This is a genomic window from Mucilaginibacter limnophilus (assembly GCF_004005815.1).
GTDB lineage: Bacteria > Bacteroidota > Bacteroidia > Sphingobacteriales > Sphingobacteriaceae > Mucilaginibacter > Mucilaginibacter limnophilus.
On sequence record NZ_SACK01000001.1, the window covers coordinates 865,073 to 980,415 of the forward strand.

The 115,343-nt window shown below is 42.2% G+C and carries 90 protein-coding genes (2 of these 90 running past the window's edge); 55 read left to right on the forward strand and 35 right to left on the reverse strand.

Annotation, left to right across the window (positions count from 1 at the left end):
- The 5 genes in view from EOD41_RS03565 to EOD41_RS03585 are tightly spaced (at most 56 nt apart) and all read left to right on the forward strand, a layout consistent with a single transcriptional unit that may run on beyond the window.
- Nucleotides 1–159: the final stretch of a TonB-dependent receptor gene (locus tag EOD41_RS03565; RefSeq protein WP_127703392.1), read on the forward strand. 3,237 nt of this gene lie to the left of the window's left edge; the window shows 159 of its 3,396 coding nt (coding positions 3,238–3,396); its start codon lies off the left edge, out of view; the stop codon is at nucleotides 157–159.
- Between the two features lie 11 nt (nucleotides 160–170).
- Nucleotides 171–1,790: a RagB/SusD family nutrient uptake outer membrane protein gene (locus EOD41_RS03570; RefSeq protein WP_127703393.1), complete on the forward strand. Its 1,620-nt coding sequence runs from the start codon at nucleotides 171–173 to the stop codon at nucleotides 1,788–1,790.
- Nucleotides 1,791–1,826: 36 nt separating this feature from the next.
- Nucleotides 1,827–2,960, forward strand: coding sequence for a SusE domain-containing protein (locus tag EOD41_RS03575; protein ID WP_127703394.1), 1,134 nt, complete (start codon nucleotides 1,827–1,829; stop codon nucleotides 2,958–2,960).
- A 56-nt stretch (nucleotides 2,961–3,016) separates the two neighbouring features.
- Complete coding sequence (locus EOD41_RS03580; protein WP_127703395.1) at nucleotides 3,017–4,180, forward strand: glycoside hydrolase family 76 protein; 1,164 nt, start codon at nucleotides 3,017–3,019, stop codon at nucleotides 4,178–4,180.
- Between the two features lie 45 nt (nucleotides 4,181–4,225).
- Complete coding sequence (locus tag EOD41_RS03585) at nucleotides 4,226–5,644, forward strand: glycoside hydrolase family 125 protein (RefSeq protein ID WP_127703396.1); 1,419 nt, start codon at nucleotides 4,226–4,228, stop codon at nucleotides 5,642–5,644.
- Nucleotides 5,645–5,707: 63 nt separating this feature from the next.
- Here EOD41_RS03585 and EOD41_RS03590 read toward each other — a convergent pair whose 3' ends face one another.
- Nucleotides 5,708–7,030 (reverse strand): BamA/TamA family outer membrane protein, encoded by a 1,323-nt coding sequence (locus tag EOD41_RS03590; protein ID WP_240663160.1) that lies wholly within the window; start codon nucleotides 7,028–7,030, stop codon nucleotides 5,708–5,710.
- A gap of 160 nt (nucleotides 7,031–7,190) precedes the next feature.
- Between EOD41_RS03590 and EOD41_RS03595 the strand changes: the two genes are divergently transcribed.
- The 4 genes from EOD41_RS03595 (at nucleotide 7,191) to EOD41_RS03610 (ending at nucleotide 9,147) form a co-directional block, all read left to right on the forward strand.
- Entirely contained in the window at nucleotides 7,191–7,871 is a 681-nt protein-coding gene (locus tag EOD41_RS03595; protein WP_127703397.1) for a metal-dependent hydrolase, read from the forward strand.
- A 51-nt stretch (nucleotides 7,872–7,922) separates the two neighbouring features.
- On the forward strand, nucleotides 7,923–8,546 hold the full coding sequence (locus tag EOD41_RS03600) for an HAD family hydrolase (RefSeq protein WP_127703398.1): 624 nt from the start codon (nucleotides 7,923–7,925) through the stop codon (nucleotides 8,544–8,546).
- A gap of 111 nt (nucleotides 8,547–8,657) precedes the next feature.
- The gene (locus tag EOD41_RS03605; protein ID WP_127703399.1) at nucleotides 8,658–8,852 is read left to right on the forward strand and encodes a cold-shock protein; all 195 of its coding nucleotides are present in this window, start codon (nucleotides 8,658–8,660) and stop codon (nucleotides 8,850–8,852) included.
- A gap of 103 nt (nucleotides 8,853–8,955) precedes the next feature.
- Entirely contained in the window at nucleotides 8,956–9,147 is a 192-nt protein-coding gene (locus EOD41_RS03610; protein ID WP_240663163.1) for a hypothetical protein, read from the forward strand.
- A gap of 5 nt (nucleotides 9,148–9,152) precedes the next feature.
- On the opposite strand, the gene EOD41_RS03615 is transcribed toward EOD41_RS03610, so the two are convergent.
- The 6 genes from EOD41_RS03615 to solA all read right to left on the reverse strand — a co-directional run bounded on the left by EOD41_RS03615 (nucleotide 9,153) and on the right by solA (nucleotide 15,424).
- Nucleotides 9,153–10,691, reverse strand: a complete 1,539-nt coding sequence (locus EOD41_RS03615; protein ID WP_164849875.1) for an FAD-dependent oxidoreductase — start codon at nucleotides 10,689–10,691, stop codon at nucleotides 9,153–9,155.
- Nucleotides 10,692–10,694: 3 nt separating this feature from the next.
- Nucleotides 10,695–11,675 (reverse strand): SDR family oxidoreductase, encoded by a 981-nt coding sequence (locus EOD41_RS03620; protein ID WP_127703401.1) that lies wholly within the window; start codon nucleotides 11,673–11,675, stop codon nucleotides 10,695–10,697.
- A gap of 89 nt (nucleotides 11,676–11,764) precedes the next feature.
- Nucleotides 11,765–12,580 carry a methionine ABC transporter substrate-binding lipoprotein MetQ gene (gene metQ / locus EOD41_RS03625; protein WP_127703402.1) on the reverse strand — a complete coding sequence of 272 codons (816 nt, stop codon included), beginning with the start codon at nucleotides 12,578–12,580 and terminating at the stop codon, nucleotides 11,765–11,767.
- Nucleotides 12,581–12,590: 10 nt separating this feature from the next.
- On the reverse strand, nucleotides 12,591–13,253 hold the full coding sequence (metI, locus tag EOD41_RS03630; RefSeq protein ID WP_127703403.1) for a methionine ABC transporter permease MetI: 663 nt from the start codon (nucleotides 13,251–13,253) through the stop codon (nucleotides 12,591–12,593).
- A complete protein-coding gene (metN, locus tag EOD41_RS03635) occupies nucleotides 13,246–14,277 on the reverse strand; it encodes a methionine ABC transporter ATP-binding protein MetN (RefSeq protein ID WP_127703404.1) in 1,032 nt (343 codons plus the stop codon). The genes metI and metN overlap by 8 nt, the downstream gene beginning before the upstream one ends.
- A gap of 13 nt (nucleotides 14,278–14,290) precedes the next feature.
- Nucleotides 14,291–15,424 carry an N-methyl-L-tryptophan oxidase gene (solA, locus tag EOD41_RS03640; protein WP_127703405.1) on the reverse strand — a complete coding sequence of 378 codons (1,134 nt, stop codon included), beginning with the start codon at nucleotides 15,422–15,424 and terminating at the stop codon, nucleotides 14,291–14,293.
- A gap of 242 nt (nucleotides 15,425–15,666) precedes the next feature.
- On the opposite strand from solA, the gene EOD41_RS03645 reads away from it, so the two are divergent.
- A complete protein-coding gene (locus EOD41_RS03645) occupies nucleotides 15,667–17,691 on the forward strand; it encodes a S9 family peptidase (RefSeq protein ID WP_127703406.1) in 2,025 nt (674 codons plus the stop codon).
- On the opposite strand, the gene EOD41_RS03650 is transcribed toward EOD41_RS03645, so the two are convergent.
- The gene (locus EOD41_RS03650; RefSeq protein WP_127703407.1) at nucleotides 17,692–19,227 is read right to left on the reverse strand and encodes a hypothetical protein; all 1,536 of its coding nucleotides are present in this window, start codon (nucleotides 19,225–19,227) and stop codon (nucleotides 17,692–17,694) included.
- Between the two features lie 193 nt (nucleotides 19,228–19,420).
- Here EOD41_RS03650 and rbsK point away from each other — a divergent pair, with 193 nt between their 5' ends.
- From rbsK to EOD41_RS03705, 11 genes are all read left to right on the forward strand, one after another.
- Nucleotides 19,421–20,347 carry a ribokinase gene (rbsK, locus tag EOD41_RS03655; RefSeq protein WP_127703408.1) on the forward strand — a complete coding sequence of 309 codons (927 nt, stop codon included), beginning with the start codon at nucleotides 19,421–19,423 and terminating at the stop codon, nucleotides 20,345–20,347.
- Between the two features lie 18 nt (nucleotides 20,348–20,365).
- Nucleotides 20,366–21,370 carry a GRP family sugar transporter gene (locus EOD41_RS03660; protein ID WP_127703409.1) on the forward strand — a complete coding sequence of 335 codons (1,005 nt, stop codon included), beginning with the start codon at nucleotides 20,366–20,368 and terminating at the stop codon, nucleotides 21,368–21,370.
- A 23-nt stretch (nucleotides 21,371–21,393) separates the two neighbouring features.
- Nucleotides 21,394–23,376 (forward strand): alpha-amylase family glycosyl hydrolase, encoded by a 1,983-nt coding sequence (locus EOD41_RS03665; RefSeq protein WP_164849876.1) that lies wholly within the window; start codon nucleotides 21,394–21,396, stop codon nucleotides 23,374–23,376.
- Between the two features lie 19 nt (nucleotides 23,377–23,395).
- Nucleotides 23,396–26,410, forward strand: coding sequence for a SusC/RagA family TonB-linked outer membrane protein (locus EOD41_RS03670; RefSeq protein WP_127703411.1), 3,015 nt, complete (start codon nucleotides 23,396–23,398; stop codon nucleotides 26,408–26,410).
- A gap of 20 nt (nucleotides 26,411–26,430) precedes the next feature.
- Complete coding sequence (locus EOD41_RS03675) at nucleotides 26,431–27,984, forward strand: RagB/SusD family nutrient uptake outer membrane protein (RefSeq protein WP_127703412.1); 1,554 nt, start codon at nucleotides 26,431–26,433, stop codon at nucleotides 27,982–27,984.
- Nucleotides 27,985–28,063: 79 nt separating this feature from the next.
- Nucleotides 28,064–30,184 carry an outer membrane protein assembly factor BamB family protein gene (locus EOD41_RS03680; protein WP_127703413.1) on the forward strand — a complete coding sequence of 707 codons (2,121 nt, stop codon included), beginning with the start codon at nucleotides 28,064–28,066 and terminating at the stop codon, nucleotides 30,182–30,184.
- 3 nt (nucleotides 30,185–30,187) lie between these two features.
- Nucleotides 30,188–31,099 carry a TIM barrel protein gene (locus EOD41_RS03685; protein ID WP_127703561.1) on the forward strand — a complete coding sequence of 304 codons (912 nt, stop codon included), beginning with the start codon at nucleotides 30,188–30,190 and terminating at the stop codon, nucleotides 31,097–31,099.
- A gap of 5 nt (nucleotides 31,100–31,104) precedes the next feature.
- On the forward strand, nucleotides 31,105–32,826 hold the full coding sequence (locus EOD41_RS03690; RefSeq protein WP_205780484.1) for a GMC oxidoreductase: 1,722 nt from the start codon (nucleotides 31,105–31,107) through the stop codon (nucleotides 32,824–32,826).
- 9 nt (nucleotides 32,827–32,835) lie between these two features.
- Nucleotides 32,836–33,858: a nucleoside hydrolase gene (locus tag EOD41_RS03695; RefSeq protein ID WP_205780485.1), complete on the forward strand. Its 1,023-nt coding sequence runs from the start codon at nucleotides 32,836–32,838 to the stop codon at nucleotides 33,856–33,858.
- A gap of 4 nt (nucleotides 33,859–33,862) precedes the next feature.
- Nucleotides 33,863–36,073 (forward strand): alpha-N-acetylglucosaminidase, encoded by a 2,211-nt coding sequence (locus tag EOD41_RS03700; RefSeq protein WP_127703414.1) that lies wholly within the window; start codon nucleotides 33,863–33,865, stop codon nucleotides 36,071–36,073.
- Nucleotides 36,048–37,190: an acyltransferase family protein gene (locus tag EOD41_RS03705; protein ID WP_127703415.1), complete on the forward strand. Its 1,143-nt coding sequence runs from the start codon at nucleotides 36,048–36,050 to the stop codon at nucleotides 37,188–37,190. Before EOD41_RS03700 ends, EOD41_RS03705 begins: the two co-directional genes overlap by 26 nt.
- A gap of 4 nt (nucleotides 37,191–37,194) precedes the next feature.
- Here EOD41_RS03705 and EOD41_RS03710 read toward each other — a convergent pair whose 3' ends face one another.
- Nucleotides 37,195–37,761 carry a gluconate 2-dehydrogenase subunit 3 family protein gene (locus tag EOD41_RS03710; RefSeq protein ID WP_127703416.1) on the reverse strand — a complete coding sequence of 189 codons (567 nt, stop codon included), beginning with the start codon at nucleotides 37,759–37,761 and terminating at the stop codon, nucleotides 37,195–37,197.
- A gap of 173 nt (nucleotides 37,762–37,934) precedes the next feature.
- Here EOD41_RS03710 and EOD41_RS03715 point away from each other — a divergent pair, with 173 nt between their 5' ends.
- The 6 genes from EOD41_RS03715 (at nucleotide 37,935) to EOD41_RS03740 (ending at nucleotide 49,346) form a co-directional block, all read left to right on the forward strand.
- Nucleotides 37,935–39,557, forward strand: coding sequence for a DUF6377 domain-containing protein (locus tag EOD41_RS03715; RefSeq protein ID WP_127703417.1), 1,623 nt, complete (start codon nucleotides 37,935–37,937; stop codon nucleotides 39,555–39,557).
- Nucleotides 39,558–39,771: 214 nt separating this feature from the next.
- The gene (locus EOD41_RS03720) at nucleotides 39,772–42,741 is read left to right on the forward strand and encodes a SusC/RagA family TonB-linked outer membrane protein (protein WP_127703418.1); all 2,970 of its coding nucleotides are present in this window, start codon (nucleotides 39,772–39,774) and stop codon (nucleotides 42,739–42,741) included.
- Nucleotides 42,742–42,759: 18 nt separating this feature from the next.
- A complete protein-coding gene (locus EOD41_RS03725) occupies nucleotides 42,760–44,355 on the forward strand; it encodes a RagB/SusD family nutrient uptake outer membrane protein (protein ID WP_127703419.1) in 1,596 nt (531 codons plus the stop codon).
- A gap of 12 nt (nucleotides 44,356–44,367) precedes the next feature.
- Nucleotides 44,368–45,414, forward strand: coding sequence for a SusE domain-containing protein (locus EOD41_RS03730; RefSeq protein ID WP_127703420.1), 1,047 nt, complete (start codon nucleotides 44,368–44,370; stop codon nucleotides 45,412–45,414).
- A gap of 50 nt (nucleotides 45,415–45,464) precedes the next feature.
- A complete protein-coding gene (locus tag EOD41_RS03735) occupies nucleotides 45,465–47,918 on the forward strand; it encodes a glycoside hydrolase family 31 protein (protein ID WP_127703421.1) in 2,454 nt (817 codons plus the stop codon).
- A 36-nt stretch (nucleotides 47,919–47,954) separates the two neighbouring features.
- Nucleotides 47,955–49,346, forward strand: coding sequence for an alpha-amylase family glycosyl hydrolase (locus tag EOD41_RS03740; protein WP_240663165.1), 1,392 nt, complete (start codon nucleotides 47,955–47,957; stop codon nucleotides 49,344–49,346).
- A 63-nt stretch (nucleotides 49,347–49,409) separates the two neighbouring features.
- On the opposite strand, the gene hutH is transcribed toward EOD41_RS03740, so the two are convergent.
- Nucleotides 49,410–50,957, reverse strand: a complete 1,548-nt coding sequence (hutH, locus tag EOD41_RS03745) for a histidine ammonia-lyase (protein ID WP_127703423.1) — start codon at nucleotides 50,955–50,957, stop codon at nucleotides 49,410–49,412.
- Between the two features lie 157 nt (nucleotides 50,958–51,114).
- Between hutH and EOD41_RS03750 the strand changes: the two genes are divergently transcribed.
- The 5 genes from EOD41_RS03750 (at nucleotide 51,115) to EOD41_RS03770 (ending at nucleotide 56,732) form a co-directional block, all read left to right on the forward strand.
- Complete coding sequence (locus tag EOD41_RS03750) at nucleotides 51,115–52,230, forward strand: Gfo/Idh/MocA family protein (protein WP_127703424.1); 1,116 nt, start codon at nucleotides 51,115–51,117, stop codon at nucleotides 52,228–52,230.
- 90 nt (nucleotides 52,231–52,320) lie between these two features.
- Nucleotides 52,321–52,554 carry a hypothetical protein gene (locus EOD41_RS03755; protein WP_127703425.1) on the forward strand — a complete coding sequence of 78 codons (234 nt, stop codon included), beginning with the start codon at nucleotides 52,321–52,323 and terminating at the stop codon, nucleotides 52,552–52,554.
- Between the two features lie 49 nt (nucleotides 52,555–52,603).
- Nucleotides 52,604–53,692: an AI-2E family transporter gene (locus tag EOD41_RS03760; RefSeq protein ID WP_127703426.1), complete on the forward strand. Its 1,089-nt coding sequence runs from the start codon at nucleotides 52,604–52,606 to the stop codon at nucleotides 53,690–53,692.
- A gap of 62 nt (nucleotides 53,693–53,754) precedes the next feature.
- On the forward strand, nucleotides 53,755–56,484 hold the full coding sequence (locus EOD41_RS03765) for a PQQ-dependent sugar dehydrogenase (protein WP_127703427.1): 2,730 nt from the start codon (nucleotides 53,755–53,757) through the stop codon (nucleotides 56,482–56,484).
- A gap of 65 nt (nucleotides 56,485–56,549) precedes the next feature.
- Nucleotides 56,550–56,732, forward strand: a complete 183-nt coding sequence (locus EOD41_RS03770) for a hypothetical protein (protein ID WP_127703428.1) — start codon at nucleotides 56,550–56,552, stop codon at nucleotides 56,730–56,732.
- 65 nt (nucleotides 56,733–56,797) lie between these two features.
- Here the strand turns inward: EOD41_RS03770 and EOD41_RS03775 are convergent, their stop codons facing one another.
- The 3 genes from EOD41_RS03775 to EOD41_RS03785 form a co-directional block, all read right to left on the reverse strand.
- Entirely contained in the window at nucleotides 56,798–57,253 is a 456-nt protein-coding gene (locus EOD41_RS03775; protein WP_127703429.1) for a carboxymuconolactone decarboxylase family protein, read from the reverse strand.
- Nucleotides 57,254–57,323: 70 nt separating this feature from the next.
- Nucleotides 57,324–57,899, reverse strand: coding sequence for a Crp/Fnr family transcriptional regulator (locus tag EOD41_RS03780; RefSeq protein ID WP_240663168.1), 576 nt, complete (start codon nucleotides 57,897–57,899; stop codon nucleotides 57,324–57,326).
- A 2-nt stretch (nucleotides 57,900–57,901) separates the two neighbouring features.
- Nucleotides 57,902–58,780: a YitT family protein gene (locus tag EOD41_RS03785; RefSeq protein ID WP_127703430.1), complete on the reverse strand. Its 879-nt coding sequence runs from the start codon at nucleotides 58,778–58,780 to the stop codon at nucleotides 57,902–57,904.
- Between the two features lie 79 nt (nucleotides 58,781–58,859).
- Between EOD41_RS03785 and EOD41_RS03790 the strand changes: the two genes are divergently transcribed.
- Nucleotides 58,860–59,333 carry a DUF4920 domain-containing protein gene (locus tag EOD41_RS03790; RefSeq protein WP_127703431.1) on the forward strand — a complete coding sequence of 158 codons (474 nt, stop codon included), beginning with the start codon at nucleotides 58,860–58,862 and terminating at the stop codon, nucleotides 59,331–59,333.
- A 43-nt stretch (nucleotides 59,334–59,376) separates the two neighbouring features.
- On the opposite strand, the gene EOD41_RS03800 is transcribed toward EOD41_RS03790, so the two are convergent.
- From EOD41_RS03800 to EOD41_RS03820, 5 genes are read right to left on the reverse strand one after another with little or no spacing between them, the layout of a single operon-like run.
- Nucleotides 59,377–59,919 (reverse strand): YcxB family protein, encoded by a 543-nt coding sequence (locus EOD41_RS03800; RefSeq protein ID WP_127703432.1) that lies wholly within the window; start codon nucleotides 59,917–59,919, stop codon nucleotides 59,377–59,379.
- Nucleotides 59,920–59,950: 31 nt separating this feature from the next.
- Nucleotides 59,951–61,207, reverse strand: a complete 1,257-nt coding sequence (locus EOD41_RS03805; RefSeq protein WP_127703433.1) for an aspartate kinase — start codon at nucleotides 61,205–61,207, stop codon at nucleotides 59,951–59,953.
- A gap of 1 nt (nucleotide 61,208) precedes the next feature.
- Nucleotides 61,209–62,012, reverse strand: a complete 804-nt coding sequence (locus tag EOD41_RS03810; protein ID WP_127703434.1) for a DUF3298 and DUF4163 domain-containing protein — start codon at nucleotides 62,010–62,012, stop codon at nucleotides 61,209–61,211.
- A gap of 11 nt (nucleotides 62,013–62,023) precedes the next feature.
- Complete coding sequence (locus EOD41_RS03815) at nucleotides 62,024–62,491, reverse strand: GNAT family N-acetyltransferase (protein ID WP_127703435.1); 468 nt, start codon at nucleotides 62,489–62,491, stop codon at nucleotides 62,024–62,026.
- A 1-nt stretch (nucleotide 62,492) separates the two neighbouring features.
- Nucleotides 62,493–63,182, reverse strand: coding sequence for a YggS family pyridoxal phosphate-dependent enzyme (locus EOD41_RS03820; RefSeq protein ID WP_127703436.1), 690 nt, complete (start codon nucleotides 63,180–63,182; stop codon nucleotides 62,493–62,495).
- Nucleotides 63,183–63,222: 40 nt separating this feature from the next.
- On the opposite strand from EOD41_RS03820, the gene EOD41_RS03825 reads away from it, so the two are divergent.
- The gene (locus EOD41_RS03825; RefSeq protein ID WP_164849877.1) at nucleotides 63,223–63,705 is read left to right on the forward strand and encodes a DUF4296 domain-containing protein; all 483 of its coding nucleotides are present in this window, start codon (nucleotides 63,223–63,225) and stop codon (nucleotides 63,703–63,705) included.
- 1 nt (nucleotide 63,706) lies between these two features.
- Nucleotides 63,707–66,061, forward strand: a complete 2,355-nt coding sequence (locus tag EOD41_RS03830) for an endonuclease MutS2 (protein WP_127703438.1) — start codon at nucleotides 63,707–63,709, stop codon at nucleotides 66,059–66,061.
- A gap of 30 nt (nucleotides 66,062–66,091) precedes the next feature.
- Here EOD41_RS03830 and EOD41_RS03835 read toward each other — a convergent pair whose 3' ends face one another.
- From EOD41_RS03835 to EOD41_RS03850, 4 genes are all read right to left on the reverse strand, one after another.
- Nucleotides 66,092–66,610: a hypothetical protein gene (locus EOD41_RS03835; protein ID WP_127703439.1), complete on the reverse strand. Its 519-nt coding sequence runs from the start codon at nucleotides 66,608–66,610 to the stop codon at nucleotides 66,092–66,094.
- Between the two features lie 113 nt (nucleotides 66,611–66,723).
- Complete coding sequence (locus EOD41_RS03840; RefSeq protein WP_127703440.1) at nucleotides 66,724–67,356, reverse strand: uridine kinase family protein; 633 nt, start codon at nucleotides 67,354–67,356, stop codon at nucleotides 66,724–66,726.
- Complete coding sequence (locus tag EOD41_RS03845; protein WP_127703441.1) at nucleotides 67,349–68,320, reverse strand: DPBB and LysM peptidoglycan-binding domain-containing protein; 972 nt, start codon at nucleotides 68,318–68,320, stop codon at nucleotides 67,349–67,351. Before EOD41_RS03845 ends, EOD41_RS03840 begins: the two co-directional genes overlap by 8 nt.
- 21 nt (nucleotides 68,321–68,341) lie before the next feature.
- Entirely contained in the window at nucleotides 68,342–69,121 is a 780-nt protein-coding gene (locus tag EOD41_RS03850; RefSeq protein ID WP_127703442.1) for a DUF4905 domain-containing protein, read from the reverse strand.
- A gap of 83 nt (nucleotides 69,122–69,204) precedes the next feature.
- Between EOD41_RS03850 and EOD41_RS03855 the strand changes: the two genes are divergently transcribed.
- Nucleotides 69,205–69,684: a Dps family protein gene (locus EOD41_RS03855; protein ID WP_127703443.1), complete on the forward strand. Its 480-nt coding sequence runs from the start codon at nucleotides 69,205–69,207 to the stop codon at nucleotides 69,682–69,684.
- A gap of 128 nt (nucleotides 69,685–69,812) precedes the next feature.
- Here the strand turns inward: EOD41_RS03855 and EOD41_RS03860 are convergent, their stop codons facing one another.
- Entirely contained in the window at nucleotides 69,813–71,366 is a 1,554-nt protein-coding gene (locus tag EOD41_RS03860; RefSeq protein ID WP_127703444.1) for an OmpP1/FadL family transporter, read from the reverse strand.
- 26 nt (nucleotides 71,367–71,392) lie between these two features.
- Entirely contained in the window at nucleotides 71,393–72,277 is an 885-nt protein-coding gene (locus EOD41_RS03865; RefSeq protein ID WP_127703445.1) for a hypothetical protein, read from the reverse strand.
- A gap of 105 nt (nucleotides 72,278–72,382) precedes the next feature.
- Between EOD41_RS03865 and proS the strand changes: the two genes are divergently transcribed.
- The 6 genes from proS to EOD41_RS03895 all read left to right on the forward strand — a co-directional run bounded on the left by proS (nucleotide 72,383) and on the right by EOD41_RS03895 (nucleotide 80,895).
- On the forward strand, nucleotides 72,383–73,855 hold the full coding sequence (gene proS, locus EOD41_RS03870) for a proline--tRNA ligase (protein ID WP_127703446.1): 1,473 nt from the start codon (nucleotides 72,383–72,385) through the stop codon (nucleotides 73,853–73,855).
- A 101-nt stretch (nucleotides 73,856–73,956) separates the two neighbouring features.
- Nucleotides 73,957–75,096 carry a cystathionine gamma-synthase gene (locus EOD41_RS03875; protein ID WP_127703447.1) on the forward strand — a complete coding sequence of 380 codons (1,140 nt, stop codon included), beginning with the start codon at nucleotides 73,957–73,959 and terminating at the stop codon, nucleotides 75,094–75,096.
- A 115-nt stretch (nucleotides 75,097–75,211) separates the two neighbouring features.
- Nucleotides 75,212–75,976 (forward strand): TIGR02757 family protein, encoded by a 765-nt coding sequence (locus EOD41_RS03880; protein WP_127703448.1) that lies wholly within the window; start codon nucleotides 75,212–75,214, stop codon nucleotides 75,974–75,976.
- Between the two features lie 328 nt (nucleotides 75,977–76,304).
- Nucleotides 76,305–77,441, forward strand: coding sequence for a hypothetical protein (locus EOD41_RS03885; protein ID WP_127703449.1), 1,137 nt, complete (start codon nucleotides 76,305–76,307; stop codon nucleotides 77,439–77,441).
- 43 nt (nucleotides 77,442–77,484) lie between these two features.
- Complete coding sequence (locus tag EOD41_RS03890) at nucleotides 77,485–79,134, forward strand: RICIN domain-containing protein (RefSeq protein WP_127703450.1); 1,650 nt, start codon at nucleotides 77,485–77,487, stop codon at nucleotides 79,132–79,134.
- A 144-nt stretch (nucleotides 79,135–79,278) separates the two neighbouring features.
- Complete coding sequence (locus EOD41_RS03895; protein ID WP_164849878.1) at nucleotides 79,279–80,895, forward strand: RICIN domain-containing protein; 1,617 nt, start codon at nucleotides 79,279–79,281, stop codon at nucleotides 80,893–80,895.
- A gap of 117 nt (nucleotides 80,896–81,012) precedes the next feature.
- Here the strand turns inward: EOD41_RS03895 and EOD41_RS03900 are convergent, their stop codons facing one another.
- A complete protein-coding gene (locus tag EOD41_RS03900; RefSeq protein ID WP_127703452.1) occupies nucleotides 81,013–81,228 on the reverse strand; it encodes a hypothetical protein in 216 nt (71 codons plus the stop codon).
- Between the two features lie 239 nt (nucleotides 81,229–81,467).
- Nucleotides 81,468–81,932, reverse strand: coding sequence for a hypothetical protein (locus EOD41_RS03905; RefSeq protein WP_127703453.1), 465 nt, complete (start codon nucleotides 81,930–81,932; stop codon nucleotides 81,468–81,470).
- Between the two features lie 105 nt (nucleotides 81,933–82,037).
- Between EOD41_RS03905 and EOD41_RS03910 the strand changes: the two genes are divergently transcribed.
- Nucleotides 82,038–82,520: a hypothetical protein gene (locus tag EOD41_RS03910; protein ID WP_127703454.1), complete on the forward strand. Its 483-nt coding sequence runs from the start codon at nucleotides 82,038–82,040 to the stop codon at nucleotides 82,518–82,520.
- A 102-nt stretch (nucleotides 82,521–82,622) separates the two neighbouring features.
- Nucleotides 82,623–83,417, forward strand: coding sequence for an SDR family NAD(P)-dependent oxidoreductase (locus EOD41_RS03915; protein WP_127703455.1), 795 nt, complete (start codon nucleotides 82,623–82,625; stop codon nucleotides 83,415–83,417).
- A gap of 57 nt (nucleotides 83,418–83,474) precedes the next feature.
- Here EOD41_RS03915 and ppnP read toward each other — a convergent pair whose 3' ends face one another.
- Nucleotides 83,475–83,759: a pyrimidine/purine nucleoside phosphorylase gene (ppnP, locus tag EOD41_RS03920; RefSeq protein ID WP_127703456.1), complete on the reverse strand. Its 285-nt coding sequence runs from the start codon at nucleotides 83,757–83,759 to the stop codon at nucleotides 83,475–83,477.
- Nucleotides 83,760–83,839: 80 nt separating this feature from the next.
- Complete coding sequence (msrA, locus tag EOD41_RS03925; RefSeq protein WP_127703457.1) at nucleotides 83,840–84,460, reverse strand: peptide-methionine (S)-S-oxide reductase MsrA; 621 nt, start codon at nucleotides 84,458–84,460, stop codon at nucleotides 83,840–83,842.
- A gap of 136 nt (nucleotides 84,461–84,596) precedes the next feature.
- Between msrA and EOD41_RS03930 the strand changes: the two genes are divergently transcribed.
- The 6 genes from EOD41_RS03930 to EOD41_RS03955 all read left to right on the forward strand — a co-directional run bounded on the left by EOD41_RS03930 (nucleotide 84,597) and on the right by EOD41_RS03955 (nucleotide 94,138).
- Nucleotides 84,597–85,340 (forward strand): FISUMP domain-containing protein, encoded by a 744-nt coding sequence (locus EOD41_RS03930; RefSeq protein WP_127703458.1) that lies wholly within the window; start codon nucleotides 84,597–84,599, stop codon nucleotides 85,338–85,340.
- 337 nt (nucleotides 85,341–85,677) lie between these two features.
- Nucleotides 85,678–88,287 carry a DNA mismatch repair protein MutS gene (gene mutS, locus EOD41_RS03935; RefSeq protein WP_127703459.1) on the forward strand — a complete coding sequence of 870 codons (2,610 nt, stop codon included), beginning with the start codon at nucleotides 85,678–85,680 and terminating at the stop codon, nucleotides 88,285–88,287.
- A 124-nt stretch (nucleotides 88,288–88,411) separates the two neighbouring features.
- On the forward strand, nucleotides 88,412–89,041 hold the full coding sequence (locus EOD41_RS03940; protein WP_240663171.1) for a C40 family peptidase: 630 nt from the start codon (nucleotides 88,412–88,414) through the stop codon (nucleotides 89,039–89,041).
- A 245-nt stretch (nucleotides 89,042–89,286) separates the two neighbouring features.
- Nucleotides 89,287–91,686, forward strand: coding sequence for a penicillin-binding protein 1C (pbpC, locus tag EOD41_RS03945; protein WP_127703460.1), 2,400 nt, complete (start codon nucleotides 89,287–89,289; stop codon nucleotides 91,684–91,686).
- Between the two features lie 44 nt (nucleotides 91,687–91,730).
- Nucleotides 91,731–92,441 (forward strand): 3'-5' exonuclease, encoded by a 711-nt coding sequence (locus tag EOD41_RS03950; RefSeq protein ID WP_127703461.1) that lies wholly within the window; start codon nucleotides 91,731–91,733, stop codon nucleotides 92,439–92,441.
- The gene (locus EOD41_RS03955; protein ID WP_127703462.1) at nucleotides 92,441–94,138 is read left to right on the forward strand and encodes an ABC transporter ATP-binding protein; all 1,698 of its coding nucleotides are present in this window, start codon (nucleotides 92,441–92,443) and stop codon (nucleotides 94,136–94,138) included. The genes EOD41_RS03950 and EOD41_RS03955 overlap by 1 nt, the downstream gene beginning before the upstream one ends.
- Nucleotides 94,139–94,140: 2 nt before the next feature.
- Here the strand turns inward: EOD41_RS03955 and EOD41_RS03960 are convergent, their stop codons facing one another.
- Nucleotides 94,141–94,611 (reverse strand): hypothetical protein, encoded by a 471-nt coding sequence (locus EOD41_RS03960; RefSeq protein ID WP_127703463.1) that lies wholly within the window; start codon nucleotides 94,609–94,611, stop codon nucleotides 94,141–94,143.
- Between the two features lie 134 nt (nucleotides 94,612–94,745).
- Between EOD41_RS03960 and rnr the strand changes: the two genes are divergently transcribed.
- Entirely contained in the window at nucleotides 94,746–96,881 is a 2,136-nt protein-coding gene (gene rnr / locus EOD41_RS03965) for a ribonuclease R (protein WP_127703464.1), read from the forward strand.
- A gap of 21 nt (nucleotides 96,882–96,902) precedes the next feature.
- On the forward strand, nucleotides 96,903–97,877 hold the full coding sequence (locus EOD41_RS03970) for a polyprenyl synthetase family protein (protein WP_127703465.1): 975 nt from the start codon (nucleotides 96,903–96,905) through the stop codon (nucleotides 97,875–97,877).
- Between the two features lie 3 nt (nucleotides 97,878–97,880).
- Here EOD41_RS03970 and EOD41_RS03975 read toward each other — a convergent pair whose 3' ends face one another.
- Nucleotides 97,881–98,909 (reverse strand): 3'-5' exonuclease, encoded by a 1,029-nt coding sequence (locus EOD41_RS03975; protein ID WP_127703466.1) that lies wholly within the window; start codon nucleotides 98,907–98,909, stop codon nucleotides 97,881–97,883.
- A 107-nt stretch (nucleotides 98,910–99,016) separates the two neighbouring features.
- On the opposite strand from EOD41_RS03975, the gene EOD41_RS03980 reads away from it, so the two are divergent.
- From EOD41_RS03980 to EOD41_RS03990, 3 genes are all read left to right on the forward strand, one after another.
- Nucleotides 99,017–101,068: a DUF3857 domain-containing protein gene (locus EOD41_RS03980; protein WP_127703467.1), complete on the forward strand. Its 2,052-nt coding sequence runs from the start codon at nucleotides 99,017–99,019 to the stop codon at nucleotides 101,066–101,068.
- Nucleotides 101,069–101,141: 73 nt separating this feature from the next.
- Complete coding sequence (locus tag EOD41_RS03985) at nucleotides 101,142–103,127, forward strand: DUF3857 domain-containing protein (protein ID WP_127703468.1); 1,986 nt, start codon at nucleotides 101,142–101,144, stop codon at nucleotides 103,125–103,127.
- On the forward strand, nucleotides 103,127–105,046 hold the full coding sequence (locus EOD41_RS03990) for a DUF3857 domain-containing transglutaminase family protein (RefSeq protein WP_127703469.1): 1,920 nt from the start codon (nucleotides 103,127–103,129) through the stop codon (nucleotides 105,044–105,046). Before EOD41_RS03985 ends, EOD41_RS03990 begins: the two co-directional genes overlap by 1 nt.
- Before the next feature lie 39 nt (nucleotides 105,047–105,085).
- On the opposite strand, the gene EOD41_RS03995 is transcribed toward EOD41_RS03990, so the two are convergent.
- The 5 genes from EOD41_RS03995 to EOD41_RS04015 form a co-directional block, all read right to left on the reverse strand.
- Complete coding sequence (locus EOD41_RS03995; RefSeq protein WP_127703470.1) at nucleotides 105,086–110,683, reverse strand: alpha-2-macroglobulin family protein; 5,598 nt, start codon at nucleotides 110,681–110,683, stop codon at nucleotides 105,086–105,088.
- A gap of 94 nt (nucleotides 110,684–110,777) precedes the next feature.
- Nucleotides 110,778–111,182, reverse strand: coding sequence for a hypothetical protein (locus EOD41_RS04000; protein ID WP_127703471.1), 405 nt, complete (start codon nucleotides 111,180–111,182; stop codon nucleotides 110,778–110,780).
- Between the two features lie 80 nt (nucleotides 111,183–111,262).
- Complete coding sequence (topA, locus tag EOD41_RS04005; RefSeq protein ID WP_127703472.1) at nucleotides 111,263–113,590, reverse strand: type I DNA topoisomerase; 2,328 nt, start codon at nucleotides 113,588–113,590, stop codon at nucleotides 111,263–111,265.
- Nucleotides 113,591–113,710: 120 nt separating this feature from the next.
- Entirely contained in the window at nucleotides 113,711–114,799 is a 1,089-nt protein-coding gene (gene mnmA / locus EOD41_RS04010; RefSeq protein WP_127703473.1) for a tRNA 2-thiouridine(34) synthase MnmA, read from the reverse strand.
- A gap of 81 nt (nucleotides 114,800–114,880) precedes the next feature.
- Nucleotides 114,881–115,343: the 3' portion of a TIGR02117 family protein gene (locus EOD41_RS04015; protein ID WP_127703474.1), read on the reverse strand. Its footprint extends 224 nt past the window's final position; 463 of the gene's 687 nt are visible here — the last part of the coding sequence; the start codon falls outside the window, past its right edge; it ends in the stop codon at nucleotides 114,881–114,883.

The following is a 115,343-nucleotide window of genomic DNA, read 5'->3' on the forward strand; positions in this document are numbered from 1 at the left end:
TATGTATCAGGACAAAACCTGTTTACAATTTCAAGTATTGATTTTCTTGATCCGGAAGCATCTGAATTCAATAATAACCTTGGTGCGGGTGGTGCCAACAGCGGCCGTAACTATCCTGTGCCTGTTTATTATGGTTTCGGACTTGATATCTCACTTTAATTTTTACCACTATGAAGAGATCACAAATACTAAAAACAAGTTGTTTTATCATACTGGTAAGCGTTTTATCAGCATGTAAAAAGCTCGACCTTGTACCAACCGATGTATTCACAGACGCGAACTTTTGGACAACCACCGAAAAGGCGAACAGTGTGTTAAACTCGGCGTACTCACAGTTATTCAATAACAATTATTTCTTTTTTAACGAAGGCATGTCAGACAATGCCTACAACGGGCGTGGCGATAATGAAGGTGTTGCTTCACTTGCCGCCGGAACATATGACCCGGCTCTTGGCAGGCTTAACGGCGAGTGGGATTTTCATTATGCAGGGATAAAAACAACTAACATTTTTTTGGAGAATGTTGACCGTGTATCCTCAATGGATGCTAACCTGAAAGCAAGAATGAAGGCCGAAGCAAGAGTATTGCGTGCGTGGCATTATTTTTACCTTACCACATGGTTTGGTGATGTGCCGTTCTTTGCAAAAGATCCAAGCATTGAAGAAGCGAAAACAGTTAGCCGTACGCCAAAATCGGAGATTGTCAACTTTATTTTGACTGAACTTGACGCCGCCGCGGCCGACCTGCCTGTTAACACGGCTTATGCCGAAGCAGACAGAGGCCGTTTAACAAAGGGTGCAGCTATAGCTTTAAAAGCCAGGGTGTTATTATATGAAAGCCGTTGGGCCGATGTGGTTACCGAGTGCGAAAAGCTAATGAGCGGAAACAATGGAACTTATAGCCTTTTTGCTTCATACGAAGGTGTTTTTCTGCCACAAAACGAGTACAACAGCGAGGTGATTTTTGATTTGCAATACGTACCGCAAACCAGGGCTTACAGTAACTTTTTTGACATGGCCCCTTTATCGGTAGGTGCCCGCTTGAATGCGCTTGCGCCTACGCAGGAGCTGGTTGACAGTTACCTTACATTGAACGGCAAACGCATAAATGAGGCAGGTTCGGGTTATGATGAAGCAAATCCATATCAAAACCGCGATCCAAGGCTTACAGCTACAGTTGTATATCATGGTTATGAATGGCGCAGGCCCGATAATAGTGTAAAAATAATTTATACTAAGCCGGGTACTGACCCAGATCCTGCTGCACCTGATGAATACAGGGCCGGCGGCATAAGTTCACCAACAGGTTATTATACCCGTAAATATTACGACCCTACATCTGCCAATAATTTCCTGTCGGGCCTGAACCTTATTATGATACGTTATGCCGATGTGCTATTAATGTATGCTGAAGCAAAAGCCGAGCTGGGGCAAATGAACGCATCAGTATGGAATCAAACCATTAGGCCAATTCGTCAGCGCGCCGGCTTTACAGCAGCATCAGCATTAGAATTTAATGCTTCAGCAAACCAGGTTGAAGTTGTGCGTAACGAACGTCGTACTGAACTGGCCATGGAAGGCTTGCGCATATTTGATATCCGCCGCTGGAGAATTGCTGAGGATGTATTAAATGGCTGGGCGCATGGTGCGCAGTTTGGCCCTTCGGATGTAGACAATGGATACATCAGGGCTAACCAGCGCAGCTTTGATGCATCAAGAGCGTATCTGTGGCCAATACCTCAGGATGAACTGGCGCTAAACCCTAACCTGGGACAGAACCCAGGCTGGTAATTAACTATCATTAATAATTTTTTTGATCGTATCAACATGAAAAAGATAACATACTGCACGTTGTTTGCAGCTTTAATAGCATTCGTATTTGCGGGTTGTAAAAAAGACAAAACCCTGGAACATGCAAACGTAACCGCGGTTACTAATTTGTTTGCACCTGAAAATAACAAGTTTATTAAGCTTGATCCACCTGCCGGTACCGCCGTTTTTGAATGGGCACAGGCAAAAGCAGAAGACAATGGTTTAGTTTTATACGAAGTTGCCTTTGATAAAGAAGACGGCGATTTTAGCAAACCGCTTTTTATTCTTCCTTCAGATCAAAACGGACTACAGAATAAGCTTACCATAGCCAACAAAGACCTTAACAAAATTGCGCAGATGGCCGGTATACAATCACTGGCTACGGGTAAGCTTAAATGGACAGTTATGTCATCAAAAGGCATCAACGTTAAAATAGCTACCGAATCAAGGCTTATTGAAGTAGAACGCCCCGCAGGTTTCAGCGAAATACCTGCCGATTTATTTGCAACAGGTACAGCTACTGAAGGTGGCGAAGACCTGAGCAAAGCTGTACATTTTAAGCAAACTGAAGCCGGAGTATTTGAAGCTTATACCAGCTTAAAAGCGGGTACTTATCAATTGGTTGAGCGTAATTCGGGTACACCTAAAGCGTTCTCGATTACTGCATCATCAAACCTGGCTGAAGGAGGTACCACTACTGTTACCGGTGATACTAAAGTTTACCGCATACGTGCCGACTTTACTACGGCTACAGCAACTATTGACGAGATTGTTTCGGTAGGATTATGGTTCTCGCCAGATGGCAAAGTTCTGTTCGATTTACCATATGCCGGTAAAGGTACATGGGCTGCTGAGGATGAAGCTATCGTGTTCAAACAGGAATCGTGGGGCCGTGACGAGCGTTACAAGTTCAGGTTTACTGTTAAACCTGCAGGAGGGGAGCAAACCACAGAATTCTTCGGAAGCAGAAATGCCGACAACAGCCGTCCTGACGCTTCAACGCCGCCGGCATACTTTGATGTAGTGCCTGTATCAAGCGCTCAGTATGACAACAGCTTTAAGTTCTACAGCGGTGCTGATAACAACACTATCGATGTACTGCTCAACTTTGGAGTTGATACTTATACGCATACGGTAACTGTTAATTGATCTTATAATCATATCCGGGGATACTTAATTAATATCCCCGGATTAAAATATTATGTATGAAACGCATTACATCCATCAATATAAAAATACTTATTGCCATAGCGTGGCTGCCTTTTGCAATAACATCATGTAAAGATGAAGCTGTTCCTTTATATGGCGACCAAAACCAACGCCCGCCTGTTAATTATACCTGGGCAACAACTGCCGATTCATTACAGGATAAATTGTATAGCACATTTTTGTCATCAAACGCTAAATACTTTGTTCAAAACAATGAAGGCAATTCTACTTTTCATTACTGGCCAAACGCGCATGCACTTGATGTGCTTACCGACGCGTACCTACGCACCGATGATGCAGTATATGCCCAGCGTATGAAAGCCTTACTAAACGGCATCCGGGAAACAAACGGCAATACTTTCATCAACAACTTTTACGATGACATGGAGTGGCTGGCGCTGGCAAGCCTGCGTGCTTATGAAGCAACTAACGACAATGCATTTTTAGATGCCGCCAACGTGCTATGGACCGATATTCAAACCGGCATTAACAGTAATCAGGGTGGTGGCATAGCATGGCGTAAATCGCAGCTGGATTATAAAAATACGCCTGCCAATGCACCTGCAATAATTTTTGCTGCCCGGCTGAATGCGGTCAATAACAATGATGGTGACTTGAACACAGCGATAAGCTTGTACAACTGGCTAAAAGGAAAACTTGTTGACCCATCTACAGGACTTGTTTGGGATGGTATAAATGGTAATGGTGACGGGCAGATCAGTAAGAATCTGTACACTTATAACCAGGGAACTTTTGTAGGAGCGGCACTTGAACTTTATCAAGCTACTAATGATGATACATATCTTACCGATGCGGTACGTACAGCAATGGCAACTATTAAAAGCCCTGAAATTACACCGGGTGGCATATTAAAAAGCGAAGGCCAGGGTGATGGTGGTTTGTTTAAAGGTATTCTTATCAGGTATTTTACATTACTTGCGCAAGAAGAAGCTGTTCCGGCTATTGACCGTAACGAACTGGTTAAGTTTTTAAAATATAATGCAGAAACGCTGTATACCAATGGAATACAACGTCCGTCGCTGTTGATAAGTCCTGACTGGACAAAGAAGCCATCAGGCTCAACAGACCTTACCACACAATTAAGTGGTATGATGTTGATTGAAGCAGCTGCGAAACTTCATGAAGATACCTTATTTTAGTGCGGTGCCCATAAAGGGCATCGCTTACTTATTTATATTATATCTATGAAAAGAAGGCAATTTATTGCAAACACAATGGTAATTGGCGCCAGCGCGGTGGCAAGTAAAGTAATGGCTGCTGTACCTGCTGATTATCCGGTGGTACGTGTTGCCGCTTCAAAACGTAATTTTACCAGCAAAGCGGTAGAGGCAGCTATTAAAGAATTCAAATCAAAAGTGAAAGATAAGGAACTGGGTTGGCTGTTTGAAAACTGTTTCCCAAATACCTTAGATACTACCGTAACACACAAACAAAAAAACGGCAGGCCCGATACTTACGTGATTACCGGTGATATCGACGCTATGTGGTTACGTGATAGCAGTGCCCAGGTTTGGCCATATTTGGCGTTAATAAAAAAAGATCCGGCATTACAGCAGCTTATAGCCGGTATCATTAACCGCCAGGCAGAAAATATATTACGTGACCCATATGCCAACGCTTTTTATGATAGCCCCGATAAAGTAGGCGAGTGGAAGGACGATGTGACCGATATGAAACCCGGTTTGCACGAGCGAAAGTGGGAGATTGACTCGCTTTGTTATCCTGTCAGGCTGGCTTATCAATACTGGAAATTAACCGGTGATACAAAACCTTTTGATAATACCTGGAAAACGTCTATCCAAACAATATTAAAGACATTTAAAGAGCAGCAACGCAAGGATGGCGACGGGCCATACTCATTCCAGCGTAAAACTACCTTTGCTACAGACAGCGTACCTATGGGTGGCTTTGGTTACCCTGTAAAACCTGTAGGACTGATCTGCTCAACCTTCCGTCCGAGTGATGATGCAACGGTTTATTCGTTCCTGATACCATCAAACTTCTTTGCGGTTACAAGTCTTAACCAGGCAGCAGAATTGATAAGAAATATTTCAAAAGATGATACATTGGCCAATGAGCTTTCGGCATTGGCAACAGAAGTGAACACGGCGCTACAGCAGCACGCTGTGATCGATCATCCTTCATACGGCAAAGTATATGCTTTTGAGGTTAATGGCTTTGGCAGCTACAATCTTATGGATGATGCCAATGTACCAAGCTTATTATCATTACCATATCTTGGTGCAGTAAAAAATACCGATCCGGTTTATGTTAATACACGCAAAATGCTGTTGTCAGAAAACAATCCTTTCTTCTTTAAAGGAACTGCCGGCGAAGGTATTGGAGGGCCGCACGTAGGTAAAGATATGATATGGCCAATGAGTATTATTATGCGCGCGCTTACAAGCAGCGATGATAACGAGATTAAACAGTGCATTCAGGCATTGAAAACCACGCATGCGGGTACAGGCTTTATGCATGAGTCGTTCCATAAAAACGATATAAAGAAATTCACACGTAGCTGGTTTGCATGGGCTAATACCCTGTTTGGCGAACTGCTTTGGGAAACCTATCAAACAAAACCACATTTATTACAGGCCTAATAAGCTATCTTAACCAACAAATAAAAGCCCTTAAGAAAGGGCTTTTTTATTTTTAAGAATAAATTAAAATGCTTCATTCAACCCAAGGAAGAACCCTCGGGATCCGTATTTTCCGAAAGCGTAATCAAGACAAAGATTGGTACGCGTGGCCTTGTTAAATAACACACGCAAGCCTGCACCACCCCCCGGTTGCCATATCTGGTAAAGTTTGGTACCCATATCGTCATTAGCCGATTGCATATTGAAAAAGGTAACCCCGCTGACAAATTTATTTTTCAATATCGGAAAGCGGTATTCAACTTCAGAATAAGCATATTGAGTGCCTTTAAAGTACTGCACTGTATACCCTCGTCCGCTTCTGAACGCACCGTCGCGGCCGGTACCGGGTAACTCCAGGTAAGGTAAAACCCCGCTTATAAGGTGGCTGCTCCAATACCAAAAAGCAATAACATGCTCAGGGTTGCGCCGTGATAAGCTGAAATATTTCCTGAAGTCGACATTAAATTGTACTGCACTTTTGCTGCTGCCCATCCAGGTCTGGTTAACCCGGAAACCAGCATCTGCATAAATGCCTTTGTAAGCCCTGTTCTGATTGTCGCGACTGGTATATTGTGCATTAAATAATAATCCGTTCGATTGGTAATTATTCCAATCAAAACCGTTCCTGTCGCTATAGATTTTATAAGGTGTAAAATCAGTTGTTGAAATGCGATCTTCAATTTTTCTTCGGATCTCAAAAGCTAAGCCGGCACCTAAAAACAGGTTTTTAGTAACTTCCTTATAGACCTTTTCCCTGAACGCGTAATACTGAGAGTGCAGCACAAATGGCTTACGGTCGGGATTTGAAAGGGCGATATCTTCAGCGCTTCCGGTGGCGTCATTGCCAATACCAAGGCCAAAATCAGGCGTTACTGTTTTCGCCGCGACAAGGCTTCCCTGCAAGTTCCACTTGTTGGCATTGGTAAATACGTTGTGATTTATATAAAAGTAGATAATGCCTTTTGTGGTGATAGATGCCGACGTCGCCGCTACAGACATTAGTGTACTTGGATCATTGCCAAATTTAAGCCCTGCAACAGCTTTAATGCCTATCTGCGCGCCGATGCTTGGATTAGCAGCCACGTTTGGTATAACTGTTATGCCTGAACGTTTTTTTAATGAATCCGGCTTTTTGTTGGGATGAAATATCGCCTGGAACAGATCGCCTACATCATATTGCTTACTAAAATCGTCCACACGTTTGGGAGCGGTGCCTTGCTTAATTCTGAGCGAATCAACCTTTACGGTATCAGCAGGCGTTGATACCTGGCTGAATGCTATAACTGGGATGCTCGCAAACAAGGCGATCAACAAAAAGCGATATGTGGTGGTGATTAGCGTTCGCAATTTTTTAGCTGATATGTTAGTTTATCAAACTCAATTTTAACCTAAAAATTATCAAAATGTTTTCTGCTTACTTAATGATTACATTTTAAAGTCAAAAATGAGTTACAACTGTTATTTGTTTTTATTAAGTGATATACTTGCACTATAAATACACCTCACTATGGAACTTACATTTTACGGCCACGCCTGCTTTGCGGTAAATCTTAATGGTACCAACATTCTGTTCGATCCTTTTATAACGCCAAATCCGCTTGCAAAAGACATTGATCCGGAGACAATTCAAGCCGATTATATTTTCGTATCACACGGGCATTTTGATCACATAAATGATGCTGTAAGCATTGCAAAACGTACTGGTGCTAAAGTGGTTGCCACCTGGGAAGTAAAGGACTGGTTTGTTAAAAACGGCATTGAAAATGTTCACCCGCTTAACCCGGGCGGACAATGGGCGTTTGATTTTGGGAAAGTGAAAGCAACCGTAGCACAACATTCAAGCAGTTTGCCTGATGGCAGCTACGGTGGTGTGCCTTGCGGTTTTGTATTCCAAACATCTGCCGGAAACTTTTATTATTCGAGCGATACCGCGTTAACGCTTGATATGCAATTAATTCCAAAATGGTGCATACCTGATTTTGCCGTATTGCCCATAGGCGATAACCTAACAATGGGCGTTGATGACGCTGTTGAAGCGGCGAAAATGGTGGGCGCTAAACAAGTAATAGGTGTGCATTATGATACTTTCGGATTAATTATGGTTGACCATCAACAAGCGACTCAAAAGTTTGCAGAAGCAGGTATAAAACTTCACTTACCTGCCATTGGTGAAACGATAACTTTATAATACGGGATAGTAAAGGAAAGTTAAAGCTGATATTTTAAGGATATTTGCCGCATGAGTGATACGGATAATATTATAGATGAGAAACTAATAGCGCTTACCAACCTTTCGCAAGGTGATTTTGAAGCGTTTTTATACGATTGCGATGGTACACTTGCCGATAACATGGGTGCGCATCGGGAAACTTATGTGCATTTAGCTGCCAGGGATGGTGTTGCCATAGATGGCGATATGATAGACGAATTGGCAGGATGGCCGGTAGTTGATGTGGTAAAAGAAATCAATAAGCGTTACAATGCTGATTTAGACCCCGTGGCTTTTGCTGCTGAACGTCAACAGTTATTTTTTGACGAGTATATTGAAAAAACATTACCTATCGAGCATGTAGTAAATCACTTAAAGGCACATGCCGGTCAAGTGAAAATAGGAGTGGTATCGGGTGGGCAGCGCGTTTCAGTTGAAAAGACGCTTAACATATTGGGAATACGTAATTTGGTTGAAGTAATGGTTTGTGCAAATGAAACACCTAACGGGAAACCATTTCCTGATCCTTTTTTGGCAGCGGCCGAAAAACTTGGCGTAAAACCTTCACGTTGCCTTGTTTTTGAAGATGGCGACCCAGGAGTGCAATCAGCCGAGGCCGCCGGTATGAAATGGATACGAATAGATAAACTGTAATACCGAAGTCGGCTGTGTTAGTTGCCTTTTTAAGTGAAATTTAATTTATTTTACCAAAAGTAAAATATTGCCGATTTTAAACACTACCTTGTGCACTTATTAAATAATATAATGAAAAAAGAAGGAACAGTAAAGTTTTTCAATTCCACTAAAGGTTTTGGATTCATTTCACCGAATGACAACAACAGCGATGTTTTTGTACATTCAACTGGCCTCATCGACGAAATTCGTGAAAACGACAAAGTAGAATATGATGTGGAACAAGGCAGAAAAGGCCTTAACGCGGTTAATGTTACAGTAATTTAATTATCACTATAATTTATCGTAAGCACCTGCCTTAACCGGCAGGTGCTTTTTTTTTAGAATATTCACTCAACACGAAAATATGGCAAAATCAAAAGCTTCATTTATGAAGAAGGAACTCGAAAAGAAACGCATTAAAAAGAAACAGGACAAAGCCCACCGTAAAGAAGAACGCCGGGGGAATTCAACCGGCGGGGATTTGGAAAACATGATGGCTTATGTAAATGCCGACGGCGACCTGGTGTCTACCCCTGAAGAGGCAGCACCAAGACCCGACGTAATACGGCGGAATAATTAATAATGTTATTGCACGTCAATCTTTTGCAAATCATGCTGTGGAGGGCCGGTAAGTACTTTGCCGTCGATACTAAACCTGCCGCCGTGGCATGGACAGTCCCAGCTTTTTTCTTCGGGATTAAAACTAACGATACATTTAGCATGTGTACAAACAGGGCTTAAGGCATGAATGGTGCCTTGCTCGTCCTTGTATACGGCTACTTTATCCCCTTTATATTTGGCTATCATACCATCACCGGCTTTCAACTCATTTAATGAATCAATGTCTTCTGATGAAAACCTGTCCGCGATAAACTTCCATGCTACGTCGGCATTTTCTTTTACAAACTCAGTAAAGCCTGCAACCGGTTTTATTCGCGACGGACTAAACAGCTTTTCGTACGGGTTTTCGATACCGCAGATCAGGTCTGTAATTATCCGGGCAGATAACGATCCGAATATGATGCCGTTACCACTGTAGCCCGTCGCCATAAAGACATCGTTACCGCCAAGCGGCATCTTACCAATGTATGGCAGTCCGTCGGCCGGTTCATAATATTGTGAAGACCATTTGTACGCCACTTCATAAACATTATAAATGCCTCTTACATATTCTTCAAGCGCTGCAAATGATTGCTCAGGGGCGCCATGACCGGTTTTATGATCCTCGCCGCCTACTATCAGATATTTCTGCCCATTAACCTCATGCGTACGGAAATAATGGTATGGCTCTTTCATGTCGTACGACAGGCAGTCCGGATAATTATTATCCTTAAGCGTTACCCCGATTACATAACTGCGGTATGGCGCGCATGTAAAGTTCGATATGTTAATACCCGGTGGCATATGCGTAGCGTAAAATACTTGCGATGCTTTTATATTCAAGCTACCATCTGTTGCAGTGTAGGCTTCACCTTCTTTTTTAAGGTCGTTAATAAAGGTATTATTCAAGATTACGCCGTCATTCTGTACAAACACTTCAGCCAGTTTATTAATATATTTTAGAGGATGAAACTGCGCCTGGCCCTTAAATACAACTGCCTTATCAAATTGCAGCGGAACGCCGTTGATGTTGCTTTCTGTTGCATCAATGCCCACTTTTTGGGATGAAGCGAGTATCTCATCTAACTGTTTCGTCTCTTTTTCATTTTGCGAGAACAGGTAGCCATCCTTATACTGAAAGTCGCAATCAATACTGTATTCAGTTACAAGAGAAGCTATCAAATCCAAAGTCTCTTTCCCTGCTTTTGCAACCAGTTTTGCACCATCTTCGCCAAAATCGCTTTCTATTTGCGGGTAAGGAGTGTCAAAAAATGTATTGAGATGCGAAGTAGTGCCGCCGGTAGTTCCAAACCCAATACTGTGTGCTTCTGCCAATATAACTTTTTTGCCTTGTTTTTGAAGTAAAATTGCCGCGGTTATACCGGTAATACCACCGCCAACAATCAGTACATCATATATCGTGTTCAAATCAAATGTTTCGGCGCCTGAGGTTGCGGCAGCTTCCTGCCAAAGGCTTTTATTGCTACCGTCACGAGCAGAAGTTGTTACAAAATCATTTATCATAGGTTATCGTTTGGATGTTACAAGAAAGAAGCCTGCAGCTAAACCGGCCAGTAAACCTGCGGCAATATATTTACGGTGTGCTTTAGGTTCGCCCGGAATGCCCCAGCCGCCATGTATGCTCATGCCGTAATCAACAGTATTAAATAAATTTCCGTTGGTTGAAGTGATAGGCTCAGCCGACTTAAAATATCGCCTAATAAAACCTGCGGTTAGTTTGGCAGTAAGCCCCGGAAATAACGAGTAGATGGTTTTTATAATAGGAGTGAAGCTACCTACGCTTAATGATGCTTTAGGGTTTTTAACAACCTTAACCATTGCTTGTGCCAGCCGCTCGGGTGAATAAACAGGCGGGGCTGGCCTTAAGTATTTGCCTGTATAATTGCCTGCATGCTGTATGCCTGGGGTATCCAGAAAAGCAGGGTAGAGGTCGCAGACATGAATATCAGGCCAGTTGGAAAGCTCACCACGCAATGCTTCCGAAAATCCGCGCAAACCAAACTTACTTGCTGAATAGCCGGCACTATAAGGCAGCGGCACAAATCCGCCTATAGAAATGTTGTTAATAATTAAGCCATGCTTTTGTTCCTTGAAAATTGGAAGTACGGCATGTGCCCCGTTCATGTAGCCAAGCAGATTGGTTTTTACAATCTGTTCATGTACTTCCATCGGCGTAACGTCAAAGTCGCCGCCGGCAAGTACGCCCGCGTTATTTATCCAGATATCAAGCCGTTTAGTGCTGTTGCTGGCCGTGTTGGCCAGGTTCATCATTGCTTTCGGATCGGTAACGTCTGTTATAACCGGAAGAACCTTTGCGCCAAGCCCCACACATTCGGCGGCAACTTCATTCAGTGCCTCGGCATTTCGTGCGGCCAGTACAAGCGCAGGCCGGTATGGCGCAAACTCTAATGCAGCAGCACGGCCGGCGCCGCTTGACGAACCGGTGATTACTATAGTTTTGCCTGTTATAGTCTCGTGGTATTTCATAGGAAATGTTTTTACAGTAACCTATGGGTTGGGGGCTATGTTTTAATTAATAAGCGTTATTTTTTTCTTTAAGCGAGATAGTGATTGATTCACCAGCCTTTTATGGCGCCGCCTTTAAATGCTTTTAAAGCCGCTTGTTCTACTTCGGCCGATTGATAAGCCTGCACAAATTTCTTTACTTTCTCTTCGTTCTTATTGTCTTCCCGGGCTACAATGTTATTTACATACGGTGAGCTTTTGTCTTCTACAAAGATGCCGTCGCGTTGCGCGTTAAGGCCGATTGGTGTAGAGAAAGTGGCATTTATAACCGCTATGGTAACGTCCCGGTCGTCAAGCGCGCGGGGTAGTTGTGGAGCTTCCATTTCCAGTATGCGTATGTTTTTAGGGTTGGCAGCAACATCAGCCAGGGTAGGGAACATACCCACGCCATCTTTCAACTTGATAATACCTGCCTGCTGCATCAACAGTAATGCGCGGCCGCTATTTGTCGGGTCGTTTGGAATAACAATGGTGTTCCCGCTTTTTAACTCGTTAAGATTTTTAATTTTTTTAGAATATCCTGCTAACGGATAAACAAATGTATTACCAACTATAGCCAGCTTGTAGCCGCGTTGTTTGGCTTGCACATCAAGATAAGGCTTGTTTTGAAACGCATTAATATCGATATCGCCCTGGCTTAGCGCCTCGTTAGGAATAACATAATCGTTAAAGCTCACAAGTTCTACATCCAGGCCATATTTTTCTTTGGCGACTTTCTTAGCAGCTTCGGCTATCTCATATTCCGGACCGGACATAATGCCGACAGTAATATGGTTAGGATCGCTACTTTTCTTTTTGCCGCCGCAGCTTGTAATGGTTAATCCAAGTAATACTATAGTTATAATATATGTTATCTTTTTTTGCATGGGCGCAAAGTTACGCGGGTTTGCGGTGATCAACCTTCTTTGAAATGTAATTTCCTGTAAATTGAATAATAAATACCAGTGCAACCAACAGCACCAGTACTGAGTTCATAACCAAAACATTATAACCGACATAGCCGTATTGATAACCGATCTGCCCCAAGCCTCCCGCGCCAACCGCGCCACCCATAGCCGAGTATCCAACCAAGGTAATCAATGTTATAGTAGCACTGTTTATAATAGAAGGCAAAGCTTCAGGCAACAATACCTTACGAATAATCTGCCATGGTGTAGCGCCCATTGCTCTTGCTGCTTCAATTAAGCCATGTGGAATTTCAAGCAAGCTGTTCTCAATCATCCTGGCAATAAACGGCGCCGCACCAATACTCAACGGCACTATTGCTGCCTTTACGCCTATTGATGTGCCAACAACAGCCCGGGTGAACGGTATCATCCAAACAATTAATATAATAAATGGTATTGATCGAAAGATGTTAACTATAATAGATACCGCCTGGTTGAACGGGCGGTTCTGTAAAATTTCACCTTTTCGGGTCATAAATAACAATACACCTGCAGGAAGGCCTATAATAAAGCCGAACAAGCCTGAGGCAAGGGTCATTAATATGGTTTCAAGCAAGCCCTGAACCAATAGGGATATCATGGTATCAGACATAGCCTAAAATTTGTGTTTTAATCAACTTACTTTCAAAAAATGTGATGACCTTTTCAACGTCATCAGTGTTACTGTAAACCTCAATTAGCATTACACCAAATTTTACGCTACCTGCGTATTCCATACGCGCGCTGATGATATTACAGTCGATGCCAAACACCCTGGCGGTTTCTGACAACACCGGATCATTAACAGAATGACCTGAAAATTCAAGCTTTAAAAGCGGATGTTTACCCGGCGCAGGCGCATCTGTTAAACGTTCTTTGAAGTCTTCGGGTAATTCAATATCCAATGCCGAAGCGATGAAATTTTTAGTAAGATCAGTTTTTGGATGTGAAAAGATATCAGCCACCGTGCCTTGTTCAATAAGCTTTCCGTTGCTGATTACGGCAACTTCATCGCAAATCGATTTAACCACATGCATTTCGTGTGTTATCAGTAAGATGGTAATATCCATCCGGCGGTTAATATCTTTCAGTAATTTCAAAATTGAACCTGTAGTTTCAGGGTCAAGGGCGCTGGTGGCTTCGTCGCAAAGCAAAACCTTTGGATTGTTAGCCAGCGTACGAGCTATGGCCACACGCTGTTTTTGTCCGCCCGAAAGGCTGCTTGGGTAATCGTGTTGTTTATCCTGTAAACCAACTAAAGTCAGCAGGTCGGTTACTCTTTTATTAATTTCAGCTTTTGGCGTATTGCTTAACTCCAACGGCAATGCAATGTTATCAAATACAGTGCGAGACGATAACAAATTAAAATGCTGAAATATCATACCTATCTGCCGGCGCGCTTCCGCAAGCTGTCCCGCTGAAAGGCTTAGCATATCCTGTCCGTCAACCACTACCATACCTGATGTGGGCTTCTCCAAAAGATTAACACAGCGTATCAGGGTGCTTTTGCCGGCTCCTGAAGCTCCTATTACACCAAATATCTTTCCTTTCTCAACCGATAGCGATACATCAGCCAAAGCTGTAAAATCGCGGTTCTTTTTACGGAATGTTTTGGTAATATTTTTTAGTTCGATCATTAACTCATTATAGTTATAAAAACCTGTTCACGCTAAAAATATCAATATTCAGTTCAGGTTTACTATCCAGCGCCAGCTGACTTAACAGCTTACCGGTAATGCTTGCAAATTTAAAACCATGGCCCGTACAAGGGCTGGCAATAATAATATTTTTATGAGCCGGGTGATAGTCGATAACGAAACGCTCGTCAGGTGTGTTGGTGTACATGCACACGGCACCGTAATTGAACTCTGGTTTCAGGTTGAAATACTCTTTAACTACATCTTGCATGGCCTCTACTTCCTCATCGCTAATGTTCCGGTTCAAAGTGTGCGGAGTAGTGGGCTCGCCAACATGATGATGTGCCACTTTTATTCCGTCACCCAGATCAGGGAAGCCATAGAACATCTTTTTTGGGGCATATTCCCAAATGTAAACGGGCAGGTTTTGTGGTGCAAATATATCCGCCTGATGCACATTGTTTGTTTTAAACCAGTACAACACCTGCCGTTCAACAGATAAGGGCAGGTTAAGGTCGGGCAGAAATTCACTTATCCAGGCACCTGTTGAAATAATTGCTTTATTAGCACTGTATGTAGCATTACCGGTTACAACCTCTACCATGTCAGTACCCGCAGTAACAGCAAGCACTTTTTCACTTGTGTGTATCTTTGCTCCATTGGCAGTCGCTAACTCCAGATGAACCTTAACACATTCTTCAGGAAACAAAATACCTGCGTTTTTCTCCAGTACACCAACAGTATCCTTATTAGGTTTTAAAGCCGGAAATCGTTTGCTTATTTCATGATTGCTTAAATACTCATAAGGAATATCATGCGTACGAGCGCTTAGTTCAGCACCTTTAATTACGCCTGCATCAGGGCTGCCAAGCATTAGTCCACCGGTTTTTAAAAACAGTTGCTTACCTGAATTTTTTTCTACCTCATCCCAAAGCTCGTACGCTTTTTTAATGAATGGTACATACAGCGGGTCTTCGTGGTAGGCTTGCCTGGTAATACGACTTTGGCCGTGAGAAGAGCCTTGTGCGTGCGGGGGCTCAAACTGATCGATACCGCATACACGCTTACCCGTTTTTGATAAATGATACAAAGCCGAGCTGCCTGCCGCACCTAAACCCAATACCATTACATCAAACGTGTTGTTCATTGTTTTTTGAGATTAGGCTAAATTATGAGAAATATTATAATCGGTATGTAAATAACAATGTGGTGATAAATTATGATTATTAAATTAATAGATTTTATAACTGCATGAAGCGTTGTTAATCAATATATTGCTATTGGTATTTAAGTATTTCTTGCTTTAACGTTTTAAGATAAAAGCCAAAAATGGTATGTAATAAATAATACTTGTATTTTTATTTGTCTTTCCTGCTAAACTTATAAACCATGCTTAACCGTGCTTGTTTAACAACAGTTTTATTTTTTATATGCCGATTTGGATTTGCTCAGGCGCCTGATACCGTTGCCGGTGGCACAATCCGCAGGCAGATAGCGCAGTTTGTTGAGCAGCAGGGAAAGGTAAAATATATTTCGCAGGGTGTAATAAGCCATGATGGAAGGCTCGTGGCTTGGGCAGCCGATGGCCCTGAAGGTAACAGTACACATGGTATTTATTTTGCGCCTGTGAATAACCGGGCTAAAGTAACAAGGGTAACGGCTGCTACAGGCGGCGAATATTATTATGAAACCGAGCCTGAATTTTCACCGGATGGCAAACTGATCGCTTTTCTTTCAGATAAAGAAGACGGGCAAAATCAGATATATATCGCAAATACTTCGGGCACACAAATCCCTGCAAAAAAACTAAGCGCTTTTAAAGGTTATGTATCGCACCTTAAGTGGTCGCCTGATGGTAAATATATAAGTGTATTGTATGTGGAAGACGCCAGCCGCGAACCATCGCCAATGGCTGCCACCGGGCGCAAGGTTGGGCTGATCGATTCGGCAGTAAACCGGGATATACAGCGTATAGCAATAGTGAACGCACAAACCGGCGAAACAAAACAGGTTAGCCCTACCGACTTATATGTTTTTGAATACGACTGGTCGGCCGATAGCAAAAATCTGGCATACACCGCTTCGCAGCCTCCGGGCGACGATAACTGGTACATTGCACAATTATATCGTCAGGATTTATCCTCGGCACAAGCCACATTAGTATATAAACCTGAGTGGCAGATTGCTTTGCCAAAATGGTCGCCTGATGGTAAGCGGATAGGTTTTATTGAAGGCCTGATGAGCGACCAGGGTGGTACAGGCGGCGAGATTTTTACAGTAGCTGCTAATGGTAAAGGCCGCCCCTACAATCTAACCCCTGATCGTAAATCTACACCAGGATGGTTTAAGTGGATGCGCGACGGATCCATCCTCATGACAGAATTTACCGGGGGTTCGGTAGCTATTAGTACACTAAACCCTAACACAAAAGCAACTAAAAGGCTATGGACGGCCGATGCATCAATAGGGGCAACTTCAACTTCGTTAAGCTTGTCGGTAAGTGATGTTAAGGGCGGGCCGGTACTTGCTTTTGTTTCGCATGGCTGGTCAACCTTGCCTGAGGTATGGGTAGGCGCCGTAAATAAATTAAAGCCGTTCACCAGTTTAAATACTGAAGCAAAATTGCCTATGCCGCAATCAAAGAATATCACGTGGGATAATGAAGGGTATAATGTACAGGGATGGCTATTATTTCCAAAGGATTACAACCCAAATAAAACTTACCCGATGCTGGTGACTGTACATGGCGGCCCTGCATGGATAGCTACGCCAACCTGGATGGCGCCCGATTTCAACACCACCGTTTATACACAAATGGGCTATTTTGTTTTCTTTCCAAACGCGCGTGGCGGTTATGGGCAGGGTGAAGCATTTACACGCGCCAACCGCCGCGACTGGGGTTTTGGCGACCTGCGGGACATTGTTGCCGGCGTTGATGCGGTAGCTTCGCAATATAAAATTGATACGAACAGGGTAGGAATGCTGGGTTGGAGTTATGGCGGTTCGCAAGCCATGTTTGCCGGTACGCAAACCAATAAATTTAAGGCGGTGGTAGCTGGTGCAGGTTCGGCCGACTGGCTAAGTTATTACGGACAGAACTCAATAGACAAATGGATGCGCTCATACTTCGGCGCTTCACCTTATGATGATCCGGCAGCTTACGCAAAGGTTTCGGCAATCACCTACATTAAAAAAACAAAAACACCTGCTTTAATACTGGTAGGCGAACGCGATGGTGAATCACCTGCGCCGCAGTCTTTCCAATACTGGCATGCGCTTAAAGAATTAGGAGTACCCACACAACTAATGGTTTATGCAGACGAAGGCCACAGCTTTTATAAGCAGGAGGATATGATAGATGTTACCACCCGCACTATCGAGTGGTTCAATACACACATGCCGGCTGCTAAGTAATTATGCTGCCGGTTTACTTTCCTTAATACTACGTGCTTTTGGTTGTTTGGTGGCGGTAAACTTGGTTTCAATCCATACGGCAAAGTCAAAAAACTTTAATATCTGCATTTCAAATTTATCGTTCAATACAGCGTTTATTGAGGGCTGAAGTTTTTTTAATAACAGTTTATTTTTCACCACGCTGTTCCGGTTTGGGTGTAGCATTACTGTTTTAAAGATCAGTTTCTCAGTTTTCAATGTTTCCGTTTTATACTTTGCCGAACGCTTATACGACCTAATCTCATACTGCAGGTATTCGTTGTTACCCATTTCATAGTGAGCAAGTATGGCTAATAAACGTGCTGCTTTATAAATAGGAAAGTGCGGATTTGATTTTTCGAGCAAGGTGATCTTATTCAGGTATTTCAGCGATTTCTCCCATTCATTTAAACCGAAATGCGCGGCTGCCATGTAAAATAAAAGCTCACAATGTTTTTCGTAATCAACTATAATAGTTTCTTTTATGATGTCAGCAGGTAACTCTTTTATATAGTTAAGCGCTTCTTTATATTTTTTTTCAGCATTAAATAAGGTAAGCCTGAAGGTGATGGCTGTTTTGGTAGCCTGCAAGTTAAACTGTTCGGTATGGCTGCTGCGTATCAATCCGCCTACTTTGTTTATGTAGAATTCAATCCTGTCGTACGCCTTTATAGTACGCAGGCTATCCATAATTCCTTCCAGGGCCGAAAGGTAATCGTACGGCGGATCCCCAAGTATATGGATATTGATCTCAAAAAGTTCATTTAACTCCGAGAAAGTCTTAAGAGCTGATTTATAATCACCTATACTGGTAAAGAAAAACGACTGAAACAACAGGTGCAGCTTTTTCGACTCAAAGTTATGCGCCACTTTATTAGTCACTAAGCTTAGCTCACTCAACAGCAGGTCGTTCAGCTGTTTTTTATGATGTTCTGACAATGATCGTCCGATATTGATCAGCCTGAACTTTAACAGTTCATATAATGAATGGTGTTCATGTATCTGGAATTGCGACTTTAACAGGTTACGCGCTTTCATCTGCATTTCTATCATCGCCTCTTCAGTGACCTCCCGGAAGTTAAGGTCGGCAAATACATTCAGTTCGGCACGATACGCAAGGTACTCCAGGTAATAGTTTTGCGATGCTTCAGCAAGCTTTTTGGCTTTGTGCAGCTCCTTCATGCCTTCTTTTATTAACGAGCGATCAAGCAATACCTTTGCCCGCATAAAAGTTTGCATTTGCTGAAACAGGCTGTCTTTATCAATTCGCAGCTGTATCAGGCAATCGGTAATAACGCGCATCAGGTATTTGGCTGTCGTGTCAAAAGATGTTTCCGGGTTGGTTTTTCCGAACTTTTGTTCCAGCAACTCCATGTCTCTAAGCGGAGTCTGGTCGATAAGATCAAACAACAGCAGATAAGCCCTGCTTACCGATTGCTTTTTGCAATACAGTTTCAGGTAACGTTTCTCGGCCGAAGACAAGGTTTTAACCAATCGTACAACGTCATTTTTTATCATGGCGAACAGGTGATTATATCATCAGTTTTATTTTAGTTTTATATGAAACTGATTATTAGGTTTTTATAATTTGATTTTTGTAAATGTAATCATTTTAAGATTATATTTTTTAATGAAAAATGGTAATGCGTAAATTTTTACTGCCTATATATTTGACTAAACCCAATACAAAACCCCTTTCTCGTCTTTTTTAATGGAATCAAAGAAGATTGCTGTCATTGGCAGCACTAACATGGATATGGTTGTAAAAACCACACATCTGCCTGTTCCGGGTGAAACGGTGCTTGGCGGCTCCTTTTTTATGAACCCGGGTGGTAAAGGCGCTAATCAGGCTGTAGCAGTAGCACGCCTTGGCGGCGACGCGACCTTTGTTACCAAGATAGGTACCGATGTGTTTGGAAAGCAATCGTCGCAATTGTTTGATGAAGAGGGAATTAATACCTCGTGTATTTTATCTGACCATACATCGCCATCAGGAGTAGCATTGATAATGGTTGATCAGGCAGGAGAGAACAGTATTGTGGTAGCATCTGGCGCAAACGCCAACTTAATGCCGGGCGACGTTGATGCATGTCTGCAAAAAATTGGTGATATAGATATCATTCTGTTACAGTTAGAAATACCTATTGAAACAGTAGATTTTGTTACCAAATACGCGGCTGAAAGAGATATAAAAGTAATAGTAAACCCGGCGCCGGCTAATGCGCTTTCACCAGCGTTACTCAAACGCATTGATATTATTACCCCGAATTCAAAAGAAGCGGAAATGCTTTCCGGTATCGAGGTGAAAAATATAGAGGATGCCAAACAAGCCGCGTTGGTACTGCATGAAAAAGGGGTTAAAGATGTAATTGTTACCCTTGGTTCGAAAGGCGCTTTAGTGTTAACTGATAATGAGTTTACACTTATACCAGCGCATAAGGTAGATACGGTTGATACTACGGCTGCAGGTGATGTATTTAATGGCGCACTTGCTGTTGCTATAGCCGAAGGCCAGGAGATAATTCCCGCCGTTGAATTTGCCTGTTTCGCAGCGTCGCTGTCGGTTACCAAACTGGGGGCACAATCCTCAATACCATATCGTAACGAGTTGATAGTAAAAAAGATATCGATATTATAAATTAAACTACATACTTAAATGTTTATTGTTGAAAGTTACCCATTGGCAGTTCTGTTTTGTGTGATCACCATGCTGTGCTGGGGTTCGTGGGCCAATACGCAAAAGCTGGTGCACGGCAAATGGCGTTTCGAACTGTTTTACTGGGACTATGTTCTTGGCATTTTATTGTTCTCGCTGGTGGCCGCATTTACCATGGGCAGTAACGGCACACAAGGTCGCGGTTTTATTGCCGATCTGCAGCAGGCGTTGCCTGCAAATTTGTTAAGCGCCTTTATTGGTGGTGTAATTTTTAACCTCGCTAACATATTGCTTACAGCCGCAATTGCCATAGCGGGCATGTCGGTAGCATTCCCGGTAGGTATAGGCATAGCGCTTATATTAGGCGTGATAGTAAATTATGTCGCGCTTGAAAAAGGTAACCCTACTTTACTTGCGCTGGGTATTACACTGGTTACAATAGCTATTATATTAAATGCACGTGCCTACAGGGTTTCTGCATCAGGCACTAAAACTGCTGGGCTAAAAGGCATAGCCATATCTGTTGTTGCAGGTATCCTAATGTCACTGTTCTACCGCTTTGTAGCGGCATCAATGGACCTGGATAATTTTGTAAGTCCGGCACCTGGACGTATGACACCTTATACAGCCTCTGTTGTATTTGCGGTGGGTGTTGTAATAAGTAATATCGTATTTAATACGGCTATTATGCGTCGTCCTGTAGAAGGGCCGCCGGTAACTTATAAAGATTATTTCAAGGGAAGAGGTTCATTTCATTTAACAGGTATCCTGGGAGGATCGATATGGGCGCTTGGTAATTTGTTCAATCTGATTGCCGCCGGAAAAGCCGGTCCTGCGGTATCATATGGACTTGGGCAGGGCGCTACACTTGTGGCAGCCATATGGGGTGTGGCAATATGGCGTGAGTTTAAACAATCGCCCCGTAACGTAACAGGACTTTTAACAGGTATGTTTATCTGCTTTGTTGCAGGCTTGGCAGCTATAATAATTGCGGGGGGTAAATAATGCAGTTAAGTAAGATATACATATTGATAGCACTTTTAACATGCACATTTTTACAAAGTGTAGCAGGTGATATTACTTTGCATAAAAAAGACGCTACCATCTGGCTACCATCGCAACGCATTACAGGTACAATATCCGGCTTTGCTGCAAAACAACTTACTGTCCATCATAATAAAAAGCAATTTAATATTGATGTTGTAAATAATGCTTTCAGTTTTACAATAGATGCTGTTCATGAAAATAAAATATGGGTTGAGGATGCAGCAAGCGGTTCAAAATCAACTGTGCTCAATTTAACTTTAGGTTATAACCAGCTGCCTGTAGTAAAACCTGTGCCTGAAGTTAAAGACAATACAGTAGCGCTTACCTCCGTAGTCTTAAATAATCCCGATAAAAAAGCATTAAAATACTTTTGGAGTGCAGCTAAAGGTAATCCTCAAAAAGTTGTTATTACAAAAGCCAATAAATCAACAGCAAGTGTGCAAGTACCCGCTGCAAAAGGTGTTTATTATTTCAACCTTCTTGTTGTTGCAGGTGCCGATTCGGCTATATACAAAACTTATGTTACACGGGATAAGCAAGGTGTTAAAGCATTTAACATTGATAACGATGCCCCAAAATGGATTGATGACGCGATAATTTACCAAATAACACCTGCTTACTTTGTAAAAAAAGCTGGTTTTGATGCTATTACCGCCAAGCTTGCCGAGATAAAAGCGCTTGGTGTAAACACTATTTATCTTCAGCCTGTCACCAAATCAGAAAAAGGAGGGCAGGCATATGATGTTATTGATTATTTAACCATTGATGAAAGGTTAGGTAATGCACAGCAACTAAAAAAACTTGTTAATTCAGCCAAAGCGTTAAACCTTCGTGTACTTTTAGATTTAGTGCCTAATCATACTTCTATTAGTCACCCTTATGCAATCGATTGTATAAAAAATGGTACTGATTCTCATTACTTTAAATTCTATCAGCATACCAACGATGGCGCACCATATTCGTCATTTTATCATACTGATAGTAACAAATTTGTTTACTACTTCTGGAACGGACTGGTAAACCTTGATTATCAGAACCCTGAGGTGCAGCAATGGATGATTGAAATATGTAAGTACTGGCTGCGTGAGTTTGATATCGACGGTTATCGTTTTGATGCCGTATGGGGAATAAATTCACGCACACCAAAATTTGCTCATCGTTTGCGAACCGAACTTAAAATTATTAAACCTGATGTACTGTTACTTGCTGAAGACAAAGCGACAGATCCGAGTGTATTTGCAAAAGGTTTTGATGCTGCGTACGACTGGACAGCAGATACTGCATGGATATCACAATGGACATGGCAAACACATCATGACAATAAAAAAAGCCTCACTATTTTCAATCTTGCTGATAGTACAAAACGTGCAGCTAAATTAAACAAGGCCATTTTTCATGAAACAGTGCTTGATAAGCCTGTGCTTAGGTTTCTTGAAAATAATGATCTGCCAAGATTCATCGGTTCGCATACGCTGGCACAAACCAAAATGGCTGCGGGTCTGCTATTCGCAATGCCCGGTATACCAATGCTATTTAACGGACAGGAAATTGGTCGTATAAATCACCCATACAGCGGGCGTACCATTTTTTATGCCGATAAAACCATACAACAGCTTGATAGTGTGGGAATGATTGCCTATTATAAGCGATTAATTGATCTGCGCAAGCAATATCCGGCGCTTTCACAAAGCAGAACCAATCCGGTACAGGTAACAGAGGCAAACAACGTAGTAGCACTACACCGCTTTACAGATAAGCAGCATTTTATAGTGCTGTTAAATTTAAGCGGTGCTGCAAATACTGCTACCATAAACATGCAAAATGTACAAATGGCTGATAAGCCATTGCTTGCAACAGATGTGTTAACAAATACAAATTATAAACTTAATAAAACCAAATCAGTGTATGAATTAAGCGTGCCAATGGAAGGGTACGCTGTAAAATGGTTATTGCTCACTAATTAGTTAACTTAAATATGTTCATATGAGAATTTTTACTAACCTGAGCCATAGGTGGCCAAAATGGCTGTTTATGTTGCTTTTAATTTTTAGTGTTGGCACGAAGGTGCTGGCACAAAACGGCGCGGTAGTTACAGGTACCGTGATGGACGAGAAGGGAGAGATGTTGCCAGGTGTTACCATTCGTTTAAAGGGCACAATCCAGGGCACTGTGAGTGATGCTAACGGTAAGTATAGTGTAAACGTTCCCGGTGGTAAAGGCGTATTGGTTGTATCGTATGTCGGTTTCCTTACGCAAGAGGTAGCTGTAAGCGGTCAAAGCACTTTACGCATTACACTTATCGGTGATGCAAAAGCGCTTAATGAAGTAGTAGTAATTGGTTACGGCGTACAAAAACGTGAAACGGTAACCGGGGCTATAGCTACTGTTAAAGCGGAAGATTTTAATACCGGTTTAATATCCGATCCCATTACGTTGGTTGCAGGTAAAGTGGCTGGTTTAGCTGTAAGCCGTACATCCTCTGATCCTAACTCAGGTGCAAGTTTCTTACTAAGGGGAGCTTCATCTGTTTATGGTAATAACGGCCCTTTGATTGTAATTGACGGCGTTCCGAATGGGGATTTGCAAACTATTGCACCTGCTGATATTGCCTCAATTGACATTTTGAAAGATGGTTCGGCTGCTGCAATTTATGGGTCGCGTGCTACAGGCGGTGTAATTATAGTAACAACCAAAAGGGGCAAAACCGGTGCTGCTACTATAACCTATAATGGCAGTATTGCTTTTGATCAGATTGCCAGAAGGTATGATATGCTTAATGCGGGGCAGTATAAGCAGCTTGGAGAGGAAAACGAAATTGCTGTTGATGATAGGGGGGCAAATACAAACTGGCTGGATGAAATTACACGTACACCGGTAAGCAATGTTCATAACCTTTCGGTAAATGGCGGTAATGATAATACAAATTATTATGCCTCTATAAACTATCGGAATTTTGAAGGTATAGATGACGCAACCTCCCGTAAATCAATCAACGGTACGTTAAGGTTGAATACCAAAGGTTTCAACGACAAGCTTGACTTCTCATTAAACCTCACTAATACTTTTGACGACCGCAGCTTTGCAAATTATGGCGCTATGGCACAAGCGTTAAATATGCTTCCAACTTATCCTGTCAGGAATGAGGATGGTACTTTTTTTGAAAACCCTGATATTGCCTACCTGCTGCAATGGAATCCTGTTGCAAATCTGGCTAACAATAAAAACACCGCTGAAGAATCGCGGTTTCAGGGTACAGCTACAGCCAGTTATAAAATACTGCCGACTTTTAAAGCTAATTTAAGCTATTCAATGATTAAAAACGGTTATCTGAATAACTCGTTTAGCAGTAATCAAGACTTTTTTCAGGTTCAGTATCAAACCGGTGGCCAGGCTTCAAGGTCACAAAACAATTTTTCAAGCAACATAATCGAAGGTACCTTAACATATACAAAACAGTTTGATAAACACAACATCGATCTGTTAGGTGGTTATTCATATCAAAGAGAATTTAACGATTATTTTGGCGCAGGAAATAATAGCTTCAATACCAATGCCTTCTTATATTATAATCTTGGCGCAGGTAACGCTTTAAATAATTTAGATCCGCTTGCAAACCGTAGTGGTGTGTTTGTAGGCAGTGGTGCAAGCGAGCGCAAATTAGTTGCTTTCTTTGGCCGTATTCTTTATAATTATAATGAGAAATACCTGGTTAACCTAAGCTATCGCCGTGAAGGGTCAACCGTTTTAGGGGCAGAGAATAAATGGGGCGGTTTTCCGTCAGCATCAGCCGGCTGGGTTATCTCAAAAGAAAACTTCCTTGAAAACAGTACAATAGTCAAAAACCTGAAATTGCGTGGCGGCTACGGTGTTACAGGCAACCAGCAAAGCTTAAGCCCATATCAATCATTACTGATATTGAAACCTTACTCAATTTATCAGAATGGCTATTTAGGCGACGGGCAAACCGGCCAGTGGGTATTGCCATATGGGCCGGCTATTAACGCCAATCCGGCACTGAAATGGGAAATAAAGAAAGAGGTAAACGTTGGTTTTGATTTTGCATTGTTTAACAACAGCTGGCTAACCGGTTCAATTGATTATTACCACCGTAAGATAGAGAACCTTATAGGTAACTATACAGCTCAGCTTCCTTCGCAAATTTATCCAAGCATTTTTGCTAACGCGGGGCACATGGTTAACAAAGGATTTGAAGCCGTGTTGAATGCTCAGGTAGTTAAAAATAGCAAATTTAGCTGGAACGTAAGCTTTACCGGCGCTTACAACCAAAATGAGGTTGTATCAGTACAAAGCGAACAATTTAAAGGTACATCACTTAACATCACAAATACAGGTGTAGGCTTTACCCAGCGTGTAGCTGAAGGTTACCCGATTGGCGTATTTTACGGACGTAAATTTGCCGGATTTAGTGAAGATGGAAAATGGTTATTTTACAATCAGGCCGGCGAAGCTGTATTGGCTGAAGAAGCGGGTGACAGTTATTTCTATCTTGGCAGCGGAGTGCCGAAATATACTTTGGGTTTAACCAATAATTTAAGGTTTGGTAATTTTGACGCTACGATTTTATTAAGAAGCGCCTTAGGCTTTAAAGCACTTAATGGCAAGCGTATATTCCACGAAAACCTGAGTAACTTCACTACCATGAACCTTTTCACATCGGCATTGAATAATGCGGTGAAAGATCAGATGTATTTTTCAGACTATTACCTTGAAAAAGGAGATTACCTGAAAGTTGATAATTTAACTATCGGTTATACATTTCCTGTAAAATCGGGCGGTTATGTTAAAAGTTTACGCTTGTTTGCAACCTCAACTAATTTGTTAACATTCACAGGTTTTTCAGGAAGTGATCCTGAGCTACCGTTAACCGTTGACCTGACAAGTGACAATGAATTTACTGTAGGGCCCGGTGTTGAGCCAAATTACAGCTATTATCCGTATACCCGAACCTTCACTTTTGGTGTAACAGCAAGTTTTTAACCTTTAATGTTAAGACAATTATGAAAAATAGAAAATATATATACAAGGCCTGTATTGCTGTAATAACAACCGCCTTGTTTACCTTCAGCAGCTGTACCAAGCTGGATGAAAAGGTTTACGATTCAACTACGCCTGACAATTATTATCAAACAAAAGATCAGGTATTATCAGGCTATGTAATGCCTTACGCTTTTATACAAACCCATATTTACCAGGTACATTTTGCACTTCAGGAATTTGTTACCGATGAAGCGGTAGCGCCGGTTCGCGGCGGATATGTTGACCAGAACGGAGCTTGGAATCGTTTTCACAGACATACATGGACATCGGCAGAGCCATGGATAGAATTGGAGTGGAATGATATGTACCAGGCCATTGGTTTTTGTAACGCATTTATTGATGCGATAACAAATAAAGATATAAGCGGCATGGGGTTAGAAATCAGTAAAGAACAAATGATAGCCGAAATTAAATTAGTGCGTGCCTTGCACTATTATTGGGCCTGGAGTGATTTTGGAAACATTCCTGTAGTTGAGCATGTTGGCGAACAAAGTCCGGCTACTAAATCTGCAGCTGAGGTTTTTAGCTGGATAGAGAAAGAAATAAAAGACAATATTCCACTATTGGGTGATAAAGGTGATCCGCTTTGGTACGGGCATTTTACCAAGAACGCCGCACGCGCTTTACTTGCCAAATTGTATTTGAATGCCGAGGCTGTAATGGGAACAGCGCACTGGGATGATTGTATTGAACAATGTAATGCGATTATTAACTCGGGCGAGTACACACTTGATGAAGCCTGGAACACACCGTTCCTGGTACACAACGAAAGTAGTCAGGAGAACATATTTGTAGTGCCTTTTGACGCCAATCGTGCTCAGCAATTTAATGCTGCGCAACAGCAGCTGCATTGGAGCCTTGCGCCTGTAAAATATGGCTTGGAAGACGCCTGGTACAAAACGGTTACTGAAGAGTCGTTCTTCAATCTTTTTCAGGATAATGACTTCCGTAAACAGCAATGGCTTTACGGTCCGCAGTTCTATACTGATGAAAATGGTGAAGAACAACCTGTTTACGATGGTGAAGAGCAACTTGTGTTGAACCCGCATATCGAGGCTTTGGAAAACTTTGAAGGCGGCTGGACAGATGGCGTAGTGAATATAAAGTATGAGGTTGAATACAGCACATTGCCTAATATGAGTAATGACCTGGTGGTTTTCCGACTCTCAGATATCATGTTTATGAAGGCCGAAAGTTTAATGCGTAAAAACGGTGGTTCAGCAACGTCTGAAGCGGTCAATCTGATAAATGACGTAAGGGCACGCAGCTTTGAGGCCGGCGACCCGGATGCCACTTATACCACCGGTACATTAACGCTTGACGAACTGCTTAACGAACGTGGTCGTGAATTTGCTTATGAAATGTACCGCAGGGAAGACTTGATACGTTTTGGCCACTTTAACGATGAGTGGTGGGAAAAGCCGGCATCACAGCCTTTCCGCAAATTTTTCCCAATACCGTTTAACGCTATAACAGCTAACCCGGCACTAAAACAAAATCCAGGTTATAATTAATATCAGGAACCACGGCAGCTTTATTGCCGTGGTTCTTTAATTACATCAACCAGTATCTAATTAAGATTTTATCTTACAAATGAGAAAAATATATACTATCGGAATTTTGGCGTTAAGCGTTTTAGCTGCTGCATGTAATTCCGATAAACCATCTTTCGGCTCAAAACAATGGGCAGAATACCTCGGTGGACCCGAGCGTAATCATTATTCTACACTTGAGCAGATCAACCCATCAAATGTAAAACAACTGCAGGTTGCGTGGGAATACCATACGCTTGATTCGGGCCAGATACAATGCAATCCTATCATTGTAGACAGCATTTTATATGGTATGACGGCTACTACCGAGCCTTTTGCAATCAACGCCGCTACAGGTAAAGAAATATGGCGTGTACAAAGCGAAGGTACCGATCAGTTTAGTACAAGCCGTGGTGTAAGCTACTGGCAAAAAGGTGACAATAAACGCATTTTATATACAAACGGGCCATGGTTGTATGCAGTAAACGCGGCTGACGGTAAGCCTGTTTTATCGTTTGGCGATAAAGGTCGCGTGAGCTTAAAAGCGGGTCTTGGCAAAACGGCCATTGATAAAATGGTGATATCAAACACACCCGGCACTGTTTATGAAGATTTGATTGTGATGCCTTTACGTGTATCTGAAGGTACCGACGCAGCATTGGGATTCATACAGGCTTTCAATATTGTTACCGGTAAAATTGCATGGGTTTTCCATACCATACCTTTGCCTGGCGAATATGGTTACAATACATGGCCGCCTGAAACTTATAAAAATACTGAAGTAGGAGGAGGCAACAACTGGTCGGGCATGTCCGTTGATCGTGAGCGCGGAATAATATATATTCCAACCGGATCAGCCGCGTATGATTTTTATGGCGCTAACCGTAAGGGTACCAACCTGTTTGCCAATTGTTTGCTGGCGCTTGATGCCAAAACCGGTAAACGCAAATGGCACTTTCAGTTTGTACACCATGATATTCTTGATAGAGATCCGCCGGCTCCGCCAAACCTGATTACGATTACCCGCGACGGTAAAAAGATTGATGCCGTAGCACAGGTAACCAAGCAGGGACTTGTCTTTGTATTCGACAGGGAAACAGGTAAGCCTTTGTTCCCGATAGAAGAAAGAAAAGTACCGCAATCAGACATTCCGGGTGAAGAAAGCTGGCCGACCCAGCCATTCCCGGTTAAGCCTGCGCCATATGCAAGGCAAACCTTTACCGAAGCTGATGTAAGCCCGCTGGCCGAGAACAGGCAAGAGTTGCTCGATCTGTTCAGGCAAAGCCGTTCGGAAGGTATATTCACGCCGCTTAGCGAAAAAGGTACGATAATTTACCCAGGCCTCGACGGCGGTGCCGAATGGGGCGGAGCAGGTGTTGACCCGGATGGTATAATGTATGTTAACAGCAGCGAGATGCCATGGCGGATATCTTTAGGGCCATCAGCAACTGAAGAACAGTTGGTGAGCATGACACCCGGTGAAAGCATCTATATGATGACCTGTACGGCATGCCATGGTACCGAGCGTAAAGGAAATCCAAAAAGTGGCTTCCCTTCATTGGTGGACATTAAATCTCGCAGAGATAAGAACTTTGTAAAAAATATTGTATCGCATGGCAAAGGTATGATGCCTGCTTTCCCGAAAATTACCGAGAAACAAAAAGAATCGCTGGTTGGATTTCTGTTTGGTGATGAGAAGGTTGAAGCCAAAGAGCCGGGGTTGGCTAAAGAACCGGGCAAAACCAAAACTACGTATTCAATATCAGGCTACAGCAAGTTTATTGATAAAAACGGTTATCCGGCAGTGCGCCCGCCATGGGGTACGCTTAATGCCATCAACCTGAATACCGGCGAATATGTATGGAAAGTTACCTACGGTGAATTTCCTGAACTGATGGCTAAAGGCATACCGCAAACCGGTGCCGAAAGCTACGGCGGTCCGGTGGTAACAGCAAGCGGACTGATATTTATTGCAGGTACAAAGGACAGTAAATTCCGTGCATACGATAAAAAGACAGGTAAGTTGCTATGGGAAACCAAGCTTCCTGCGGCCGGTTTTGCCACGCCAAGTACCTATGAAGTTAATGGTAAGCAGTATGTAGTTATTGCCTGCGGCGGCACAAAACTTGAATCGCCTTCGGGAGATAGTTATGTGGCATTTGCTTTACCTGATAAAAAATAAGGTATGAAGGATCAAACACGTCGTGATTTTTTAAAAGCAGCGGGCAGCCTTGCGGGCGCCGCTGTTTTAAGTCAGGTATTGCCGGGCTGCGCTGATGCCGGAACGCCGGGTACTCAGGTGAAGCTAAGCGCGCATTTATGGGAGTATGCCCGCAAGTTTCCGCCCGACTGGGATTGTACGCCTATATTGGATACTATTTTTGCCGACTATAAATACGCCGGCATTAAAGGTATCGAGATGATGGAAATACATCTGCGGCGAAAAGACGCGGTGGAAAATATCGGCGCTATCAGCAAAAAGCATGGTGTACAGGTAACCGGTATTTCATACTATGCCGAAATGTTCGACAAAAATCAGCATACTGAAATATTGGAAGATGTGGAACTGGTAAGCGGTAACATGCAAAAGCTTGGCGCTACTGAATTTGGCATAACCACAGGTTTTTTAAAAGAGAAAAAAACAGAAGAGCATCTAGATAATGAAGCGTTGGTTATAAAAGAAATCATTAAAGTATGTGAGAAACATGGCGTTGTAGCTAATATACATAGCCATATTAATGAACTTCAGTACGATCAATTTGAGTGGAAAGGTTTAATTAAACGGATACCTGATATGAAGTTGGGTCCTGACTTAAATTGGGTGGTGCGTGCCGGCTTAGATCCTGTTGCTTTCGTCCACGAGTATGGTGGGCAAATGATTTACATGCACCTTCGCGACCAAACGGCCGGTGGCGTATGGACTGAAGCGGTAGGTGAGGGCGTTATAGATTTTCCGGGTATTGCCAAAGCATTAAAAGATGTAAATTTTAACGGTACTGCGGCTATCGAGTTGACTTTTGATAAACCTCCGGTACGTCCAATAAAAGAAGATCTGAAATTAAGTCGTGAATATGTGCACAAGATATTTGGATGGTAGACACTATGATAAGCGAAGGATTAAAGGATACTGTAAACATTAACAGCAAAGGCACAGCGGCGAATACTTATGATGCTATTGTTATCGGCTCGGGCATGTCGGGTGGTTGGGCGGCCAAGGAGCTTTGTGAAAAAGGCCTGAAAACGCTGGTACTTGAACGTGGCCGGAATGTGGAGCATATAACGGATTATCCCACCGCTACTAAAGCGCCCTGGGAAATGCCGCACAGGGGTACTTTGCCTTTAAAACAAACTGATGAAAATCCAATTGCCAGTCGTTGTTATGCCTATGATGAATACACACAGCATTTCTTTCTTAACGATAATGTGCATCCCTATAAACAGGTAAAGCCTTTCGATTGGATACGCGGCTACCAGGTTGGCGGGAAATCGCTTATGTGGGGCAGATGGACACAACGTTGGAGCGATCTTGATTTTGAGGCAAACGCAAAACAAGGTATCGCTGTCGACTGGCCTATCCGTTACAAGGATATTGCGCCCTGGTACTCCTACGTAGAAAAATTTGTCGGCATAAGCGGCAACCGCGACGGCATACCGCACCTGCCTGATGGTGAGTTTTTACCACCTATGGGCATGAACGCTTTAGAAGAACATCTGAAAGGAAGCATCGATAAAAATTATTCAGATAGACAGCTCATTATATCCCGTACAGCTAACCTGTCTAAAGGATTAACCAACCGCGGGCCATGTCAATACCGCAATATGTGTGCAAGGGGATGCCCATTCTCAGGCTACTTTAGCAGTAATTCCGCAACATTGCCTTCCGCTGCCGCAACGGGTAATATGACGCTGAGGCCGTTCTCGGTAGTACATTCCATTATTTATGATGAGCAAACGCAAAAAGCTAAAGGGGTGAGGGTGATTGATGCCAATACACATCAGGCTACAGAATACTTTGCTAAGGTAATATTTGTGAATGCGGGTACTTTGAACACTACGCTGCTGTTTATGAATTCCACGTCATCAAGGTTTCCTAACGGTTTTGGTAATGATAGCGGCGTACTTGGCCACAACCTGATGGACCATAACTACCGCGGCCATGTTAATGCCGAGTATCACGGCTTGCAGGATAAATACTATTATGGTCGAAGGCCTACAGGTGTTTATATTCCGCGATTCAGAAATGTCGGCAGTAATATTCAGAAAGATTTTATACGCGGTTATGCTTTTGCGGCCGGTGGTTCACGGCGTACGGGCAATCCGGGTAATGAAACCATTGGCGCGGCATTTAAAGACGCGCTTACCGAACCCGGCGTTTGGGATATCTGGATGAACGGCATGGGTGAATGTTTGCCTTATCATGAAAACCGGGTATCACTCAGCAATACGAAAAAAGATCAATGGGGTATACCTGAACTGGAAATTGATTGCGAATACAAAGGCAACGAACTAACCATGCTGAAAGACATTTTAGCAACCGGTGCCGAAATGCTTGAAAAGGCAGGCTTTGTAAACATCGAAGCCTATGATTCGGAGCAGGCGCCGGGGCAGGGTATCCATGAAATGGGCACCGCCCGCATGGGCCTTGACCCTAAAACATCGGTTCTAAACGGAAACAACCAGGTTTGGGCGGCTAAAAACGTATTTGTAACCGACGGTGCTTGCATGGTTTCAACAGCCTGCCAAAACCCGTCGTTAACTTACATGGCATTAACTGCCCGTGCAGTTGATTTTGCGGTAGAGGAACTTAAACGTCAGAATATCTAATCATCATTTATGATAAAACGCTTTTTAATATGCTTTGTAGTTGGTGGTATGGGCCTGATGGCAGCATGCAGCAATAAACAACAAAAGCAAAATCAGCAGGAAAAAACCCGCGATTCGGTAGCAACGGTAAATGTTATTTTTGATACAGACATGGGACCCGATTATGACGATGTTGGCGCCATAACACTGTTGCATTATTACGAAAACCAAGGAAAAGCCAACATTCTCGCTACCATGGCCAGCACAAAATATCCGCGTGTAGCGGCGGTATTAAATGTGCTTAACACCTATTTCAAAAAGCCGGATATTCCAATCGGTGTACCTAAAGGGGATGCGCTAACCACGGCCGACTGGCAGCATTGGTCGGACACACTGGTGGCCAAATATCCCCATAAAATAAAATCGAATGATGAAGCGCCTGATGCGGTAAAGCTTTACCGCAAAATACTTTCTGTGCAACCTGACAGCAGCGTAACTATAATTACAGTAGGTTTTTTTAATAATATTGCTGATTTGTTGAAGTCAAAAGCTGATGAGTACTCACCATTAACCGGTCCGCAGCTTATTGAAAAGAAAGTAATCAAGATGGTATCGATGGCAGGTAAGTTTCCTTCAGGACGTGAGTTTAATGTTGATGAACAGCCTGCAGCATCAAAGTATGTGTTCGAGAACTTCAACAAGCCAATAATTTTCAGCGGATATGAAATTGGCGCTAAAATATTTACCGGTCTTCCTCTGATAAACCCAAAAGAAATAAAGAACAGCCCGGTTCAGGATGTTTTCAGGATAAGCATCCCGATGGCTGATGAAGACAGCATCGGCCGTAAAAGCTGGGATCAAACGGCTGTTTTAGTTGGTGTAAACGGACACGAGCCTTACTATAAATTGCAACAGGGAACTATAAAAGTAACTGATGGTGGCGAAAACAGCTGGGTAAAAAATAACGGAAATCATTACTATCTTATAGAAAAACAATCGCCCAAAGAGGTGGAAAAGCTGATAAATGATATGATGATGTACCAGCCAAAATAGTGCTATGCAAAAATCCTTCGCTAAAAGTATAGTGTTTGTCCTGCTGCTGTTTTTATCGCCAAAGCTGTTCGCCGATTCTTCTGCACTCCTGGCAGTAAAGGCAGCCGAAAGCCTGTTGGCAAGGTTAATACCCGTAAAATATCAGCAACATTTTCAGTTTGAAAAAATAACGTCTGCAATAGATGTTTTTGAACTGGAAGATATAAACGGCAGGCTAATTATAAGAGGTAATAATGCCAATTCAATGGCAGTTGGGCTGAATCATTATCTAAAATATTATTGCAATACTTCTGTTTCGTGGTACAAAGCCGATTCGCTTTACCTGCCTGCGCAGTTGCCGTCAGTTCCGCAAAAAGTGAGGCAACAGGCGCGTTGCAAAAACCGTTTCTTTCTAAACTATTGCACTTTCGGCTATACCATGCCCTGGTGGCAGTGGGACGACTGGCAATGGTTTATCGACTGGATGGCCTTGAACGGCATCAACATGCCGCTGGCTATTACCGGGCAGGAGGCAGTTTGGTACAGAGTTTGGAAAAAATACGGCTTAACTGATGCGCAGATACGCGGTTACTTTACCGGCCCGGCGTTTCTGCCCTGGCACCGTATGGCAAATCTCGACCATTGGGATGGTCCGCTGCCGCAGTCATGGCTAAGCAGTCAGCTAAAACTGCAGCAAAAAATTGTGGCGCGAGAGCGGGAGTTAGGTATGAAACCGATATTACCCGCTTTTGCAGGACATGTGCCTGAATTGCTGAAAACTAAATTCCCGAAAGCGAAAATAACGTCGCTGGGTGAATGGGCTGAGTTCGACAAAAAATACCAAAGCTATTTCCTCGACCCGTTCGACCCGTTGTACAATGCCATTCAGAAAGAGTTTTTGAAAGAACAGACTACCTTATTTGGTACCGATCATATTTACGGCACCGACCCATTCAACGAAGTCACCCCACCAAGTTGGGAATCTTCGTATTTGGCGAGTGTTTCTAAAAATACTTACAGTTCTCTCAAAGCAGCCGATCCGGCAGCACAATGGCTGCAAATGACATGGATATTCTACTTTCAACGCGAAAACTGGACAAATCCACGCATAAAAGCCTATCTCAAAGCTGTCCCTCAGGACAAAATGATACTGCTAGATTATTACTGCGATAGCACCGAAGTGTGGAAGCAAACTGATAAATTTTTTGGTCAACCCTACATATGGTGCTATCTGGGTAATTTTGGTGGCAATACCATGCTTGCTGGTAACCTCAAACAAGTTGAAGAGCGCATGGAAAACGCTTTTATAAACGGCGGTAAAAACATGTGGGGTGTTGGCTCAACACTGGAAGGTTTCGATATGAACCCGGTAATATATGAGTACGTGCTGGAAAAGGCATGGTCGGCAGGGCCAACTGATACTGATAAGTGGATAGCTAATTGGGCGGCCCGCAGGCACGGCGCGGCAAGTGATAGCATTGTTAGAGCATGGAATGTTTTAAACAATGAAGTGTATATAAAAAATGCCGCTTTAGGACAATCGCCGCTTACTAATGCGCGGCCAAGCTTAACCGGTCATGGTGAATGGCCCACCAATCCGGAAATTCCTTATGATAACAAGAGCCTGTTAAAAGCATGGCGGCTTATGCTCAACAGCGATACGCTTACTGCTACGGCACGTTTTGACCTGATAAACATTGGCCGACAAGCTTTGGGTAATTATTTCAATGTGCTTCGCGACAGGTTTACGGCGGCATATAACAGCAAAAACCTTGATTCAATGAAACTGAACGGTGATGCCATGCTGCACGTAATTGACGATATGGACACGCTGCTGGCAACACATTCCTCGTTCTTGCTTGGCAGATGGATCAACCAGGCACGTGCCATGGGTATAAACCCTGAAGAGCGGAATTATTACGAAGCAAATGCTCGTCGCATTTTAACTACGTGGGGAGCGAGGGGGGGTGTACTTACCGATTACGCCAGTCGCAATTGGGCCGGACTGATGAAAAGCTATTATCATAGACGTTGGGAAATGTTCATTAATGATGTTACTGAAGCCGTAAAATCAGGGAAAGCATATGAAGATAAAGCCTTTGAACAAAAATCATTTGATTTTGAGTGGGAGTGGACAACCCGGCATGATAAATTTGTGAATAAACCCGTAGGCGACGCATTACAAATTAGCAAATATCTCTATCAAAAATATGCAACAGCCATTGGCGCAAACTAAGGAGCGCTTTTTGTCGCTTGACGTGTTCAGGGGTATTACCATCTGTTTAATGATCATCGTTAACACACCCGGCAGCGGTGCTGATGCTTACTGGCCATTGCAGCATGCTGCCTGGCATGGCTTTACGCCAACCGATCTTGTTTTTCCATCATTTTTATTTGCTGTGGGCAATGCAATGAGTTTTACAATGAAGAAGTACTACTCAATGCCCGGCAAAGAGGTATTGCTGCGCGTTTTCAAGCGTACGGCACTCATATTTTTGATTGGTTTTTTACTGTACTGGTTCCCGTTCTATAATGTTGACGAAACAGGTAATTACACATTTGCAGATGTAGGGCATACTCGCGTAATGGGTGTTTTACAGCGTATTGCATTGTGTTATTGTTTTGCTTCGCTAATGATCTACTACCTGAAAACCCGGACGGTGGTTATTATTTCAGCGCTTTTACTTGGGGGGTACTGGTATATATTGTTAAAGTATGGTTCGGCAGATGATCCGCTGAGTATGACCGGCAACGCCGGATTATTTTTGGATAGATTTCTTTTAGGTGAAGCACATTTATATATGGGCGAGGGTATACCGTTTGATCCGGAAGGACTTTTAAGTACTATTCCGGCGATAGTCAATGTCATCATCGGTTATTATGCAGGTACATTTATTCAATCAAAAGGAAAAAGCAATGCTACTGTTTTTCGCCTGTTGCTTACAGGCGGCATTATGGTGATACTGGCATCAGGATGGAATATTTTGCTGCCCTTTAATAAAAAATTGTGGACAAGTTCATTCGCGTTGCTAACCTGCGGGCTCGATCTGCTGGTTATTGGAATGCTTATCTATATAGTCGAAATTAAGAAACTTTCCCGGTGGACGAGCTTTTTTACAGTTTTTGGTAAAAATCCGCTACTGATATATATTTTTTCAGAACTTTTAGTGATCATTCTATATCGTATTCCCGTGGCGCCCCGATCAGATGTGTACGACTGGTTAAACAAAAGATATTATCAGCCTGTAGCGCCAGGCCCTTTAGGTTCGCTGCTGTTTGCCATTAGCGCCATGCTGCTATGCTGGTGCGTGGCATGGTACCTGAATAAGCGGAATATCTTTATAAAGATATAAGCGTTTAATTTAATGCCCAGGCACGCTGGCCTTTTTTATACTCGGTTATCGCTTCAAACTTACCGGGAACAGCTATATAACTCAAAGCTTGTGAAGCACCTTTTTCTGAAGTAAAATATGCCAGCAACGTTAATTCTTTATACATGCGGAAGTAATGCGGTGCATCATCCTCTTTTTTGTTGTTAGTATATTTTTGCTGCTCTACGTCAATCTCAGTTAGTAACACCGTGCGTTGCTCGGCAGAAAGTTGCATAAAGTCTTTATTGTATTTATTATCGGCTGCTTCCTGAATTTTTGCAAGGCCTGCTGCCAATATCTCCTGGTCTTTTTCCTTGTAGCAATCTTTAACCATAGTCACCATAAAAGGGGCCACGTTAGCGTCTTTAGCCCCGGGGGTTGATGTAGCCGGAAGAATAGTGTCGGCAATCTCATTTAGCAACGCTATATCCTTATCGGTGAATTCAAAAATTGTTTTTGATGATGGCTTGCATCCTGTAAGAAAGGCATCAGCGCCAATTATAACACCGCCTAGTAATAGCGAAACCCTTGAAATAGCTTCTCTCCTGGTCATGATTTATAAATTGATAGTGTTGTAAATTACATCATTAACTTAACACTTGCAAGCATTAAAGTTTAAAAATCATCTCAAATGATCACTAAATAATTTGGTTTTAATGTTATCTTCTGCATTATATTTACGGCCTTAAACTTTAATTGTAAACCGTCGTTCGCGTTTTAACATCAATGAAACTAAAGGTATATTTGCTGCTGTTTTTTCTTTTTGCTTTAAGCAGAGGCAATGCCCAATCGGTAAACGACAGTCTTTTCAACAAGCTTAACCAGGTACTTGCGAATAAAGAGGCTTATATTAAGAAAAAGCAACAACGCATAAATGAACTTCATCAACAATTAAGAAGTACCGGTGAGCTCCGCGAACGTTATTCTATTTATCAGAACTTGTATGAAGAATATAAAACCTTCAGTTATGATTCATCATACACTTATGCAAAAGCTCTACAGCAATCCTCACAGAAACTTAACGACCCGCAGCTAATTGCTTCGGCAAAAATGAAAATGGCCTTTACGCTGCTATCTTCAGGATTGTTCAAAGAGACATTTGAGACGCTTAACAGTATTAACACGGTGTCTTTACCTGACAGCGATAAAGTGGAGTATTACTTTTTGAAAGCACGTAGTTATTTCGACTTATCCGACTATAACCGCAGCCGTGATTATACAGCTATATACGATCCAAAAGGAATTGCTTGTATTGACTCGGCCTTGTCATTATGCAAGCCGGGAACATATAACTATCTTGAGTTGAAAGGTTTAAAAGACTTGCGCACAGGTAATTATAATGGTGGCAAGAAAACTTATGAGGCACTGTTACAACTACCCCGACTAACACCGCATCAATTTGCTATAAATGCCTGCTGCCTGAGTTATATTTATGAAACTAAGGGTCCGCACGAAAGATCGGTCGAGTTGCTGATACGTGCTGCGATTACCGATATTGAGTCGGCTACCAAAGAAACTGTTGCCAGCTATAAACTTGCTGATATCCTGTTTAAAAAAGGCGATATAGAGCATGCTTACATTTATATTAAGCAGGCTATGGACGAGGCAACTTTTTATGGAGCGCTGCACCGGCAGGTAAAAATAAGCAGCATACTGCCCATTATTGAAGCGCAGTGGATAAGCCAGATCGAGCATCAAAAGAAAATGCTGTACATCTATTCGGCAATAATTACTTTACTGGTTATAGCTGTGATTGCATTTGCAGTTATTATTTTCAGGCAGTTAAAGAAAATACGCATTGCTGACAAGATCATTCATGAGGTTAATGTAAACTTGCAGGAAAGTAACCGAACGCTTGAGGAAGTAAACAAAAAGCTCAGTGTAGCTAATACCATTAAAAACGAATACATCGGTTATTATTTCAATATTAATTCTATTTATATTGATAAGCTGGAAAATTTTAAGAAATCACTTGATAAGAAGCTGGCCAGCAAACGATATGAAGACGCTGTACAGGCGGTAAACAACCTGAATCTTGAAAATGAGCGGTCAGAATTGTTCCACACTTTTGACAAGGTGTTTCTGCGACTGTTTCCAGATTTTATCGACAAGTTTAATTCTTTATTTAAACCTGAAGATAAGATGGTGATTCCCAAAGATGAACTGCTGAATACTGAATTGCGCATATTCGCCCTTATAAGAATGGGTATTCATGATAATGACCGAATTTCAAAAATACTTGGGTATTCTGTTAACACCATTTACTCCTACAAAAACCGCATAAAAACTAAATCGGTGCTACCAAACGACGAGTTTGAAGACCGAATAATGGAGATAGAAGCGGTATAAAGCCCTTATTTACCAAATATTACTTCTATATCGAAGTGTATTTATGGTGTGTGTAACTAACTTAAAAATAGATATTTAAGTATTTTTACGGTTTGTATTTTCTATATCGGCTTTTGGTTGCATTGTATTTCTTGCATTACCTCTTTTCCTTTGGTTTGTGATTGAGCGGGTGCTCATCACCTTTTATAAACCAATTTTAAAACCAGCTTAATTAATGGAAAAGATCTACTCTTTACGCTACAGATTACTTTTGTTTTTTGTATTTCTTTCTAATTGGGTTTTTGCCCAAACCGGCACTATTACGGGCCAGATAGTGGATGAAAAGAATCTTCCGCTACCAGGCGCCACTGTGATAGTAAAAGGAACTACCCTCAGTACATCAGCCGACGTTAACGGTTATTTCAAAATAACCGGTGTGCCTGCTGGTACACAAACTATAACAGCATCTTTTATAGGCTATACGCCGCTTGAAAAGCAAGCAACAGCAAACGGAGCGGCAGTCAACTTTCAATTACAGCCGTCATCGGTAGCGTTAAACGAGGTTGCTGTAATTGGTTACGGTACCGTACGCAAAAGTGACGCTACCGGTTCATTAAGTGTAGTAACGGCTAAAGATTTTAATCGCGGAGCCGTAAATTCTATTCAGGAAGCCATTGTGGGTAAACTGCCGGGCGTGGTGATAACCTCCAACAGCGGGGCGCCGGGTAATACATCGACCATAAGAATACGTGGTGGAGCTTCGTTAAACGCCAGCAGCGATCCGTTACTGGTTGTTGATAATGTGCCGTTGGATAACACCGGTCTTGGCGGTTCGGCAAATTTACTGGCAACTATCAACCCTGATGATATTGAGAATATTACCGTACTTAAAGACGCATCGGCCACTGCTATTTATGGTGCAAGGGCATCAAACGGTGTGTTACAAATCACTACCAAACGAGGTACCAAGCAAACACAGCTGCGCTATAATGTAACTACTTCACTGGCTGTTTTACCGAAGTATGTTGATAATTATACCGGCGACGAGTTCAGAGACGTAGTTAACCGCGTTTACGGCGGCACAACAGCCATTACCTCAATGCTGGGTGATGCCAATACTAACTGGCAGGATGAGATATATCGCAAGGCATTCGGGCAGGATCATAATCTGAGTTTATCGGGTACTGCCAAAAGCTTGCCTTACCGTGTATCATTAGGTTACAATAATACTGATGGGGTGCTTAAAACGTACAACTTCAGCCGCACAACACTTGCAGTAGGACTTGATCCAAGTTTATTCAATAAAACGCTGAACATCCACATCAATTTAAAAGGTTTATACAATACAAACAACTTTGCCGAGCAGGCTGCAATAGGTAACGCGGTAAGTTTCGACCCTTCTCAACCTGTTTACAATGGCAATACACGTTGGAGAGGATATACTACATGGACAACTGATGGCGACCTGAATGGTCCGCCGGTAACACTTGCTACCGCTAATCCGGTTGCACAATTAGAACTGACAGATAACAAATCAACTGTTAGAAGAACCACTAACAACATTCAATTTGATTATAAAGTGCCTTTTTTGACCGACTTGCACGCCAACCTTAACCTCGGTTATGATTATGGTAAATCATTCGGCCATAATAACGCGCCCGACAATACCAGCTGGGTATATGTACCGGTTGTAGCAGGCGGTCGTATTAGCAACTATAACGAAAGCACCACCAATCAACTGCTTGATTTTTACCTGAACTATCGTAAAGACCTTAAATCGATAGAAAGTTCAATAGATGTAACGGCTGGTTATTCATACTCATACTTTAAAAAAGAAGGCCATAGCACATCGTCAGACGTTGCCATGACAACACCGCAGCCGCCGAATGATTTTATAACCGACTATGTATTAAAATCATATTTCGGCAGGTTAAACTATAGCTTGCAGGACAAATACCTGTTAACATTTACCATGCGCGCCGACGCTACATCTCGCTGGGCACCTGAAAACCGGTGGGGATATTTCCCGGCAGGTGCAGTTACCTGGAAACTAAAAGAGGAAGATTTTTTGAAATCAAGCGATGTAGTATCTGATCTGAAACTGCGTGTGGGTTATGGCATAACAGGCCAGCAAAATTTAGGAGATGGAAATAATTATCCCTACCTGGCCAAATTTACTATTGGTGACCAAACATCGCAGTACCAGTTTGGTGATATCTTTTATCGCACAATACGTCCCGATGGTTATGACTCTAATATAAGATGGGAAACTACTACTACAACCAACGTTGGTTTGGATTACGGTTTCTTTAATGGCAGACTATCTGGTTCGTTGGATTTATACTGGCGTAAAACTAAAGACTTGTTAAGCTATTTAAATGCACCGGCAGGAACCAATTTTTCAGCAATGATATTAACCAACGTAGGTAATATGAATAACCATGGTGTGGAATTAGGTCTAAATGCGGTTATAGTTTCAAAAAAGGACTTTAATTGGCAGTTAGGTTATAATATAAGCTATAATCAGAATAAAATAACCAATCTGTCGCTGAATAACGATAATAGTGTATATGTTTCAACGGGGGCAACTATAGCCGGTACTTTTGATAACATTCAATTCCATAAAGTAGGATATTCCAGAGCATCATATAAAGTATATCAACAAATATATGATGAAAATGGCAAGCCTGTTGAAGATGCTTATGTTGACCGGAATGGCGATAATATCATTAATAGCGATGATATGTATTACTATCAAAAACCTGACCCTACAGTGTTGATGGGTATCAACTCAAGAGTCAACTACAAACGTTTTGATTTCAGTTTTTCGGGAAGATTAAGCCTCGGCAACTACAACTATAATAATGCCGCATCGGGCAGTACTTACAAAGGGCTGTACTCATCATTAGGTTACCTGGCCAACCAGACAAAGGCTGCTGAGGAAACACAGTTTGTGAATGCGCTTAAGACCAACATGTCTGATTATTACATTCAAAATGCTTCATTCTTCAGGATGGATAACATCAATCTTGGTTACAATTTCCCTAATATTAACAAGCTTAAGCTGCGCCTTAACGCCGGTGTGCAGAATGTATTTGTAATTACAAAATATAAGGGCTTGGATCCCGAGATAAGCGGCGGTTTGGATAATAACTTCTTCCCGCGGGCACGCATATTCCAGTTAGGCCTAAACTGTACTTTTTAACACTTAGCAACAGAAAACATGAAACTGAATAAAATACTAACTATAGCAATGTTACTGTCGGGTGTACTGGGTACATCCTGTATGAAAAGCCTGGACGTTAAACCCCAGGATCCAAAAATTATCACATCAGCTACGGTGTTTGACAATCCTGAAGCATTTAAACAATTTCTTGCAAAATTGTATGCAACTTTCTCACTCACAGGTCAGAAAGGTGAATCAGGGTTGCCCGAAATATCGGCCCCCGATGAAGGTACAACCGCTTTTATCCGTGGCTATTGGGCAGCGCAGGAAGTAACCACTGACGAATGTATAAATGCCTGGGGCGATGGTGGTTTGGTTGAATATCATGGCCATTTATGGAGCGATCAAAACTCATATATCAAGTTGATGTATCAGCGCCTGTTCATCAACATCAGCTATTGCAACGAATTTATACGTGCGGTTGACGAAAACATAAGCAAGCTCGACGGGAGTATGCAGGGCGAGGTATCGCGTTACAAAGCTGAAGCAAGATTTTTACGCGCATATTATTACATGTGTGCCATGGATCTTTTTGGTAACGTCCCTTTTGTTACCGAAGCCGATAAACCGGGCGCTTTTTTGCCAAAACAAATAAAACGTGCTGAGTTATTCACTTACGTTGAAAGCGAATTAAAAGCCATATTGCCTGAAATGGCCGATCCTGGTGCTAATGAGTACGGCCGAGCCGACCGTGCAGCCGCATGGGCGATATTAAGCAGGTTATACCTTAACGCCCAGGTGTACGCCGGTCAGGCACGTTACAATGATTGTATAACCTATTGCAATGAGATTTTAAATGCAGGCAATTATTCGCTGCATGACAATTATGCCGAACTGTTTTTAGCAGATAATCACAAGTGGAAAGAAGAAATCATAATGCCGGTAGCCACAGATGGAGCCAACTCCCGCAGCTATGGCGACATGACCTTTGTGATACACGCAGCAGTTGGCGGATCAATGGATGCTGCCAATATTTACGGCATCGCATCAGGCGGTTGGGGTGGTAACCGGATGACGACCTCTTTTGTAACCTCGAAATTTGCCGACCCATCGGGAGCTACCGATAGCCGTGCAATATTCCATACCGACGGACAAACACTTACCATTACGCATCCTAACGTGTTTTTAGAAGGCTACCTGTGCGGTAAGTTCAAAAATGTAACGTCTGATGGCGCGGTTGGTGTAAACAGCACATTTGTTGATACCGATTACCCGCTTATTCGTCTGGCCGAGATCTACCTTAACTATGCTGAGGCTACTGTTCGCGGCGGTGCAGGTGGCGATGCCTCTAAAGCACTTGAATTGGTTAACGATCTGCGTGAACGGGCTTATGGAGATAATTCCGGAAACATTACCTCAGGTCAGTTAACGCTTGATTTTTTGCTTGACGAGCGTGGCCGTGAATTGTATTGGGAAGGTTTCCGCCGTACAGACCTTGTACGCTTTGGCCGGTTTACAGGCAATACTTTACTGTGGGACTGGAAGGGCAACGTAATGAACGGTACAGGTACCGACAGCCATTTTAATGTGTTCCCTATACCCGCGTCAGACCTTTCGTTAAACACCAATTTAGAACAAAATCCGGGCTATTAATCATATACCGAAATGAAAAAACTAATCATTATCATACTTGCCGCTACGGCTATGTTTTCCTGCAAAAAGGATAATATAGTAGCAGTTACAAAAGCTGATCCGGGCGCGCCGGCAGTTACAACTCCGGCTGCTAATACGGCTATCATCATAACCGAAACAAACGGAGCTGAAAAGCTATCGGTTCGTTGGAAAAAAGCCGATTATGGCGTAAGCACTGTACTAAACTACACGCTACAGGCTGCAATTGCTGGCAGTAATTTCTCGCAGCGTATCACGCTGGGTAATACATCGGCCGATTCAGCATCTGTAACGTACACCGATATAAATAACGGCTTATTGAACACACTGAATGCTCCGGCTAACGAAACATCAGCTATACAAATACGTATAGCGGCATCAATAAGCGGAAAAGATACCGTTTACTCAGAGCCGGTTACGCTATCAGTTACTACGTTTAAGATAACAGCTCCCGACAGGCTGTATGTGCCTGGTGCATACCAGGAATGGAAGCCGGAAAATGCTGTGTTCATCCGTCAGGCTGAAGGCTTTACTTATGAAGGTTATGTGTATATGAAAATAGGCGATTATTACAAATTTACTTCAGCGCCTGATTGGGTGCATATTAACTATGGCGACTCAGGCACTCCCGGTAAGCTTACCGAAGATGGTAATGCAAGCGGCTTAAAAGTTGATCAGCCGGGTTACTATAAGTTTAATGTTAATACTCAGGAACTGACTTATTCAGCCGCACGTATAGAATCATTCGGACTTATTGGTACCGCTACTGCCGGTGCATGGGATAACTCTACGCCGATGACCTATAATGAAAGCGAGGGTGTTTGGACTGTAACTGCCAACCTTACAGCAGGTGCGTTAAAGTTTCGCGCCAACAACGGATGGGATATCAACTACGGTCCGGCAGATATCAATGCCTTAACAGGTACATTGATACAAACCAACGACGCAATAAATATTACCGAAGCAGGAAGCTATACTGTCACGCTTGATTTCAGCCAGGAAACAGACAAGCAATATCGCTACACAGTAGTGAAAAACTAAATTTTATACCGGGACAGTTGGTTATGCGGCTGTCCCAATATTTTTTATAAATGAAATTTAATTACCACGCAGTTCTCTATTTTTTTCTTTTAACAGTTTCTTTTACGGCATTAGGGCAATCAGGCGTTATACAAGCTGGTAATGTCACATCAGCCTCAATAAGCGGTCAGCAGGTTAATATAAGTCTTGAAAACGGCAGCGCGCAACTTAGCGTTTATACGCCATCTGTTATCCGGGTACGTATCGACAAAAAACAATTAGGCGCCGATTTTTCATATGCCGTTATAGGTAAGCCACAACAGGTTAAAGTTGACATTACGCAAAACGACAGCCAGATTACTCTGGTAACCGACTCTGTTAAGGCCGTTGTGCAGAAAAAACCTTTCGCTATAACTTTCTACACACCTGATAGACAAATCATCAACCAGGATGAAACCGGATTGAACACCTCATGGGCAGGCGAATCGGTAACCAGCTATAAAAAAATGCAGGAGTGGGAGCATTTTGTAGGGCTGGGAGAGAAAACAGGCAATCTCGACCGTAAAGGCAGCGGTTTTACCAACTGGAACACCGATACTTTCGGTTATCCTGCCACTCAGGATCCGCTTTATTCAAGTATTCCGTTTTATATCGGCATACATCATGGACTAAATTATGGGATATTTTTAGATAACACTTTTCAAACCGATTTCAATTTCGGGGCCAGTAACAACCGCTTTTCATCATTTGGCGCGCGTGGCGGTGAATTGAACTATTATTTCATCTACCATAAAAAATTAGCTGATATCATCAGCTCATATACCTGGCTTACCGGACGGATGCAGATGCCGCCGCTATGGTCGTTGGGTTATCAGCAAAACAGGTACAGCTATTATCCCGACACAGAGGTGCTGCGCATCGCCAATACTTTACGTGAAAAACGTATCCCTGCAGATGGCATTACGCTTGATATCCATTATATGGAAAACTATAAACTGTTTACCTGGAACAAAAACCGTTTTCCCGACCCTGAAAAAATGAATGCTGAGTTAAACCGGCTTGGGTTTAAAACGACTGTTATCGTCGACCCGGGTATTAAGGTTGAAAAAGGTGCAGGTGCCTACGAGCGTGGACTTACCGACAGTGTATATATCAAATACCCCGACGGACAGCCTTATACCGGGCAGGTATGGCCGGGCTGGTGTAACTTTCCTGATTTTACCAGTGTAAAAGGGCGCGAGTGGTGGAAAAATGAGGTTAAATTTTTTGCAGAGTCGGGCGTAAGTGGTATTTGGAATGATATGAACGAGATTGCCACCTGGGGACAAAAAATGCCCGACAATGTGCTGTTCGATTATGATGGAGTAAAAGCCAATCACCTCCAGGCGCATAACGTTTACGGATTGCAAATGATACGAGCAAGTTACGAAGGCGCTCGTCAGCACTTAAAGGAAAGGCCATTCTTGCTTACCCGATCAGGTTATGCAGGTTTACAACGCTACTCAGCATTATGGACGGGCGATAACCGTGCCGAAGACGACCACATGCTGGCAGGAGTGAGGCTTTTAAGCAGCTTAGGAATGAGCGGTGTTGCCTTTACAGGTATGGACATAGGTGGCTTTACAGGCAACCCAACAACGGCATTGTACACACGTTGGATGGAACTGGGCGCCTTTACGCCGTATTTTCGTAACCATACACAGCTGAACACCAAATCGGCTGAACCATGGAGCTTTGGCGAAGATGTGCTGGATATTTCGCGCAGCTATATCAGTTTGCGTTATCAGTTGATGCCTTACCTGTATTCGAAATTTTACGAAGCTACACAAACCGGATTACCGGTAGTGCGATCATTAGCGATCAACTACACACATGACCCGAGAATATTTGACACTCAATTTCAAAACCAATACCTTTTTGGCGATGCCTTTATGGTTGCTCCGTTTGAAAGTACTAAAGACTTTGGTAAGATATACTTCCCGGCAGGAAAATGGTACGAGTTGTATAATGATGAGGTACAGCAAGGAGGGCAGGATAAAATTGTACAGCTTAACCTAAGCCAGTTGCCTGTGTATATAAAGGCCGGAAGTATAATCCCGATGCAGTCGCTGGTGCAAACTACACAACAACTGCCTAATGATACCCTAACCGTACATGTTTATAATGGTGACACGCCTAACAGCTTTGTTTATTATGAAGATGATGGCAAAAGCTACGCTTATGAAAAAGGCGGCTTGTACAAACGTACCATCAGCTTCAATCCGGCAAACAAAGAACTGATTTTTGGCAAAGCAGAAGGAACCTATAAAACCCACTTTAAGTTGATAAAGCTGGCTTTGCATGGGTTTGATAGCAACGCGATTACCACATCAGGCAAAAAGCAGGATGTAAAATCCGTCAGATATTTCTGGCTTGCAGCCGCAGCCAACACCGACCCAACAATTGGACCGCAGCAGCCGGAAAGCTGTACATTAAAGTATGTTGTGATAAAGAATGAGGATAGTGTTATAAAAATAAATTATTGAGATAAGTGTATGAACGGAAAACAGTTAAAAAACAGGATGAAAACGTATTTAATGTTACTGCTGATTAGTGTATCGGCTATAAACTGTAAAAAGTCATCGTCGCCTAAACCGGTAACACCTGTGGTTACCCCGCCAACGGATGACTATAAAGATCCCGCGGCTTACGGAACACCGTTTGCCGGTGTGCCCGATACTAAAGATATTGTTATGTATGAGGTAAACCTGCGTGCTTTTAGTAATACAGCAAACTTTGCAGGCTTACAGGCCCGGTTAGATAATATAAAAGACTTAGGCGTAAACGTTATATGGCTGATGCCGATATACCCGGTAGGGCAGGTTAAGTCTGCAGGTGGCTTAGGCTCACCTTATTCGGTTAAAGATTACACGGGCGTAAACGCTGAATTCGGTAATCTTGATGACCTGCGTACTATAGTAAGCGAGGCGCATAAGCGTGGCATGTCGGTTATACTCGACTGGGTAGCAAACCATACATCGTGGGATAATGCCTGGATTACCAACAAAGCCTGGTATCAGCAGGATGCTAATGGCAATATAATTAGTCCTGTGGGTACTAACTGGGCCGATGTTGCAGCATTGAATTACAATAATCAAAACATGCGTACAGCTATGATTCGCGCCATGAAATATTGGATATTAACCGCTAATGTTGACGGTTACCGTTGTGACGCGACAGATTTTGTACCCACCGATTTCTGGAAACAATCGCTTGATACATTAAAGAAATTTAACAACCGTAAGTTGATTCTATTAGGTGAAGGCAGTAAAAAAGAGCAGTTTACAGCCGGTTTCCAAATGAATTATGGGTTTGAGTTTTATGACAGGCTGAAAGGAGTTTTTGCAGGTACACAGGCGCCAAGCGCTGTATTTACAGCTAATACAAACGAGAACAATGCGATACCGGCAGACGGGTTTAAGTTGCGTTATATAACCAACCATGATGTTACCTCGAGCGATGGCAGCGCTTATGATATTTACAAAGGTAAACAGGGATCGCTGGCTGCATTTGTACTTGCCGCTTATATGAACGGTGTGCCGCTCATTTATAACGGACAAGAGGTAGGCAGCCCCAAAAAGATCGACTTCTTTAAGAAAGATCCTATCGATTGGTCGACCAACCCGGATATGACAGCCGAGTACAAAAATATTCTTGCGTTGCGCAAATCAAGCGAAGCGATTAAAACTGGTGTGTTAACAACGTTTCCAAATACTAATATCATCGCATTCAGCAAAAAAGCAGGAAACGAAGAAGTGTTTATTGCTGTAAATGCTAAAAACTCGGTAGTTACTTACGATATCCCTGCCGGATTACAAAATACTACCTGGAAACACGGTTTTAACAATGCTGATGTTACACTTGGCACCACAAAAACGTTACAGCCTTATGAGTATATCATACTGAAAAAATAGCGCGACTATTTTTTCATTCTTTTGGTTAATCAAGCGTCCCCTGAGTGAGGGGACGCTTTTTTATTAAAATCCGTCGAATGTCTGATTATAGAAGCCGGTGTATTGTTTAACTAATCGCGGTAATTCGCCGCTTCTAATAATGCTGATAGCCTTTTCTAATATATCCAGCAGTACCTGGTCATGCTCGATATAAGGGATAAGCCTACGCACATGATTGTGAATTGCCTGTAATGCTTTGCCGGATTTTAACGGCGCATGAAAGTCAACCGCCTGTGCGGCGCATAACAGTTCAATACCCAATATCTTCTCAGTATTGGCGATTACCTGTAACAGTTTGCGGCCGCTTATCGAGCCCATACTTACGTGATCTTCCTGGCCAAGTGATGTTGGAATGCTGTCGGCACTTGCAGGGAAGCATAAGCCTTTATTTTCGCTGGCCAAAGCCGCTGATGTGTACTGGACGATCATAAAGCCGGAGTTCAACCCGGTTTCTTTCATCAGCAGTTTAGGTACGTTCGGCACAGTCCCTTCTAACGATAGATACACGCGTCTGTCGGATATATTGCCTAACTCCGATACCGCAAGGCAGGCGTAATCCAATGGCAAAGCCAGCGGTTCGCCATGAAAATTGCCGCCGCTAATGGTCAATTCGTTGTTAATAATTACCGGATTATCTGTTACTGAATTGATCTCTATCTCAACCTGTTCTTTCAGGTGCATCCACGTGGAACGGGCAGCGCCATGTACCTGTGGTATGCAACGCAGCGAGTAAGGATCCTGCACACGTGTGCAATCTGCGTGCGAAGTATTGATCTCTGAGTCAGACAACAGCGTATAAATGGTATTTGCTACATGCATACTGCCGCTGTACGCACGAAGTTTATGCAGGTCGGGATGGAAGGGTTTGACTGAGCCAAGCAGCCCTTCAATCATCAGCGCGCCGGTTATATCGGCATTGTCAAGCAGGTTTTGCATTTGTTGCACCGCATACACAGCGTGCGCCGCAATAAACTGTGTGCCGTTAATAAGCGCTAATCCTTCTTTGGCTGATAGGGTAATTGGCCGGATATTCAACTGCTGCAAAACAGCGCCTGTTTCTTCAACCCTGTTTTTGTGATAAACTTTACCTAAGCCTATAAGCGGCAAAAACAAATGAGAAAGTGGAGCAAGGTCGCCCGAGGCGCCAACCGAACCTTGTGAAGGTACAACCGGGATAATATTGTTATCAATATGCCATAGTATGCGTAGAAGAGTATTCTCGGTAATACCTGAATATCCTTTGGCCAGCGCATGCACTTTCAATACAAGCATCAGTTTAGCCAGGCTTTTTTCAATTGGCTGCCCAACGCCTACCGCATGGCTTTTTAGTAAGTTTTCCTGAAGTTTGGTCGTGTCTTCTGCCGAAATCCTGGTGGTACACAGCGGGCCAAAACCCGTATTTATTCCGTATACCACTTTGTCTGAGGCGACGATCTGTCCAACAATCGCGCTGCTTTTATTAACGCGTTCGAGTGTCTCAGGGTCAATTACTCCTTGTAATTCACCCCGGCTTAGTGAAATAGCTTTAGCGGCCGTAAGCAAGTCGCTTCCGTATAAAAAAGATGGTTTCAATTGAGGTCAAGTTTATATATAGATACAGCCGTCCTGAAGGCTGTATTTTAAGCAAAGTTAACAGTTACTGCGGTAAATTTTACACTTCAATAATTCTTATAAAAGATGTTGATTTTTAAGCTGATATCGCTATCTTGTTTTATCAAAACATCACCTTATGAAAAGCATCAATTCAAAAAGCCGTCGGGATTTCCTGAGGCATGTATCTTATGGCGCGGGCGCATTAGCCTTTGCTCCTGTATTTAAATCGCTGGCTGCTTGTACTCCTTCAGCTAAGGATAAAAAGCTTGGTATTGCCCTGGTAGGGTTGGGTGGCTATGCTGGGGGGCAACTTGCGCCGGCATTACAGCAAACAAAACATTGCTACCTGGCTGGTATAGTAACGGGTACGCCATCAAAGGCTGATGACTGGGCGAAAAAGTACAACATTCCTGACGGAAACATATACAACTATGATAATTTTGATACCATAGCCAAAAACCCGGCAATTGACATTGTTTATGTAGTGCTGCCGGTATCAATGCATAAAGAATATACCATACGCGCGGCGAAGGCCGGCAAACATGTGATATGTGAAAAGCCAATGGCACTAAATGCCTCGGAATGTAATGAAATGATTGCCGCCTGTAAAAATGCGAACAGAATGCTCTCTATAGGTTATCGTTTGCATTTTGAACCGCATACGCAAGAAATTATGCGTTTAGGGCAGAAAAAGGTTTACGGCCAGATAACGGGTTTAGATACCGGAAATGGTTTTGTGTACGATGGCGACCCTAACGCTTGGCGGTTGAAAAAGGCGCTTGCCGGTGGCGGCGCGCTGATGGATATGGGCGTTTATTCAATACAGGGTTCAAGGTACAGCACGGGTATGGAGCCGTTGTTTGTTACCGCTACTGAGCAGAAAACAAAGCCCGAGTTATTCAAGGATGTTGATGAAACCATACACTGGGAACTGGAGTTTCCTGGAGGGTTGAAAACAAAAGGAAAGTCAAGCTATAATAATGATTGGGGCTATCTGAAGGTAATGGCACAAAAGGGTGAGTTTGGGCTTGAACCTGCGTTTGGTTATGGTGGTATAAAAGGCTTTACACCGGAAGGGCCGATGCCTTTTCCGCAAATCAACCAGCAGGCCGCACAGATGGATGACTTTGCGTTGTGTGTATTGAATAAAAAGCCTACACGCGTGCCGGGCGAAGAAGGAGTGAAAGATATGAAGATTATAGACGCCATTTACCGCAGTATAGCATCAGGTAAAAAAGAGAAGATTATTTGATGGCCTGTAGTTCAGTTAGTTAATTTTTAGTTGTGTAGAAACAATGTGATAAATTGTGGTGTTTTATATGATACTAATCATTAAAAATATATGAATACGAGTGCAGATAGCGCTCCCATTATGTTTGCGACCAAATATTGGGGAGCACCGGCCTTTGTTAAGGTAATTCCGGATGGTAATAATTTTGATGTACATATAAACGAGCAGCATTTTGCACTTTTATCGTACAATAGTAAACACGTGTTAGCCGATCTTGAAAGGCGACTTAGCGACCCCGAAATGCTTGATGAGATATCACGACGCATAGAAGCAGGTGTACACTAAATCACATCAACCTAAACTTTAACCGCAACTTATTGTTGTTTCGGCGAATATGGCTAAACTTCAACGTAGTGTATTGGTATTGCTGTTCCTGTTCCTGATTTTTGCCGGGATGTACTTTGCCAAAGAGTTTTTGGTACCGATAGTTATTTCAGGAGTATTTGCTATGCTTTTTATTGGCATTAGTAATTATTTAGAAAGCAAAGGCATTAACAGGGCCCTCTCGGCATTGATTTCTGTTTTCATCCTGTTAGCTTCTGTAAGCGTCATATTGATTTTGCTTTCCATGCAGTTAAGCGAGTTCGCCGGTAAGGTTGATATGATGAAGCAGCGCATTGGCATCATACTGGTCGACCTTAAAAGATGGGTGCACCAAACAGTAGGATTGTCAATGAAGCAGCAGGATGAGTTGCTGAAACAACAGCAAACATCGGGCGGCGTTGAAGGTGGTAGCATGGTAGCCACTATAGCCAGTTCGGCAATGGGGGTTTTAGTTAACGCTGTACTTGGTGTTGTGTACATGTACCTGTTTCTTTTCTACCGCAGCCATATCAAAAAGTTTATATTAAAGCTTGTGCCCGACAGCGAGCTGAAAAACACAGAGGATATAGTACATCAATCGGGCGATGTGGCACGCAAGTATCTCAGCGGCTTAAGTTTGATGATTGTGATGCTTTGGATAATGTACGGTATCGGCTTTAGCATAGTAGGGGTTGAAAACGCAATATTTTTTGCCATACTATGCGGAGTACTTGAGATAGTGCCATTTGTTGGTAATATCACCGGAACATCGTTAACGGTTCTGGCCGTGCTTGTACAAGGTGGGGATGGCGGAATGGTGGTAGGCGTATTGTCAACCTACTTTGTAATCCAGTTTGTTCAAACATACATTCTTGAGCCGCTTGTAGTAGGCGAGCAGGTAAGCATTAATCCATTGTTCACCATTATGGCTATTGTTTTGGGTGAAATGGTGTGGGGTGTGCCCGGTATGATATTGGCCATCCCGCTAATAGGGATTGTAAAAATTATATGTGATAACGTTCCTGATTTGAAACCTTACGGATTTTTGATAGGTTCGCAGAGTAGAAAGCAGAACACCGGAGTAATAGATAAGCTAAAAGGTTTTTTCAGTAAGAAATAACCCGGATTTTATCTTAAATTAACTGCCTCTAATTTTGTAAAAAATATCTCTGATAACTATCAATGTATAAAACAATTATTACCAAAATACCGGCACTTTTAGGGGCAGGTGTAAGTCTTATAATGCTGTCATCGCTGGTTAACAAGAACCACGGTATAGTTGACAATCTGAAATTTACCGCCGCTGCTGACACCGAGCAAAACCGCTATACAAAAACGGTATTATCTGAAAAGCTTGACGAGCCTTTGCAAATGCTTATTCTTAAAGACCAAAAGGTGCTGTTTATCGAGCGTAAGGGAAATATAAAATTATATGATCCGGCTACTAAGGCGACAACTATAATAGCGACCATCCCGGTAAGTACTAAGTATAAAGACCGTAACGGCAAAATAAGTGAAGCTGAAGACGGACTTTTAGGCGTTGTAACCGACCCCGATTTCGATAAGAATCACTGGCTGTATTTATATTATTCTGAAGCAGGCGACGAGGCAAAGAACATACTAACGCGTTACGAGTTTATCGATGATAAATTGATTTTATCGTCAAAAAAAGTACTACTTGAGGTACCTGTACAGCGTGAACAATGCTGCCATACAGGGGGTAAAATGGCTTTTGATGAAAGTAACAACCTTTATCTAACCACGGGTGATAACACCAGTTCAAAGGCCACGCCTTACAGTCCGGCCGACGAACGGGCGGGCCGCGAGCCGTGGGATGCGCAACGTACATCCGGCAACACTAATGATCTGCGTGGTAAGATATTAAGAATACATCCCGAACCGGATGGTACTTACACTGTACCCGAAGGAAACCTTTTTCCCAAAGGAACAGAGAAAACCAAGCCGGAAATATATGTGATGGGCATACGTAACCCGTATTCGCTTTTTCTGGATAAACGGAGTGGTTATTTGTATTGGGGTGAGGTTGGACCTGATGCAAGTAAGGATGAACCGGGCAGGGGCCCAAAATCATACGATGAATATAATCGTACAAAGAAACCGGGATTTTTTGGCTGGCCATACTTCCAGGCAGATAATAAGCCTTATAATAAATTTGATTTTGCAACCAACACTTCAGGGCCGCTATTTGATCCTGAACACCCTGTAAATACATCGCCAAATAATACGGGGTTAACCAAATTGCCGCCAACACAAAGGTCGTTTATATGGTATCCTTATGATATTTCACCGGAGTTCCCTTTACTGGGTACCGGCGGGCGCTCGGCAATGGTAGGGCCAATTTATTACGCCGATGACTATCCTGCTGGCAAACGCTTTCCGAATTATTACAACGGTAAGCTGTTTATTTTTGAATGGCTGCGCGATTGGATAATAGCCGTTACCATGGATAAGGATGGTAATTATCAATCAATGGAAAAGTTCCTGCCGGGGATGAGCTTTAGCCACCCCATGGACCTGAAATTCGGTCCTGACGGAGATATGTATATCCTGGAATATGGCCAGGGCTGGTTCACCCAAAATAACGACGCGCAATTGGTGCATATAACCTACAATGGCGGCAACCGCAAACCAACCGTTGTTGCCAGGGCCGACAAGCCTGCCGGAGCGCTACCATTAAAAGTAAAGCTGTCGGCCGATGGTACTACCGATTCAGATAATGACCAGCTAAGCTATAAATGGAGTATCGTAAATAAAGCGGGTAAAAAGCTTGCTACACTTACTGGTAAAGTAGCATCTTATACATTTAAGCTGAAAGGTAATTACAAAGCTACTTTGACTGTTACCGATGCGCAGGGTGCAGTATCATCAAAAACCATCGCTGTTAAAGCAGGAAACGAGCCGCCGGTTATTAATATCAATGTGGCAGGAAACCAGCAATTTTATTTTCCTGACAAGCCGTTTAATTATAGCGTTGTAATGCGCGACCGTGAAGATGGCGTAATTCCGGGCGGTAAAATACCGGCATCAAAACTTAAAGTAAATATCAGCTATATGGGCGTTGAAGCCGAGGAAACGTTGGGACACAAAGCGCCGCCAACAGCAGAAAGTTTTGCAGCAGGCAAAGCGTTAATGCTGAAAAACGATTGTAAAGCATGCCATGATGTAAGCCGCAAAATCATCGGCCCATCATATAAAGATGTGGCCGCGAAATACAAAGAGGACGACGAAACAGTTGAAAGGCTTGCCACAAAAATTATAAATGGCGGCACTGGGGTTTGGGGCGAAATGCACATGTCGGCACATCCGCAGTTAGCTAAAGACGATGCTAAATCAATAGTACATTACATATTGAATATTAACGCGATACCTGCAGCTCTGCAAAACCTTGCCGCAAAAGGTAGCTATACACCTACCTCAACAAATGGCAATGTGGTTATCAGGGCATCATATACTGATAAAGGCGTAACTGGCGTTGCACCAGCTTATACCGAAAAAGCTTACACCTTGCTAAGCCCGGTTGTACAGGCATGCAGCGGTACCATAATGGGCGATTACCCTGTAACGAAAAAAAGGGCCAACAAAAGCGCCGTATTTGTCCGTAATTCAGGCAGCATCCATTTTGATAACACCGATTTGACAGGTATCAGTAAAATTGGTTTGGATGTATCAACGCCTAACAATACCAATGGCGGCAAAATTGAGATTCGCCTTGGAGGCACAACCGGTACATTGCTGGGTAGTGTAATTGTAAATAAAGGAGTGGAGAGAAAATTGTTCAATGTGGATATTCCGCCAACTGCAGGCAGGCAAAATTTGTATTTGGTATTTACCGGTACTGTTAACGCCGAAAATCTGATGTACATCGATAACGTGTTGTTTGCAGGCAAATAACCGTTGCGGTATGGTTATTGATAGTTTTCAGCGAGATGCTTACGCATCTGTTTAAATCTATCATTATGAAAAAGGAAAATGATTTTAAAAGCAGTGGTAACTTCCAGGGAAGTTCAACTGCCGACAGGGCTTTCAATAATCTTCGGGAAGATACCAAGTCAAAAGGAATATCAAACGGCGGTGGCCAGCGGTCAGATCAAACATCAAACCGTGACAATAACCGTAAACACGACAATAAGAAGTCGTAAACATCTGGTTACAAATAAAAAAAGCAGGACTTGTAAGTCCTGCTTTTTTTATTGCTAATGGCGTGTTAAACAGTTGCGGCCGCTTTTAAAACCGGCTGCATTTGCGTAGTAATGGCCATGCGGTTCCATGCATTAATGGCTATTATTGCTACAATAATGTGCGATAAATATTCATCACCAAACAATTCTGCTGCCTGTTTATAAGTAGCGTCAGATACTCGGTTAGATATCCGCGTCACCTCTTCTGTCAATTTTAAAATAGCGCGTTCTTTTTCATCGAAAAAATTAGTTTCATCCCAGGCGTCAAGAGTAAAGATGCGTTGTTGATTTTCGCCATGGGCAAGGGCTTCTTGGGTATGCATATCCAAACAAAAAGCACAGCCATTAATTTGCGATGCACGTATGTTTATAAGATCAAAATGAATTTGGTTTAAGCCGGTGCTGTGTACATAATTGCTTAGTTGAAAAAATGCCTTATAAGCTCCTGGAGTAGTTTTTTGGATGTTAATTCTGTTGCTCATGATATTTGAAATTTTATATCACAAAGTTGCACACCTAACACCCCTCAAAAAATGAACTGAGTTTAAGAAATCAAGCTTTTTTAGCCCTGATCCTGCTGAGAAACTGAGGTGTAAAGCCGAGATATGATGCCAGCATGTACTGTGGTACACGCTGAATGAAAGCCGGGTTTAGCTCACTGAACATGCGGTAACGTTCTTCGTCTGTGAGGCACAAAATGAATTCGACACGCCGTTGAGAAGCTACCAGCGCCTTTTCGTACATAATACGAAGGTACGTTTCAAAGTTGGGCAGCGGGGTTAAAAGCTTATTGTGATTTTGTGGTGTAAGTAACAACAATTCACTGTCTTCAAGCGCCTGCAAATAATAACGTGATGGCTTTCTGCTTAGCAGACTGTCATTATCAGCTATCCACCAGTTCTCAATGCCGAATTGAGTTATCTGTTCCGTAAGTTTATCGTTTACAAAATACAGGCGCATGCACCCTTTAATCACAAAGTAGTTGCCCTTGCATAACTTGCCGGGCTCAAGTAATAGTTCTTTCTTTTTAGGTTTTACTGGTATAAAGCAGTTGGCAAGTTTTTCAGCATCTTCCTCAGAAAACTCAATAAACCGCCTGATATGTGCAACAAGTTCGGGATACATCATGGTTAATGCAAACCTTTACGTTTTAGCAGGCCGCCTGTGGTATCTTCAATACTCTGCAATACTATAAATGCTTTAGGATCAACCTCAAGTATTACCTGCCTGATAGATGGCACCTCAAGCCGTGTTGCCACAGTGAATACAATATCGCGTGTATCGTTTATTTCACCGTCTTTGCCATAACCGCTTTTGCCCTGGTAAATGGTTACACCGCGACCCAACTGATGGGTAATAATCCGGCGGATCAACTCACTTTTGGTGGAGATTACCGTGATGCCTGTATATTGCTCAATACCGTTTAAAATAAAGTCGATCATTTTTGAGGCGGCCAGGTAGGTGAGTACTGAATACAAGGCCCGTTCAATGCCTAAAAAGAATGCAGCGGTACCGAATATCAATACATTAAGCATTAAAATAACGTCGCTTACTTTAACAATTTGCGCTTTTTTACTAACCAGTAAAGCAGCTATTTCCGTACCATCTAAAACAGCGCCGCCACGTATGGCCAACGCGATACCTACGCCAATAAATATTCCGCCGAATACTGCTGTAAGCAGCTTATCTGAAGTTACATCCGGGACGTTAATAAAAGCCAGTGCAAGGGCTAAACCTGCTATGGCGCTAAAACTTTTAATGGCGAATAATGTGCCCAGTTTATTATAGCCAAGCCATAAAAAAGGCACGTTGATTACAAATATTGATATCGATATCGGAATATTAAATATGGTTGATAGCAACATTGAAACGCCTGTTACACCGCCGTCGATAAAGTGGCTCGAAAGCAGGAAACCTTTTAAGCCAAACAGGGCTGATAATATACCCAATACGATCTGTATGGAATTGGAAAAAATGGTTCGTGTGGTAAGCGTTGATTTTTTCTTCATAACCAAATATAACTTTTGAAGCTTAAAAAAGTGGCTTTTAATTTGTTACTTTTGCCATGTAACTGATAACTAAAAGCTTATGAAACGATTGATTTTACTGTTTACCTGCCTCACTATTACAATAGCCGCTTTTGCCCAGAACGATGATATCACGCCGGCAGCACCCGGAGTTACTTACGGCGACAAGGTAACCGCCGATAGAGCCTTACAATTAACCGATTTGAACACCAAACTTGGTAAAGATTCAGTTTACAAAGGCAAGATTACCGGGAAAGTGGTTGAGGTTTGTAAAAAGAAAGGCTGTTTCATGACACTACAAACCACCGGTTCGCCAATTATGGTGCGCTTTACTGATTATGCTTTTTTTATGCCACAAAACATAGTTGGCAAAACCGTTGTGGTTGAGGGCACCGCCACAGTAAAAACTATCCCGGTTGAACGCTTACAGCACTTTGCTGCCGATGCCGGTAAAAGCAAAGAAGAAATAGCTAAGATCACCCAGCCAAAAAAGGATATTCAAATTATGGCTGATGGTGTATTGGTAATGGATTAATAAAAATTTTCAACAAAAGGTCCTGCAGTTGCAGGGCTTTTTGTCATTTCCAACGCCATTCCAAGTCTGTTTGATATGGTATTTTAAGTCTTTTTGCAATGCTTTCCATATCACTTTTTATAGCATTAAAATCAGGGATTGTTTTTGGTATAATCAATCCCTGGCCACCGCTGATGTAAACAAACAAATGCTGTCCGGTTTCAGCAATGTTCTCAATTGCCGACAAACGTATTTTTGATTCACCTTTATCCGTGCCAGCGATAAGTTCATCATCTGTAATTTCCATGTAAACAGAAGTTGCATCTTTATCTTTATAAACTTCATTAACGTGTTTTGTGTAATGTTTTACATATCTCTGTTTTAAATAATAAGGATAAAACAGAAATGCCGTAATTGCTATACCAAAGAAAGTAATAGCTAATGCAGTATCTTGGCTTAAATAAAACAAAATACCTATCAATGTAAATGCTAAGCTTATCCATGCCCAACTACTTGACAATTGTTTTTTTACAGATTTTTTTGTAGAGGCATTATGCAGCAAATAGGTTACATGGTCGGCTTTTGTTAGTATATAGGTATAGGTCATAATTAAACTATAAGGCAATAATAAACAATCTTTACCTAACCACCATCTGCGCAGTATTTCTGCTCAATTGCTCAAGTAATACATCTTTATCTGCCGTAAGTTCCTTTAGCGCTTCCTGTTTGTAATGTCGTACAGTTAACAGGGTAAGCTTATCATTATAACGCACATTAAAGCTTTCTTTAAGGTTTTGTAAAAGCGTTGCAAAGCGGTCTTGATTATAATCAATACAAACGGTAAAGCTTAAGGCCGATGTTTGCATCAAATTGGTTTTAACATGGCTTTTGGCAAATATTTTGAAGATGTCACTCAGGTGGTCTTCGGTGACAAATGAATAATCTTTTGTTGAAACCGATATCAATAGCTGATTCTGCTTAACAATGATAATTGGCTTTTCAAAGCTTGTTTGTCCGTTGTTTTTTATAACAGTTCCTTTAGCAGCAGGATTTGTAAACGATTTAACAAATAAAGGTATTCCGGCGTTTTGCAGCGGCTTTATTGTTTTCGGGTGAATAACCGTAGCGCCGTAATAAGTCATTTCAATAGCCTCGTTATAGCTCAGCTCATCAAACTTTACCGTATCGGCAAATAATTTAGGGTCGGCATTTAATATACCGGGTACATCCTTCCATGTAGTCACTGACTGCGCGCCAAGGCACGAGGCAAAAATGGATGCTGTATAGTCGGATCCTTCACGGCCAAGGGTGGTGGTAAAGTTTTCAGAGGTTCCGCCTAAAAAACCCTGAGTAACAAGCACGCTTTTTTCCAATAGTGCAGGTATATCCTGCTGAATGGTTTGGCAGGTTTTATCCCAGTTAACAACACCTTCACGGTAGGTATTATCGGTATGGATATAACCACGTGCATCTATCCAGCGACTGTTAATGCCACTTTGTTGTAAGTAAGCATTTACAATACGGGTCGAAACCAGTTCGCCGATAGATACTATCTGGTCATAAATAAAATCATAATCATCATGCGGCTCATCTTCAATCATCCAGTCTATCTCTACAAAAGTGTTTTCTACTTCGTCAAAAACAGGATGCGCGGCTTCAAATAACTCACTGATGATGGTATGATGATATATTTTTATTTCTTCATAGATGCCATGCAGGTCGTCAGATTGTTCTGCATAAGCTTTTGCCAGCTTTTCAAGTGCATTAGTGGTTTTGCCCATTGCCGATACCACTATCAACAATTGGTCACTTTCATAGCCTTTTACTATACGTGATAAATTTATAATACCATCAGCGTCTTTTACCGACGCGCCGCCGAACTTAAAAACAAGCATTTTATTTAACATATTGAGCAACGGCTGTATTGCGCCGTATTAACGGTTTGATTTGAGCGTAGGGGATAAGCAATTCTGTTTGCCCTGCCGCGTAAGGTTTAATTTCGTACTGATTGTATAAAAATTTCAGTCCGATAGGGGTGATCATGAAGTTATCGTTAAGCGCGAACTTATCATTAGTGAAGAAATAATCCCGTGCGAGTGATGCGGTATCGCTGAGCATTTCCTGTTTCCTGAATATCTTTTCTGCAACACGTGTAAGGCTGTCTTTGTAATTATCAATCAGTATATCACTCAACTTAAATTCTTTATTTGCTTTTGTATCCCAATTGATAAAACCGGTATAACTTGCGCCATGCGCGCCGCCTTGAAATGTGTAACCGCTAACCTCAATCGCTACAATACCTGAGTCCTGATGCAATACTTTGGCATGGCTTTCCAGTTCGAAATACATTTTTGCTTCCGGAAAATCCTTTTTGAAATCACGGAATTTAACAAGAATGTTCCTGGCATAAGCTTGTAACGAGCTGTCGGCCTTGTCATCCATTGCAAACATTATTAATAGCTTTTTCTCAATACTATCGTTAAGCTTTTGTTGCTCACCAAATTCAGGATATTGGATTACAGCATGTGTGCAGGCGCTATCTTTTCCTTTACCGCAGTTAGTGTCCCGCTCTTCAATGGTTTTGTATTGATAAATTAAAGTATCTGTAAATATGCCACTGTCCTTTTTAGCCGGAACGCCCCACTCACACGAACTAAACAGGGCGAAAGCTATAAGCAAAACTAAAAATGTATATTTCATGCGGAAATAACTTAAAACTCCAGTAATTGTTCTTTGCTCAGGCTTGCGTTAAGCCATCCGGCATCAATTGCCGCGTTATATTTTCTGTAAAAATTAATAGCCGGTTCATTCCAATCGAGCACCTGCCACGTCATTCCGTTAAAGCCGTATTCTTGTGCTTCCTGTATGATCCTATCAAACAAAAGTTTGCCGATACCACGACCGCGCATGGCTTGGGTAACATAAAAATCTTCAAGGTATAACCGGCATCCCTTCCATGTAGAAAAACGGATGTAATACAATGCAAAGCCAACAATCAGCCCGTCAACTTCGGCTACAAAAGCTCTCCAAACCGGTTTGTTACCAAAGCCGGCTTCCTCAAATTCTTCCAGCGTAACGGTCACGGCATTTGGTTCGCGTTCGTAAATAGCCAGCTCGGTAACCAGTTCGAGCAAACGGCGGCAATCATCTTTAACGGCAACACGTAAATGTACCTGCATATCAGTTGTTTTTCCAGTGTTTAATAATCCTGCTGCCAAATATGGTACTGCCAAGCCTAACCTGGTTGCTGCCTTGTTCAATCGCAATCTTATAATCTGACGACATACCCATTGATAGTACCGAGAACTGGTCATCCTTTCTGAAATAGCTTTGTTTTATACCATCAAAAAAGGTGTGCAGCTCATAAAACTCTTCTTTTATTTGCTTTGGGTTTTCGGTGTTAGTTGCAATGCCCATCAATCCGCGGATCTGTACGTTTTTCAATTGTTGAAACTCCTCTGACCGCAGGAGTTCAATTGTTTCATCAAAACCAAGCCCGAATTTGCTGTCTTCATCAGCTATGTATATTTGCAGCAGGCAGTTAATAACACGGTTGTTTTTTAGTCCGTGTTTATTAATTTCCTGCAACAATTTAAGGCTGTCAACAGATTCTATCATGCTGATAAACGGCGCAATATATTTTACTTTATTGGTTTGCAAGTGCCCTATAAGGTGCCATTCTATATCTTTTGGAAGATTTTCATACTTTTCTACTAACTCCTGTACATTATTCTCACCAAATAAACGTTGTCCTGCATGGTAAGCCTCTAATATTTCATCGGCCGACTTAGTTTTTGATACAGCAACAAGCGTTACATTTATGGCATCAGTTTCTTTTTTTAGTTCCTTTATATTATCGGCAATGCTCATATTATGCGTAATTTTGCGGATTAGGCTGCTAAATTACAGAATGAGTAAATATATAGGTTTGTTTTTTTCAGCATTGCTGATTTTATGTTCCTGCAATGACGACCGACCCAAAGGAATTTTAGACGAAAAGCAGATGGCCAATGTACTGGCCGATGTGCATATAACCAATGGTACCATGCTTGCAGTTTCGGGTGCGCCTGATACTTTATACAAGTATGGTACAGGTCGTTATCAAAACGTTTTTAAAAATCATCATACTGATTCTGCGCAGTTTACCAAAAGCCTGAAATACTACGCTTCAAAACCTGAAGAACTGCTGGCCGTTTATGATGAAGTATTAAAAAAGCTTCAAACAAAATCTGATTCCCTGAACAAGGTGTTTCAAAAAGAAACTGCAGCTAATGCCAAAAAACAGCTTACTAAACCTACGGTGGTAAGGTACAGGCAGGCAGACACTATAAAAAACAGACTTCGTGGTAAACTTAAAAGACCGTTTCCACGCAGCAAGAATTTAAAAGAATAACATGTTATACCCTGATAACAGTGCTGATAAACTTGGCTTTAACGAAATAAAAGAGCTGATAAAAGCAAATTGCCTGAGTACTATGGGTCAGCAGATGGTTGATAGAATTCAGGTAATGAATAATTTCGACCAGATAAAAAAGTTCCTGAGCCAGGCGCACGAGTTTAAAAATATTTTACAAAACGACACCGCGCTGCCAATACAGCATTTTTTTGATATTAAAACGCTGGCAAACAAGGCACGCATTGAGGGCGCTTTTTTAACCGAAGATGAGTTTTACCAGGTACAGGCATCGCTTAGTACAGTGTTCGCGGTTATAGCTTACTTTAACGAACGGGAAGGTCAATATCCTAACCTTGAAGCGCTGTTTGAGCATTTGCCAATAGAGCGGTCGATACTGAAAAGCATAGGGCAGGTAATTGACGAAAAAGGCAAAATACGCCCAAACGCTTCCCGCGAACTGATGGAAATTACATCGGGTATTGCAAAAGCCGAGCAGGAAGCCCGCCGGAAAATCGACCAGATATTTAAGAGTGCAGCAGCCAATAACTGGACAGCCGACGGTTCGTTAACTATTCGTGATGGCAGGCTTTGTATTCCATTACTTGCCGAAAACAAGCGTAAACTTAAAGGTTTTGTGCATGACGAATCTGCATCAGGCCAAACTGTGTATATTGAACCTGAAGAAGTTTTTACGCTGAATAATCGCATACGTGATTTGGAGTTTGACCGCCGCCGTGAGATAGTAAAGATACTCACTGCTTTGACAGATGAACTGCGACCGTTTGTGCCGTTGCTATTATCCTATCATGGACTATTGACCAAGCTTGATTTTGTGCGTGCAAAGTCATTATTCGCCATACAAATTGAAGGCGAAATGCCTGAGGTAGTAAATGAGGCAAAGCTGAAACTGGTTAATGCCCGCCATCCCTTATTGTACCTTAACTTCAAAAAAGAAGGTAAAACAGTGGTTCCTTTAAATGTACATATTGATGAAAGTACACGTGTTATAGTGGTTTCGGGGCCAAACGCAGGTGGTAAATCAGTTTGTATGAAAACCGTTGGCCTGTTGCAAATGATGGTGCAGTCGGGCTTGCTTATACCTGCAGCCGATAACAGCGTAGCCGGCGTATTTAAGCAGCTATTTGTTGATATTGGCGACGACCAGTCGATAGAAAGCGACCTTAGTACCTACAGCGCGCATTTAAGCAAGATGAAGCATTTTGCGGAAAACGCGAACGGTAAAACCATGATCCTGATTGATGAGTTTGGTACCGGTACTGATCCGCAATTTGGGGGTCCTATCGCCGAGGCGGTACTTGAAGCCCTCAATCATAAAAAGGTGAAAGGTATGGTAACTACTCACTATTCAAATCTTAAAATATTTGCCAGCAATACTGAAGGGCTTGAAAACGCTTCCATGTTGTTTGATAACCGTGAAATGAGGCCGCTTTATGTACTGGAAGTTGGTAAACCCGGAAGTTCATATGCGTTTGAAATTGCACAAAAGATAGGCTTGCCTGCAAATGTGCTTAATCTTGCAAAAAACAAAATAAGTGCCGGGCAGAAAAAAGTTGATACATTGCTTGTTGATCTTGAACGGGAAAAGAAGGAAATATTTGATACAAAAGTAAAGTTAGACAGGCAGCAAAAACATTTGAACCTGGTGCTTTCTGAAAACGAAAAGCTAAAAAGCTTTCTCGATGAAAATCGCAAAATGCTGTTGAGAAATGCCAAGCAGGAAGCACAGAACATCATTTTAAACGCAAATAAACTTGTTGAAAATACCATAGCAGGTATAAAAAGCAGTAATGCTGACAAAGAAGAAACACGCAAGTTACGCGAAAACCTCAACAACGAACTCAAAAAGACTATTGTTAAACCCGAACCTGTTAAAAAGAATGACGAAGAGATTAAGGCAGGCGACTGGGTAAAGCTGACGGACTCGGAAACTACAGGGCAGGTTATCGAGGTAAACAAGGATAACGTTGTTATAGCGATAGGTGACCTGCGTACGGTAGCTAAGAAAAAACGGGTTCAAAAAGTATCAAAAGCACAGGTGCCAAAAGAGGTGAGAAGAAGTTCTTTGTCCAGCACAAATGATTATGCCAGCTTTAGTCCGGAGATTGATGTGCGCGGTATGCGCGGCGATGAGGCGTTGTATGCTATTGAACGTGTGCTTGACCGCGCGCTGATGATGAGTGTTAATAATATAAAAATACTACATGGCAAGGGCGACGGCATATTACGTAAGTTAATACGCGAATATTTGCGAAAGTACGACCAGGTTAGCCACATGGAAGACGAACACGCTGATAGGGGAGGCGATGGGATTACCTATGTGTATTTAAAATAAGAAAGGCAGCTTAAAAACTGCCTTTTTGTGTTATTTATTATCCGGACTATCACTGCCGTAATCAGGTGTTCCTTCATCGTATTCAGGTTTGTAATCAGCCGTGCCCGGTTCTCCGGGACCGGTAGCACCACCAACTTTTTGTTGCTCTGGTGCTTCGTTATATCCCGCGGCTCCGGTTTCACCACCTGTGTTGGTGCCATCATTATCAGATGTACCCTCTACATAACCTTCTTCTCCTTCAGGCCTGAAATTGTTGTCTCCGGCAACTTCCTGAGATGGTTCGCTTCTCTTAAAATATTCGTTGCCATAACCGGCATTTTGCGATGGGTTGTTTTTATCATCTCCGGAAGGTGTCAAATTGTTTTCACCAAATTTATGGCCGCCTTGCCCTTCAGCTTCCATCCCGGGCGCATCGGCATCCTGCATTTCGCCGCCGAATAAACCTTTTGTCAGGTCTTTTTCCGTTGGATTATTATCATCGTCAACCTTGTAAGCATTGGCTCCGTTAGTAGTTGACGGGTTCTGTTGATCATCATTATAGGCGCTCATAATTTTTTATGTTAGATGTATAATGATAATGCTTAACGGCAAAAAATTGTTTGATTTTTTACGGTTTTGAGTGGAAATGCTATAATTACTATATGCTTTGCAAGCAAACATAACTATAAAACGTTTTGCCGAAGTTCTTTAGCAATGCCTTCTGTAACACAAATAATATCTGCTGCTACATGGCTGTTGTTAGTAATAATTTTCTGGCATTCTGATTTGTAGGGCAGAAGGTATTCCTTATAGGCCGGCACAACATGGTTAACCCATTTATATAGCACATCTTCATTTGAGTAGCCGCGCTCAATCAAATCACGTTTTAAACGGCGTTGAAGCGCAACTTCTTCATCGGCGTCAATAAATACTCTCAGGTCAAGCACGTCAGCTATTTTTCGAAAGTGCAGAATGAACAAGCCCTCAACTATCAGTATGGGGGCAGGTTTTATTTCAAGTGTTTTAGGCGTAGCGTGCGGATTGTTAAACGTATATTCCTGTTTGGTTATTGATTTGTAGTTTAACAGATCTTCAATGTCACGCTCAAAGTGCTCGTGATCTATTGTTGCAGGCAGGTCGAAGTTGTATAGCTTGTTTTCCTCAGCCGTCATGTTGTGGGCAACGGGGAAATAATAGTCGTCCTGCGATACAAGGCAAACCTCGTCTGTTGAAAAATGTTCAAGAAAACACCTCAAAAAAAAAGTTTTGCCAGAGCCGCTGCCACCGGCTATGCCAATTACGTACGGTTTATTCATTAGTAGTGCCGTAGCTCAGGGTTACATGAAAGCGTTTATCTAATGCGCCTAATGATTCGGCAACGTTCTTTGTCATAACAATAACCACATCTTTAGTAGCCTGATTGTCGGTAAAGCGGCCAACCACTTTGGCAAAGGTTGTACGGTTAGTCATGGTGTTGGTAATCTTTATCACCGTGCCAATTGGCGCTGTACGGTGCAATACCAGTTTTTTGTTAGGATCCAGTCCTTCCTCATCAAGCCAGGTAGCCACACCACGCTCGTTTTTTTCATACAAACCAAAACGGTTAGGACGAACGCCGGTGGTAGTACTATCAGTTGATACAGGCATTGTTGAATCGCGAACGGCAGTGGGCTGCTCAATCACAACGGTTTCTGTTTGCGCTGGAGCAGGCTGCGGCTGTGTGGCAGCAGTGGTTGCAGGTACTTTTATTACCTGACCGGGTGACAAATAGTTCGATTTTAATTTATTTAAAGCAATCAGCTGTTCAACCTTTACATTGAAACGACGTGCGATAGCATACAATGTTTCGCCTGCTGATACCTTATAATCCTGCGTTTGCGGCTGGTCGGCAGTAGTGGCTGCAGGTGTAGTTTGCTGAGGTTGTTGTGTAACTACCGGACGATTTTCCTGTACAACAGGAGGAACGGTGGTGGTTTTTGGTTGCTGGGTTACAACAGTACCTGGCGCAGTGCTTTGTTGATCGAAAGGTAATTCGGTAGGTACTTTTATAATATTTCCTATACGTAACGCTGCGTTGTTGTTATATTGAATAATCAGGTTGGGTTTTACATTGTACCGACGTCCTATGGAATAATAATTGTCTTTAGGGTCGAGTTTGTGGAGTATAACTTTTTTTCCGTTATTGTTTTCAACGCCTATTGAATCTCTGAAAGAAGCAGCAAAAACAGTTGAAGAAAATATAGTGGATAATATAAATAGAATAGTCAGTTTAAACTTCATAATTAATTTAAATACAGTTACTTATAATTTAAAAATCAAAACTTCAGTTTTGTTTTTAAGGCAGATGAGCCGGTTTTTATGTAATACAAACGCCTCGGGCTGTAATTTTTGTATATCCGTATTCAATAAAACTTTGTTAACGCCGCCGTTTTTATCAATAATAAACAAGTATTGTTCAAGTGACCTTTCGCCGCGGGTGTGCAAAGATACAATTCTGTACCCATTATATTCAACATAATGGACAAAGCCGCCGTAAGGCTCAATAGGGATATTTAGGCTTGCAATTGCACTGGCGTCAACCATGTCGGGCACCGTTATCGTATTTGTAAACTCTGTATCGATTACAGCGTTGTAAGGCCGAATCATAAATCCGGTTTGTATATCAGCTACATAAAGCTTTTTAGGAAGAAATTGTGTGCTATAAACCACCGGGCCGTTAACCGATAAATGGTCAAATGCCATGGTATAATTACTCCACAGTGTTTCGCCGGTTTGCTCATCAATAGCTATCACTGCCTTGTGTACAGGTGCATTGGCCGATTCATAGTTATGCAACAGCAACACTCCTTTATAGGCAGATTCTAACCCGGCCAGCCACCTTTCATCAAGTGTAAAATCTTCAAAATTAACTTTTCCTGTTTCAATATTTAGTGAAGCAAAACTTACCTGCTTATCAGCTTCATTACGTATTTCTAACAGAAGATTGTTGGTCTTGTCATCTATTTCAAGGCGCCATATCTCGCCTTCAAACTTTTTTGTTATATCAGGATACACACTTAACATATAGTTGACAAATATCACTGTTTATATCCGAAACAGTTTATAGTTTTGACAAACATTGCAACTATAGCAATGTTTAACAATCAACATTTAATTTAAATCTTATGGAAGCTGAAAAAATAAGCCTTGAAGAGCGCAAGGTAAAACCAATAGTTGACATGCTTAACGATTTGCTGGCAAACTATCACATACATTATCAGAAACTGCGTGGTTGCCACTGGAATATAAAAGGCAGAAGTTTTTTTACCCTTCATGCCAAGTTTGAAGAATTATACACTGAAGCGCTCACAACTATTGATGAGCTTGCCGAACGTATATTAACTTTAGGCAAACCGCCTTACAGCACTTTTGCCGACTATATTAATACATCAACTATAAAAGAAGTGAACACTATTGGCATGCCGGATACTGATATGGTTAAAGCTATTATTGATGATATGGCGGCCCTTATAGAGCATGAGCGTGAAATATTAGACGTAACCGCCGAAGCAGGCGACGATGGCACCAATGATATGGTAAACCGCTTTATGCAGTTCAAAGAAAAGAACACCTGGATGCTGCGTTCATTTGTAAACGAAGACTAATCTTTTTGGATTCAAGAGACAGGAGTCAAGAATTAAGATACGAAAAAGCCCTGCTAATAATTAGCAGGGCTTTTTCGTATTGAAGTTATTCTTTTGTCTAACTGGTTTATGACTCCCGACTATAATCGTTAGAATCTAAATCCAAGTGTCAGGAATACGTTATTGTAAGTGCGTTTTAAATTCACATCCGGATTTACAACATCGCCATTGAAAGTGCCGTTAAACATATAAGGCGCATAGTAATAATTTCCTGATGAATGGCTGTAGGTCGCGTCGATGTAATAAGCGCCTTTGCGGTAACCAAGGCCGCCGCTTACAGTTTTAATAGCGTCTTGCTGTCTTTCGTTATTGATAGCGGCATTATAGCCTGTGAACTTATTTGGGCTTGATTGAATGTTATAACCGCCACGCACAAAGAAATTATCGGTAGCGCGAAGTTCGGCGCCAACTTTATAGTTTAAGGTTGATTTGTACAGATAATCGATATCATCATTATCAACCGACATATCAAAATCGTCGCTGCTTAGCTTAGTGCCTTTGTAATCAACATATTCAACGTCGCCGGTGATAAAGCCTCTATCACCTATAAATACTGCAGCACCAAAAGAAGCACGGAAAGGCATTGTCAGATTATATTGTGTTTGATAATCGTTACCATCCCTTTGCAGTCCTTCATTACCAAACCGCGTTTCAACAGTTTCTGAGTATATTTCCTCCATGTTATACCAGGTTGGCGTGGTAATGGTTGCACCTAAACGTAAAGCTTTTGATGGCCTGTAAATAGCACCCAGTTTAGCATTAAAACCTGTACCTCTAACTGATTGGTCGACTAAAAGAGATGTATTGTATGCGCCACCACCGGTGCCATTTTCAACGCCCGATTCAGTAAATGTACTTGAGAAATCACTTCTTAAAGAAGTAATCCCAATGCCAAAACCTATATAAAAGTTATTGCTATGATTTGCGCCAAGTGCTAAGTTAACTTCTGATGCGCCGCCTTCACGTAGGTAGTTCACTCTTTGATTAGGTCCAACTGCCGTAGTAGGCACAATTGAAAAATAGCCAACACCATTATCCTGCTGAACCGGTCCGTCAGTAACTGTCAATCCATGGCTATAGGCAATACCCGCTAAAGGGCTGTCTGAAAAGTCAGGTATAGTTGAACCGCTTGGCACATAATTGAAATTAGTACCTAATTCAGCATAAAAATCGGCTATAGAACTGCCAGATCCTGTGTTTTGGCCACTTACTAAAGCATTATTATAGAAATTACTTGTGCGATTATACGATGCGCCAAAATTGAGACTAAGCCAGCCTTTGGTTTTATCCGAATTGTTATTCCGTAACTGAGAATAGAACACCACGGCCGCATTATTCAGATTGAAACTGTTTTTTGTTGACTGGCTGCGATTTCCATACAATATTGAGCTGGTTTTACTGCCATTAAATTCAGGTGTTATGCTTAGTTCAGAACCGGTGAAAAAACCGATACCGGCAGGGTTGATACTGATGGAACTTAAGTCGCCGCCTAATGCAGTACCTGCATTACCAAGGGCTTTAACCCGGGAAGTAGAACCGGATTGTGAACTCGAAAAATTTATGGCATCCTGTGCGTATTGGGCATAGGCGCCTTGTGTAAGTGCAGCAAGTGCAATTACGGGTAGAATATATTTAGCTTTCATATCAGTGTTATAATGGATAGATAGAATTAGTTACGGCCTCCTCTGCCACCGCCTGAACGGCCACCACCGCCGCCGCCACCAAAACTTCCGCCTGAAGAACGGCCGCTGCTGCCACTGTTAGATGGCGGGCTATATGACGGACGTGAAGGTGGAGTATAAGATGGCCTTGCGCTACGTCCGCCGTCACTTGATTGTCTTACCCCACGACCGGCCGAATTATTTGTACGAACGCCACGTCCGGCAACACTACTATTACGTACTCCGGGGTAATAACCACTACGCACAGTACTGCGGCCAATTCCGTTGCTTAACACATTCCGGGTACCGTTAGCAAAAGTGCCGCCCATGTAAGGGCGAGGGTTACTCCGGTAAGCAGAGTATACACCCCAGTACGGATAACCGCCCCAACCTGTACCCCAATATGAATACGGCGAGTAAAAGCCTCCGTAACCTAAACCACCGTAACCGTATCCCCACGGAGAACCCCAGTATGGTGAATAGCCATAACCTAAACCACCCCAGCCTAAGCCGATTCCGGCGTTCCAGCCGCCCCAGCTATTCCAGCCAAGACCTAGACCATAGCTCGGGCCATAAGGCGCGTAGCCATAGTAAAGGTTATCGTAATAACCAAACGGCGAAAAATAACCAAAACGGTTTATGCGCGACGCGTAATCGTCATAGTAATAATAGTCGTCGTCGCCTGTGTAATAATCATCCTCGTAACCGTCATCAGAAGGTTCATTCTCATCACGATAAACAGGACGCTCGGCGTATACAGGCGCCTCGCCGGCTCTCGCCTGAGTGTTATAAACGTCGTCGGTAGCGCCGGTAGATGCAAGTTTTGGCGTTGAACAGGAGGCCAGCGCCATTGCGCTGATTAAAATTACTCCCGGTATAATATGATGTTTCATGTATATGTTTAGTAAAAAGTTTTCGAGTTCAAATAACTGATAAATTTATAAATTTGGCGGCATTAGTTAATAATTGTCAGGTCAAATTTCATTCCACAATATAAAATGAGCAAAGGTATTATCAGTAAAGACGAAGATTATTCGCAATGGTTTAATGAGTTAGTGATAAAAGCTGATATGGCCGAGTATTCACCTGTGCGCGGCTGTATGATAATTAAGCCATATGGGTATTCTATATGGGAAAAAATGCAGTCGGTGCTTGATAAAATGTTCAAAGACACCGGTCATAGCAATGCTTATTTCCCTTTACTGATTCCAAAATCTTTCTTTTCGAAAGAAGCCAGCCACGTGGAAGGCTTCGCAAAAGAATGCGCGGTGGTAACTCATTACCGCCTCAAGAACGACGAAGACGGGCAGATTATTGTTGATAGCGAAGCAAAGCTTGAAGAAGAGCTGATTATACGCCCTACTTCAGAAACCATTATCTGGAATACTTATAAAGGGTGGATACAATCGTACCGCGATTTGCCTATACTGGTGAATCAGTGGGCCAACGTTATGCGCTGGGAAATGCGTACGCGTATGTTTTTGCGTACCAGCGAATTTTTATGGCAGGAAGGCCATACAGCCCACGCTACCGCTGAAGAAGCCATTGCAGAAACCGAACAGATGTTAGATGTTTATGCCGACTTCGCCGAAAACTGGCTGGCATTACCGGTGGTAAAAGGCCGTAAAACACCAAACGAGCGTTTTGCCGGCGCACTTGATACCTATTGTATCGAAGCGCTTATGCAGGATGGTAAAGCACTTCAGGCAGGAACCTCACACTTTTTAGGGCAGAACTTTGCCAAGGCATTCGATGTGAAATTTGCAAATAAAGAGGGTAAACTGGATTACGTTTGGGCTACTTCATGGGGTGTATCAACCCGTTTGATCGGGGCGCTGATTATGGCGCACTCTGATGATGCAGGACTTGTGCTTCCGCCAAAGCTGGCGCCTATACAGGTAGTTATCGTGCCAATTTATAAACACGATGAAGAGCTACAAAACATCAGCACATATGTAAAAGGTTTAACTGCCGAACTTAAAGCAAAAGGCATATCAGTAAAATTTGACGACCGCGATACCCAACGCCCGGGCTTTAAATTTGCCGAATATGAATTGAAAGGCGTGCCATTGCGCGTTGCCATCGGCAGCCGTGACATGCAGAACGGTACTGTTGAACTTGCTCGTCGTGACACTAAAACAAAAGAAACAGTTAACCAGGAAGGTTTGGCTAATCATATTGAGCAACTGCTTGAGGATATCCAGGCTAATATCTATAAAAAAGCCTTTGATTTCAGGGCTGAAAACATAACCAAAGTTGACAGTTACGATGAATTCAAACGCCTGCTCGACGAGAAACCGGGCTTTATATCAGCACATTGGGACGGCACACCTGAAACCGAGCAAAAAATAAAAGATGAAACCAAAGCGACAATACGTTGCATACCTTTGAATAACGAGCAGGAAGAAGGTGTTTGTATTTTGACAGGCAAGCCTTCGAGCCAGAGGGTACTGTTTGCGAGGGCGTATTAATAACAAGTCCATAGTCAATGGTCGATAGTCCATGGCTGAAAATAAGTTTTACTATGGTCCATTGACTATCGACTATGGACCATGCTGAAAGCACCAACTAAATGAAATTCGCAACCAAAGCTATACATGCAGGGCAGGAGCCCGATCCAACAACAGGCGCGGTAATGACGCCGATATATCAAACGTCTACCTACTGGCAAAAATCGCCGGGCGATAATAAGGGGTATGAATATTCGCGTGGTACTAACCCAACCCGTAAGGCATTGGAAGATTGCCTTGCGGCTTTAGAAAACGCCAGGTTTGGCTTGGCCTTTTCGAGCGGTATGGGTGCAACTGATGCCGTGATGAAGCTGCTAAAACCAGGCGATGAAGTTATTACAGGCGACGACCTGTACGGTGGTTCATATCGTATCTTCACTAAGATATTTGCTAACTACGGTATAAAATTTCACTTTATAAGCTTTAACGATCCGGAGAATATCCGCAACTACGTTAACGAAAATACTAAGCTGATTTGGGTTGAAACGCCAACCAACCCCATGATGCAAATTGTGGATATAGAAGCGGTAAGCAAAATCGCAAAAGACGTAAAAGCTACATTGGTAGTTGATAATACCTTTGCTTCGCCATACCTGCAAAATCCGATTGATTTAGGAGCCAATATCGTAATGCATTCAGTTACCAAATATATTGGCGGCCATAGTGATGTGGTAATGGGAGCGCTGGTAATGAATGATGAAGAGCTTTACAAACGATTATGGTTTATTTACAATGCCTGCGGCGCTACTCCGGGTCCGCAGGATAGCTTTTTGGTGTTGCGTGGTATAAAAACCCTGCATTTGCGCATGAAAGCGCATTGCGAAAATGGACGTAAAATTGCCGAATACCTGAAAAATCATCCGAAGATAGATAAAGTGTACTGGCCGGGCTTTGAAGATTCGCCGGGTTATGCGGTTGCCAAAAAACAAATGCGCGATTTTGGTGGTATGATATCAATTACCCTGAAAGACGCTTCGCTTGAAGATACTTTTAAAGTAGCATCGTCATTCAAAGTATTCTCACTGGCGGAATCATTGGGCGGTGTTGAATCGCTTGTTAACCACCCGCCAACCATGACCCATGGCTCGATACCAAAGGAAGTCCGCGAAAAGGTAGGCGTTACCGACAATTTATTGCGCCTTAGCGTAGGGGTAGAGGATATTGACGATTTACTGGAAGATTTGGAGCAAGCGTTAGCTTAACAGAACATTATAAATAACGCGTCATTGCGAGGTACGAAGCAATCTCTGAACTTTTCATGTGGATCTGCATGTGTAGAGATTGCTTCGTGCCTCGCAATGACGTTTAATGGGTAAAATGACAGACAATCTCAAAGCTTTTCTCGACGCCAAGGTAGCCCAATACAACCAACCCAATTTCATTGCTAACGACCCGGTTTGTATCCCGCATATGTTCAGCAAAAAACAGGATATCGAAATTATGGGTTTTTGGGCTGCTACACTGGCATGGGGACAAAGAGTTACCATCATTAAAAAATGTAAAGAGCTAATAGGATTAATGGATGGCGCACCTTACGATTTCATCATTAACCACAAGGAACCCGATCTTAAAAAGCTGCTCAGCTTTAAACACCGCACGTTTAATGATGTAGATACACTGTACTTCATTCATTTCTTCAGGCAACACTATGAAAAGTTTGAATCTTTAGAAGACGCGTTTATACCCTCGGGTGGCGATTATTCCCCCTTTAGGGGATTAGGGGGCTTTCGCTCGTATTTTATGTCTTTGCCTGATTTTCCGCAGCGTACAAAAAAGCACGTATCATCACCATCGCAAAACTCCACCTGCAAGCGGCTTAATATGTTTTTACGCTGGATGGTACGCAAAGACAATAACGGTGTTGACTTTGGTATCTGGAACAAAATTAAACCTGCTGACCTAATTATGCCGTGTGACCTGCATGTGGATAGGGTAGCACGTAAACTCACCCTTATTCAGCGTAAACAAACCGATTGGCAAACCGCTGTTGAACTAACTGATAATCTACGCCAATTCGATCCTGCCGATCCGGTTAAGTATGATTTTGCCTTATTCGGACTTGGGATAGAGGAAAAGTTTTAGCCAATTGATCAAACGAATGTTTATTAATTATGTATTAACAAGTTAACACAAACTAAGCGTGTAAACTTATCTCATAAAAAATATCAACATCTATTGTTTATATCAATAATAATCAACTATATTTACAAAATAATACCAATTGTAAACCTATATAAGGCACATCAGTAACCAGGTGTGCTTTTATTTGAACTACTTGCTAAAACGTTTTCAAATACGCTGTATATCATGGTGTAATTGCCCTTTTTTGCTCGATTTTTATTGCTAAAATGTTTTATTGATTTAATGATTTTGCAACTAACCATTCTAAAATAAACCAATATTATTAATTATGAAAAAACAATTATTGCTATGCGCGGCATCAGCAGCGTTATTGCTAACACAAAGCTGCCAGAAAAACGAAGCGCTTAAATCAGCAGGAAAAGACCTCGACTCAAAAAAGAAAACAAATGCTGTTGCGTATCAAGACAACACTGTAACTAATTTCTTTAAACGCACATCAGGCGCCCAGGCATTTGACGGCGCCTTTTCCATCCGTATGCAAGACGGGCGCGACGTATGGCTGAATAACGACACCTTTTACAATCAGCTTAATACTTCAAACAACACTCTTCCTTGCATCTTTAATAATCATAACACCACGTTGTTGCAGCCTGCCAGCCATAGCTGGGCGCCTGCAAATACCTCAACACTTACCTATTTAGGGAACCCTACCTTATTTCAAACGTTAAGCTCAAGTACCTGGTTTTGGACTACCACCGGTGTTGAAATTGGCGGCGCGGCTTATGTTTATTGTAATGAAATAACCGCATCCTCAGGCGGTTTAGGTTTTGCACATGTAGGTCAGATACTTGGCCGTTTAAACCTGTCAACCAACGCCGTAACATATACTTCACTGCCTGCTTTAAACGGTATAAATTTCGGTGTAGGTATGATTAAAGGTATTGATGGTTATGTTTATGTGTATGGCTATAAACCGCAAGGCGCACCAAGTGTAGCGGTTAATATTTATAATGCACGTTTTCCAACAAGCAATCCGGGCTCATGGACATTCTGGAACGGTTCATCATATGTAAGTTCAGCTACATCTGCGGCAGTGATAGGCACCGCACCATCAAGTGGTGTATTTGTATCATATGTGAATAACAAAGTAGTAATGGTTACCACACAGTTCAATTTGCAATGTGACCAAGGTACTGCCATTTATGGTTGCAAAAGCACAAGCTTAACAGGTCCGTTCTCGGCACAGCAGGTTATTTATAATATACCGGATGTTAAACAAGGCCACACCCCATTCTTCTATACACCGGTTATTCATCCGCAATTCTCGGCTAATAACGAATTTTTAATGACCTATTGCATCAATACCTATAAACCATGTGTACCTGAATGCGTGAATGGACAATTTGATCCGGACAGCTATCGCCCGAGAGGAGTAAGGGTGCCATATTCGGTATTAGGCTTATAATCGGCAGGCAACTAACCAACACTACATAAACCAATTAGTAATTATGAAAAAACAATTATCGCTATTGGCAGTCGCTGCTGCCTTAGTAGTTGTGCAAGGTTGTAAAAAAACCGAAAGTACACAATCATCTGATAACCAATTAAATTCTAACAAACGGGTTAACGGTCCTGTAAGCGATTATGCCGAGTACAAAATATCTTGTGTAACCGGCGGCAAATTTATTGAAGTAAACGGCAACCCGGGTGCTAACCAAAAATATCAGGATTTGCAAACGCTCGGGCAATGGCAGGCAACCGGCGACGATGAGAAAGATGGATGGCAGCGCTGGTACACAGTGTATGCTACTACAGTAAGCGGCGTGAAATATTACTGGCTGCGCAATTCATTCAGCGGTAAAGTAATGGAGTCGCCTAACAACACATCAGGTTCACAGTTGCGTCAGGCTCGTACACCGTTTTTAGGATATCCTGATGCTCAAATGTGGCGCATAACTGAAATTGGCACAACAGGGCAGTACAACATTATTAATAAAGGTAACGGCCTTTATGTTGCTAATGCAGGCGGCTCAACCACCAACGGTACGGCTATTATCCAGGAAACATCCAACGGTAACAACCGTCAAAAGTGGGTATTCACGGCGCGGACTGCCAGCACTTACAGGGATGATAATGTTGTTCGGTTTTTCGAGCGTAACGGCACTTCACAGGGCTCAGTTGCATTTGACGAGGGCACCAGTATTCCGCTTACCTGGAGTAGCAACAACGGCAAAATACTGTGGGTAACTCAGGACGCCTTCGATGGATCGGCATTACAGTCGAACGGCATGTTTGTATGCGGTGGATTTTTCCAATATGGAAATTCAATGTTCCTGCAGAACAATATTTATGACTGGAGCCCAAGCGGTGCTGCCAACATAACCCGTGGTGGTAACAGGCGTATTGTTGATATTCAATCGGGCGATAGCTTTGCATGGCCTGGTCCAGGTATCGAGATCGGTCAGCACGTGTATGTACAGGTAGGAGAAGGTAATGGTCTTACACTAAACAGGCAATCACTTTGGGATTTGACCGAAAGCACCAGCACAGCTTGGACAGGAGTGCGAACTACGCCTGCAGGCATGAGCAATCAAACCAATATCAGCTATGCCTGTGGTATGGTAAAACGGCCTGATAACTACGTGTATGTATTTGGCGCGATGGGTACAGGCTTTGGTTATACATCAAACATCCACGTAGCACGTTTCCCGACAAGCAACCCGCAATTATGGACGTTCTGGAACGGTTCAAGCTGGACAAGCACACCAACAACCGGCGACCCCGCCCGCGTTAGCGATGCATTGGGCAGCAGTTACGTAGCGTTTGTGAACAATAAATATGTGTTGATGACTATGGATCAGGGCTTTAATTGTGATGCAAGCAGAAACATTTACATATCTACATCAAGCAGCCCTACCGGTCCGTTCACGGCACGTACAAAAGTTTATACCATACAGGAAAATCTTAACGGCAATTATGCACGCTATTATACCGCGGTAATTCACCCTGAGCATGATAATGGAAAAAATGAACTCTTGCTTACTTACTGCCTAAACTATGATGCCTGCGGACAGGGATCATGCAGCGGTTCGTACCTCGATCCGTATTTCTATCGTGTTAAAGGTATTCGGGTACCTTATTCAAAAATAGGTTTGTGAAAATTTAAAGGCAATTTTAGGTTAGTTTTGCCTCGATACATCCCAACAGCTAAAACTGTTGGGATGTTGCTTTACAATGATTTGTAAATTACTAAAACGTTTTATATGTTTACAGCGACAACCAATTGTTACCAAAAATTAAGCATGAAAAAAAAATTACTGTCGGGCGCCGTAGCGTTATTGCTGTTAACTCAAGCATGCCGTAAAACGGAAGTAGCCGAAAAAAACACTCAACTGCCGGTTACAACAATCGAAAACTCTTCGGGGTTAAGGTTAAACGCAGTAGGCGATTATGGAACTTATCAAGTTATAGGAGCTGAAAACGGGAAAAGTGCACGTATCCAAAACTTTTCAATTGCAAACGGAGGTATGGTGGAACTTGCTAACTATGATAATGCAGCGCATAGCAAATGGCGTATTACATATACAGGTAATAATTACTATAAAATAATGAACCTTGGTAGCGGTAAAATGCTTGAGTCGCATTTGTTTAATGGTCAGTATTTACTTGTTCAGGTTTCTTCACGTGATATTGATGAGCAACTTTGGGGGCTTACGGAAGTAGGCAACAAACAATACATAGCAGTTAACAAAGCCAGCCGTTTAGCAGCAACACTTGATGCAAACGGCAAAATTAAACTTGAAGCGTATTCGGGAAAAGCGAGTCAGAAATTTGGATACAATGAATTGCAGAATACTGCTTACCGTGACGATGATGTTGTAAATTTTTTCCATCGCAGATTACCTTCACAAGGCTCGGTGGCATTTGACCAGGGTAGCAGTATTCCGCTTACATGGGGCGCAAATGCCGGAAAAGTACTTTGGATAGCAGAAGACTCTTTTGACGGATCACGTTTGGTTAGCGCAACTAATGCAAACTTACAATGCGGTTTTTTTCAATACAATAACTCGGTATTGATTCAGCCCTCATTAACTGATTGGAACCCGGATAACACACCAAACATGACCATAGCCAACAGCGCTCAGGGAAGGCCTCGCCAGGTATTTGACAATCAGCCTGGAACCGACTGGAGCTGGCCCGGCGTAGGTGTTGAAATTGGTGATAAAGTGTATGTGTACAACGGCGAAGGTAAAGGCTTAGGTATCACTAATCAATCGTTATTTGAGTTAAAGCAAGAGGCCGGTACCCAATGGCAGGTAAAACGTACCACGCCTGCAGGTTTAAGCAACCAAACAGATATCGGTTATGCTGTTGGCATGGTAAAGCCAGGCGATGGTTATGTGTATTCATACGGAAGCAAAGGCGTGTTCTTCAATACTTCGAATGTTTATGTTGCACGTTTCCCTGAAAGTGATCCTCAGGACTGGTCTTTCTGGAACGGTACCGTATGGTCGAAAACCCGCACATCAGATAACAAAGCATCAATTGCTACTACTCAGCAAAATGTAAACATCAGTTACCTTAACGGTAAATATATTATGATGGTTATGGATTTAGGATGGTTTTGTGACCCTGAAAAACATAATATTTATATGGCAACCGCTACAAGTCCGCTTGGGCCGTTTACATCCCTTAAATATGTATTTACTATTGAAGACAGATATCGCGGGCATTTAAACCGTTACTATACACCAATGATACATCCGGAGTTTAATAATGGTAAAAATGAATTATTGATCACCTATTCGGTTAATTTTAATGAATGTAATACCGGTGATAACTGTAAAGACAATCAAATGGAATCAATACAATACCAGGTTAAAGGTGTAAGGGTCCCGTATTCACTGATAGGCTTATAATCCTTAATAAATTAAACTATATATCAACGGCCGCTAATTGCGGCCGTTTCTTTTTAAATTATAAAATAAAAGCGCCCCTTAACAGAGGCGCTTTTATTTTTTAGGGGTTGGATTTATTTACCAGCCCGAGCCTTTTTTAGCGGCTCCGTTTTTGATATGCTCTTCAGCTTTTGCTTTACCTAAGATAGCGGCAAGTTTGTTGCCATCTTTGTCTAAACCTGTTGCAATGTATCGGCCTGCTTTAACGTCAATTACAGGGTCGATGATCGGAACGTTCTTGGTTTTTGTTTTTACAGAATAGGCGGTAATTGCGCCTTCAGATTTTGTTGCCATAATTAGATCTTAAAATTGTTGTTACGAATATGACATCCCTTCGCGGGATAATTAGTTTAAGGCAAACATAAACGATTGTATTTAAAATCAAATACTATTTGTAAATAATTGAAGTATAATTTATGCACAAAATGCCCAGTTTTTCACATTTTTTCGGTTTAGCCGGCTTTTCAGTTGTTTATCGCCTAAAAAGAAGCCCCTTATTAGTTACCTAAGGGGCTCTGTATATTCCTAAGCAATTATTGCTGAGGGCTTGTAGTTGTCGGACTTGTGGAAGTCGGACTGGTTGTTGTTGGGCTTGTTGAGTTAGGTGATGAAGGTGGTGTTGTTGGATTAGCCGGTGTTGGCAGTGTTGGGCTTGTTGTACCAGGGGTTGTTCCCGGAGTTGTTGTGTTTGGTGTTGTAGTTGGGTTTGTTGTGCCCGGGGTTATACCTGGTGTGGTTGTTGGTGCTGTTGGGTTGGCGGGAGTTACCGGATTTGTATTCGGGCTTGGATTTGGATTTGCCGGATTTACAGTACCCGGTGTTGTTGTATTAGATGGCGATGTTTTTGGCCTTACTTGTTTACCTTTAGTTGGAACCGTGTCGGCTGCCATAGTTTTCACATCAAATTTGTTTGTTTGAAGATTATTCTCCGTCGCTTTTGCATAGCCAAATGCGCATACTGCACTTACAGCTATTGCTATTACACTTACCTTTTTCATAATAGATTATTTTATGTAGTTCAGGTTAATATCAGCCATAACCGTGCCATAGAATAAACATTTCAGGCACATAATTGTCATCATTAAACAGTAATAGCCGATATAATGAAAAAGATAACACTTATTACAATACTGGGAATAGCAAGCTTGGCTGCCTGCAATTCCGGTGGAAAAAAAGATCAAACCGATAGCCTGAACACGGATACATCAATTATTACGGATACAACTAAAAATGTTTCAACAACAGGAGAAGCTTGTTTTTTGCACACTGATGGAACAAAAAACCAGGATAGTACAAAAGTACATCTTATAATTAATGGTAATAAAGTATCAGGCGATATGCTGTGGCTACCCGCTGAAAAAGACAGCCGAAAAGGTACTTTGCAAGGTACACAGGACGGTAACACCATAAAAGCCGTATGGACATTTATGCAGGAAGGTATGCAAGATACTATCGCAGTGGAATTTGATTTTCCGGGAGATGTATTGAAACAAAAACCACTTAAAGCTGATTTGAAAAGCGGCAGGCAGGTAACCGACACAGCGGCTGATTATACAGTTGTATATAAAAAGGTAGATTGTGAATAATCAGCTGTTTGTAATGTAAAAGTCTGCAGTGCTGATTTGACTATCACTTTACATTTATAAAAATGGAATGACCGTTATTTGAGCCAAACAACAAGATTTAACATGGATTTGCAATTAAACGGAAAAACCGCTTTTGTAAGTGGTTCTACACAAGGTATAGGGCTTGCTATTGCTAAAAGGTTGCTTAAGGAAGGCGCATCTGTAATAATTAACGGGCGTACGCAACAACGTATTGACGAAGCAATTGAAAAATTGAAACAAGAAGTGCCAGCTGCTGATGTAAAAGGTATCCCTGCTGATTTCAGTAAAGTTGACGAAGTGAATAATCTGCTTGCTGAGTTAGCGGAAGTTGATATACTGATTAACAACGCCGGCATATTTGAGCCTAAACCGTTTGTGGATATAACCGATGAAGACTGGCTGCGCTTTTTTGAAGTGAACGTACTTAGCGGGATCAGGCTGGCTCGGCATTATTTCCCTAAAATGCTTGCTAAAAACTGGGGCAGGATCATCTTTATCTCAAGTGAATCAGGTATTATAGTGGCTGAAGAGATGCTGCATTACAGCACAACAAAAACAGCTCAGTTAACCGTTAGTCGTGGTTTGGCCGAACTTACAAAAGGTACAAATGTTACCGTAAATGCAGTTTTGCCGGGACCAACAAAATCAGAAGGGGTTAATGAATTTGTTAATCAACTGGCTGCCGCGCAAAATATTACACCTCAACAAGCCGAAAAAGATTTCTTCAAAACAGCTCGTCCTACATCATTGATACAGCGTTTTGCAAGTGTTGATGAAATAGCTAACCTGGTAGCTTATATATCAAGTCCGTTGTCGGCAGCTACCAACGGTGCGGCGCTGCGTGCCGATGGTGGCGTGGCAAGGCTTATATTGTAAGATTTAGATTCAAAATAACGATGGGTTTAACACCCATCGCTATAATCAGTTATTAAACTATCTGTACTTGCACAGGTATGATACCTGTTTGTGTGATTTTACTTTGAATGATTGTCCGGCCTCAACTTCAAAAGATTGTCCGTTTAAGTACGATTGCCATATTTCACCTTTACCGGGCAATAAAGCATGTAATTCTCCCTCAATAACCACCATTGTTTCATGCTGTGAAGTGCTGAACTCGTATTCGCCCGGATCAATAACACCAACGGTTGATTTGCCTTCGGCCGATGTATAGGCAAGCGATTTAACCGCTCCACTAAAATAACTGTTTACGTCTATCATGGTTGTAAAATTAAAACGGGCGAATATGTAAAATTTTTACAATATCGCCCGTATATCTAACAACTCACATATACTGTAGTTTATTTTTTCAGCTTTTCTTTGAAGATTTTTTCGAGCTTGTCAACTTTTGGTTTGATTACTGCACGGCAATATGGCTGACTACCATTAAGATTATAATAATTTTGGTGGTAATCTTCGGCCTTATAAAAGGCTTTGTATGGCGCTATTTGTGTAACCACAGGCTTGCCGAACGCATTTTGCTTATTCAGTTCAGCTTTATAGTGATCGGCAAGCGCTTTTTGCTGCGGGTTATGATAAAATATTACCGAACGGTACTGCGTTCCTTCGTCGGCACCCTGGCGGTTAAGTGTTGTGGGGTCATGCATTTTCCAGAACACTTCAAGCAATTCTTTATAGCTGATCACGTCCGGGTTAAAGGTGATCTGCGTAACCTCGGCATGACCTGTAGTACCTGAAGATACATCCTCATACGATGGATTTTTTACATTTCCGCCTGAGTAACCCGATTCAACTTTTGAAACGCCTTTTAGTCGCTGAAAAACAGCTTCGGTACACCAGAAACATCCCATGCCAAACGTCGCTTTTTCTGTTGCCACGGGTTTGTTTTGTGATTTTGCTGCGGTGAAGATAATTAACAACGCTAATAAAATAGTTTGTGCTTTTATGCTGATCTTTTTCATTGCTTAACTTTAAGTGATGTACGCAATTTTTTTGTGTTTAGTTTAAGACATGGGTAGTATGACATACTGCCGACAAAACAATATTACCCATGGGCTGTAACCCCTATAATCGCTTTTACGTACTGATTTATTAACCATGAAAAACGTATTTTTTACTTGGGTATGCACCATATCATGCATCTTTTTATTGGGAAGTTGTTCAAAATCTGAACTTAGTTCGAATACCGAACAAAAACCGGAACCCGTACCCGCAGAGCGGGTTGAAGGGTCTGTTTTAATAGGTGACGAAGTTTATCCAACTATAACAATAGGAAACCGTGAATGGACAACAGAAAATTATCATGGAGAAGGTGGCGTTATGGTTCCTGTAATCGTTGTCCCGCCCGAACAAGATACATTGGTTTATGGAAAACTGTATACTGAAGAAGAAGCTAAGGCAATAACACTACCTGCAGGATGGCGATTGCCTAATACCAATGATTTTGTTCAATTGCTTCGCCGTGAAATGTCCGATTATAAGCGCGGTTCAACTATTCCGCCTGAAATTGCTGCGAGGTATATGGCTAAACACAGGTGGCAATTTACAACCGACGGAAACAACCTTACAGGTTTCAAAGCCGTTGCTGCCGGGCGTTATACCGAAAATGCTTTAGTTGATACCATACACTACGGCATGGGCACCACAGCAGCCTACCTGATTATTGATACAAGTACCGTTGAGAACGAATACAAACGGGCAATTTTGATTGAAAAAACAGATGAAGGTTCAACCATAAAAATGCGTGACATTATGCCGGTTAATTTGTACCGTAATGGTGAGTTATATAATGTTAACGATCGTTATACATTGCGTTTCGTGCGGGATAAAGTAAAGGAATAACTAATATACTAAAAACAAGCTTTAGATTTTACCATTACCCGCGGCTCAAGCACCAGCCGCGGGTATAAGGTAATTTGTAAGTATAGATAGATGATTGTTAAGCGTGACAGGTATTAGGTATTACCACGATGTAAAAATATAACACCTATCTCTTAAAAAACCACGTAGAAATACCTGTTTTTAAATTTTTTTCACTGTATAAAAAATGGGTTAAAACACCTGTTGACTGCTATTTGCCTATCCCTCATAGATATATTAACACCCTTGCCATTTTTCAACAATTAATAACTAAGTGCCGTTAAGCAGTTAAATTAGGCGGTTAAAACAGGGCAGAATTTTGGCAAAAGCAACCGCGAAAGAAACACCGTTAATGCAGCAGTATAACGCTATAAAGGCGAAGTATCCCGGCGCGCTGCTGCTGTTCCGTGTGGGTGATTTTTATGAAACATTTGGTGAAGACGCGGTTAAAGCGGCGGGCATACTGGGTATTGTGCTTACCCGGCGCGCAAACGGCGCTGCCACGCATATTGAACTGGCCGGGTTTCCGCACCACTCGCTTGAAACTTATCTGCCCAAACTTGTACGCGCCGGTCAGCGGGTAGCTATTTGCGATCAGCTTGAAGATCCAAAAACTACAAAAACCATTGTTAAGCGTGGCGTTACCGAACTGGTTACCCCGGGTGTGGCCGTAAGCGATAACATACTTCAGCAAAAAAGTAACAATTATCTCGCATCGCTATATTTTGAAAAGAACAGCATAGGCATAGCCCTGATTGATATCTCTACCGGTGAATTTTTAACCGCGCAAGGAAGCAGTGGTTATATAGATAAACTGCTGCAAAGCTTTGCCCCAAGCGAAGTGATCTTCCCTAAAAGCCGCCAGCACGATTTTAAAGATACTTATGGCGACCGCTTTTACACTTATATGCTTGATGAATGGCCCTACAGTGGCGATTATGCAGAAGAAACGCTGTTGAAGCACTTCGGTGTAAAATCACTTAAAGGTTTTGGTATTGATAGGCTTAACCTGGGTATCATAGCCGCCGGTGTTGCCCTGCATTATTTGAACGAGACTGAGCACCGCAACCTGCAGCATATATCAGCCATCAGCAGGATAGAGGAGGACCGTTACTTGTGGCTCGACAGGTTCAGCATACGCAACCTGGAATTGGTTGGATCGGCTAACGAAAACGCCCGTACGCTGGTTGAAGTGCTTGACAATACTTGTTCGCCCATGGGCGCACGCTTACTGCGTCGCTGGATTGTGATGCCCTTAAAAGAAATCAAGCCTATAAATGACCGCCTGAACGTGGTTGAATATCTGCTTGAGCAGGAGGAGCTGCGCGAAACCCTGCAGCAGCAAATACGACAAATTGGCGACCTGGAAAGGTTGATTTCCAAGATTGGTTTGCAAAAAGCAAATCCAAGGGAGGTTTGTCAGCTTAAAAAAGCACTTTTAGCTATCGGTGAGATCAAGAAGATCAGCGAAGCATCAACAAGTCAGCCATTGCAGTCGATAGGTTCGCAGCTTAATCCGTGTGCTTATATCTGCGAAAAAATAGATAAAGAATTACACCCCGAACCACCGGTAGCACTGGTTAAAGGTTCGGTAATGAACGAGGGCATAAACGAGGAACTCGACCGTCTGCGTAAAATCGCATTCGGCGGCAAAGGCTACCTGCTTGAAATACAAAAACGTGAAGCCGAACTGACCGGTATACCGTCGCTTAAAGTTTCATTCAACAACGTATTCGGCTATTATCTGGAAGTTACCCATGCCCATAAGGACAAGGTCCCTGCCGATTGGATACGCAAGCAAACGCTGGTTAATGCAGAGCGCTATATCACACCAGAACTGAAGGAATACGAAGAGCAGATATTAGGTGCTGAAGAAAAAATATTCGCGCTGGAAACCCAGTTGTATAATGACTTATTGTACTCGTTAACCGATTACATTAAGCCAATCCAGTTAAACGCGCAACTGATAGCCCGCCTGGATGTGTTATTGAATTTCGCCGAAATATCTATCAAAAATCATTATGTAAAACCTCAGATAAACGAAGGCAAACTAATAGATATAAAAGGCGGCCGCCACCCGGTAATAGAAAAAACACTTCCGCTAGGCGAGAGCTACATTACCAACGATGTTTTCCTCGATTCCGAATCACAGCAGATTATCATCATTACCGGTCCCAACATGGCAGGTAAATCGGCATTATTACGACAAACCGGCTTAATAGTGCTAATGGCGCAGATGGGATGTTTTGTACCGGCTAAAAGCGCTGTAATTGGTTTGGTTGATAAAATATTTACACGGGTCGGGGCCTCAGACAACCTGTCGTCAGGTGAATCAACCTTTATGGTGGAGATGAACGAAACGGCAAGTATCTTGAATAACCTTTCAGACAGGAGTTTGATTCTGCTGGACGAAATTGGCCGGGGTACTTCTACTTATGACGGTATTTCAATAGCCTGGGCTATTGCCGAATATTTGCATAACCATCCATCAGCCAAAGCCAAAACGCTGTTTGCTACCCACTATCATGAGTTAAACGAGTTGAGCAATTCATTTAACCGGGTAAAAAATTTCAACGTATCGGTAAAAGAAGTCGGTCAGCAAATTATCTTCCTGCGGAAATTAGTGCCTGGCGGAAGCGAGCACAGCTTTGGTATTCACGTAGCTAAACTGGCAGGTATGCCGCAAAAGGTGTTAAGCCGTGCAAATGATATCCTAAAAAAACTGGAAAATGAGCGCACCGGCGGCGAACATATAAAAGAAAGCATCCGCAAGGTGCAGCGCCAGGCAGTGCAGATGCAAATGTTCTCAATAGACGACCCGGTGCTGGTTAAAATACGCGACACCTTAAATAATTTGGATGTAAACACGTTAACACCGGTTGAAGCGTTAATGAAACTTGATGAAATACAGCGCTTAATAAAAGGATAATCATAGTTATAGTTAGGGTGTTTTCACCCAATTAGTTCATCTGTTGTAACGATATGATGATTTACGCCGTCATTGCTTTATACGTTTTTTAAACGATAACCGGATGACACAAATTACATCAACCATGAAAACACGAAACTCAACCTTCGCCTTTTTGCTTTTGGCATTCATTATAACATCATGCAGTACCATAAAAAAAACACCGCGTCCTGTAGTAAATAACGGCACTTATACTCCGGCGCCTGAAGGTCCAACGGTAAAAAAGCTTGGTCCGTATGTGATGGAAAAGCCCGAAAAGGAAATAGCTGAAAAGTATGCGACAATATTGAACGTTCGGAAAACCGATATCAGAAACGGTCGATTGTATAAATTTATTGATGAATGGATGGGCACGCCATACCGTTATGGCGGGTTAGACAAGGATGGGGTAGATTGTTCAGGTTTTGTGTACACGCTACAACAGCAGGTTTACGATATACAGAACATGCCTCGTTCAACCAATTTACAGATTAACTTCATCAAACGGAAATATGAAGAAGAGTTAAAAGAAGGCGACTTGGTTTTCTTTGATTTTGACGGCAGGCAGTTCAGTCACGTGGGTGTTTACCTGCAAAACGGTTATGTAGTGCACGCCAGTACCCGCAGAGGAGTTATTATCGTAAAACTGCATGATCCATCATTATACAAATACTTCTCGCGCGGTGGTTCGGTAATGGTTGAAAGGGAAGGCGAGGAGATAAGCAGCGGGCGGTAATCTTAACCTTGATTTTAATTTTTTAAGGAAGTATCAGGATTCCTTAGTGTAAAGCTGTTTTTTCTATCTTTGCGTGATGCAAAAACAAAAAGAAGATTATTCCTTCTGGACAAAATATAAACGCTTTGCAAAAACGGAAATATTGCTGTATGTGATCATGATTATTGGTATCATTCTCGGAATAGCAATATTCTCTTAACTCTTTTTATACTTCCGGAAATTCATACTTTGTATATTGCGTGGTAATGCACCCGCGTTTAAAAACAATTCAGCAAAAATTAAAAAAGCCTAAATCCATCGCTACACTGTCAGTGCTGGCTATTCTGCTTTTATTGTTTGCATTCTGCCTGCCTAAGCCTTTGTTTAAAAGCCCAACTTCTTATGTTATTGATGACGCGCAAGGGCAATTGTTAGGTGCTTCTATCGCCAGCGACGGGCAATGGCGCTTTCCGTATAATAATAGCGTGCCCGAAAAGTTTAAACAATGCATCATCACTTTTGAGGATAAGCGCTTTCGTAGTCATCCCGGTGTGGATGTTTTGGCGATGGGGCGTGCTGTAAAAGAAAGTATTAAGGCCGCGCATGTTACCAGCGGGGGCAGTACGCTTACCATGCAGGTGATACGCATGGCAACCAATCATAAGCGCACTTTCTGGAACAAACTGGTTGAAATGTTCATGGCGCTGCGACTTGAAGTGGGGTACAGCAAGAACGAAATATTAGCCTTGTATGCCAGTAACGCCCCTTTCGGTAGCAATGTTATCGGGCTTGATGCTGCCGCGTGGCGTTACTATGGCCGCAGTGCTGATAAACTTTCGTGGGGTGAAATGTCAGCCCTTGCAGTATTACCTAATTCACCATCATTGGTGCATCCCGGTAAAAACAGGCAAACTTTATTAAAAAAACGAAACCGACTGCTTGACAAATTAAAAGCCGAAAATATAATTGACAGCACCACTGCACAGCTGGCAAAACTTGAACCGGTGCCTGATAAGCCAGTGCCGTTACCCCGTTTCGCCCCACACTTGCTGCAGGTATTTAAACAGCAGAATAAACAGGGGAAAATTGAAGGTGACGCTCGTATCACCACCACTATAAAACTCGGCCTTCAACAACAGGTAAGCACCGTATTGGAACGCCATCACCAGGTTTTAAAGGCAAACGATATCAATAATATTGCGGCTGTTGTGCTGGATGTGGAAACCGGATCGGCATTGGCTTATGCAGGCAATATATTTCATCCGGGGGATGTGCAGTTAGAAAGTGATGTAAATGTGGTGAATGCGCCACGCAGTCCGGGAAGTACATTAAAGCCGTTACTTTATGCCGCCATGCTTAACGATGGCTTTATATTGCCAAACAGCCTGATACCTGATGTACCTACGCAAATAGCAGGTTATCACCCGGAGAATTTTGATTTGGGATACGATGGCGCTGTAACAGCATCAGTAGCATTATCCCGGTCACTTAATGTGCCGGCCGTTAAAATGCTGCAGCAGTTTAAGTATGAGCGTTTTTATGACTTTCTGCACAAAGCTGGAATAACTACCTTATCCAAGCCTGCCGATCATTACGGACTTTCACTCATCCTTGGCGGCGGTGAGAATACACTTTGGGAACTCACCGGTGCCTATGCCGACATGGCGCGGGTATTAAACCATTATTCAAAATATAACGGAAAGTACGATCCGGCTGATTGGCACACACCTGTGTATTCGGTATCTTCAACAAAGGAAAAACCAGAGCTGCAAAACAATGGCTTGCTTGATGCAGGAGCTGTCTATTATACCTTCCAGGCAATGGAAGAGGTTATGCGCCCGGGTGAAGAAATGTTGTGGCAGCAATTCAGTTCAACGCAGCGTATTGCGTGGAAAACCGGCACAAGTTTTGGTTTTAGAGACGGATGGGCAATTGGTGTTACGCCAAAATATGTGGTAGGCGTTTGGGTTGGTAACACCGATGGCGAAGGCAGACCGGGGCTTACAGGAATTAATAGCGCCGCGCCGGTGCTTTTTGATATTTTCCGGCTTTTGCCGGTAAGCCGCGACTGGTTTGATATGCCTGTACGGGATATGGTAAAGATTGCTGTTTGCCCACAAAGCGGCTACCGTGCCGGTGAATACTGTACAAGCCCTCAGCTAATGTGGGTGCCTAAAAATGGTTTAAAAGCAAAGGTTTGCCCATGGCATCAATTGGTGCATATATCAGGTGATGGAAAATGGCAGGTAACTTCAGATTGTGAACCGCCACAAGCTATTCTGAATAAAAAATGGTTCGTGCTGCCGCCTTCTATGGAATACTATTACAAAGCAAAAAACTTTGAATATCATGTTTTACCGCCATTCAGGGCCGATTGTGTGCAGGAAAATACCAATCCGATGGAAGTAATTTATCCAAAGGATGGCGCCAGGGTTTATGTACCTCTTGAGGCAGACGGACAGCGTGGCCGCATGATCTGTAATGCCGCTCACCGGCAGGAAGGCGTAAAAATATTTTGGCATCTTGATAACAAGTATGTAGGCGAAAGCCACCACCTGCATCAAATGGCGTTGAACCCTTCGCCGGGAAAACATACGCTAACTTTGGTTGACAGTAATGGCAATACCACCGTCATAAATTTTGTAGTGATGGATAAAGAGCAGTAAAACGCTAATCAATGCGTATCTTGGCTTAAAATCTATCGATACTAATGCTCGAACAGTACGACCTGTATAACCTGATGGTGCTTGATATTGAAACGGTACCACAATACCGTAACTATGAAGAAGTACCACCACAATTTCAAAAGCTTTGGGAGGCTAAAACGCAGACTTTGCGTAAGGAGGCAACACCGCATGAGTTTTATGACAGGGCGGGTATATGGGCCGAATTTGGTAAGATAGTATGTATTTCCGTCGGAATTTTTACCGGAGGAAAAAGTACAGGGCTGCGGGTAAAGTCATTTTCGGGGCACGACGAAAAAGAAGTACTTACCGGCTTTTGTGACTTGCTTAACCGTCAACCGCAAAACATGGTGTTATGCGCGCATAACGGCCGTGAATTTGACTTTCCTTATTTGTGCCGCCGTATGCTGATCAACGGACTAAAACATCCACCCCAATTAGAGATTTCTGGTAAAAAGCCCTGGGAAATAAACCACCTTGATACCATGGACCTGTGGAAGTTTGGCGACTATAAAAGCTTTACCTCATTAAGTTTATTGACAGCCATTTTTGATATACCAACACCGAAAGATGATATTGACGGCAGTATGGTAGGGCATGTATATTGGGAAGAAAACGCTGTTGACCGCATATGCACTTACTGCCAAAAGGATGTTGTCGCGACGGCTCAGCTTATCAGGCGTTTTAGGGGAGAAGAACTTATCCTTGACGAAAACATCACCATTGTAGGCTGCTGATGCTTAAAGTAAACAATCTTCATGTCGGTTTTAAAACGCAAAATGGTTTATTTGAAGCCGTAAAAGGAATATCGTTTACAGTAAATACAGGCGAAACCATTGGTATTGTCGGCGAATCAGGCTCTGGTAAATCGGTCACTTCACTTGCAGTAATGGGCCTGCTGGATAAAATGCAGGTTGAAATAAAAGGCGAAATATTGCTGGATGACATTAATATCTGCAGCCTGTCTGAAAACGCTATGCGGCAACTTCGCGGCGATCATATCGCTATGATTTTCCAGGAACCTATGACGTCGCTTAACCCCGTACTCACATGCGGCTACCAGGTTGCCGAAGCAATTAAAGAACATAAAGATATCACCGATAAAAAAGTGTTGCGGGAAATGGTGATTGGCCTTTTTAACGAAGTGCAATTGCCGCGTCCTGATAGTATTTTCGATAGTTACCCGCACCAGTTATCAGGCGGACAAAAGCAGAGGGTGATGATCGCAATGGCACTTTCATGCAATCCGGAACTTTTGATAGCCGACGAGCCTACCACCGCGCTTGATGTTACCGTACAAAAAACCATCATTGAGTTGCTGCAAAAAATAAAAGCCGAAAGGCAAATGAGCCTGATTTTTATTTCGCATGACCTGGGGGTAATTAATCAAATTGCCGACCGTGTGCTGGTAATGTATAAAGGCGAGATTGTTGAACAGGCGCCGGTAAGCAAACTGTTTGATGATCCTCAGCATCCTTACACTCGGGGTTTGCTGGCTTGCCGGCCTTCTCCGCACAGGCAACTGAAATACTTGCCGACTGTTGCCGATTTTGTAAATGCTGATAAATGCCCCTGTATAAAAGATGTTACTGAAAAATATGCATATGGGCCTGGCGAGATTGAGCAGCGCAGGAATGAGTTATACAAACGAGAACCAATATTAAAAGCAGATTGCTTAAGCACGTGGTATCCGGTGCATGCCGACTTTTTTGGCAGATCAAAAGAGATGATAAAGGCTGTAGATGAGGTTAGCTTTAATGTATACCCGGGAGAAACACTGGGTTTGGTAGGCGAATCGGGCAGCGGGAAGACTACTTTAGGGCGAAGCCTTTTAAGGTTGATTGAGCCAACGGCGGGTACTGTCAGCTTTGAGAGTATTAACCTGCAAAAGTTGGGTGTTAAAGATCTGCGATTAATTCGCCGTGATATGCAGATTATTTTTCAGGACCCTTATTCATCCCTCAATCCGCGGTTAACAATAGGTCAGTCGCTTATGGAACCGTTGCAGGTTCATGACATGTATAGAAATGATAACGGCCGTCGAAAAAAAGTTATAGAAGTGCTTGAGCGAGTTAGCCTTTCCCCCGACTTTTTTAACCGCTATCCGCACGAGTTTTCGGGCGGACAAAGGCAGCGTATTGTTATAGCAAGGGCACTGGTATTGCAACCAAAGTTTATCATCTGCGATGAATCTGTTTCAGCGCTCGATGTTTCGGTACAAGCTCAGGTACTAAATTTACTTCGCGAATTACAAGAGGAATTCAATCTGACCTATATTTTTATTTCTCACGATCTTTCGGTTATCAAACATATATCCGACAGGATGATGGTAATGAACAAAGGACAAATGGTTGAAATGGGTTACCCTGAAGATATTTATGCTAACCCAAAGCAAGAATACACCAAACGGTTAATTGCAGCTATACCGGAGTAATTTTAAAAACTTTCGTCGTAATTGAATTTTGCATCATTAAATACCCGTTCTTTAGTAGGGGTAATCAAAAGAAAATACACCATCAGCGCACCCGATATCATTAGAAAGAACAAATTGCCGGTTATAAAGAATACCGCTATTCCGAACAGCGAAGGACCTTCTAATAAAGCTGATTTAATAATCATAGCAGTTTGATACTTTGCCAATTTTTGTGTTGGTGTAGCATCAGTTTGTATATTTTCTAATTGACGTTTACCAAGCATGTTGCATAACAGAAAACCAACAACAGCAAATACAGGAACAATAAATGTTAAAATATCGCCTGTGTTTATTTCAAAATGAGTTTTGCCTGCCTGTAAATTGAAAGTAACTGCAGCAAACAATAATTGCCCAACTAACAACGCAAAATGGATAATTAATATTGATTTGAAAACAGCCGGTGAAGGTGTGGTAAAGTTTTTGTCGGGTTGCATATAAGGTTTGTATTGATTGGTAAATGTAGCAAAATGCACAATATCAAAACCTGAACACTTTATCTATATTTGAGTGTTATTAAATAACGTCAAAAAGCCGGATAGCTTAAATAGGATCCGCATTATAAACTACCGTGAGTAAAAGGAAAAATAATTCTACCATAAAACAATTGCTGACACAGTTAGTACTTGGTGTGTTCGAGCAAAACGGCAATACGCCGTTAAACTATAAGCAGGTATCGGCTAAATTAAATATCCACGATCCTGAATCGCGCGATATTATTCTTGAGATACTAAAGGACGAGACCAGGAAAAATACGATAAAACAAATATCGCCCGGTAAATTTCAGTTGCTTGAACTAAAAACTTTTGTTGAAGGTCGTGTAGATATGACAGCAGATGGTTCGGCGTTTATTGTGACCGATGATGCCGACGAGTCGGATATTTTCGTGGCACCCCGTAAACTGCGCACAGCGCTTAACGGCGACCGTGTAAAAGTATACGTATATGCAAAAAGCCGCGGCCGTAACAAAGAAGGGGAAGTTATAGAGATACTCGAGCGCCGTAAAATGGAGTTCAGCGGTTTGGTAAAACTGTCGGACAAATACGCGTTTTTTATGCCCGACGACCGCAAAATGCTGCACGACATCTTTATTCCGCTTACTGAACTTAATGGTGCGCGAAACGGCATAAAAGCCGTGGCTGAAATTACCGATTGGCCCGCTGGTGCAAAAAATCCTGTTGGAAGGATAAAGCATATACTGGGTGAACAGGGTGAGAACGATACCGAGATGAACGCTATCCTGGCTGAGTATGGTTTCCCGTTATCATTTCCTGCAGATGTTGAGCGTGAGGCAGAAGAAATTTCAGATGAAATCAGTCAGGAGGAAATTGCAAAACGTCGTGATTTCAGAGATGTGATTACCTTCACTATCGACCCTTATGACGCGAAAGATTTTGATGATGCCTTATCATTCAAAATACTTGAAAACGGTAATTATGAGGTAGGTGTACATATTGCAGATGTAGCCCATTATATTGAGCCCGACTCGGCGCTTGACAAAGAAGCATTTGAACGCGGCACCTCGGTTTACCTGGTTGACAGGGTAATACCAATGCTGCCCGAAAGGTTGTCAAACGGCTTGTGTTCGCTTCGGCCTAAAGAAGATAAATTGTGTTTTGCTGCAGTTTTTGAGCTTGATGCAAATGCTAATATCGTCACCGAGTGGTTTGGCAAAACTATTATCCACTCAAACAGGCGCTTTACTTATGAGGAAGTGCAGGAGATCATTGAGGCTAAAGAAGGCGAGTACAGCGAAGAAATCTTAAAATTAAATGAGCTCGCCTACATTCTGCGTGAGCGGAAATTTAAAGCCGGCGCTATCAGCTTTGAAACTACAGAAGTAAAATTCAAGCTGGATGAAAACAGCAAGCCCATCGGGGTTTACGTCAAAGAACGTAAAGACGCGCATAAACTGATAGAAGACTTTATGCTGCTTGCCAACCGCAAGGTAGCCGAGTTTGTGAGCAAAAAAGGCAAGGGCAAACGCAAGTATACTTTTGTTTACCGTGTACACGATGCGCCCAAGCCCGAAACGCTGGCCAATTTTGCACAATTTGCAGCGAGGTTCGGTTATAAGATCAATACCAAAAGCGATAAGGAAGTAGCCAGGTCGCTTAATTACCTGATGGAAAGCGTTGAAGGCCGCAAAGAACAGAACGTTTTAACGCATCTGGCAATCCGCTCAATGGCTAAGGCAATTTATACTACAAAGGGCACCAGTCATTACGGTTTGGCGTTTGATCATTATACTCACTTTACTTCGCCAATACGCCGTTACCCGGATGTGATGGTGCATAGGTTGCTGTTTCATTACCTAAACGAGGGGCAATCGGCCAACGCTGAGCACTATGAAAAGCTTTGTGAGCACAGTTCACAAATGGAGAAAAAAGCTGCCGATGCCGAACGTGCTTCAGTTAAATACAAACAAGCCGAATACCTGGCCGACCAGGTAGGTAATACTTTCAATGGCATTATCTCCGGCGTAACCGAATGGGGCATGTATGTCGAAATTATTGAGAACAAATGCGAGGGCATGATTCGCCTGCGCGACATAACTGACGATTTTTATACGCTCGACGAAAAGAACTACGCAATCATCGGTCAGCGTAAAAAGAAAGTTTATCAACTTGGCGACGAGGTGCAAGTTCGGGTTAAGCAGGTTGATCTTACTAAAAAGCAAATAGATTTTACCTTAGTGCAGGAGTGAGTATATTTGCCCTGTTAGTACATGAAGAAACTTAGCGAACTGCAGGAAATCATTATTGATGCCCTTGGCCAATACAAACTGCCTGCCCACCCGAACGAACTTTACGAACCTATAACGTATATACTTAGCATTGGTGGTAAACGCCTGCGCCCTGCGCTGGTACTTATGGCCTGCGATATGTTTGGCGGCAGGGTAGAAGATGCCGTTCAACCGGCTTTGGCTATTGAGGTTTTCCATAATTTTACGTTAATGCATGATGATATTATGGATAAAGCTCCGTTACGCCGGGGTAAAGCCACCGTGCATGAAAAATGGAATCAGAACATTGCCATACTTTCAGGCGACGCCATGATGGTTGAAGCCAATAAGCTGATGATGCAGGTTGATGACAAAATATTGCGTCCTGTGCTCGATATATTTAATAAGACAGCTCAAGGCGTATGCGAAGGGCAGCAACTTGATATGAATTTTGAAGACGATAACAAAGTTTCCATTGAAGAGTATCTTGAAATGATACGCCTTAAAACGGCGGTATTGCTTGGGGGCGCGTTAAAAATAGGAGCGCTTATTGGTGGGACTGATGCTGCTAACGCTCAAAACTTATACGATTTTGGGGTCAATCTTGGCATAGCCTTCCAACTTCAGGATGATATATTGGATGTGTATGGCGACCCACAGAAATTTGGTAAGCAGGTGGGTGGTGACATTATTTCAAACAAGAAGACCTTTTTGCTGATAAAAGCGCTTGAACTGGCACGGCAGGCAAATGCAGGAGAACTTACAGAATGGGTATCGGCTATTGATTTTGACAAAGCAGAAAAAGTTGCAGCTGTAACAGCTATTTACAATGAGTTGCAAGTACGCAGCTATGCCGAAACAGCCATGAACAGCTACGCTGAAGTCGCCTTTAAAGCACTTGACTCTATCTCGTTACCCGAAGATCGTAAACAATACCTGCGCGATTTTGCCGATAGTTTAATGGTAAGGGATTACTAACAGTTATCCCTTTTTAAACTTATCAGCCAATAATTTCAGCATATCGTCATTTATCGGCTGGGCTGGCTTATCATCTTGCTTTTTGTTTTGATAAGGCCTGTTTGATTGCTGGTTATATTGCGGCTTTTGGAAGCCTTTCCCCACCGGATTGCTTTGTGGAGGTGGAGCAGGCTGCTGTTGCTGTGGTTTTGGTTGAGAAGCTACTCTTGCTTGTCTTTCAGCTGCTTTGCGCCCGTTCCAGCGTTTGTATATTTCGTCAACCTTACGCTTGGTGTACAACGGAAAATCGCCCTGCATTAACCATGAATAGTAGCTTGGCTCAACGTCAAATACATCTTCAAGGCGTTTACCCTTATGCTTACCAAAGTTTATCAATTCTTCGCCTGCTTCATTGTACACCAACCTGCCCGCAAAATCAACAGGTTTGCTAAGATTAGTAAATTTGTGCAAGGCTTCTACATCACCCACAACGGGTATGCTTTTTACACCCTTTTTGTCTTCCCATTCATGTTCATGATACCTGGCTATTTGTGCAAGCAGTACTTCCATGGTTGCACGTGTATCGGCTTCGGCACTGTGTGCGTTGATAATCTGTTTACCACAATAAAATTGATAGGCAGCTTTTAATGTGCGCTGTTCCATCTGATGGAAAATGTTTTGTACATCAACAAAATGGCGGTTGTCCAGATCGAATTCAACACCGGCACGCAAAAACTCTTCCATCAGCATGGGAATATCAAACTTGTTTGAATTATAACCCGCTAAATCACTTATATGTATAAAGTCTGCAATCTCCTGGGCAATCGCTTCAAAAATTGGGGCCTCGGCTACATGTTCGTCATAAATACCATGAACCATTGACGACTCTAGCGGGATAGGCATACCGGGGTTTGCCCGCCATGTTTTTACTTCTTCGCTGCCATCAGGATGAAGTTTAATAACAGCGATTTCAAGTATTCGGTCGGTACCAATATTAACCCCGGTAGTTTCGAGGTCAAAAAATGCCAGTGGGCGCTTTAAAACAAGTTTCATAATATTCTTAAGGCTGCAAAAATCCGAAAAACTTTTGGTACCGTGAATTTTATTTGCTCATCTTCTAACAATTAAGTACCTTCAAAGTGCTAAACCAATTAAATACCATGAAATTTATTATTGCAATTTTTATATTCTGCACTTTTGGTGTTGTAACCTCGTTTGCGCAACGTCAACCTGAAAACTTAACTTATCAAGTGAATACATCTTTCAGCTCGTCGTCTTTTTTTAAGCCCGACTTTCCGGAAGGTTCGGTATCTCCACAGGAAATAAATATGCAAAGTTATGCTGGTGATACATCGGCTGTTGCTTTGGTTTTAAATGAGAATGGCAAAGCCTTTTTTATAAGCAATACAGCTAATCCTCCAATACAATTCGAATATCATGTAAGAATTAAAATACTAAAAGATAAAGGCTTATCATACGGAGAAATAGAAATACCGCTGTACAATCGTGACAAAGGCAGTTACGAACGTTTGCGTGAGGTAAAGGCAGCAACTTTTTATAAAGACGAATCAGGTGCGGTAAAAAAAGCCACGTTAACCGATGATATGATAAAAACCATCAAACTTGATGAACACAATACTGTAGTGAGATTTACAATGCCTGCACTTAAAAAAGGTTGTGTAATTGATTATAAATACATCACAGAAACACCTTACATCAATAACTTCAAAACCTGGAAATTTCAGTGGCTTATTCCAAAAGTGCAATCGGTTTTCAACGTAAGCATACCTCAAATATTTGGCTATGAAGTTGCAATGAAAGGAACGCTTAAACTGGATTCAAACGCGGTTCAACAGGAAAAGAAATGCTATTATTATAATAACAATGTTAGTGATTGCCTGGATGCTGTATATATCATGAAAAATATCCCGGCTTTACATGTTGAGCCTTTTATGCCAGGTTTGAAAAACTATGCATCAGCTTTATATTTTCAACTTACTGATATGACTGCAATACCAAATTTCGCCGACAGAAATTATGGCGTGCACTTGAACATTGGTAAAGATTGGAATGAACTGGAAAAATATCTTAAAACCCATGATGAGTTGGGAGAGCAGCTAAAGAAGAAAGATGTTTTAAAAAACGAAATGGCCAAAGTACTGCAAGGTAAAACAGATGCTGAAGATAAAGCCAAAACCATCTATAAATTTATTCAAAATGCCATTAAATGGAATGGTGTGCGCAGCATATTCAGTCCGGCAGGTATTAAAAAAGCATATGAAAGACATACAGGAAACAGTGCTGATATCAACCTTGCGCTTATTTCTGCATTAAGTACAGCAGGTATAAAAGCCGAAGCAGTAGTAATGTCATCGCACGAAAATGGTTTAATCACACGCGACATTCCCAGCCTAAATGATTTTGATTATCTAATAGCCAGGGTAACAATAAATAACAAACAATATTTTGCTGATGCTACGGACATATCACTTGCTTTTAGCCAATTGCCCGAAAGGGCTATAAACGTTAACAAAGTATGGCTTATTAACATGGCGGGAAGTAATGTTTGGATAGACGCACCAACCACAGATAATGGAAACGATGATATTGATATATCATTATTACTACAGCCGGATGGTAGACTTAAAGGCACCATAACCATCACTGCTACAGGTTATGCAGCATACGTTCACCGGCATAGTATAAAACAATTTGCCACACAGCATGAATATTTGAACATGCTCGAAAAAAGCAGGATGGTCACTATAACAAATGCTGATATAACAAATAGCGACAATGTTGAACTGCCATTTAAGGCAACATATCAAATAGAAGCGAAACTACCAGATGATAACAAAATTGATTTAGGCCAAATTATACCCAAGGAAACTCCACCTGACTTCAAACAGCAATCGCGTGTTTATCCGATTGACATGACAAATACCCCGCAAACATCATATAAAATTGTTTTTGACACGGGCGACAATTATGTAATTAAAAAAGCACCTCAAGATGTTTCAGAAACTTTACCGGGTGAAGGGGGTAAACTAAGCACTGTGGTTAAAAATGAAGGTAACAAGTTTGTGCTGCAACAAAGTATTTTAATTAATAAAAACTTGTTTTCTCCCAAGGAATATCAGGATATTAAGCACTTTTTTGATAAAGCATTAACATCAGGGAACCTTACAGTAATAATTGGTAAAAAAATTTAAAAGCCTCAATTTATTTAGCATTTTTGTTGACGGTGATTTATAATTAAGCACCGTGATCTAAACCTTTTGTTCGATGATTAAATCACTACTTTCTTTACTATCTCTCTTTTTTTTAGTTAACGTTGCTAACGCCCAAGACGAAGATTTCCAATACGGACAGTTCAGCTGGGACGAACTGAACATGAAATCTTATAAAAATGATACATCAGCACATGCTGTTGTACTAAAGGAATATGGTAACGCCTGGATAAGCAGTAACGATGAGATCCGCCTTCAGTATGAATATCATGTTAAAATTAAAATTTTTGATAATAAAGGTTTCAATGAAGGTAAAATAGAAATACCTATTTACAAAGGAGATAGTGACGATAGGGGCGAAACTGTTACGGAGATTTCGGCAAAAACTACTTTTGTAAATGACAATGGTACCATAGGTGCTGCCGAACTTGATAAAAAAGGCATTTTTACAGTAAACGAAAACCAATACTGGAAAAAAGTAACTTTCGCTTTGCCAAATTTACGTAATGGTTGTGTAATCGAATACAAGTACCGCCTTACAAGCCCTTACATACAGCATTTTAAATCATGGGAATTTCAATCTGATATTCCAAAAATGTCATCAGTGTACAGAGTTCATTTGCCTGGAGTATATAATTATAACGTTTCTATACGTGGGCCGTTAAAATTACTTGAGGGACCTGAATATAAACCTGAGCGCGAAAGTGAATGTTTTTCAATAGCAGGTATTAAAGCAGATTGCTCCAAATTTATATTTGCCATGAAAGACATTCCGCCCTTTATTGAAGAGGATTATATGACTTCGCGGAAAAACTTTGTTTCGGCTATAAATTTCGAACTTCAGGAATATTATAATCTAAATACCGGTGTAAAAATACAAATGACCAAAGAGTGGAAAGATGTTGATAAAGAGATGCGGATAAGTGAATACTTCGGCAGTCAGATTAAAAAGAAGGATTTTTTTAAAGAAAAACTCATACCTGTAATTAACGGAACAAACAACGAGCTTGATAAAGCCAAAGCAGTGTATAATTTTATACAAAAAAATTATAAATGGAATGGATTTAAAGGGATTTATAGTGATGGTATTCGTAAAGCATTTGAAAAGCATACAGGTACAGTAGCAGATATAAACCTGAGCCTTGTAGCTGCCCTCAACAGTGCGGGCTTAAATACTGAAGCTGTATTATTATCAACACGCAGTAATGGCTTGTTAAGTAAAATTTATCCTGTAATAACTGAGTTTGACTGGGTGGTGGCCAAAGTGAATATAGGCGATAAAGCTTACTATTGTGACGCAACCGACCCGTTATTGCCATTCGGAATATTACCATTGCATTGTCTTAATGATCAGGGGCGCGCTATGAGTATTGATAAGCCATCATACTGGGTTGATTTCAGTCCGCAGGAAAAAACAAGCACTTATCTGCTTGATTTGGTGCTTCAGGAAAACGGTAAGCTTAAAGGCAGGATTGTTAATTATTCGGCAGGATATGATGGATATTTAAAGCGTAAAAAGATTAAAGGATTTAATAGTGTAGATGAATATATTGAAGACCTGGACGATAAACAGCCAAAATTAAGAATTTTAAAATCCGACATTAAAAATATTGATAGTCTGGAGTTGCCGCTGGTAGAAAACTATGAGGTAGAAATGGATGTTTATGACAACTTAAATGCTAAAAAATTCACCTTCAATCCATTTATATTGAGTAAAATAAGTGAAAATCCTTTTAAACTGGCTGAACGAAGCTATCCGGTTGATTTAGGTATGCCTTTAACAGAACGTGTAACGTTAAATATTGAATTACCGGCTGGTTATACTATTGAAACGCCACCAAAGGATATAAGCTTTGCTTTACCAAATAATGGCGGTAGGTTTGTAACGCAGTTTACCGGTATCGGTAACAAGTTTAGTTTTTCACATTTGATTAGTCATAAAAAGGCAATTTACGCGTCTGAAGAATACCCATATCTTAAAGAGTTTTATAATCAGGTCATCTTATCAGAAAAAAGCGATCTTGTTTTCAGGAAAAATTAATGAATAAGTATTTTAGTTGTTTATGCCTGCTTATTTTAACACTAAAAGTAGGCGCACAAGCACCATACAAGGCAGCTGATATACCAAAAAACCTTCTGCCTTACGCAAGCGCGATTATACGTAACAGCGTATTTACCACCGAAGTAAAGGATATTGACAATACAATTTATCATGTCAAAATGGCCATTACTGTACTGAATAAAAACGGCGATGATGCTGCAGCGATTGAAGTATGGCATAACAAAAGTAATATCATTAAATATATTCGTGGGGTTGCTTATGATGAATTCGGGACAGTAATTGGCAAGATTGCAGAAAGGAATTTTGTTGATAACGATGCCATTAGTGATTATTCATTGTTTGAAGATTCAAAAGTAAAACACTTTGAGCCGTCTATCAGCAATTATCCATATACAATAGAATATGAGTATGAAGTGCGTGCTAAACAATCAATGTCGTTTCACGATTGGTATCCTATTCCGCATTATGGTATAGCTGTTGAAAAAAGTAGGTATACATTTATCTGTAAGCCGGGCTTTAAATTGGCTTATAAAGCATATAATATTCAAATTAACCCCACCGAAACTACCAATTCTCAAGGTGCAAATAGCTATACATGGGTTATGGAAAACATTAAAGCACAGCGTTATGAACCTTATAGCCCGGTTGAAGAAAAATTTCTGCCTATAGTAAAATTTGCTTCGAAGCAGTTTAGATATGAAAGCGTTGATGGCTCGTTTACAAACTGGAACGAGATGGGTAAATGGATATATGATAAGTTGCTTAGGGGGCGAGATGCATTGCCACCTGCGACAGTGAACATGGTAAAAGATCTAACGGCAGGCATGTCTGATCCAAAACAAAAGGCAAAAAAAATATATGAGTATTTGCAACAGCATACACGCTATATAGGCATACAAATAGGTTTAGGCGGCTATCAGCCGGCTTTTGCAGGTGAAGTTGATCGTTTGAAATATGGAGATTGCAAGGGCCTTGTAAATTATACCCAGGCCTTATTAAGGGCTGCCGATATTCCTTCATACTATTGTGTTGTAAATGCAGGTGATGAAAAGATCTCGCTCGATCCTGATTTTGCCAGCATGACACAGGCGAATCATATTATATTATGCCTTCCCTTTAAAAACGATACAACATTTTTGGAGTGTACCAGCCAAAAGGAGGCTTTTGGATTTTTAGGCAGTTTTACTGCCGACCGGCTGGTGCTGGCTTGCACGCCTGATGGTGGAAAACTGATACGTACCCCCAAATATTCTGCTGCTTTTAACTTGCAAATGCGTAAAGCGCTGCTAACACTTGACTCAACAGGGTTATTAACTGGCACAATGCACACTTTGTATAACGGAACCCAATATGATAATATGGACGAAATATTGGAAGAGCAGGGTAAAGAGCGTGAAAAAGAGTATAAAAACAAATACCCTATAAATAATTTAGAATTGGAAAAGCTTCAGTTTAAGCAGGACAAAGGGCAAAAGCCAACAACTACCGAAAGTGTAAGCTTTAATGCCAGAGATTATGCCGCAGTAGCGGATGGTCGCCTGATGTTTATGCCTAACATCGCTAACAGATGGGAAAAGCCATTGCGTGATGTGCGTAACCGGAGTAATATTGTTGAAATTAAAAACGGTTTTACTGATGAGGATGAGATAGTTTATACCATACCTGAAGGGTATAGACTGGTAAAACAACCATTAAATATAACTATTGATAAGCCATTTGGCAAATATAACGCGCTGGCTATTTTAAATGGTAACAAGCTTACTTACAAACGCTTTGTTCAACTAAATGAAGGTACATATAGTAAAGAAACCTATTCTGAATTGGTTAGCTTTTATCAATCAGTGGTAGATCATGATAGTTACAGCATTATTTTAAGTAGAAGCGGAGAGTATAAGTGATCGCTGATAAAAATTATCAGCGATCATTAATTATCTGATTTATTTTATCACCTCTACCCATCCGCCTTTAAGCAACGCGTTTATCGATGAATCATACATGGCTTCACAGTAAGTAGCTGGTCGGAAATATCGTCCTGCATAGGCTGCGTTTAGCATTACGTAATATGTCGCTTCCTGGCCTTCACCTAAACTGAAATAAGTGTTTACCCTGTCGTCGCGTATATCGCGATAGTCGGATGGCGATGATTTAAAGGCCTCATCGTTATTCAGCATACGACTGTTCAGTATTTCCCATCCGGAAGGAAACACCTGTGAGAGTGCAAGGTTATCATACCTGCCACGTTTGCCTGGATTGCGTAAGGTTACCTGTGCAACAAAATCGGTACCCTGTTTCAATTTTGATGGATCGAGCGGTTTTCCTCCAAGCGTAAAGTAGGCAATACGCATCACCAGCACTTCAGGGTTAATGTTATCAGTTTGCGGTTGTCCGGACGATGGCTGTCCGCTTTGTATAAGCCTTGTGTACAACCGGTTTGTGCCGTTATTCTTAATAAATACTTTGCCACCGTTTGCCGCAGCATCCGCTTTCCACAGGTATGACTTCGAACTGATGTTGCCCTTGCTGCTTCCTGCCTGATAAGCGAACGAAAGCTTGCTGCCATTGGCATTACTACCACAATATTGTGCAATAGCTATAAGCGAGTAGGCTGTAGTTTGCGTACTGTACCAGCTATCTTTAGATAACCCGAAAGCTACAGTACGCATTAAACCCGCCGCCCGTTTTTGCTGCCCCAGTAGTGTCAGCGTTTCCAATATCATCGCTTCATCGCGTAAATCACTACCATAGGTACCAAACATAGCATTGTAAGGCTTTATAGTAAGCGGTAAGCCATTTATTAGTCGCAAGGCTACTTCGGGCTGCCCGGCAAGTTTATACGCCGCTGCAAGCCGCCATTTTGCCGCGGCGCTTAGATATGGAAATTCCCTAAGCCTGTTCATGGCGCCTAACTCCGGCGAACGGGCCAACGCCAGCAGATACAAACGGTATGATTGAATAAGATCGCCACCATAAAAATTATAACTATCAGGAGCCCAGGAAAGTGCATGCTGCTTTTGATAACGCTTCCACTGATCAATAAATCCGGCCGGCAGCACATAACCTTTGGCCTGTGCCGACAACAGAAAATGCCCTGCGTAGTTAGTGCCCCATTCGTCGGCTTGGCTGTAACCGGGCCAGTAGCTTAAACCACCGTCGCTGGTACGGAAACCATTCAGGCGGTTTATTGCCGCTTTGATATTACGTTCGGCTTCAGCTTTCTCTCTTGCCGAGAGATCAGTAAGTTGCTCGAGGTATAGCTGAGGGAAGGCGCCTGATGTGATCTGTTCGACACAACCATGCGGATACTGAATTAAGTAATTTAACCTTTTTGACAGGTTAAGCGCAGGGATAGAGGATACTTCAATTGCTGCCTTATTGGTACCGGCCATGCCAACTGCCGTGTAAGAAGTGTTCCATATAGCTCCGGGTGCAAGCTCCTTTTCTAAAATACGCGTTACAGGCGGGTTAGGGTTCCGTACATTCAACTCAACATCATAAGCTGCTGTTTCACTGCCGCTTTTAGCGACTATCTTTACCTTGCCAATACCTACAAAATTCTTCACATCTAAGTTAAATGTTAGCAGCTTGTCGCCTGTTTTTGTAAAAGTAACTGTTTGACTGTTGTTGCTAACCAGGTTGCTAAACGTATTCGACTGCACTTGTACATTCACCGTTTTGATATTGTTCTCCATTGCAAATACAGTAACCGGTAGCTGTATCTTTTCTAAAGGGGCGAGCACACGTGGCAGGGTTGCCAGCAGCATAAGCGGCTTTTTAACAGCTATCGCCTTATCTGTATATCCATAGCTGCCGTTATGGCCTGCTATTACCATAGCCTTAACCGAACCGATGTATTGCGGCAATGTAAAGCGCTGTGTTTGCTTTTCGCCTGCATCGAGGTGGAAAGGTCCTAAAAACTTCACTACAGGCTTAAAGCGGTTTACCTGTATGTTTTTGTTGACTGAACCGCTGCCATCTCCACCAATACTCAAAATACGTTCGAGGCCGCCGCCAAACGCACCAATCACATAATCAAACAAGTCCCAGGTTTTAACGCCAAGTGCTTCACGTGCATAGAAAGCTGCATGCGGATCAGGCGTTTTAAAGCCGGTAATATCAAGCAAACCTTCATCTACAATAGCAATGGTATAAGTCATTTCCTTGCCCGAAGCTTCTGATACGGTTATTGATGACGGTGTTTCGGGACGAAGCTTATCGGCCATACTAATAACCGGTTTAAGTATGGTTTCAGGATTTTCAACGGTTAAACCAATCGCACCATACATACGTATGGGCAGGTCGTTCACAGTTTGTGCATGGCGCTGTAGCAAGGTAACGTTCACAAATACGTTAGGGGCCATGCTTGCATCAACTTTGAAAGTGTATCGTGTTTGTCCTTTTTTAGTGTCAATCCATTCCGTTTTTATAACATGACTGCCATTTTCAAAACTGATCAATGCCCGGCCGTCGCTGCTTGTAGGTATGGTTAATGTTGCTTCCTCGCCGACTTTATACTTATTTTTGTCGGATGTGAACGATAGCATTGCCGCTTCGGTAGGGTTATCATTCTGTAACCTTTCCGACCAGTTTGGCCAATCCACATAAATTATTTTACCCGTAGAGTGGCCTGTTTCTGCGTCACGTACACGAATCAGGTAACGACCCCAATCGGCATTGGCGATGCGTAAATTCCATTTGCCGCGACCGTTATTCAAAACTACAGTTTCGGTTTTTATCAGCTTATTGTATTTGTCCTGAGTGAAGTTGCTTAGTTCATCACCTGTTTCATCCCACCACCAGCGCCATTGTATTTTGTATAGTTCAAGTTCAACCGTGCGTCTGCCTGGCAATAAAGCGCCTTTTGTATCCACATCGGCAATGTCAATTACATGATCTTTATTGGTAACCAGCATGCCAGATAGTTCGCTGCCTTCCGGAGTTTTTATACCGACATATCCCGGGTAAACATTGTAAGGCAAAGCTATTTGGTTAATACTGAAATTGCCCCCGGGCTCAAATACTTTTACCACAAAGTTGGCCCGTAATCGCCCTGGGGCTTGATTTTGAGTATTTATATCGGTGTTTACTGATGCTATACCGTTTTCGTTTAGCTTACCTTTAAATACAGTTTGAGTTTGCGTATTAAATGCAAGGGTAGGATCATCGAATACATAATTCTCGAAGTTTTTAAATTCGGTGTTTTGCGCCGACAGGAACGCGTCAACCTTTGCATTGAGATTTTGTGCAGCACCTCCAAATAACCATTGCGCGCTTAAACGTCCGCTAACGCCGTTTCCCTTGGTAAGTTCCTCGGCCCCGCCGAAAGTAAGATTGAGTTTTAGACGGTTTGGCATTATGGTTTCTACCTTAACCTGTTTCTCAAAAACGGCGCCGCCTACCTTCACCTTTGCCGTCCAGTTACCGGTAGGTGAGGAGATATCTGTGCCAGTATGAAAACTGTAAAATCCGTCAACAGAACTGGTTTGCGTAATGCGTTTATACAATTGCCCGGTAGGGTTGTATAATTCAAACTCAACGGGATGCTGTGCAGGCAGCGTTTTTTGTTTGTCTTCCAAAATAAATGTAAAATACATTGGGTCGCCGGGACGCCATACGCCGCGTTCGCCATAAATAAAGCCTTTGAGTCCGCTTTGTACAGGTTCGCCACCAACATCAAAACGTGTAAGCGGAAGTGAACTACCGTCATCAAGTTTTAAGTATCCGCGCTCGTTGTTGTACCTGGCAAGCAATAAATAGGGCTTACGTTTCAGGCTGATTTTAGCCAAACCGTCACCATCAGACGTAGTTTTTGTTATGACCTGTTTTTGAAAATCGAGCACCTGCAGTTCGACATCTGACATAGGCTGCGCTGATAAAATGTTGGTAACCGCTATCAACATACTGTTATCGGTACCACGTTTAGCAATCAGGCCAATGTTTGATGCCAGTATGTTGCGTGTGGCCCAGCGTTGCTTTGAGAAATATGAGTTTGTGCAGGGATTATTACGATCTTCCCAATGGTAATCTTCAGTATAAAAATTGTCGTATCGTTCCCAAAACTCATCATCCTCATCATTTACTTTGCCCGTATTATCGCCGCCGTAATCATAATCGTAACCATCGTCATCATCTTCATCATTTCTGAATGTAGCGCCGGTACTGCAATTGTAAATTGAATATTCTTTTCTGAACCCGATGATGACACGATAAATTGCACCCGGTTCGGTACGCAGCAATTCGTCGATGTCAAGCATAAAGCGGTTTTTCTTGTTGAGATTAAGTCCTTTATCAGTATCCAGCCTGATGGTTTTTTGCGCTACCGGGCGGCCAACCTGCCGTAGTTCAAAACCGCCGTTAAAACCATTACTTTGGAAATACTGCGGTACATTACTTTCATAAATCTTAACAATGCTAACATCAACAGCGTTAAGGTTAACAGCTTCAAACGGCATCATCAGTTTACCGGAATCGGGTAGAATAACGCCTTTGCCCGGTATAGTCACCGCAGGGAGTCTGTCCTCAAAAAACACACTTGCGGTATAACCTTTCGTTATCTTTTTACCGGATATATTTTGTACACCGGCATTTACGTTAACCGCATAATTACCCTGTAGCCGCTCAGGCGCATACACTTTCACCAAACTACCGTCGATAGTGTACGCAGCATCACCGGTGTTGTTGATCGTAATCAATCCGCCCAGTTCCTGCCCGATGAGTATATTATCTGAAAACTGCACTTCAATGTATTCGTCGTTTTCCTGCACGGCACGAACATTCAGTACTCTGAAATCACCCTGTGCCGGTACATCAAACCGCTGGTTACCTTTTTTGTCGATATGAAGCGCTTCGCCGCTCCAGGTTACGCTCAATGGGTTTACGGAGGCTGTTGAGCGTTTTAAACCATTTACAGTAAACTTGTGCGTTTTTGATAGACCGTTATGCTGCCAGCTAATTTTTACCGGTGATGAATAGTCGGCAGAAACAAGCTTTTCTACATCAGCCGCTGTTTCATCGTCTGCTGTTTCTATCACACCGTTAAGCTTCATCTCTGTAGCAGATGTGTTGGTAGCGGTGCGTAATCCGGCAAACGAAACGGTAAAATCCGGTTGTATGGTTTGAAAATCGAAGCGGAATATCCTGAAATCTTTTGGAACATCTATAAGTTTGCTAAGGTTAAACTCAGCGCTATAAGATGTACCCGGATCAAGCCTTGTCTCCGGTCTGAACTCGATAGTACGCGCGTCTGCCCAATAAGCCTTACCTTTTACAGATGGTGAAAAATCAAACAGGTCGCCCGGAAGCTCTCCGTTCTCACTATGTATAAGCGGTATTTCGCCCGAAAGTTTAATTCGTATTGCGCTTTGCTTAGAGATTATCCCGGCGGTGTAAGCCTCGATATATTTACCAAATGCAGGGTTTACCGGCGTTCGGGCCGGTTTGCGGATAAAAAAGAAAGTAACGACAAAGATCAGTATAAGGGCCACGCTTATAGTGATCAATCTTTTACGGTTGTTTAAAAGATTGCGCCCGGTATCCATAAATAAAGGTTTAAATGTTTGTTATAAACCTATGTATTTTAGATGAGAAAAAAATGAAAATTTTTAGTTTGGTGGAAAGCGCTTTAAGTGCGCGCTATTTTATCATCACCCCCGGCTTGTTCACCACGGGAAGCTTTATAAGGTTCATATCTACTATGCTTTCGGGCAAAAAAATGAACTTTTTATCATAAATATTACTGCCGATATAGTAACTCAGCCAATACTCATTATTCAAGCCAAAGGTCTGTTCGTCAATGGGTTCTATTATGGTATAAGTGTTTGGCTCAACTTTAGGGAACATATGCCGCAGGGTAGAGGTTTTTACCTGCTGGCCGTCCTTTTCACCATAACCTTTTGAAGTAATAAGCACGTTTTCAATCGGCTCATTTTTAAGATTAATGAGGTAAACGTACCAAACCTTACCTTCAATATTTTCACTTTCCAGCGCTACCGCCACCGCTATATCCTGCACCACATTATCCGGAAGGTCTTTTATCATATTAGTTGAATTGTTGAATGGGTTGATTAGAGGGTAGTTGAAGTGTTGACAATAACATGAGCAACCTAATCAACCACTCACTATTTTTTCTTTACAAATTTTTTGCCACCTTTTTTCGGTTCTTTGCCTGCTTCACCGGCAAGTGCCTTTACTTCATCAAAAGTTAAAGTAAGCGGATCTTTACCCTTTGGTATCTTAATGTTTTGTTTACCATATTCAATGTAAGGTCCCCAGCGGCCATTCAAGATTTTAACTTCCGCGTCTTCATCAAATACTTTTATCAGCTTTTCAGCGTCTTTTTTGCGTTTCTCTTCAATTATCTCAATTGCCAGTTGTTCGCTTACATCAAGCGGATCGGTACCTTTGGGTAACGAATAAAAAGCGCTGTTATGCCTGATATATGGGCCAAACTTGCCAATGGCGACAGTCATCTCCTTGTCTTCATAAACGCCTACCTTTTTAGGAAGTTTAAACAACTCAAGCGCTTCTTCAAGACTTATGGTTTCAATGCTTTGACCGGTTCTCAAACTGGCATACGCCGGTTTATCTTCATCATCATTCTCGCCTATCTGTACAAACGGTCCGTAGCGACCAATGCGTACCGAAACTTTTTTACCACTTTCAGGATGTGTGCCAAGCTCACGTTCGCCGCGTGCCTTATCAGCAGTTTCAATAGTTTTTTCAACCTCTTTATGGAAAGGATCATAAAACTTACGTATCATGTCCGTCCATTCCTTCATGCCTTGTGCAATCTCATCAAACTGCTTTTCAACGCTGGCGGTAAAGTTGAAATCAACAATGCCTTTAAAGTATTGCACCAAAAAGTCGTTTACCACTGCACCGATATCGGTAGGGAAGAGTTTGCCTCGCTCGGCACCGGTATTTTCGGTTTTTTCTTCCTTGCTGATACTACCATTTTTTAATGTAAGCACCCTAAAGTTCCGTTGTTTGCCTTCACGGTCTTCCTTCACTACATAACCACGGTTCTGGATGGTTGATATAGTAGGAGCATAAGTCGATGGACGGCCGATGCCCAATTCTTCAAGTTTTTTAACTAAACTGGCTTCTGTATATCGTGCAGGCGGTCTTGAGAATCTTTCAGTTGCTGTAAGCTCCTGCAGGTTTAGTACCTGGCCCTTTGAAAGCGGCGGCAGCATTGTATTATCGCCATCCTGTTGGTTTTCATCTTCCTCGTCGCTACTTTCAAGATAAACTTTCAGGAAACCATCAAACTTCATCACCTCACCGTTGGCAGTAAGTTGCTCATTACGGGTTGATATACTGATTTTTGCGGTTGTCTTCTCAAATTGCGCTTCACTCATTTGTGATGCTATAGCACGCTTCCATATTAAATCATACAGGCGTTTTTCAGCATTATCACCATCTATAGAATGCCTGTCGAAATACGTAGGCCTTATGGCTTCGTGCGCTTCCTGGGCATTCGCGCTTTTTGTTTTGTATTTGCGCTGCTGGTGATATTTTTCGCCGTATGCGCTGTTGATTTCACTTGCTGCTGCTGCCAAAGCAACATCAGACAGGTTAACCGAGTCGGTACGCATATATGTTATATAGCCCGACTCATACAATCGTTGCGCTAAAGACATGGTGCGCGATACCGAATATCCCAGCTTACGGCTTGCTTCCTGCTGCAAAGTAGAAGTGGTAAAAGGCGCAGCCGGTGAACGTTTTGCGGGTTTTGTTTCCAATGATGCTACCGTGAAATCGGCGCCAACACAATCCTGTAAAAACTTTTCGGCATCTTCCTGCTTGGCAAAACGCTCAGGTAGTTCGGCTTTAAATGCTTCTTTTCCTTTGCCGAAAATCGCAACAATCTTAAAGGCAGCTTCTGATTGAAACTTGTTTATCTCGCGCTCACGTTCAACTATTAAACGTACCGCTACCGATTGTACCCGTCCTGCAGAAAGTGACGGCTTTACCTTTTTCCATAGAACAGGGGAGAGCTCGAAGCCTACAAGCCTGTCAAGCACCCGGCGTGCCTGCTGTGCATTCACCAGGTTATAATTTATTTGGCGCGGATTTTCTATAGCCCGTAAAATGGCCGGTTTAGTTATCTCATGGAAAACTATACGCTTGGTACGGTCTTCCTTTAAATTCAACGTATCGTATAAATGCCATGATATGGCTTCACCCTCGCGATCCTCATCGGATGCAAGCCAAACCATCTCGGCTTCTTTAGCTAATTTTTTTAACTCACTAACTACCTGCTTTTTATCTGCAGGAACCTCGTATTTTTGTTTAAAATTATTGGCTATATCAATAGCGTCCTCGCTTTTTACCAAATCGCGAATATGCCCGTAACTTGATTTTACGGTGAAGTCCTTTCCCAAATATCCCTCAATGGTTTTTGCCTTGGCAGGCGACTCAACTATGAGTAAATTTTTAGCCATTTAAACAGTTAATTTTTCTGCAAATAAAACATAAAGAAAGGGAAACCCAAATTTGTTTTTTGTAAACCACGGAAAGTTAGGCGGTTGAATGTAGAGGTGCAGCCGTTTTATGAACAAATGCTAAAGCAGGAAACCTCCGCCAAGCAGGTCGTTGCCTTCATAAAAAACAGCCGATTGCCCCGGTGCGATTCCTGAAACGGAATGAGCAAACTCAACTTTCATATGGTCGCCCATTTGTACAATGCTGCTTTCGGTACCGGCGTCTTTATAACGAATCTTGGTAATTGCCTCAATCGGTTCGTTTATGGTTTCGTACTTGATAAGATTTAAGTTTTTAACCCAGGCTTCACGTCGCTCAAGTTCATCGGCAGTACCTAACACTACAGTGTTTGTTTCAGGGTTGATGCCTGTTACAAACATGGGTTTACCTAATGCTATTCCCAGACCTTTACGCTGACCGATAGTATAAAATGGATAGCCTTCGTGTTTGCCCACAACGGTGCCGTCTGTAAGCACATAATTGCCACCGCCTACACGTTCGTCAAGGTCTTCAACTTTATGACGAAGAAAAGCGCGGTAATCGTTATCAGGCACAAAACATATTTCATAGCTCTCGCTTTTTCCGGCCAATTCCATTTGGCCCATATCAAGCGCCATTTGTCTTATTTCGGGCTTTGAAAAGCTGCCAAGCGGAAATTTTGTACGCGCGAGGTTTTTTTGCGACACACCCCATAATACGTACGACTGATCTTTGTTCAAATCTTTGCCGCGTGAAATAACATACCTTCCATTATCGTGCTGACGTATATTAGCATAGTGCCCGGTTGCAATAAATTCACAGTCAAGCTTGTCGGCACGTTTAAGTAAAGCATCCCATTTGATGTGTGTATTACACAATACACATGGGTTAGGAGTACGGCCCGCCAGGTATTCGTCAACGAAGTTGTCAATAACAAAATCGCCAAATTCGTTACGGATATCCAAAATGTAGTGGGGAAAGCCATAGCCAACGGCTAAAGCGCGTGCATCGTTAATGCTGTCGAGGCTGCAGCAACCGGTTTCCTTTGAGCTACCGCCGGAAGAGGCATAGTCCCAGGTTTTCATGGTAAGGCCGATTACCTCGTAGCCCTGTTCGTGCAACATTACTGCCGCTACCGAACTATCAACTCCGCCGCTCATTGCTACTAATATCCTGCCGTGCTTACTCATATTGGCTGCAAAGGTACAAAATACCAAATGTTTATAATGGCATGCAGTTGATTTTGACCGTTATGTGATAGGAGTGGTTTACTACTTTCCGTACTGATAGAATAATCCCTTATCAAACGGTGTCCAAATACAGGCTTTTTGTCCACATCTTTTTAAAGCCTGGTTAACCCATGTGTTACATGTATAGAAAATACTGTATCTGCCATTAGCCTCAAAAAAAGCGTCAAAGTCAACAGCAGGATTCTTGTTTTCAATGTTGATAATGTGTCCTTCTTTATCTCGTACGAAGCTTTTGTTGATATAATCTATTAGCCTGTGATACTGTTTGTTATTTAATTTGATCCTGACACTGTTCTTACTCTCGCGCAGTTGCTTATAAAATGTAGCGTGAATAGCCGACCGCCCCAACCCGAACGCGGCTTTAAAAGCTATACTGAATTTAAGGTCGGCCCACGTTGGTGTTTCCAGATAGAATGCACGGTCGCCCCAACCTAAAGCCACATAACGGGCATTTGTGTCTTTGCCTGCGGTGTAGTCAAATTTA

What these genes read in the sequence shown, in the direction of transcription:
- EOD41_RS03800 (WP_127703432.1), bottom strand. Translation starts at nt 59,919, where the DNA reads ATGACCTATACCTATATACTAACAAAAGCCGACCATGTAACCTATTTG.
- EOD41_RS03770 (WP_127703428.1), top strand. Translation starts at nt 56,550, where the DNA reads ATGAAAAAGGAAAATGATTTTAAAAGCAGTGGTAACTTCCAGGGAAGT.
- EOD41_RS03960 (WP_127703463.1), bottom strand. Translation starts at nt 94,611, where the DNA reads ATGCAACCCGACAAAAACTTTACCACACCTTCACCGGCTGTTTTCAAA.
- EOD41_RS03725 (WP_127703419.1), top strand. Translation starts at nt 42,760, where the DNA reads ATGAAACTGAATAAAATACTAACTATAGCAATGTTACTGTCGGGTGTA.
- EOD41_RS03580 (WP_127703395.1), top strand. Translation starts at nt 3,017, where the DNA reads ATGAAACGCATTACATCCATCAATATAAAAATACTTATTGCCATAGCG.
- EOD41_RS03685 (WP_127703561.1), top strand. Translation starts at nt 30,188, where the DNA reads ATGAAGGATCAAACACGTCGTGATTTTTTAAAAGCAGCGGGCAGCCTT.
- EOD41_RS03860 (WP_127703444.1), bottom strand. Translation starts at nt 71,366, where the DNA reads ATGAAAGCTAAATATATTCTACCCGTAATTGCACTTGCTGCACTTACA.
- metN (WP_127703404.1), bottom strand. Translation starts at nt 14,277, where the DNA reads ATGATCGAACTAAAAAATATTACCAAAACATTCCGTAAAAAGAACCGC.
- EOD41_RS03705 (WP_127703415.1), top strand. Translation starts at nt 36,048, where the DNA reads ATGCAACAGCCATTGGCGCAAACTAAGGAGCGCTTTTTGTCGCTTGAC.
- EOD41_RS03785 (WP_127703430.1), bottom strand. Translation starts at nt 58,780, where the DNA reads ATGAAGAAAAAATCAACGCTTACCACACGAACCATTTTTTCCAATTCC.
- topA (WP_127703472.1), bottom strand. Translation starts at nt 113,590, where the DNA reads ATGGCTAAAAATTTACTCATAGTTGAGTCGCCTGCCAAGGCAAAAACC.
- EOD41_RS03775 (WP_127703429.1), bottom strand. Translation starts at nt 57,253, where the DNA reads ATGAGCAACAGAATTAACATCCAAAAAACTACTCCAGGAGCTTATAAG.
- EOD41_RS03880 (WP_127703448.1), top strand. Translation starts at nt 75,212, where the DNA reads ATGACAGACAATCTCAAAGCTTTTCTCGACGCCAAGGTAGCCCAATAC.
- EOD41_RS03890 (WP_127703450.1), top strand. Translation starts at nt 77,485, where the DNA reads ATGAAAAAACAATTATCGCTATTGGCAGTCGCTGCTGCCTTAGTAGTT.
- EOD41_RS03760 (WP_127703426.1), top strand. Translation starts at nt 52,604, where the DNA reads ATGGCTAAACTTCAACGTAGTGTATTGGTATTGCTGTTCCTGTTCCTG.
- EOD41_RS03670 (WP_127703411.1), top strand. Translation starts at nt 23,396, where the DNA reads ATGAGAATTTTTACTAACCTGAGCCATAGGTGGCCAAAATGGCTGTTT.
- EOD41_RS03950 (WP_127703461.1), top strand. Translation starts at nt 91,731, where the DNA reads ATGCTCGAACAGTACGACCTGTATAACCTGATGGTGCTTGATATTGAA.
- EOD41_RS03930 (WP_127703458.1), top strand. Translation starts at nt 84,597, where the DNA reads ATGAAAAACGTATTTTTTACTTGGGTATGCACCATATCATGCATCTTT.
- EOD41_RS03840 (WP_127703440.1), bottom strand. Translation starts at nt 67,356, where the DNA reads ATGAATAAACCGTACGTAATTGGCATAGCCGGTGGCAGCGGCTCTGGC.
- EOD41_RS03735 (WP_127703421.1), top strand. Translation starts at nt 45,465, where the DNA reads ATGAAATTTAATTACCACGCAGTTCTCTATTTTTTTCTTTTAACAGTT.
- EOD41_RS03620 (WP_127703401.1), bottom strand. Translation starts at nt 11,675, where the DNA reads ATGAAATACCACGAGACTATAACAGGCAAAACTATAGTAATCACCGGT.
- EOD41_RS03645 (WP_127703406.1), top strand. Translation starts at nt 15,667, where the DNA reads ATGCTTAACCGTGCTTGTTTAACAACAGTTTTATTTTTTATATGCCGA.
- EOD41_RS03805 (WP_127703433.1), bottom strand. Translation starts at nt 61,207, where the DNA reads ATGCTTGTTTTTAAGTTCGGCGGCGCGTCGGTAAAAGACGCTGATGGT.
- EOD41_RS03825 (WP_164849877.1), top strand. Translation starts at nt 63,223, where the DNA reads ATGAGTAAATATATAGGTTTGTTTTTTTCAGCATTGCTGATTTTATGT.
- EOD41_RS03910 (WP_127703454.1), top strand. Translation starts at nt 82,038, where the DNA reads ATGAAAAAGATAACACTTATTACAATACTGGGAATAGCAAGCTTGGCT.
- EOD41_RS03975 (WP_127703466.1), bottom strand. Translation starts at nt 98,909, where the DNA reads ATGAAACTTGTTTTAAAGCGCCCACTGGCATTTTTTGACCTCGAAACT.
- EOD41_RS03710 (WP_127703416.1), bottom strand. Translation starts at nt 37,761, where the DNA reads ATGACCAGGAGAGAAGCTATTTCAAGGGTTTCGCTATTACTAGGCGGT.
- EOD41_RS03900 (WP_127703452.1), bottom strand. Translation starts at nt 81,228, where the DNA reads ATGGCAACAAAATCTGAAGGCGCAATTACCGCCTATTCTGTAAAAACA.
- EOD41_RS03820 (WP_127703436.1), bottom strand. Translation starts at nt 63,182, where the DNA reads ATGAGCATTGCCGATAATATAAAGGAACTAAAAAAAGAAACTGATGCC.
- EOD41_RS03750 (WP_127703424.1), top strand. Translation starts at nt 51,115, where the DNA reads ATGAAAAGCATCAATTCAAAAAGCCGTCGGGATTTCCTGAGGCATGTA.
- EOD41_RS03790 (WP_127703431.1), top strand. Translation starts at nt 58,860, where the DNA reads ATGAAACGATTGATTTTACTGTTTACCTGCCTCACTATTACAATAGCC.
- EOD41_RS03610 (WP_240663163.1), top strand. Translation starts at nt 8,956, where the DNA reads ATGAAGAAGGAACTCGAAAAGAAACGCATTAAAAAGAAACAGGACAAA.
- EOD41_RS03885 (WP_127703449.1), top strand. Translation starts at nt 76,305, where the DNA reads ATGAAAAAACAATTATTGCTATGCGCGGCATCAGCAGCGTTATTGCTA.
- EOD41_RS03845 (WP_127703441.1), bottom strand. Translation starts at nt 68,320, where the DNA reads ATGAAGTTTAAACTGACTATTCTATTTATATTATCCACTATATTTTCT.
- EOD41_RS03765 (WP_127703427.1), top strand. Translation starts at nt 53,755, where the DNA reads ATGTATAAAACAATTATTACCAAAATACCGGCACTTTTAGGGGCAGGT.
- EOD41_RS03615 (WP_164849875.1), bottom strand. Translation starts at nt 10,691, where the DNA reads ATGATAAATGATTTTGTAACAACTTCTGCTCGTGACGGTAGCAATAAA.
- EOD41_RS03650 (WP_127703407.1), bottom strand. Translation starts at nt 19,227, where the DNA reads ATGATAAAAAATGACGTTGTACGATTGGTTAAAACCTTGTCTTCGGCC.
- EOD41_RS03675 (WP_127703412.1), top strand. Translation starts at nt 26,431, where the DNA reads ATGAAAAATAGAAAATATATATACAAGGCCTGTATTGCTGTAATAACA.
- solA (WP_127703405.1), bottom strand. Translation starts at nt 15,424, where the DNA reads ATGAACAACACGTTTGATGTAATGGTATTGGGTTTAGGTGCGGCAGGC.
- rbsK (WP_127703408.1), top strand. Translation starts at nt 19,421, where the DNA reads ATGGAATCAAAGAAGATTGCTGTCATTGGCAGCACTAACATGGATATG.
- EOD41_RS03585 (WP_127703396.1), top strand. Translation starts at nt 4,226, where the DNA reads ATGAAAAGAAGGCAATTTATTGCAAACACAATGGTAATTGGCGCCAGC.
- EOD41_RS03695 (WP_205780485.1), top strand. Translation starts at nt 32,836, where the DNA reads ATGATAAAACGCTTTTTAATATGCTTTGTAGTTGGTGGTATGGGCCTG.
- EOD41_RS03970 (WP_127703465.1), top strand. Translation starts at nt 96,903, where the DNA reads ATGAAGAAACTTAGCGAACTGCAGGAAATCATTATTGATGCCCTTGGC.
- EOD41_RS04000 (WP_127703471.1), bottom strand. Translation starts at nt 111,182, where the DNA reads ATGATAAAAGACCTTCCGGATAATGTGGTGCAGGATATAGCGGTGGCG.
- EOD41_RS03570 (WP_127703393.1), top strand. Translation starts at nt 171, where the DNA reads ATGAAGAGATCACAAATACTAAAAACAAGTTGTTTTATCATACTGGTA.
- EOD41_RS03980 (WP_127703467.1), top strand. Translation starts at nt 99,017, where the DNA reads ATGAAATTTATTATTGCAATTTTTATATTCTGCACTTTTGGTGTTGTA.
- EOD41_RS03875 (WP_127703447.1), top strand. Translation starts at nt 73,957, where the DNA reads ATGAAATTCGCAACCAAAGCTATACATGCAGGGCAGGAGCCCGATCCA.
- EOD41_RS03830 (WP_127703438.1), top strand. Translation starts at nt 63,707, where the DNA reads ATGTTATACCCTGATAACAGTGCTGATAAACTTGGCTTTAACGAAATA.
- EOD41_RS03600 (WP_127703398.1), top strand. Translation starts at nt 7,923, where the DNA reads ATGAGTGATACGGATAATATTATAGATGAGAAACTAATAGCGCTTACC.
- EOD41_RS03595 (WP_127703397.1), top strand. Translation starts at nt 7,191, where the DNA reads ATGGAACTTACATTTTACGGCCACGCCTGCTTTGCGGTAAATCTTAAT.
- EOD41_RS03715 (WP_127703417.1), top strand. Translation starts at nt 37,935, where the DNA reads ATGAAACTAAAGGTATATTTGCTGCTGTTTTTTCTTTTTGCTTTAAGC.
- EOD41_RS03855 (WP_127703443.1), top strand. Translation starts at nt 69,205, where the DNA reads ATGGAAGCTGAAAAAATAAGCCTTGAAGAGCGCAAGGTAAAACCAATA.
- EOD41_RS03680 (WP_127703413.1), top strand. Translation starts at nt 28,064, where the DNA reads ATGAGAAAAATATATACTATCGGAATTTTGGCGTTAAGCGTTTTAGCT.
- EOD41_RS03865 (WP_127703445.1), bottom strand. Translation starts at nt 72,277, where the DNA reads ATGAAACATCATATTATACCGGGAGTAATTTTAATCAGCGCAATGGCG.
- EOD41_RS03940 (WP_240663171.1), top strand. Translation starts at nt 88,412, where the DNA reads ATGAAAACACGAAACTCAACCTTCGCCTTTTTGCTTTTGGCATTCATT.
- metI (WP_127703403.1), bottom strand. Translation starts at nt 13,253, where the DNA reads ATGTCTGATACCATGATATCCCTATTGGTTCAGGGCTTGCTTGAAACC.
- EOD41_RS03985 (WP_127703468.1), top strand. Translation starts at nt 101,142, where the DNA reads ATGATTAAATCACTACTTTCTTTACTATCTCTCTTTTTTTTAGTTAAC.
- proS (WP_127703446.1), top strand. Translation starts at nt 72,383, where the DNA reads ATGAGCAAAGGTATTATCAGTAAAGACGAAGATTATTCGCAATGGTTT.
- EOD41_RS03740 (WP_240663165.1), top strand. Translation starts at nt 47,955, where the DNA reads ATGAAAACGTATTTAATGTTACTGCTGATTAGTGTATCGGCTATAAAC.
- msrA (WP_127703457.1), bottom strand. Translation starts at nt 84,460, where the DNA reads ATGAAAAAGATCAGCATAAAAGCACAAACTATTTTATTAGCGTTGTTA.
- EOD41_RS03990 (WP_127703469.1), top strand. Translation starts at nt 103,127, where the DNA reads ATGAATAAGTATTTTAGTTGTTTATGCCTGCTTATTTTAACACTAAAA.
- EOD41_RS03915 (WP_127703455.1), top strand. Translation starts at nt 82,623, where the DNA reads ATGGATTTGCAATTAAACGGAAAAACCGCTTTTGTAAGTGGTTCTACA.
- EOD41_RS03835 (WP_127703439.1), bottom strand. Translation starts at nt 66,610, where the DNA reads ATGAGCGCCTATAATGATGATCAACAGAACCCGTCAACTACTAACGGA.
- ppnP (WP_127703456.1), bottom strand. Translation starts at nt 83,759, where the DNA reads ATGATAGACGTAAACAGTTATTTTAGTGGAGCGGTTAAATCGCTTGCC.
- EOD41_RS03995 (WP_127703470.1), bottom strand. Translation starts at nt 110,683, where the DNA reads ATGGATACCGGGCGCAATCTTTTAAACAACCGTAAAAGATTGATCACT.
- EOD41_RS03720 (WP_127703418.1), top strand. Translation starts at nt 39,772, where the DNA reads ATGGAAAAGATCTACTCTTTACGCTACAGATTACTTTTGTTTTTTGTA.
- EOD41_RS03690 (WP_205780484.1), top strand. Translation starts at nt 31,105, where the DNA reads ATGATAAGCGAAGGATTAAAGGATACTGTAAACATTAACAGCAAAGGC.
- mnmA (WP_127703473.1), bottom strand. Translation starts at nt 114,799, where the DNA reads ATGAGTAAGCACGGCAGGATATTAGTAGCAATGAGCGGCGGAGTTGAT.
- EOD41_RS03700 (WP_127703414.1), top strand. Translation starts at nt 33,863, where the DNA reads ATGCAAAAATCCTTCGCTAAAAGTATAGTGTTTGTCCTGCTGCTGTTT.
- EOD41_RS03810 (WP_127703434.1), bottom strand. Translation starts at nt 62,012, where the DNA reads ATGAAATATACATTTTTAGTTTTGCTTATAGCTTTCGCCCTGTTTAGT.
- pbpC (WP_127703460.1), top strand. Translation starts at nt 89,287, where the DNA reads ATGCACCCGCGTTTAAAAACAATTCAGCAAAAATTAAAAAAGCCTAAA.
- EOD41_RS03905 (WP_127703453.1), bottom strand. Translation starts at nt 81,932, where the DNA reads ATGAAAAAGGTAAGTGTAATAGCAATAGCTGTAAGTGCAGTATGCGCA.
- EOD41_RS03660 (WP_127703409.1), top strand. Translation starts at nt 20,366, where the DNA reads ATGTTTATTGTTGAAAGTTACCCATTGGCAGTTCTGTTTTGTGTGATC.
- EOD41_RS03780 (WP_240663168.1), bottom strand. Translation starts at nt 57,899, where the DNA reads ATGATGTATCCCGAACTTGTTGCACATATCAGGCGGTTTATTGAGTTT.
- EOD41_RS03755 (WP_127703425.1), top strand. Translation starts at nt 52,321, where the DNA reads ATGAATACGAGTGCAGATAGCGCTCCCATTATGTTTGCGACCAAATAT.
- metQ (WP_127703402.1), bottom strand. Translation starts at nt 12,580, where the DNA reads ATGCAAAAAAAGATAACATATATTATAACTATAGTATTACTTGGATTA.
- EOD41_RS03955 (WP_127703462.1), top strand. Translation starts at nt 92,441, where the DNA reads ATGCTTAAAGTAAACAATCTTCATGTCGGTTTTAAAACGCAAAATGGT.
- EOD41_RS03730 (WP_127703420.1), top strand. Translation starts at nt 44,368, where the DNA reads ATGAAAAAACTAATCATTATCATACTTGCCGCTACGGCTATGTTTTCC.
- EOD41_RS03605 (WP_127703399.1), top strand. Translation starts at nt 8,658, where the DNA reads ATGAAAAAAGAAGGAACAGTAAAGTTTTTCAATTCCACTAAAGGTTTT.
- EOD41_RS03895 (WP_164849878.1), top strand. Translation starts at nt 79,279, where the DNA reads ATGAAAAAAAAATTACTGTCGGGCGCCGTAGCGTTATTGCTGTTAACT.
- EOD41_RS03575 (WP_127703394.1), top strand. Translation starts at nt 1,827, where the DNA reads ATGAAAAAGATAACATACTGCACGTTGTTTGCAGCTTTAATAGCATTC.
- EOD41_RS03815 (WP_127703435.1), bottom strand. Translation starts at nt 62,491, where the DNA reads ATGCAGGTACATTTACGTGTTGCCGTTAAAGATGATTGCCGCCGTTTG.